Here is a 115,343-nt window from a genome sequence, read left to right as displayed (position 1 = left end):
GTAGATGACAAGATAGTTGCCGCATACATTGAGTATGTTCATGCCAATTGTAACCATCATCGTCTGCCGCGTGAACCCATGCGCTTGAATGATTGCGATGACGGCCGTCAGCACCCCTTGCACGACCAGAGCGCCGCCGGCAATGTAGAGAAAATGCTGCGCCTGCCGGAACAAATCCGGCGTTAGACCGAAAATATCAAGCAATATGCCGCTAAAGCCGACAACCAGCACACTGACCACAAGACCGAACAGGAAGTTGATCGCGATCGAGGATGAGACGAGTCTGCCGATCTCTGAATATCGTTTGGCTCCCAGATATTGCGTGATGACGACGGCGGAGCCGACGGCAATCACATTGAACATCAGGACGGCGAACATGATGATCTGATTGGCGACTCCGACCGATGCCACAGCGTCATCCGATACCTTGCTGAGCATAAAGGTGTCCGAGATCCGCAGCAGCATCTGCAGAGCCGATTCCACGAAGATCGGCCACGTAATCGTGAACAGAGACAGCCTGGCAACGGTTTTGGTGACCATATATATCTCCTTCTTCCAGATGGTTGCTGGCCGTTACAAGCTATAGACGGATTTCACTTTGGCGAGTCCCTGCTTCGCGACTTCCAGCGCAGACAGGCTGCCGAAGTCTTCGATGAAAAGCTCCAGAGACAGGAATCCTCTGTATCCGGATGCATGCAGCAGCTTCGCAAGATTTGCGGAGGGGGCAATCCCCTCCCCCGGGAATACGCGTTGGCTGTCGGCAATCAGGTCACGCGACGGCTCGGCTGGATAATCGTTGACATGAACGATGCCGATACTGTCCCCGCTCAGGGAACCGATCCACCCTGCTGCACTGCCGCCCGTGTACATGTGGAAGGGATCAAGGAGGATTTTGGCGTCCTGCACACCGCTCTCCATCGCGACGTACACCGCTTCACTGAGCCGCGACAGCTTTTGCGCCCGGCCCCAGAACTCCAGATAAGGCTCTACCCCTATACTGCGTGCGATTGCCGCAAGCTTGCCGAACTGTTCCGCGATACCGCCCAGCGTCATGGATGCGACATTGCCGAAAGGCGGCGCTGCTGCGGCGACGCAGCCGAGCTCGGCGAGCAGCTCAAGCTCCCGCTTCGCATGCTCGAAGCCCTTCTCACGCTCCGCTGCGTCAGAGTCCGCCCACTTCCAGAACGCGATGGCATTGGCGAAGGTGAGGCCGGATTGTTCGATGCGCTGACGCAAATTGTTCCGTGATCCGCCAGCCGCAAGGTAAGTGTCGATATCGCGGACCCACAGCTCGATGCCTTCATAGCCAGCTTCGGCGGCAACGTCAATCTGCCGGGTGACATCAAGTTTGAATGGGAATAACGTCGACATATTCAAGGATGTTTTGAATGGAAATGACATATGGAATCCTCCTTCTTTCTGCATAATTAGTGATCAAAACATCGGAAGCTCTGACACCCCGCGGGGTCAGAGCTTCCAACACATCGCATACCGCGCAGACAGCCTGGAACTGCCTTAATTCAATCGTACATATTTCAATTTGCTCCCGCATTATACAGAATCCGGTTCGGCGGATACAGCGAGTCGCCCTCGTTGACGGGAACAAGATCATGATAGATGGGGTTGTAATATTTCTTTCTGTACTTCGTCGCCGTAATGCCCTTCACCGTCTTGAATACGCGGGAGAAATAATTCTCATCGGCGAAGCCGACCGCGTACGCAACATGCTTGACGCTCTGCTCCTCATAGAGCAGCAGCTGGCAGGCGCGTTCGATCCGCCGCTGGATAATCGCTTCGCGCGGCGTACGGCCCATAAAGCGGACGAATGAACGGGAAAAATGCTCATGCGTCCAGCCCACTTTATTGGCAATCTTCTCAACTGACAGCGGCTGTTCCATATGCTTCTCAATGAAATCAAGCGCCTTTACGATCTGCGGCGGAATGCGGCTTGATTGCAAAGCGTGCGGCTTATCGACGATATGGCCGTTGATCTCCTCAAGCAGCGCGAGCAGCAGAGAGCTTCCCCGCTGTTGAAGCTTTTCGGGAAACGAATAGGAAATATACAGAATCTGCTTCATCATGCCGACCAGCAGGTCGCTGTCGATCGGGATGCAGGAAGGACCGCCCGGCTGCATAATCTCCAGAGTCGGGATCAGACCGGGATTTCGTTCGAAGCCGAAATGAATGAACATATGCCGCGAATGCTGGTAAGGATCGTATTCATAACGATGATGCTCGCCCGGACGGGTGACGATGAAGCAGGGCTCCTTCAGCATATAGGCTTCGTCTCCGATATGATACATGCTTTTGGACCCGTCGGGAAAGTACAGCAGCTCGTAATCGTGAATTTCACGCGGCCCGAGTCCCGTTCCGGCTTTCTTGACAACATCGCCGGCGACATGGATCGAAGGCAGACAAACATATGGCAGCTGGCTGTCAGTGACGTCCGGAAGGTTCATGAAGGATCCCCCTACCTTTCCCTTATTGCTCCATGAAGCCAAGCTTCTTCAGATTGGCATAGCTGATGCGAAGGCTGTCGAACGGATCGCGGCGGCTCAGGTCCTGCTCTACGACCATCCACTGAACACCGATCTCTTCGGCAACCCGGGCAATCGCCGGAAAATCGAGAATGCCCTCGCCGATCTCCGCGAAAAATTGCTCCTCTCCCGCTTCCACATCCTTAATATGCAGCATTGGCGCACGGCCCTTGAGCTTGCTGAGATAGGTGACGGGATCCTCTCCGCCCTTCTTGATCCAGAATGTATCCAGTTCCGTCTGCACAAGCTCCGGATCGGTCTCGCGCAGGAGAATGTCCAGCGCGTATTCGCCGTCGAATTTCTCAAATTCCCAGTTATGATTGTGATACAGGAAGGTGATGCCTCTTTTTTTGAACAATTCGCCAATCCGGTTCATTTTCTTCGCTTTCTCCAGCAGGTCTTCCCTGGAATCGAACTTCATCGAAATCGCGACGAATTTGCCGCCATCCACTTCTTCCAGGTAGTCGGCGATCCGGTCGGTGTCGAATTCCAGCGTGTCGAACCCGGCGTGGGTACCGACGACCTTCAGACCCAGGCGGTCCAGCAGCGCCTTCTGCTGAGCAATGGTCATGCCTTCCGGCGGACGGCCGAGCTCAATGCCCTTGAAGCCGATTTCGGCGACTTTCTCCAGCGCGCCGGCATAGTCCTGCGACAGCGCCTCGCGAATGGTGTAAGGTTGAATGGCAACCGGAAATTTCTTCATAAACGGGATTCACCTGTCCTCTCTTATTTGCAGCGGTATGGAATGCTAATGGTTGTTGCGGAATGGTTACGGATTGCTTGCCCTGCTCTGTGGAATCGGCCATATGCAGTATTTCTCCGTAATCGGCCTCAGGCGTCGAGTGTGTTGTACTTCAAGCCGAGCGGCAGCGGCTTCGGACGGTCCACCGTCGATTGAAGATGAACATGCTTCTCTGATGAGGAAGCCTCGAAAATACCGAGCGAAATGTCCAGAACATGACGCGCCAGCTGTCCGCTGGCGCGGTTGGCGCGGCCGGACTGGATGGCATAAGCCATATCGGCGACGCCCATGCCGCGGCCTTCCTCCGCATAAGCATGCGAATGCGGGATTTCCTTCGTCTCGCCGCTGGGAAACTTGATGTAAACAGCGCCGCCGAAGAAGTTTGGATCGGGCACAATCAGATTGCCTTCGGTCCCGAATACTTCAAGCCGCGGCGAATAGCCGAAGCTTTCTTTGGCTGCCTGGAGGCTTGCCACAGCGCCGCTTGCGAAGTCGAGAACGGCGTGTACATTCGTTGGCGCCTCAAGCGGGAAAGTCTGGCCGAACGCATGGGATTGCGGGTTGAGGATGGTTATTTCCCCGTTCAGCTGCTGCGCGGAGCCTGTGACGCGGCGCACTGGACCCAGAAGTGCAATGAGTGCGGTCAAATAATAAGGGCCCATATCCATGATGGGATCGCCGCCGAGCTTCAGGAAATTCTGGAAATTCGGATGCATCCCTCCTGAGGAATTACCCATGATAATGGTGCCATTGGCCGAATATGGCGTGCCGATCCAACCGTCGTCGATCAGCTTGATGCAGGTCTGGATGCCTGCTCCAAGAAAGGTATCCGGTGCGCAGCCGACGAGCAGCCCTTTCTGCTGGGCCAGGGCCAGCACCTGATCGGCATCCTCCCGGTTCAGTGCAAAAGGCTTTTCCGTATAGACATGCTTTCCGGCTTCCAGCGCTCTGAGATTAAGCGGCGCGTGCGCGACAGGAGCTGTCAAATTGAGAACGATTTCGATTTCGGAATCCGCCAACAGCTCGTCAACCGTGTAAACATGAGGAATGTTGTACTCGTCCGCGCGCTTGCGCGCAAGCTCCTGCACCAGATCGGCGACGGCTTTGACTTCCACGATATTGCTGAACATGCCGGTCAGGTTTTTGAGATAAATATTGCTGATGACACCTGCACCGATCACACCTGCTTTTATTTTACGCACCTTAATCATCCCTTCCGGTCCTGGTCTCTTGCCTGCTCTAATTATGCCGTAATATGTAAGCGATCTCAATGGATCATTCCGACAATAAACTGGACAAACTTGATATTTTGCGTATTTCCATCATCTTGAAATTCCGGTAATATGAATTTCTTGTCTTCGATTCGAGTCCCTCGTACCGTCCATTATACAGACGATGCGAGGGCAAAGAATTCCATAAACTTAAGAAAGAAATTGGATAAAATAATGAACGTGAATCTGCATGTATCCGCTTAGCGCACACCGGTTCCCGCCCCGCCGCCGATCAGAGCGGCCAGCCGGTCCGGATAATCCGTAATGATGCCGGCAACGCCCATATCGATCAGCGTCTGCATCGTCGCTATATCGTTGACAGTGTATGGATGATAGACAGCTCCGTGCTTGCCTGCTTCTTTTACCCATTCTGCGGTTACCGCACGATATGGCGGATGAAGCGCATCAGCGTCGATCGAAGCCGCATAAGTCCAGGGTTCATGGAGAATTGCCGAATATAAAATAGCGGTTCTCATATCCGGAGCCAGCTTCTTGAAATGGGCCAGCGAATAATGATTGAAACTGGAAACAATAATCTGGCTCTCCAGTCCAAATTCCCTGATGCTGCGCACCAAGGCTTCCTCCAGCCCGGGATAGGGATACAGGCTGTTCTTCAGCTCCACATTCAAGATGACATCCCTGTCCTTCGCAAGCTCGAACAGCTCTTCAATGACAGGTACAGACGAACCGTGAAACTCAGATCCGAACCATGAGCCGGCGTCCTTTGTTCTGATTTCGTCCCAGCTGAGGTCCATGACCCTGCCTGCTCCGTTCGTCGTCCGGTCCAGCGTTTCGTCATGAATCAGCACCAGCCTGCCGTCAGCAGTCATTTGAACATCCGTTTCGATGCCGTTTGCTCCAAGCTCCAGCCCTTTCACAAAGGCGGCCATCGTGTTCTCCGGACAATAACCGGAAGCCCCTCTGTGTGCAAAGTTCAAAAACGTCTTGCCTTTACTTTCTTGGTTCATTGGAATCTCCCTTCAACATAAATGAAAATATTGGGAAGCGTCTTCACTATATCATCCGTTTTCGCTCCCGGGCAATCCATAAATTCAAGTATCGGCAGCGGTGTTTTCAACACTTTATCAAAAGCCGAAGAAGAAATGACTGCTGCTCAATCCTGACTAAAAAAAAGAAACCCGGTCACAAAGGACCGGATTTCTGCTGAATATGAAATATACAAATGCGTCAACTAGCCTTCTACTATAATGCTTTAGCTGCCTTAATCACGGCTGACACAATATACTGATCTACCTGAGCGCCGGGAATCCAATTTTGAATGAATGCCTTTGATTCGTCTTTTGGCTCAATAACAATATCAACAAATCCGCTATTCTCAAGGATGGTCTGTATTTCATCAATAGAAGAGGCTCCAGAGATGCACCCTGCCAACGAGTCCATATCCTGTTTGATCTCTTCCGGCAGTGCAGCAGTCGTCACGATATCCGAAATGGCCAGACGTCCGCCTGGCTTCAATACACGAATGGCCTCATTGAACACCTGCTGCTTATCGGGAGAGAGATTAATGACGCAATTCGAGATGATTACATTCACGCTATCATCGGAAATGGGCAAATGCTCAATCTCGCCCAGCCGGAATTCTGTATTCGTATACCCGCCTCTTTGGGCATTGCCACGAGCCCGGCTGATCATCTCTGGCGTCATATCCACTCCGATGACCTTTCCGCTATCGCCTACCTGCTTTGCGGCAAGGAAGCTGTCAAATCCGCCCCCGCTGCCCAAATCAACCACGACTTCTCCTGCTTGCAAGGATGCGATCGCTTGCGGATTGCCGCAGCCAAGCCCCAGGTTTGCCCCTTCGGGAATGCTGCTAAGCTCATCATTCGAATAACCCAGCTTCGACGAGATATCGTTGAAATCACGCGGTGTGTCACAGCAGCTGATTGCAGGTGCGCAGCACCCTGCGTCTGATTCGTTTTCGTTGTACAAGGCAATTTGTTTGTAGCGGCTGCGGACATGCTGGCGGATTTCATCGTTTTGAACCTGATTCATGTTTTTTCGCTCCTTTTGGTTTCAATTAACAACACCTGCTTTTAGTTGCATCAGCATTACGGAACATGCAGCACAACGCTGGAGACAGCAAGTTATTAACCTCCTCCTGGTTCAGCTCATAGTAGCTCCAGGTCCCTTTGGTCTCGCGGAGAATTAATCCGGCATCCAGCAGGATCTTCAGATGATAGGACAGCTTTGATTGCGGCATGTTTAAGATCTCAACCAGATCGCAGACGCATGTATTTCCTCTTTGGGTAAGCTCATACATGATTTGCAGTCTTTTCTGGTCGGCCAAAGCCTTGAATTTGTTCTCATACGGCGTGAAATCAGGGGTCTTTGCTTCTGAAACGATTATCGGAAGCTCTTTAATCATGTCGATTCTCCTTAGCAGCAAATGGGTTGGCAGAATGCCTCATATATGTGATTCTGAAACATCAGCAACCCGGCAGAAAATAGTTCGGTCATATTCGCCACGCTCCATTAATCAAATTATTTTGATGTATTCATCCTACCACGAAACATTTTCCAATTCAACACTAAATCAAAATAATTTGATTTAATGCCAACAACCATCATTCTATGATTCATATTATTGCAGACTAATATAATCATTTACTTATATACTAGAGTGTGTATAATTATAATGGGCTCATGTGTGAGGTACTTGAAAGGAGTTGAACGAGATGACCAATGTCGGAGAGATGCTGGAATCCCTCAAGCTGCTCTCGGATAAAAGCAGGTTGACCATCCTGACCCTTCTCAGGGAACAGGAACTGTGCGTCTGCGATATTGTGGAGATCCTCGAGACCACGCAGCCAAATGTAAGCCAGCATCTGAAGAAATTGAAAACAGGAGGTCTCATTAACGAAACCAAACGCCGGCAGTGGGTTTATTATTCATTGAATTTGGCTGACAAGCCTTATCTGAATGATCTTCTGGCCCATCTCCCTTCTATGAAAGACAGAATAAATGCGTTAAATACGCAAAGCTGCGACTGAACCTGGAGGATTTATGCTGACGATTGCTTCGCTCATATTTTTGATTACCCTGATTTTTGTCATTTGGCAGCCAAAAGGCCTCAATATCGGCTGGTCCGCATGCGGAGGCGCCATTATTGCCCTTCTTTTCGGAGTCGTCAGCTTTTACGATGTATGGGAAGTCACCCAGATCGTCTGGAATGCTACGCTAACTTTTGTCGCCATCATATTGATCTCGCTCATCCTCGATGAAATAGGCTTCTTTGAATGGGCTGCTCTGCACATGGCCCGTATTGCCAGAGGAAACGGCAAACTAATGTTCGTTTATGTCATCCTGCTCGGAGCCGCGGTCGCCGCATTTTTCGCCAATGACGGAGCTGCGCTGATCCTGACCCCGATTGTCCTCGCCATGGTGAGAGCCTTAAAGTTTGACTCGAGGATGATTCTGCCCTTCATTATGGCGAGCGGATTTATCTCGGATACGGCTTCCCTGCCACTTGTGGTAAGCAATCTGGTGAATATTATATCCTCGGATTATTTCGGTATCGGATTTGCTGAATACGCCGGTCGAATGATTGTGCCTACCATCTTCGCTATCGCCTCGAGCCTGCTGGTCCTGTACCTCATGTTCGGGAGGAACATTCCAAAGAGCTATGATCTTGATCAATTAAAAAAACCAGGCGAAGCCATTAAAGACTACAAGATGTTTCGGATATCCTGGGTAATCCTGGCCGTGCTGCTGATTGCTTATTTGACAAGTGAATTCATCCAGGTGCCGGTATCGATTATTGCAGGTGCTGCAGCAATTGTCTTTCTCTTTCTATCCAGACAAAGCAAGGAAATTCATACATGGAGCCTGGTAAAGGGAGCTCCTTGGGCTGTCGTAGCATTCTCGATCGGCATGTACGTTGTCGTTTACGGGCTGCGGAATGTCGGGCTTACCGATGAGCTGGGAGCGGTGTTCGATTGGGCCGGAGATCAAGGATTGTTCATTGCCACGGTTGGCGCCGGTTTTATAGCCGCTATTCTCTCTTCCATTATGAACAACCTGCCCACTGTCATGATTGATGCTCTGGCTATCCAGGGAACGGATACCACCGGTGTCGTAAGGGAAGCGTTCATCTATGCCAATGTCATCGGTTCCGATTTGGGTCCCAAAATCACTCCGATCGGATCCCTCGCAACTCTTCTATGGCTCCATGTATTGTCTGCCAAGGGAGTTAAAATAAGCTGGGGCTATTACTTCAAAGTTGGCATTGTTCTGACGCTTCCCGTCTTGTTGATTACGCTGATCAGCCTATATCTCTGGTTATTAATCGTGGGCTGAATCCATTATAGCTAAAGGGGATTTCATTCATGGATAAGAAACTCGTCTATTTCCTTTGTACAGGCAATTCATGCCGAAGTCAGATGGCGGATGGATTTTTGAATGCTATCGGCGGTCATCTTTATGAAGTGAAAAGCGCAGGCTTGGAAGCACATGGCTTGAATCCCCGTGCCGTAACCGTCATGGCCGAGGCCGGTGTCGACATCTCGGCTAACAAGTCGAAAACCATTGATCCCGATACGTTAAACCGTGCTGCCTATGTCATTACTCTATGCGGACATGCTGATGAGCATTGTCCCGTGATCTCTAACCCTAATGTCATGAAATGGCACTGGGGTTTCGACGATCCTGCGAAAGCAACCGGTACAGAACAAGAAATCATGAACCAATTCCGTGCGGTCCGTGATGCCATAAAGTCTCGAATCGAGAAATTTGTCCTGAATGGCGAATAATCAAACCATGCCGGCGATCACGTTTGTGAAATGAAAATCCAATATTTTGAGGAGTGTTACCTATGTCCGGAAATTATCAAGCCCTTGTAGGAGACCAAATCTTCTTCGGCGGGGCGGCAGATGCGGAAGAGATGATTTCGGAAGCGCATTGCGAGGTCATTGTTGATTTGCGCGCCGAAGCCGCTGAAGGCGACTTTCCGTATAAGAATATTACAAGAATCCAGGTTCCGATCGGGGATCATTCCGACACCCCGCAATCCGAGCTGATTGACCAAGCTATTAATCACGTCCTTGATGCTTACAATAGCGGCAAGAAAGTGGGCTTCCACTGCGGCGGAGGTAAAGGCCGGACGGGTGCGGTCGCGATCGGAACATTAATTAAGCTGGGATTAGCCGATTCTATTGATGATGCAGAGCAGCAGGCCAAGAGCATCCGGCCCGCTATAAGCATCCGTCCGCCTCAGCGGGAAGCATTGGAGAAGCTATTTGACAAGTAAAGAAAGGAAATCCCGAGGATGCTTGCAATCAAAATGCGCCGGGCGAACTGTATACTCCCATCGAACCGGCGTTATTATGAACATCAAAGACCCCTTCCGCTTTTGTGATGGAAAGGGGTTTTGCTTTTCTTATATAGGTGGGATCCTCCTGCAGCGTCAACCATCTGACCCGGGATCAAGCGGCCATCTCATGGACAGATCGAACGAGACCTTTGGTCTTGACATTCATTTACCCTAATGTTAGGATAATTTTATCCTAACATTAGGGTAAATGATCGCCGTATAACGAGCGCCCCCGAGAGCAAGCCGATTGCTCAGGCAGTCTGGACTCGGCGCATAATCTCTCCGCGAAAGGAATGATCTTGATGACAATTAAAATTTATCCGCCGGAACAGCAGGACGACTCCTGGTTCGACGGGACCAATATACGCGTGCAGAAGCCGATCGGTTTTCCCCAGGAAAATTCTGTCGTGCAGCGCGTCGGTCCTCTATTCTACTGGTCATGGGCTCATACCAAAGAGAAAGGCGGGATCGGCCTGCACCCGCATCGAGGATTCGAAATTATGTCCTATGTCATCAACGGTCAGTTGACGCATGGAGATACGCTTGGAACGAAGAGCACGATCGGTCCTGGCGGAGTGCAGGTTATGCAAACCGGTTCTGGTGTATCCCACCAGGAGGAGGTTCAGGGACCCGATGCGGAAAGTTTCCAGATCTGGTTGGAACCCTATCTGAGCGAAGCCATGAAACGGACACCCGCCTATCGGGATTTCCGGAATGAAGATTTCCCGGTGACGGCGCCGGCACAGGGCGTCACCCGGAAGACATTGATCGGTGAAGGAGCGCCGATTCAGCTGGTCACTGATGTTAAGATGTGGGACATTACAGTCGCACAGGGCCAGGCCTACCAGCATGTAATTCCCGCGGGATATTCCTGGGCGGCGCTGGCAGTCAGAGGCGGCGGAGCATGGGAGAATATCAATCCGGAGAATGAACCCGTTTTGTTCCATCACAAGGATTTCAGTGTGATTGAAGCAGCGGGTGATACCAAGAGCATCGGACTCCGGGCCGATCTGGGTAACATTGTACGGATGTTCGCCATTGAACTGCCAACAACTGTCGACTATCCTTTGTATCAAAGGTAAGTTTTATTCTTAACAGCATTTAGTTAATGCCATTAATCCATTTGCGAAGCTCGCTGATTACCCCGTCACGATTGGGTTTCAATACTCATTGCATATGGTTGTCATTTATTTAATTGAATTAATATTTAATTAGATTAATCATTAGTTGAAGCTGCAGATAGGATAAACTAAACTCCTGCAGCACCAAAAGATTAATAAAGCTCCTTATACCGAGAAAGCAGACTTTTCTGCCCTTTCGCCTCCCCGCAGGCAGGAAGGGCATTGTTTATGTTCCGGGACATTCCCCAAGCTCCACGGCGTATGTTGGCATTACAAAGAGGCCCACTCCGGTACGCCGGGTGCCCGAAGCTCACGGATGCGCGTGCGGACTCGCTACCACTGTTCCATAGGCACACTGGCAGGCACATGCGAAACCGTCTGCGTATTCATGTGGTCGAATTATTCGCAATGTGTCTTGGGCCGAGTCCAATCGGAAATAGCTTATCCATCCATCAGGTCACGGTTAGCCGTATTTACAACGTGTGTTGATTATTTGGCGCTTGTTGATTATTATATAGAGAAGTGAAGGGAATTTTCGCTAACAAGATAAGAATGCTTTTGTTCCATATCAACAACAAGGATGAATGCGTTTATTATCGGAGGAGGCTGGCGAAGCATGGAGAGCGCGACCAAAATAGACAGACGAATCGTAAGGACCAAGGAAGCCATCAACAAGGCATTTCTTGATCTTTTTTCTGAAAAAGAACTTGAACAAATCACCATCAACGAGATCGCGGAAATGGCCAATGTAAACCGGGGAACCGTCTATCTGCACTACGAAGACAAATACGATCTGCTGAATAAATGCATTGAAGACCATTTGAGCAAACTGATCGCTTTTTGCAGCCTTCACGATATAAAACGGGAAGAAACCGTGCTGCTCAGCGATCTGAAGCCGGTGTTCGTTTATTTCGAGGAGAACTTTCAGTTCTTCTCCGCCTTGTTCGCGAATCGAAGGACCTTCGTATTCCGGGACCGTCTGCTGCATTTTATATCAGCCAGCGTTCAAGCTAAACTTGAAACGCAAGACCATCAATCTGATATAGACAATGAACTGAATGCCCAATTTATGGCTTCGGCTTTTGTTGGTATCGTGGAGTGGTGGATACAGCATAAAATGCCGCATCCCCCTCAATTTATGGCCGAACAGCTATACAGATTGTTTGAGAAAAATGACATCGCAAATATAAGGAATGAATTTTTATAAATACTGGCGTTTGCCGGTATTAGCCGCTTTTTCGATCGTATCCAGAAGTTGGTGGACTTTAACAGCATCCGCGAAGCTCGGCATACGGAAGGTTCCTTCCTGAATATCTTTGGCAAACTTTCTGAGCGCTTGTGCCACATTTATGACGGGTCCCCCCTGGTTGTTGATTGCGTCAGGTACCCAGCGATAGGAATCAGGGACAGTCAATTCCTTCAGCGAAGCTTTTGGTTCTTCTTCGGTTTGATGCGCGCCGGACAGTTTGTAAGGTCCCATTTGAATACTGCCCTTGGCGTTTTGAAGAACAAGCATGCCTTTGTCGCCATAAACTTCCAAATAAAGTCCCGGTTGTTTCACCCCGCCTTGAATATGGACACTGGCCATGGCCCCGCTGTTTAATTTGCCATGAATCAATATTTGATCATCCGATGTTTTTTCCACGATTTCACCAGTGCCGATTACTTCGGCTTGTTTGTACTGATTCTCCAGGGCGGCCGATAATTCTGTGAAATCACCCAGTATATAAGTGAGCGCATCAAGGGAGTGCCCGCCATATATGGCTAATAGATTCCCGCCTGCCGTTTTGTCAAAGACATATCTGCTGGAGCTGAAACCGGTTCCCCCCATGACTTCTGTGTATGCTCGCAAATTAACCGACAGTACCTTTCCGACATATCCCTCCGTAATAAGATCTTTGAGATAGTTGATTTCGGGTGCTTGTCTTGCTTGCAGACCAACTGTGTTATGAATATGCTTAGCCTCCGCTAACTTCTGCATGTCAATCGCTTCGGCGGTGCTGGAACCCAAAGGCCATTCACTATACACATGTTTCCCGGCTGACGCAGCTGCTTTTACGGCATCGTAATGTTCCCCCACCTTCACACTGACCACCACCATATCGACATCGGAATGCTGCGACAAATCGTTTGCATTGGCAAAAGCATGAGCGGCATTGAATTCGCGGGCACTCTCCTCAGCACTTTCCATCCTGCTTGTGCTTACAGCAGCGAGTTCAAGCTCTGGAAGTTGTTGTATCGAAGGAATATGTGTCCCCTTAGCCCATCCATTATTTATGGATCCTCCTATAATACCAACGCGGACTTTGTTGTTGCTCATAATAAATCAACTCCTTATACATATTATTAGCTTGTCTCCATAAATTATTAGCAGGCTAACTATTGGAATAAAAAAAGCTCAGGAAAGATTCTTTTCCATTCGCTGCATCATATCATTTAGCGTAATTCGTTCTTCCGGAGAGAATCCTTCCAGCAGCTTGTCTGTCTGCTGTCTCCATATTTTCTCGACGGGCTCAAGTAACTCCCGCCCCTTTGGTGTAACGTACACTCTGCTCACTCTTCCGTCTGCATCATCGCGCTTCCTCAATAAAATACCTTTCTTCTCAAGCTTATTGATCATATTGGTTACAGTAGGCGGTTCACAGTTAAGACTTTCACTTAACTGGACCTGAGTCACTCCGTCTTCTTTCCAAAGCTGACATAATAACTGATCCTGTCCAACATAAAGCTCTACACTGTTCAGCAGCTCGGAAAAGTTACGGCGCATTTGAGCGGATATTTTAAAGAGACGCTCCCGGATTTCTTCATCAATCATTAGCATAGCTCCTCAAATCATTTTAATTAGCCAGCTAATAAAATAGCATCTATATTTTTATCATACTTATCCTTGTTTGTAAAGAACCCCTGCTCCAAAAATACATGAATCAATCCCCGAGCAGCCATAAAATTAACCTGTCAGATCTGTTTATGTCGCCTTGCTAAACAAGGATCGCTTTCCAGGATACTTCCAGGGTTTGCCGAATCTCCCTCTCAGTCAAAGGGTATTTATGGACATAATATCCTTTGGCGATTGAGGAAATAATACCGTGGATAAGCTGATGGCATAAGTGCGAGTTCAGCTCCTTGAAGATTCCCTGCTTCTGCCCTTCTACAATGAGAGCCTGCACAATCCGTGACGAGCCGGCTTCATCCATATCGCGTATTTCCCTCAAGATATAAGGCGAATACGAATAATGGTCAATAAACCTGAATTCCTTGGGAAAATCAACTGCGAACTTGAGTCTGTTCAGTTGAAGGCATTTGAATCTCTCATATAAGCTCAGTTCGGGGTCATAGCCGGATAAGAGGCATCGGCCCATATGCATTCTCGCCTCTTTATAAACTTCGTTGACCAGCTCTTCCTTATTGCTGAAATAATTGAAAATGGTACCGGAGCCAACCTTTGCTCTTTTTATGATTTTGGCGAAGGTGACGGATTGCAGCCCCTCTTCATCGATCAAATCTAGCGTAGCGTTCATAATATCCTGGCGTTTGCTCATTATTCACACCTCGATAACCACTATTTTATTGCTGCCTCTGTGCCATGTCAAGCTTGTATTGGATCATATGATCCATATATCTCAACTTACATCCATATTATTTTCATTTTAAAGACTCTATTTAATAAGATTTTAAGAATATTTAATCCATAATGAAGATTTTGACCAGTCGATAATATATGCATATCACTTGAAACCTATGCGATCTACAACAATATATAATCGGGAATCGGAATATTTAATCCAAAATCACTTGACTATATCCAGTTAAGGATCTATACTGACATTGGATTGAACGTTCCATACCAACACAACGAAGGGAAGATGATTTGTAATGAAAAAAGTATGGCTTATCACCGGCAGCTCGCGCGGTTTTGGCCGCAGTCTTGCAGAAGCGGTCCTCGCTCAAGGGGATCAATTAATCGCCACCGCCCGCAAGCCGGAACAGCTTGCCGACCTGGTAGAACGTTATGGCGATCAGGTTCGCGCCGTAACGCTTGACGTAACAGACTTCGAACAGGCTAACCATGCCATTGAAGCTGCTGTTCGGGCATTCGGTCGGCTTGACGTGCTGGTGAACAACGCGGGCTATGGCAATATTTCATCGATTGAAGAGACATCCTTCGAGGATTTCCGGGCTCAGATCGAGACTAATCTGTGGGGTGTCATCAATGTCACCAAGGCTGCCGTGCCTGTGATGAGAGAACAAGGCTTCGGGCATATTTTGCAGTTTTCCTCCATAGGCGGACGCACCAGCGCACCGGGATTGGCTGCTTATCAGACAGCCAAATGGGGGGTTGAAGGATTCTCGGAAGTCCTGTCCAAAGAAGTGACCCCACTTGGCTTGAAGGTGACAATCATCGAGCCTGGCGGCTTCCGCACCGACTGGGCGGGGTCATCCATGAACCATATCAAGCCCCGTGAGGAATACCAGGCTACAGTAGGCGGTCTCTTGAAGCATGCGCGTGAAACGACAGGCAAAGAAAATGGCGATCCGGACAAAGCGGCTCTTGCGATCATCGCCGTTGTGAACGAGGAGAATCCACCGCTGCGGCTTCTGCTCGGCAGCGATGCGGTAGCAATCGCCAAGGCTGTCGATCGGGCCAAGCTGGCCGAGACGGAACGTTGGGAGAAACTCAGCTCCTCCACAGATTTTGAAGCCAGGGCATTGGCTGCAGCTGTTACCGATATGTACGACGAGATGGAATAATAACAGTGTTTTTTGAATCTTCCGGTCGATAAAATAACGAAAAACCAGTCTAACCACAAGCGTGCTGTGATTAGGCTGGTTTTTTTCAGCATTCAATATTCGAATTCTCTTTAAGGAAGATTCAGGCGACGATCAAATTTCATCCGTTTCATCTTTAGTGTCCGGGGCTCTTAGCCTGGAAATCGGGAACCCATGGCGATGCCTTTCGGCGAAATGCGTTCGATCTCCGCAAGATCGTTTTCCGATAAGGTAACCTGCAGAGCGCCGAGATTCTCCTGCACCCGATCCAATCTCTTCGTCCCCGGAATCGGGACGATATGGTCGCCCTGCACCAGCAGCCACGCCAGTCCCAGCTGGGCGGCGGTGCAGCCCTTTTGCGCAGCCATTGTTTCAATGAGAGTGACGACCTCCAGATTTTTGACGAAATTCTCTCCCTGAAACCGGGGATAATGGCGGCGGTAATCATCCTCCGGCAGATCTTCGAACTTCTTGATCTGGCCGGTCAGGAAGCCTCGGCCTAGCGGACTATAAGGCACGAAGCCGATCCCCAGTTCGTTCAGGAGCGGCAGGATTTCGTCCTCCACTTCTCTGCTCCACAATGAGTATTCAGTTTCTACAGCGCTTAGCGGATGCACCGAATGTGCACGGCGGATCAGATCGGGCGATGCTTCGGACAAGCCGATATATCGGATTTTCCCTTCCTTGACCAGATCGGCCAGTGTTCCCACCGTTTCCTCAATCGGGGTATTCGGATCAGGCCGGTGCTGATAATACAGGTCAATATAATCGATCCCGAGATGGAACAGGCTGGCGTCCACGGACTTTTTGATATATGCAGGATCCCCCTTCGGGCCTTGACTGTGCGTAATCCCGAATTTGGTCGCGATCACAGCTTCCTCCCGCCGGCCCTTGAGCGCCCTGCCAACCAGCTTCTCATTGATTCCAAAGCGCTGCTGCAGGAATTCTCCATAAATATCTGCTGTATCGAACATCGTTACGCCGAGATCCAGCGCTCCCTGGATCGTGCGCACAGACTCCTCATCGTTTGGCATCATCATGGTGCCAAGGCCCAAGGCCGACACTTCCAGCCCTTCGCGTCCCAGCTTCCTTGTTTGCATAAAGGGTTTCCTCATTTCTCCGGATTGACGTTGATTGAATATAGATTCATTCTAATCGATCCGTATGGAGGCAGCCACAGTATGCTTATACTAGTAACGGGACTACCAGGCTGGGGGATGCATCAATTATTTCGGCAGCAGGAAAGAATTAGGATTCCAGGCCGCTTTCGATCTCCATATATTTTTGCTGAAGCTGTTCAAGCTGCTCATCCGTCGGCGACCAGTAACTGCGCTGATAGCTTTCCAGCATCGTCTCGATGATCTCGTGGTAGGCGAAAGCATTGTTTTCCTCCAACTGCCTGCTGCGTTCCGGATCCGCTACATAGGTGTCATGGAGGCTTGAGAACACCCAGTTATCCACTTTGTTGGTGGTTGAAGCGAGTCCCAACAGGTTCTCGAACCGCTGCGCTATTTTTTGCGTGCCGTGATAGGGATGCTCCATTAAGCCATCAATCCATTTGGGATTCAGCAATCGTGTGCGAACCCCCCGGTTGATGGACTCGCGCACATCCTCCGTCAGCACGCTTTCCCCCGTCGTGTCGGATATGTAGATTTCCGCCTTCTCCCCTTTGATCTTCTCGATGGTTTTGGAGAGCCCGCCGAAATACTCATAATAATGATCAATATCAACCACTTCATGCTCATGGCTGCTGCGCAGCTGCGAAACTATATCCACTGCTTCTAGATTGGCGTTAAACAGCTGCCCTGCTTCTTGTCCGCGGATCTTGCTGCTGTAGACATGATGCATGCTCTGATTAAACCGGTCTCCGATCTGCTCTTCGTCCGTCCAATTCTTCGTCTCAATCATTCCTGTCACACCCGTGCCATATTCCCCTTCGGCCGGGCCGAATATTCTCGCGCAGGCCAGGTCGAAGGCATCGTCCGGCGCATAGCCGTCTTCCTCCAGCTGCTTCAGCAATTTACCGGTGTGCTGCTTGAAAATATTCATGTCTTCCGGTTCATCCAGACTGGCGATTTGTTTGAAGAGCAGATTCAAGTCCTCTATCACATTGGAAAACATATCGCGGAAAATGCCGGAAATGGTGATCACAATGTTCAAACGGGGACGGCCAAGCTCTGCTAAAGGTATGATCTCATACGCGGGCTTCAGATTATGACCGCGTTTGCCCAGCCGCACACCCAGGTAATGCATGATCTGTCCGATGGATTCTCCCTGCGTCCGGGCTGTTTCGATTCCCCACAGCACAATCGCCGTCGTATTCGGATAAGCACCCTTTTGTGCATAAAATAACGAAACGGTATTGGCTGCGATCTCGATGCCGCGTTTCACAGCCGAGGCGCTTGGAACCGCACGGGGATCCAGCTGGTACATATTCCGTCCGGTCGGCAATATTTCCGGATTTCGCAGAACATCACCTGCCAGGTTAACGGGGAGATATCGACCGTTTAGACCGCGAAGAAGGCCTTCAATTTCTTCATTATGCAATGCAGCGTCATATGCGGCTTTGCCAAAAGCCAGTGTTCTCTGAAAATCCCCTGCCAGCTCGCTCCGCACATCCGGGATTTCTCCCGATTGAATATAGGCTTCAATGACCCGACGGGCTTCTTCATCCAGAACCGACAATTGATCGATGGCATTATCTGTGATCAATTGATCGTAGCCCTTTCCCTGCGCTGCTGCCAACAGCCTGCGCAAGGAAGGCGCCTCCGTCCGGTCATGACGAAGGACAAAGGCCATATGCCGCAGCGCATCGTCATGCTCATACCCTTCGCCCAGAACATGCAGCCCGCGCGGAATCGCGGAGCGTTTCATGAGATACAATTCGTCCTCTACCTGCTCAAAATTCTCACAATTCAACGCCAAATGCTCCGCTTGCCGCTTCATCTCCGCCCATATCGATTCACAGCGATCCGGATCCAGCTGCCTCGCGTCGCGATACTCGTGAACAAGCGACTCCAGCTCTGCAAACGCGTCGTATAATCCCGCTTCAACGAATGGGGGCGACTGGTAGCTGACCAAGGCTGCATGCGACCGCCGCTTGGCGATCATCCCCTCTGAGGGATTGCCCACATAGTAGCAATATAAATGCGGAACCTCTCCTAAAAAGCTGTCCGGGAAGCAATCTCCCGACATGCCGCTTTCCTTGCCCGGCAGAAATTCGAGCGTGCCGTGAGTTCCAACATGAACAATGACATCCGCAGCAAATTCCTCGCGCAGCCATTGATAATAAGCCGCATACTGGTGAGTCGGAAGAAGCGTATCATCATGGTAGACCTTTTCGGGATTTTCATGAATGCCTCGCGTCGGCTGCAATCCGATAAAAACATTGCCGTTTTGTATGCCGGGTATAAGAAATTGTTCATTTTCGGCCATAACGGTACCTGGCGAAGCCCCCCATTGAGCCGTCATGGACTCTATGAAGCTTTGCGGCATGGCTTGAAGGCGCTGATCATAATTCGTCTTGTCGTAACGGATCAAACGATCCGCCCCTTGTTCATCCGCCCATCTCGGCGAGTTTACCAGCTGTCCCCGGAGGAATCGCCCGCGCAGCTCCTCTGCCGATAACGGCTCAACCTGATAACGCTCCGCTTGCAGCCGGGTCAGCAGACGGGATACGGATTCAAAGGTATCCAGGAAGGATCCGCCGAAGAGATTGCCTTCACCCGGCGGATAATTATAGCAAATCAGCGCAATCCTTTTCTCCGCGTTCGCCTTCGCTTGAAGCGCCAACAGCTTCTTCACCCGCGCGACCAAACGTTCTACGCGCTCCTCAATAATAGCGAGCTGTCTATGGCGGATCTGATGCGTTTCGTCATAACCGGTATCCTTCATCGCCGCCACTGGATAAATGTCGATATTGCCATCCAACTCCGGCAGCACCACATGAACAAGAAACTCGGAGGGACTGAGGCCCCGTGTTGACTGCTCCCATTCCTCCTGCGTTAATCTGGATAGAAAGAAGGGATGCAGGATCGGAACCATAAGCTCCTCCAGCAACTCAACTACGCCGGATATACCTTCGCTGCGCGGGCCGCTTCCCAGGCGGAAGCCAAGAAAGTTCACGAGCAAGGCCGCTTCGCTGCCAGGCTGGGCCAGCAGCTGCTTTAAGCGCTGCACATTCACTTTCATCGAGCTGACCAAACCGATCGGCAGCACATTGGCCACCGTTCTCATGCGCTCAGCGATTTCTGCCACTACACCCGAGGTATACAAACGCGAGTTATTCGCCAAATAAATAAAGGCGACAACCGGTTTTTCATTATCGAAAGGCCTACCCGCCGCATAAGCCGCCGCATTCTCATAGAACAATTTAGTATCAGGATCTATAATGCCAAGGTCCGGGTAGGCTTCCGGTTCGCCCGGTTCAGGGAAATCAAACTTTCCGTATGTACGTCCCGCATAATAAAAGAATTGCAGCCAATTCGCAGCTCCCGCTGCCCGCCAATAGGCCTGGATTTTAATCAACTGCCGCAAAGCCTGTTGCTTGCTTCCTGCTTCATCCCCATGCAGATTGGTCTCCACGGCATCATCGGCAAGTATAGGCAGCTGTGTGACAGGATCAATCTCAATATCGCTGCCCCGCAATTCCCCTAATCTCAAAAACCGCAGCGAGCCGGCCTCCTGCAGCATCATCGATATTTGATTGATCCCGTGAGCTTCACCGGCTTTGTTCATCTCCATCATGGTTTCGGCGTCGGCTCCGTGGGGATCATAGAGAAAGAGATCTGCACGCTGCACATCTTCCGCAAAATACGCCCGGCGGTCATCTCCTTGCTTATCCTCAATATTAAATAAAGCGATGGTAAGCCGGGCTTGCTGCGCCCCGGACAGCTGCTGATAGGCAGCGGCGATATCCGCCAATGTCGAATAGGACGTTGTTGCTATTATAATGTGCATAGGTTTCCAGCTCCCGCTTATAGATATGATCTATATCCTTAGACTGTCTCTTACCGCTGCCGTGATATGCGATCCCTCCAGTCGCTCCAGCTGAACATATTGTGCCTGCATCGCCGACGCCAGCTCCCGGGCCTGATGCAATTTCACAAAGCCCTGCTCCGTGTCGAGCACAAGCGAATGGATACCCGCTGCCGGCACCCCGCTGCCAATCTGCCTGCTTTCTGCAAGAATGTCCTGGATCGATAATCCCTGCTGCAGGCCGACATTGGCTTTGCCATCCGTAATCACAACCATCACCGGCACAATTTCCGGATCCCGCTTGAGGGCTTGACGAAGCAGCTCAATCCCTTTCATCAGGCCAAGCGCGAGCGGTGTCCTGCCTCCCGCAGGCAGCAAACGAAGCTGCTTCTCCGCCAACTCGACACTGCGGGTGATGGATAACACTTCCTCCGCCGACTCCTGACGGAATGCGACCAGGCCCACGCGGTCCCGCTTCTGATAGGCATCCTGCAGCAGGGAGAGAATGGCCCCCTTCACCGCCTGCATCCGTTTCTCCGCCGCCATGGAGCGGCTTGCGTCGACAACGAACAGCATCGTTACGCCAACGCGTTTCTCCCGCACCTTGACCCTTATATCCTCGCGGCTAATGTTCCAGGCCGTTTCTTCTTTTTGCGGACGCATCCTCTGAAAGGGCGCCGCCGCCCGCAGGGTAGCATCGAACGCAATGTCCAGCGTCTTGCCCTTCGGGTAAACGGCTTTCACATAACGTCCTTGTTTGGTTCCTGTTTTCGTTTTGCTTCTTTTGCCGGTACCTGAGCGGATCTTGTCATCCTGGGCGGAGAAGACCAGCTTCTTCGGCTCTATAATCGCTCCAATGGATTCCACTTTATCCTGACCCGCTCCGGACTTGGTCTTAGTTTGCCGCCCCGATTCATGATCCATCGAAGCTGCATCCGGTTGAGCGCCTTGGCCCGCATTCGATGAACCCGATGAATCGGGCTGTGGACGCTGCGGCTGCGGGGGAATCTCATCGTTATCTGCTTCCTGCTCTTGCGCTGCTGAGCTGTTTTGCTCGTTACCCATCCGATGCAGCAGTACATACTCCGCCGCCAAGCGGATGTCGCCTGCTTCCACTTCGTCCCGGCCGGCCAATGCCGCGATGGTTTTGGCCGCTTCAACCAAATAATAATCGGCTCGGTGTCCGCGGCATTGCGCGTTCAGTGTGGTCCATGCAGCCAATTCCAGCAGCTGCCCGCTTATATTCATCCTTGATAAATAACCTTTGGCTGTAATGATCAATTCCTGGAGCTGAAGGGTCTCCTGCTCCTTCGACCGGCTGAATCCCTCCGGGTCCCGCTCATACGCCAGTGCTGAGCGGATAATATCCCGGCGGTGTTCAACTGAATGCTCACATGTCATGGAGACAAATAAACCAAACCGGTCCAAAACGCCTGCAGAAAGCCCGCCTTCCTCCGGATTCATCGCCGCAACGAGAATGCTGTCGCTTGGATACGAGATGGACAAACCTTCACGCTCCGCTTCAACTTGCCTGCTCGCGACGGCATTAACGATCGCATGAACCGCAGAATCGGCCATGAGATTCAAGTCATCCGCAAAAACAATATTCTGAAATGCGGCTGCCAATAATCCGGCTTGAATCTTTTTCTCTCCATGCTTCAAGGCATATTCCAGATCGACACCGCCCAGCAGACGATCCTCTGTTATATGAAGCGGGATGTCCACCCGCCGCTTCCGGGGCAGTAACGCCGCAAAGCCCCGGGCTAATAAGGATTTTCCCGACCCTTTCTCCCCGGATAGCAGAATGCTGTCCAAATCCTCGTTAACGGCCAGCATAATCAATGCTTTCTTTGCCTTCTCTTGTCCTGTAATCGCACAATAAGGAAAGCTGGTCATCCGCTTTACTTCACCACACTTATTTCATCGATCAATAGATCGATCCGGTCATAGGATACTTCCCTTGCCGCAAACGGAGTCTGACGCAGACGGTGTGGCAGGACGAGCTGTGCCGCCTGCTTCATATCCTCAAGACATGCTTCCGTTCTTCCATCGACGGCGGCAATCGTCATTGCGGTTTTGATCATCATAATATCGGCGCGATGGCTGTCCATGTCCAAACCAATCGATAAGCGGGCAGCAAGCGACAGCATGTCGTCACTTATTTGCACATGCTTCAAGGTTTCCCGCGCCTGACGGATCTGCGTCTCCAGAAGAAGCTGATCTGTCCCGTAAGATTGGCAAAAAGCCTCCGGATCCTTCTCGTAGCTGAGCCTTCGTTTAATGACCTCGACCCGCTGCCGGGCATCCCTCTCCCCGCTGACCTCGACGGATAAGGCGAACCGGTCCAGCAGCTGCGGGCGCAAATCCCCTTCCTCGGGATTCATCGTTCCGATCAGAATAAAACGTGAAGAATGCGAATAAGAAATCCCTTCCCGCTCGATCGTATTGATCCCCATGGCTGCCGCGTCCAGCAGTACATCAACAATGTGGTCCTCCAGCAGATTGATTTCATCCACATAGAGAATATGACCGTCCGCTTTTGCCAGCAAGCCGGGTTCGAATTTCTTCTCGCCGTGTTTAATGGCATGCTCGATATCCAGCGTCCCGACAACCCGGTCCTCCGTCGCTCCTACAGGCAGATTAACCACTTTGAGCTCCGTCAACAAATCTGCCAGCGCGCGAACGGCCGTCGACTTCGCCGTCCCCTTCTCCCCGCGGATCAAGACACCGCCGAGCTTCGGATTGACGACATTCAGGAGCAGCGCCTGCTTCATCTTCTCTTGCCCGACAATCGCCGTTATCGGATATCGGTAGGTTTTAGTGGACATATTCTTTACCTGCCCTTTCTTTGTCAGCAAGACCTTTGAGTAAGTATGCCGGTTTCCCGTCCTCCGGATCGGTATAGATCCGCGCTTCAACCTGAAAAACCTCCCGAAGCATGGCGGGTGTCATCACCTCGTCCGGAGCGCCTTTGGAATAAAGCCTCCCATGATTCATGACGATAATTTCATCCGAATAGGCAGCCGCATGATTCATATCATGGAGCACCATAATAATCGTCGTCCCGTGATTGCGGTTAAGCCCCGCCACCACCTCCATCACCTCCAGCTGATGGGAAACGTCGAGGAAGGTCGTCGGTTCGTCAAGAAGCAGCACCGCGGATTGCTGGGCAATAGCCAGCGCAATCCATACGCGCTGGCGTTCTCCGCCGGATAATGTTGCCACATTGCGGTCTGCCAAATGCTGCAGATTCGTTTGCTCAATCGCCCACCGGATGATTTCATCGTCGTCTTTGTTCATTTTTTGGAGCATCGATTTATGCGGAGAGCGCCCGTATGCGATGAGCTGCTGAACGGTCAAATCGACCGGTTCGGCGCTTTGTGCCAGCAGAGCCAGCTTAAGCGCTGCCCGTTTGGGCGGCATTTTGTACAAATTTTCTCCTTCAAGGAACACCTCGCCCTGCTTCGGCTTCAGCTGCCGCGCCAGTATCCTGAGCAGAGTGCTCTTCCCGCAGCCATTCGGCCCGATAATGCTGTAAATCCTGCCTTGATCGATGGAGAGATCCAGCTGGTTGACGGCTGTTTTGTCATTAAATTGCTGAGTGATTCCCACTGCCCGGATGAAGCTCATACGGTTTTCCTCCTTAGCAGATACAGGAAGAACGGCGCGCCCAATGCTCCCATGATGACGCCGACCGGCAGCTCGATCGGGGCAAAAGCAAGCCGCGCTACAGTATCGCAAGCCGTAATAACAGCAACGCCCAGCAGTGCGGAAGCAGGAAGCAGCACGCGATAATCATTGCCCACCAGCATTCTTGCGGTATGAGGAATGATCAGGCCGACAAAGCCGAGCAAACCGACAATACTGACCGCGCTGGCAGCCAGAAAAGTAGCCACCATCGTCACGATAATCCGCGTCAGCTCCACGCGCGTTCCCAGGCTCTTCGCCGTCGAGTCGCCCAGCATGAGAATGTTCATCTTTCTTGCGCAGAAGAACGCGACCGCCAGGCCAACGACCGAATAGGGCAAAATCGTATCGAATTGCGGCCAGCTTTTGGCGGACAGCCCTCCGACCATGAATGAAATCGCACCCTGAACCCGGTCGCTGTAGAACGTTAACAATGCGGATATTCCCGCCCCCATAAAGGCAGATACGGCTACGCCGGCCAATATGATTCGTGTAGGCACAATCCCGTTCTTCCACGCCAATAAATAGATCAGCAGAGCAGCGCCCGTCCCGCCGATAAAAGCGAAAGGCGTTAACAGATAGGACATATTCGGCAGCGCAATGAGGACGATCATCCCCAGGAGACCGGCACCGCTCGATACCCCGATGATGTGGGGGTCAGCCAGCGGATTACGCATGACGCCTTGAAGCAATGCGCCGGAAACCGCCAAATTCGCACCTACCAGTGCCGCTACCAGCGTCCGCGGATAGCGGATATTCCAGATAATATCCCTCATCACGCCCTCTTGGGACGGGTGGAACAAGTATCTCCACGTATCTCCGAGCGGAATCGCGATGGCCCCTCTGTTCATGCTGAACGTAAAGGCCATCACCGCTGCCGCAAGAAAAAGGATGAGCATCCCCGCCCTCCAGCCGCCCCGGTGCCTCAATGCTTTATTGTTGGCTGTCACCCGAAAATCTCCGGATATACAATCTGAGCCATCAGCTTCATGGATTCCGCATAATTAAAGCCGGGATTCGTCAGAAATTTATCTGCTGGAATGACCATCGCGCGTTTTTCCTTCACGGCAGTGAGGGAAGCCCATGCCGGATTTTTCTCCAGGTCCTGCTGGATTTTGGCCATCCCTTTGTCCTGGGCTCCGTGTATGGTCATGAAGATGAAATCCGGTTGTGCAGCCACTAAAGCTTCCATGCTGTATGGCGCAGAGGTTGCGCTGTTTGGAGACGCGCTCATGCCTTCGGCGATATTGGTCATGCCCAGAAGATGTCCGATCTCCAGTGCCGTCGTGTTCGAACGCTGCAGCGAAATACTTGATGGAGTAACATTTAATACGGTAAAGGTCGGATGCTGGTCTGCCGGTATTTTGCTGCCGATCCCGGCCATGTCGGCTTCAATTTTGGCAATCAGCTCGCCTGCTTTCGTTTCATTGCCGGTTATAATACCGAACAGCTTCGCTTTTTCTTTAACACTTTCAAAGGAAGACATTTTCAGCAATGCCAAAGGAATGTTATTGCTTGCCATCAAATCGGTTAATTTTGCATCAAAGGTTGTGGAGCCAATGACCAGATCCGGTTTCAAGGCAACCAGCTGCTCCACATTGACTTGCCCCACCGTACCCAGCTGTTGAATATCTTCGGCTGCCTCCGGCACAGGCGAGGCGTTGACAGTGATACGTCCGACGGCTTCCCCGCCAAGCTCGTATAACACGGGCAGGAACTCCGGAGCCAGCACAACAATCCGCTCAGGCTTGGCCGTCAAAGTGACGGTTTTGTCCGCATCATCCTGGAATGTATAAAAAACCGTGGATTGGTCGTCTGCGGCAGTCTCCTCCTTGGTCGGGGATAATTCCTGCAGGGGAGCTCCCGCCGCGGTTGTGTTGGTTGTGTTCGCCAAATTCGATGCTGGGTCAGCTTCGTCCTCCTGCCCGCAGGCTGCTGCAGTCAGGGCCAGTATCAAAACCGCAATGATCGTGAATGAAAGCTTAATTGATTTCTTCATGGTAATCCTCCCAATTATGTATAGGTCTCATCATCCAATTCCATTTTTCCATTGCCGCCCGTGCCTTTCCGACCCTCCTTATGTTCTGAATCCATCTTCAGGCTATTCATCGCGTGCTGATTAAGATGAAATGAATAATCGAATAATCCGATTCGGTTAGCCTTATTTAAACGTAATTATTACGTTTAATATAGTGATCATTATAGAGTGAGGATGATTCAAGTGTCAAGAAGGCAATTATCTGAAGGCATTTTGCCAGAAATGTGAAAAGGCCGCTCAATTCCTGGAAGCAGGAATCTGAGCGGCCCTCGAAGTGTATGCACAGGAGCATTAATGCTTGAAAAAGATCAACCGCCCGTATCAGCGCGCTTCATCCCGTTTAAATCGTGAACTTCACGCCGGTCAGCTCCTCGCTGAGCAGCCACAGCCGTTCTGCAAATTCGGGATTGATCGCCCATTGCACGACACCGGGACCAATCGGAGCGTCATCGGGAACAACTACGGAGATGTCGACATCCTCGCAGTAAACACCGCCCATTCCGTCCAGCTGTGTGCTTGCTGCGCACCAAACGCTTGTTGCCGCACCCTGCTCAGGGGACTTGTACCGCGAAGGATCGGAAGCGACGCGGCGGCCCTGTTCATCGAGCGCACCCATGGCGCGCATCTCGTCATCCGACAGATGACGTGATAAATCGGTTATAATCACGCCGGGATGGAGTGAGAAGGCGCGCACGCCGGACGAATATCCACGCTTGTCCAGCTCGACGGCAAACAGCGCGTTGGCAGATTTGGACTGGCCGTATGCTGTCCATTTGTCGTACTCTTTGCGCTCGAAGTTCGGATCCCCGAAATCTATGCCCGAATAGCGTATCGCCCCCGAGCTGACCGAGACAATCCGTGCGTTTCCCGACTTATTCAAGGCGGGCCAGAGCCGCGCAGTAAGCTGGAAGTGGCCCAGATGATTGGTGGCAAATTGGGATTCGTATCCACGCGCATCACGCGTAAGAGGAACAGCCATGATCCCGGCGCTGTTGACGAGAATATCCAGCGGCCTGCCGGAATCGAGAAACCTCTGGGCGAAGGCATCGATCGAAGCCGGGTTTATAAGATCAAGCGATTCCAGCTCCACCCTTGGAATCCCGGCGACTGAAGCGCGGGCTTTTTCCGGTGTCCGTGCGGGTACTATAACTGTCGCTCCCGCTTCTGCCAGAGCGCGGGTTGTTTCAAGGCCAATGCCTGAATAGCCGCCGGTTACGATTGCAGTCTTGCCGCTCAGGTCGCGTCCGCCAAGCGCCTCACGCGCCGTTGTTTGATGCCCGAAGCCCGATGGAATCGGCGCTTGCGGGGTGATTTTATATAAGTTATCCGTATGCATAACCATTCTCCTCTCATGTCTTGGGATATGATGTTCCGAACAATCTCCAGCTATTCAGCCTTTCCAGCCTCTGCCCGACTAAGGTAAATCCATCGTCTGCCGAATGGGAGTGCATGCTCGTTTTTCCCTGCAATCGAAAATCCATACTCCACCGTCCCGCTCTCCTTTATGTTGGACGCTATGGTTAGGATTGATTCGCTGCAAGGGATATCTTATCGTTTGGAGTGCACTCCAAGTCAAGCGGTATTTCGTTTATTATTTCTTCCAATTCCATCCTTGATACGCTTGCATGATTATTTCGTTCACCGGGATACGCAAAATAAAAAGCCGCTGCTTTGCGCGGCTATGTGCTTTAAACTATGGCCGTCCCGAATAGACTCAAGCGTTGTTCCCAATGCTCCCCATATATCCCGGGGGCAGCTCTAGACCATCGATTTCTGTTCCACACCGGCGTGCGTTCCGGTGCGATCCCGTCTTGCGCCGACGCGCACGATCCATACAAAAACCAGCAGGGCTGCGAGCACAATCGCTGCCATCGACAGATACCCGTCCCGGAAGCTGCGCACAAGCTGACCGGCACCGCCTTCTGCTCCAGCGCTCTGACTACCAGGCGCAGCCATCATAATCATGCCGCCGATGGCCGCGCCTGTCATCATGCCAAGATTGCGGTTCAGCGCGATCATGCTGCTCATCATGCCCAGATTCTGTTTCGGCGTGCGGCTCATCACGATGCTGTTGTTCGGCGAAGTGATCATACCCATCGCGCAGCCGAGCAGCACAACGAACGTGATGACGTAAACCAGGCTGGTGTCCACTGAAAGGAAGCTCAGCGCAGTCATGGCGGCGACCATACAGCCCAGCCCCATGAGCATGATCGGCGTAGAACCGTATTTGTCGGAGCTGCCGCCGCTCAGGGGCGCGGAGATAATCAGCGAAGCCGGATATGCCATAACCACCAGACCTGCAGCGGCCGGCTCCATCCCCATCACGCTGCGCAGAAATACAGGAAGTACGATTTGGGTGGCAAATGCTGCGGCATATGTGACGATTGTCAGCAGGATCCCGAAGACGATTGCGGGATGATTGAACATGGCGAGCCGGATGAAAGGCGCACGGCCAATTCGCGCCCATCTGGCGGATAAGCTCCACTTGGCGAACAGATAGGCAAATATGGAGAAGGAAGCAAGCAGCAGCCAGACGACCCCCGAATTCCATCCCAGGGTCGTTCCGAGGTTCAGACCCGTAACAAGTCCAGTGAGGGAAACGGCGAATAATCCGGCCCCGGGCAAATCGGGCATGGCTTTGCCTTCTGTCTTGTCCTTCGGTATTAGCCGCTGCGCGAGCAGCCACGCGCCGAATGCAACGGCAGCGAGCAGCCAGAAGTTGAACCTCCAGGAGGACAACTGAATGATGACACCCCCCAGGCTTGGACCGATCAGAGCGCCGGCGGCCACGAAGGTACTGACTGTTCCAAGCGCTCTTCCCCTTTTCTCGGGAGGGAACAGCGAGACGACGAGTGCCATATTATTCGCCTGGTACATGGACGCCCCTATGCCCTGAAGGATGCGAAAGCCGATCAGCGCAGGCAAATTGGGCGACAATGCACAGAATAAGCCTCCGGTCATAAATATAAAATATCCCAGATTGTGAATATCCCGCTTGCCCCGAAGGTCTCCAATCGCGCCCATCAGCGGCAGACAAACGGATATGGTCAGCAGATAGATCGTCACCACCCATTGGGTCGATGGAATGGAGCGGTGAAAGTCTCCGGCAATATCGACCAGCGCAATATTGAACATCCCTGCCGACAGATTGGACAGGAACGCTCCGAGACATATGACATACTGGATGGCAGCGGTTGATTTGGTTTTCACAGCAGCATTCTCCCATTTCTGTAACGTATTAAACAGCGCAGCGTGCGGGTGCCGGGAAAAAGAAAGGAGGCCGCCCACAGGCGGCATAATTGCCGCTGGTGACGCCTCCTTCCGGTTATGATTGTGATCTTCAGCCTGCCGTCGTAACGGTCTTGGCAGCCATTGACTCCCATGTTTCGATCAATTGGCCGGAATTCACGACTGTACCAAAGAATCTGTCGATATTCGAAAGCGTCGTGTCATGCTCCGCCTGCGAGAAAGCGGCGCAGCCATCGGCTACGAACGCAATATTGTAATCCAGCATGTAGCCATGGCGTGCGGTGGATTCCACGCATACATTCGTGCTGACGCCGGTCATGACCAGCGTCTCGATTTTCAGGGTGCGTAGCACCGAGTCCAGCCGGGTATTGATAAAGGCGCTGTACCGGTGCTTGTTGACGATAATCTCGCCCGGCAGCGGAGCCACTTCGTAGAACTCTGCGCCCCAGGTGCCGGTCCGGCACACTTCGCCCGAGCGGCCGTCCGAGCGGCCAGTCCAGGCAGCGGAGTCGGTCGCCTTCTCATGGAACGTCTGGATGAATATAATCGGCACACCGTATGTTCTTGCTCCGCTAAGCAGACCGTGCAGATGCGGCATCATTTCCTTCACGCCGCTGACATCGCTGCCGCGACGGGCACAGGCGCCGTCGGGATGACAGAAATCGTTTTGTACATCGACTACGATAATAGCCGTTTTTGAAGGCTCCAGGTTTTCTTTTACGAGTCTCATTGTCGTCACCTCATGGATTAATGTAGTTATTTCGCGTTATTCACGAATTGCATATCAATCAGGCCGTCATACGTATAGGGGTCTGTAAATATCTTGGTTTTGGCCATGACATCCATGTCGTTTTTAAGCGCCTCTTCAGAAATCTGCCCGTCCGGACTCCACAGCTCGTCCGCATAAGCGCGTTCCATCGATGCTTTAAGCGCCTCATCCGTCATGGTCGGAAATTCCAGCTTTGCCTGGGCAGCTGCGTATTCCTTATCGTCTTTGACCTTCTGCAACACCTCCAGAATCGAATTCACGAATTTTTGGACCGTCTCCGGGTCCTTCTCGATAGTCGATTTCTTGACGCTTAGTACCGAATAGGCATAATCGCCAAGCGAATGAAACTTGTAGAACGGCTCGTCCCATACCCCCTTGGACATTCCATCGCTCACCTGCGGCTCGGCGCCGTTCGCGATCTCGCCGGCTCCGGACTGCATCATGGCGACAACCGCGGAGCTGTCCGCCGGCTCCAGAAGCTGCGCGTCCTTATCGGGATCAAGGCCAAGCTCAATGAGCAGGTACCGGCTCAGCAGATTGGGCGTGCCGCCATGACGGCCGACAATCAGCTTCTTGTCCTGGAGAAAGGCCTTCAAGTCCTCAGGCGAATCGCTCTTCGGCCCGGTTCCTTTCTTCGCCATCAGATATACATTGGCCCGGTTGACGACATTGACGACGGAGATGATAGGATCGTCATTCTTCCTGTTGGCCATGGCGTTGGATTCCGGTCCGCCGATTACGCCCCAGGCGTCGCCGCTGACGACTGCCGTTACATGCGTGCCTCCGGCTGCCGTGATCACCTTTACGTCCAGACCGTTCTTCTTGAAATACCCGTCCCGCTGCGCAATATAGAGCGGCAGGTAGCCGATAGAATGGAGCGGCTCCGCGATAACGAGTTTCTTGAGCGGGCCTGCCGCGACGGTTTCGGTTCCGGATGCGGGCGCAGCAGCGCCGGTATCAACGGTGTTGTTCGAGGTCTTGCTGCCGCAGGCGGCGGCCAGGCTGAACAGACAGACGCAGATCAAGGCAGCCAACAATTTACGGGTACGCAGCATAATTTCATCTCTCCCTTTTTTGGCTCATAGGCCATCTCTATTGAGCAAACAACCGTTTCGGCTGGAGCTACTGCTTGATGAAGCCCTTGGACAGCCACTTCTCCAGAGCAACAACGCCCCAGTACATGACCATGGACAGGATGGAGAGCACAACGACGCCGACCCAGACGAGATCAATATCGAGAATGGTCCCGGCATACATGATCATGCGTCCAACCCCTTGACTGGAAGCAATGAACTCGCCGACGATAGCGCCGGCCAGGGCAAGCGCGATATTGATGCGCAGGCTGCTGATAATCCATGGCATCGACCACGGGACGACAACCTTAGTGAATACCTGCCTCCGCTTGGCACCCAGCGAATACATCAGCTTCTCCATATCGGGATCGACGCTCTTGACGCCGCTGTGGGCGGAAAGCGCCGAGACGATGACAGTCAGGGCGAAGGCCAGCGCCACCTTGGAGAAGAAGCCGATGCCGAGCAGAATAACGATGATGGGAGCGAGCGCCAGCTTCGGCATGGCGTTCAGAATAATCAGGAACGGCTCGCTGATCAGCGCATATTGTTTCGACCACCAGAATGATAAACCGATTGCAGCGCCGATGGCTGTACCGGCGACGAAGCCGATAATGGTGGAGCCCGACGTATACAGCATGTCGGACAGCAAATGATTTTGCGTTGCCTGGATCCAGGCAGTCTGGGCGATTGTTACAGGACTGCTCCAATAGTAGGAATCCAGCCAGCCCATCCGCGTAAAGCCTTCCCATACCACCAGCACCAGCAGCGTGATCAATAACCGGCCCATCATGACAAAACGCCGGCTTCTTCTTTCCTGCAGCTCCTCATCCTGAATGACCGGCGCCTCAGCCCGATGCGCCTCTTTCTTATGAAGCAGGTTTTCAATCACAGCCGACTTCAGAAACGTTGCCTCGCTCTCGATTTTCATAAGTGCAGTCCCTTCCCTCTATCCTTTATTTAAGAGATCATTTCTGCCGCCTGCGCTGTCTGCTGCTCTTCTGCGAGCAAACCCATCAGATGATTTTTCAGCTCCATGAACGCGGGCGAGGTAAGATCCTCCTGCTTGCGCGGCCGCTCCATGTTGACCGTCACCTTTGTCTTGATCCTGCCCGGCCTTGCGGTGAACACGTAGATTTCATCCGAAAGATAGATCGCCTCGTCGATATCGTGAGTGACGAACAGCACCGTTTTGCCGAAATCGCCCCACAGCTGCAGCAGCCAGTTCTGCATCGTTATCCGGGTCTGAGCGTCCAGCGCCCCGAAAGGCTCGTCCAGCAAAATAATATCCCGGTCGTACAGCAGCGTCCGCAGCAGTGCGGCTCTCTGCTTCATGCCTCCGGAAAGCTCCTTCGGATAATGCCTGTCGAAGCCCTTCAGCCCATACCGCTCCATCAGGGGAAGCGCCCGCTCCACCGCCTGTTTCCGGGGGACGCCGCGAATTTCCATGCCGAGAATAATATTGTCCAGTATCGTGCGCCAAGGCAGCAGCATATCCTTCTGGAGCATATAACCGACATGCCCGGTTTTCCCGATAATGTTGGTGCCGCCAGCCAGTACTTGACCTGTCGACGGGGGAACCAGCCCGGCAATAATGTTGAACAGCGTCGATTTCCCGCAGCCGCTGGGTCCGATGATGCTGACAAAGCGCCCTTCCTCAATCGACAGGCTCGTTTCCTGCATGGCCATGATGTCTTTCCCGTTTTTCCGGAAAATTTTACTCACACCGTTGATCTCAATCATTTGTCCCGCCGCATTCTCCATACCAAATTCCCTCCCGTGATAGAATAAAAAAACCGCCAGCTCCGGGAAGACACAGATGTGCCTATGCTTTCCCAGGAACTGACGATTTTGTCGGCTCTCCTTGCGGAGCTACAACGCATCATTCAGATAACTTTCCACGTCCCGATCCAGGATGACGATCGTACCGGAGTATTCGGTCTCGATATCGTAATCCTTCAGAATCGCAACGATATTAAATTGAAATGCCTGTTCAAATTCCCTCTTGATTTCAGCCTTGAAATGCTCGGATAACAGCATGTCCAACCTTCTGGTGGACGCGATGTCCTTCCCGTCCAGGAGCTTTAATACCGGTACGCGATGATTGATAGACAGAATCAATATCTTGTTGCCGACAAAATCAACCTTCTGACGGCTGACGCCGGCGTTGAACATCCCCATGTTAATCTCATTGTACAGCTTGAGAATGCTTTGTTTCATACTGCCTGCTGTCCAACCCAATTCATCACACCCTATGATTGTTATATTTTCTAACACAGTATTGGGTGTTTTGCTTTGTTGAGTTTTATTATAGCGGAAAATATCTAGCTGTCAACGATTTTATGTAATATTAAATAACATATAAAAATAAAAATATAGATTATGGTCTTGAATATGACGTGTATCTAACAAAATTATAGGATGAAATGGCTATCGCCTTCCTCTTGCGGCACAGCGAGTATCCTTACCTCTGAAATATAAGCTATATAGGGGAGATTCTATATTTTCAAAAAAAGCATGGACGTTCCCGTCTCTCGACAAGGAACGTCCAGCCTTTTTCAATCGACGATCAATGATAGATTGTAAGGCTTGCAGGCTTTGCTTATGTTTCCGTCATTACGCCGCCATTGACGTGAAGCACCTGTCCCGTAACAAAGGAAGAATCGTCGGATGCCAGATAAATGTAGGTGGGCGCAAGCTCGAATGGCTGCCCAGCGCGTTTCATCGGCGTTTCAAGTCCGAAGGTTTTAACATATTCAGCCGAATAGCTCGATACGATTAGCGGTGTCCAGATCGGTCCCGGAGCTATGGCATTGACCCGGATTCCCCTGCTGACCAGTTGGAGCGACAACGAACGGGTAAAGGATACGATCGCGCCCTTGGTAGAAGAATAATCGACAAGCAAAGGGGCGCCTGCGTACGCGGTAACGGATGCCGTAGATACAATCGTGCTTCCCGGCTTCAGGTAAGGCAGCGCAGCCTTCGTCATGTAGAAATGCGGAAAAATATTGGTCCGGTATGTGTCCTCAAGCTGTTCATTGGATATATTAGCTATGCTCTCCTGCGGGAACTGGACGCCCTGGTTCAAGATAAGGATGTCAAGCTTGCCGTAGCATTCAATCGTCCGTTTCACCACGTCCTGGGAAAAACCGGGCTGGCGCAAATCTCCTTCAATGAGCAGGCATCGGCCGCCATAGTGCTCAACCATCCGCTTGGTCGCTTCGGCGTCCTCGCGCTCGTACAGATAGACGATCGCCATGTCCGCTCCTTCTTTGGCGAAGCCGATGGCAACTGCGCGGCCGATTCCGCTGTCGCCCCCGGTGATGATGGCTGCTTTCCCCTCCAGCTTGCAGCTTCCCTTGTAATGGGGATTGTCGGATATAGGAATCGGGTTCATTAAATACTCTAAACCAGGCTGCACGTCCTGATGCTGGGGCGGAAATGTGATCGGCACCTGCCGGCATTTTGTCTGATAACCGTAATAGGGGTACATGGGAATCACAGCGAAACCTCCAATTGCTTTTCTAGTCAAAACCAGAGTATTCGCCCAGTTCCTGATTGGTACCTGTCACGGTGCAATTATGGGGTGGATTAACCTATCACTGCATGTTATGATTTACTTAATAATTTAATATTACTATATTATTGAAAGTGAGATGACAGAACTGTGAGCACGACTGAGGAGGACAACCAATGCATTGCTTCCATATCCGAGGTTTTACAGCTTCTAGCAGGCAAGTGGCCTTTTTTAGTTATCACCGAGCTTCTGAGAGAGCCTCAACGGTTTAATCAATTACGCAGAAATTTGGGGAAAATCAGCACGAAGGGATTGACTGACACCTTACGCAATCTTGAGCAACACCGAATGCTCACCCGCAGTGTTTTTCTGACTGTACCGCTGACTGTGGAGTACTCATTGACGGATAAAGGGAAGGCCTTTACCGGTGTTTTTATGGAAATCAACCGCTGGAAAAATGAATGGGATCCTGTCATATAGAGGAGAAGCCGGCTTTGCCTGGGCAAAACCGGCCAGATGGCTGAATTTTAGAGAATAACCGGGATAAAACCTTCTTTAATATATTGGGCAAATGGAAGATGGCCTCCGCTTGCCTCACTGCCTGCCAGCGGTACACCCGCCTGCTGCATTTCTTCTGCAACTTCAAAAAATCCTGAGCAGGCGGTACAGCCGCCTTTAATAATACCGGTTTTGAGAGCCTGTTTGTACTGAGAGTTCAACTCGTGATCCGGTTTGGCAAATTCAGTTGGCCAATACGTTCCAGCTCCGTCAAAATAGAGCTCCGCTTCAATGCCCGCTTCATGCAGTTCGATCCCGTACAACAAGCCATGCAGCGCTCTGGCCATATCCTGCTTACCTGCTTGAACAATGATTATATATTTATTTGTACTCATGTAAAATTCCTCCTAAATAGTAGTTGATACAAAATAAAACCTGCTTAAATCCGCGATTGCTTATACACACCACCACCTTAAATCTTTTATAAAGCTGGATTATACGGAGAAGCCTCGCCGTTAATCCACCCCAGTCTTGAGCCATTATTCAGTTGAAGCACCTCATCGATACGAAAACGCACCAATCTGCTTGCTCCCGGGAATTCTGCTATTTCATTCTCATCCCATATCACTTCAGCTTGTCCGGCCAGATGCAGGGAATGGCCGTTGTCATAATCGATAAATAATAACCCTGCAGCTGAATTCGTAACAATATTGCCGAGCGTGTTGAACATAGAGTTCCCGAAATAGTCAGGTATCACCAATTCCGACTCGCTCGCCACCTGAACGAATCCCGGATTTCCGCCCCTATGTGAAGCATCAGCCTCGTAAGCCGAGTTTAAGCTCCCAATGTAGAAGGTATCGGCGGATTCAATCCACTCTTGGTGTTCTTTGCTCAATATGCGGCTGCGATGCTCCGATACCAGGCTGCGATGCTTGTCTCCGTCTTCACGTAAATTTCTTTTGCGAATATATTTTGGGCAGTTCCCGTAGACCTGTTTGGTGTTTAATTTCAATCCATTTTCATCAAAGGAATCGACTACTCCGTTAATCCGAAGACGTATTCGTCTGTTTGCGTCCATGATCAACAATCCCAATGGCCGATTCAGGCTGATGGATTGAAAATTGACATCTTTCAAATAGGACGGTGCATGGATTTGGACGGTTTTCTCGTCAGACGCTTCAATAAATCCCTCGTCTCCCGTCAAAAACGAAATCCATACTTTTCCGTTTGTATCTCCATAAGCAACCACAACAAACATTTGCTTATTTAAAAATGCAGCCGCACCTTTTGAAAGATGCGAACTGATCATTTTACTGTTTTGAGCAGCTATCACCGATTCCTCTGCCATTTCTTGAACCATTAACTCTCCCGCATGAAAATTTTCCGACATTCTGATCACCCCTTACGACGAATTACTGTATAAGTCGGTTAGTTTCTCTTAACATACCCAATAAAGCTGATCATCTTATCTTAATTTGATATGGCGGGGCCTGGTTGCTTTCGATTGGTTATTTAACCGTCATAACTCAATTAAGAGCATTATATAATAATTTATTTAACCTGTAAACATTATTTTTGATGGTTAATTATTTACTGTTTGCCCATGAAAAAAAAGAGCCTTAGAAGATATCTTCTAAGACCCTTTTCACAAGCTTCCTTTATTTCGTTGCCGTTCAAGATAAGCTGTCACCTTCATCCTGTTCCCGCAGGTTTTCTGACTGCACCATCTGCGTGTACTGTTCTTGCTGTTGTCATAGAAGTAAAGGACACATTCCGGATTCTCACACTTTTTGACCAATGATAAATTGTAATGACTTAAAAAATCTACAGCCGTTTCGGCGATAGGAGCAATAATATCGAGCGGCCTTTGCATAGTTGTATGCTGTAAAGTGCCAAAACCTTTATCTGTCTTTATTATTTTCTTTGTAATTACCCGGTCTATAAGAAAGCTGTTCACATTTTCAATGCACTCACCGCAAGCCTCTTCTTGATTCAACCCGTTCTGGACAAGGGTGAGCAGACTGCTTCGCAACCTTCGGGCTTCATGCACAACATGAAGTCTTTCATCCATATTACTCCATCCCGGTACGTTATGATCAGCCTCTTCTTGGCCCAGCATATTTGCTTGATTTAACCAATCGAGTAGATCCGCAAACGATTCAAGCAGATCATATGGTTTTCCATTGTGGACTATCTTCGTATTTATAAAATCCAGAATCGGATGATTTCCAATAAAATTAAAGGATGGTGCGATTATTTTTGGCATCTTATGCATCGCTCCTTAGTACGTTTTGCACGAAAGGAATTATGGTTTGAGATAGTCTTCCGTTATCCATATGGTACTCGCTATGATATACCCAGGTCAATCAAACGATACCCCTTGCAGAAAAGCAAACTATTAAAGCCCTTCGCATAAGAAGAAACGGCTGAAGTTCTTTTGGCGGCTCAGTTAGTTTCTTCCTCCATAATTATCATATAAGTAGAGCCCAGTTTTATCCATTCTGATATATGAACAAACAACACCCGCCCGGCTCATGCCGAACGGGTGCCATTTTACCTTAAGTCATTCAAGTTAAAATCATGCTGCCTCTGACAACGGAGCTCGGCTTGGCATAACCTTACCAGGCGTAAGCTTTGGGGGCTTCGCCGCCGGGGCCGGGGAAAATTTCGTCAAGCCGCTTCAAAGTTTCTTCGCTCAGAACGATATCGACGACGCGAAGCGCGCCTTCGAGCTGCTCCATCGTGCGCGGTCCGATGATCGGCGCCGTCATGGCAGGATGAGCCAGCGTCCAGGCAAGCGCGATGTTGGCTTCGGACTCGCCAAGCTCTTGGGCAAGTCCCGCGAAGGCTTCAAGCTGCGCCCGGTGCTTGTTCACCCGGGTCTGATCGCTGGCGCGTCTTGAGCCTGCAACGGGATTTAATGCATTGCCGCTCAGGATGCCGCCATCCAGCGGACTCCAGGCAATGACGCCGATGCCGTATTCCTGTGCCGCAGGCAGCAGCTCCAATTCGGGCTGACGCGTAAGCAGGCTGTATTTATGCTGTTCGGACACGAGTCCGAGCAGGCCTTTCGATTTGGCTTCGTATTGAGCCTTGACCAGATCGCGTCCAGCGAAATTGCTGGAGCCCACATAACCGATCTTGCCTTGGTACTGGGCGATGCGGAAGCCTTCCCACAGCTCGTCCCAGGAAACATCGCGGTCGACGTGGTGCATCTGATAGAGTTCGATATGATCCGTCTGCAGCCGGAGAAGCGAGCCTTCCAGATGACGGCGCAGCTTATAAGCCGACAGGCCGGGGCCGCTGTTCGGACCATCATTCTTGTCGCTCATGTCGCCGTAGAATTTGGTCGCAAGCACGACCTTCTCCCGCCTGCCGCCGCCCTGCGCGAACCAGCGGCCGATAATCTCTTCCGTACGGCCGGCATTTTCTCCCCAACCGTAAATATTAGCTGTATCGAAGAAGTTAATCCCCGCATCAAGCGCTGCATCCATAATGCGGAACGCGTCTTTCTCTTCGGTGTCGACGCCGAAATTCATCGTACCCAGACAAAGCTTGCTGACGTTTAGTCCGGATTTTCCCAGCTTGGTGTATTTCATTGACTTCTCCTCCTCTATGATTGCCATTCTTGATTATTGTAAACGATTTAATGATAGATTTGCCAGCTAGATTGCCTATCCGTATTTAAACCAGTTCACTCAACATGAATTTAATCGCCGGATAGGAGACGAGATGACGGTCCCGGTAAGTCGAGCTGACGGCCTCGTTGTTTGCGCTTATAATTCCCCGCTGCAATATGGCGGCCTGAAACCCGCGTTCCAATGCGCCATTCGTCGTGAATGTCACACAATATTCCGCAGAAAAACCGGCAACAACAATAAATCCAACTCCTTGATCACGAAGCACCTGCTCCAGATCCGTCTTCCAGAAGCCGTTGGAGTACAGCTTTTCTACCCGTATATCCTTTGGGCCCACGACGATCTCCGGCACAATTTCTCTTGCCTCCGGATCCGTGTCCTCATCCGCACCATCCATATCCTGAATATGGATGACCGTCTGCTCTTTATCCCGCATCATGTTGGACACATAATTGATATACTCGCTCGCTTCTCTTATCTTTGCTTTCTCCACATAGCCGTTCAGATAAACATTTTGCATATCCACGATCAATAATCCGATCTTCATTCCTGCAGCTCCCTTCAGATTCTCCGGCAACTCATATTGTATTCGAGACAGGCATTTGTTTATCCTTTTTGGCGCATCCATAAAGATTGGATATCTTTAACACACAGCAGGACTGCCGGGTGGCCCGGCAGTCCTGAGCTTTCGTTCCGATTGCTTAGGGCGATTGGTAGCTGCCATATTCTTCGAAACGTTTTATAATCGAATCCGTTACCGGTACTCCCAACTGATCCATGGCCAACAATACGGAGCCGAATACGGGCGCCATTTTCGGAATGATGAATTCAAAATGCTCGTTCTGCTGTGCGATCCTGTCTCTTAATGCGGCCAGCAGATGCGGATTTCTTCCTTCCTGCACGACACTGCCGACCATGACGACCGGTATCGTTTCCCCGGGGAAGCCTCCCAACCGGCTGATCACGGAATTCGCGCCGCGGCCCAGCTCATCTCCCGCCCGGCGCAGCAGCCGGATAGCCAGCTCGTCTCCTTCATCCCCCGCTTCATGCAAAATCAGCGTCATGTCATGGGGGACTTCCGCAATGTCGTTATCAAGGAAGTGGTCGAATACCTGCCCCATGTCGGCAAAACCAAAATACTTCGCTACTTTATCGGGCAGAATCGACGGTTCCTCCCGCATTTCCCAGGAACGGACGGCGTGACTGAAGGTCTCTCTGGCCAGGTCCCCGCCTCCCGTCCGGTCGCCGAACAGATAACCGAAGCCGCCGGTCTGTACCATTCGGCCCTCGCGATTCCTCCCTGCCGCATTGGTGCCGCTTCCACAAACCAGAACGATGCCGATGTTGTCCTTGGTACCCGCACGCAGCCCCTCGTATGTATCGCAAACAACATCCCATTTCAAGAAAGGCAGGCTGGCCAAGCCGGGACGAAGAATATCAAAATCCTTTTGCCGGTCGGCGCCTGCCAGCCCATACTGCACAAAAGCAATGTCCTCATAACGCAATCCGGCCTGTTCAAGCGCCATGTCGGCAGATTTTATAATATTGGCGAGCGCTGTTTCGATCCCCGGTACCTGATGATTCCCGCAGCCGGCCAGTCCGCGGGCGATCAGGCGGCCCTCGGCATCCGTTATAACCGTAAACGTCTTGCTGTTTCCTCCGTCCACACCCATCATATATGCCATTGTTCATCTCCCTTTCATTTAGGTATTGGAGCGGTCGGACAACTGAAATTCAGCAGCCCCGGGTTGCCGCATGCCGAAGAATAAAACGGATGCCGCAGCACTCAGGATGAACAAAACCAGATACAGCGCCGGCGCTCCCCAAATCTCCACGATAACGCCGCCAGCGGCAATCCCGATGACGCCCCCCATCCCCGAGCTGACAGCCGCAAAGATCGTCTGAAACGTTGCTTTCGTATTTTTGCTGGCGTAGCTTTCCACGACCTCAACAAAGGTACCCGCAGCGAACGCGAAGGAAATCCCGTCAAGCAGCTGGACGCCAAGCGTAAGGTAAACATGGTGGAATAAGAACAGAATCAGGCACCGGAGCGCAAAGATAAACGCAGCAAGCGCAAGCAGCCGGAATCTCCCGATCCTCCGGCTCAGCTTGGCGGCAGCCCAGAACATGGGGACTTCAATCAAGGCCGCTGCTGCAAACGCGCTGCCAAGAAGTGCTTTGTCAAACCCCATTTCCTGAAAATACAGGGGCAGAAATGTGGAGCTGCTGGCCATGGACATGACCAGAATCAGACAGATGCCCAGATAGGCCATAAACGGCTTGTTCCCGAGCACCTCTTTCGCCTGCTGGAGCAGCGTAATTTCAAGCCTAGAAGAGGTTCTGGACTTCGGGAATCCGAACAGCAGGGCGAAGACCAGGAGGCTGAACCCAAGATAATAGGCAAAAATGCTGCCGTAACCGTACTTGTCATACAGGAATCCCGTGCTGATTGTTCCAACCGAGTAGCTGAGCGCCCCCCACAGACGGATGCTGCCAAAGCTGAATCCGGCACGGCTGCCGATTTCTACTGCAATGGAGTCGCTGAGCGGTCCTGTTGAGGAATGGAACCATGTGAAAAGCACGGATAAAGCGATAACGGCGCCGAATTCATTCACGTAATGAAAACCAAGACCGATAACCGGCGCCGCGATGACCGAAATCATGATTATTTTTCTTGGACTTCCGATGCGGTCATTAATCAGTCCCATGACAGGCTGTGCAATGACGCTCACCAACGCCCATAAGGACAGAATAAATCCGACCTCCGAGGTACTGAACCCTTTTTCACTGAAATAAAGGCTCGTATACGGCATGAATACGGACATGGAAAGGTACAGAAAAAAATAATAAGCCGCTAAAATACCCACAGTTGAAATCTCCCAGATTGTATATAGGCCTTGCCCTGCATAAAACGGTTACCAGGCCGCGACTTCGCCATCAGCACGCGGTTCCGTTCCGCCTGCCAGCACGCCGCTATCCGGATCTCTCCAGATAATCTGACCGCGGCCGAACATGCCGGAATCCAGCGCCCGCTGTACAATATGCCCTTTGCGGGCCAGCGCCTGGGCCAGATAATCCGGAAATTGCGGCTCCACCTCAATAATCTTGTCCCGGAGCCATCTCCATCTCGGCGCGTCCAGGGCAGCCTGGGGATTCAGTCCGAAATCGATCGTATTAAGCAGAATTTGCACATGCGCCTGCGGCTGAATGGAGCCGCACATGACGCCGAAGGGTCCGACAGGAACGCCGCCTTTGGTAAGAAAACCGGGAATAATCGTGTGAAAGGTTTTCTTGCCCGGCTCCAGAACATTCAGGTGCCCGGGGTCCAAGGAGAAGCCGGTGCCCCGGTTTTGCATGCAAATCCCGGTTCCGGGGATAACAACGCCTGCTCCAAAATCGCCTGCGTGGCTCTGAATGAATGAGACCATATTCCCCTCCCCGTCAGCGGCAGCAAGGTACACCGTGCCGCCCTTCGGAGGCTCGCCCGGCTGAGGGGTGACAGCCTGGTCTCCGATCAGTGCTCTTCTGCTATCTGCGTAGGAATCCGAAAGCAGCTCTTCAACGGAGACGTTCATTTTCCTGGGGTCGGTAATGTATTTGAGTCCGTCGACAAATGCCAGTTTGACCGCTTCGATCTGCTTGTGATAGGTATCGGCCAGGTCCTTGGCGGCAAAGTCGAAGCCCTTCAGAATATTGAGCGCGAGCAGCGCCACCAGCCCCTGACCGTTGGGCGGAATTTCCCATACTTCATAGCCTTTGTAAGCGACATGAATGGGGTCTACCCACTCGGAATAAAATGCCGCCAAATCCGCTTTCCGCAGGAATCCCCCGTGCTCGCGGAAGTGCAGGTCGATCTTGTCTGCCAGCTCTCCCCTGTAGAACGATTCCGCTTTTGTTTCCGCGATGGATCGGAGCGTCCCGGCATGATCCGGGGAACGCCATAATTCCCCGGCGGCAGGGGCTCTGCCCTCCGGCGCGAAAGTATCCAGCCATGGCTGATACAGCTCACTGTTCAATCCGCTGATGTTCCGGAAACCGTCCGCCCAATATTTCGCGATGGTCGGCGATACGGGGAAGCCATGCTCCGCATAGTCGATGGCCGGCTGCAGCACTTCCGTAAGGGGAAGGCGGCCGAAGCGCTCGGACAATGCGGCCCATGCGCCGGGAGTGCCGGGCACCGTCACAGGGACCATCCCGTACGCGGGAATCCGCTCCAGCCCTTCCGCCTTCACCTTCTCCACACTTATCGAGGCAGGCGACGGCCCGCTTGAATTCAGCCCGTGCAGCTTCCCTTCCGTCCATACAATGGCAAATGTATCGCCCCCGATGCTGTTGGAATTCGGCTCCACTACCGTCAAGCAGGCAGCCGCTGCGATTGCCGCATCGATGGCATTCCCGCCCTTCTTGAGGATGTCGAGCCCCGCTTGGGCAGCGAGGGGCTGGGAAGTCGCAACCATGCCTTTGCTGCCATACGTCGTCATGCGTTGGGATGGATAAGGGTTAAACAAGGATTCGAATTTCATCATCTAGATCTCCTTCTCTGCAGTCAAATACGAGAGCTCCGCCACTTCATCTGCGGCGACTTCCCGGTCCAGACGGCTGGACAAATATATGCCCTCGCTTATGAGCATGGTCTTCAGCGCAATTTCGGCGGTTGGCAGCAGCCCGACTCTCCCCTGCAGCGCCGCGACCCAATGCTTGGAGGAAGAATCGTATGCGTCCTCATCGGGATTCAGCCTGTGCCGGCGCTCGCTCATGGCATTGAGGTCCAGCGTGCTGTCGAAATCCATATCGCAGATCGTCGTGTGATAGCTGAAGGCTGACTTCGGATGTATATCCGAATAAGCCGGCAGCCGGATGCCGCCCTGCGATCCGGATATGCTGCTGCCTTCGAACCCGTCCATATGAAGAGACCAGGCTTCGATAATATCCATGGAGACCCCGCCTGCAAAACGGACGAATCCCATGCCTGACTCCTCTACGTCAAAGCCGCTTTCTGCCCTGCGCTTGGGGTCCATGTCCATCTCCTGATACAGCTTTCCGGAGATCCGTGCAACCTCCGGCATGCCCAGCAGATACAACAGCTGCGCGATATGGTATACGCCCATATCCAGGAGAGCGCCGCCGTTTGCAAATTCCTTACGCGTAAACATCCTGGAGCCATAACCGTCAACAAAAGGGCGTCCCCGCCGCCGGAAACCGGTAGACCGGGCATGGTAGAGCTTGCCGAGCTTGCCGGCGTCAATCAGCGTTTTGGCCGCCTTCGTCTCGTTCCGGTACAGCGTACCCAGCTGGATATGCAGCATTTTCCCGCATTCCTGCGCCATTTCCACCATCGCCAGGCCATCCCGGTAAGTTCCGGCGATGGGCTTCTCGCAGTACACATGCTTCCCTGCCTGCAGGGCGGCGATTGTCGCTTCCGCGTGGAGGTTATTGTGCAGGCACACATCTACAGCGGTCAGATCATCGCGTGCCAGCATCTGCCTGTAATCAGAATATACGCTGGAAATCTGGTATTGTTCTGCGGTTTTGCGGGCTTCTTGCTCATTGATATCGCACACGGCGGCAATTTCAACGCCCTCAATGGCGGAATATTGCTGAATATGATGCTTTCCTATCAAACCGACGCCGATAATTCCAATTCTGACCGGTTCCATAGCCGCTTCCTCTCAGGCCTCAGCCATTTGATAAAATTTCCGTCTTACCGATGACAGCAGCCACTCGATTTCCGCATACTGGTTTTCCTTGGCATTGTATTCAACGGCCCAGTACCCATCGTAGCCCGCCTGCTCCAAGGCGCGAATCGAGACCTCGATATCACCCGAAGCTACGGTTTTCGCATCGATATGCGTATGCACCACCCATGGTGCCACTATGGCATCGCCGTCGGCAAATTCGGGCTTCCAGCGTTTCAAATGCAGCAGGATGCCAAAGTTCGGGCGGTCCACCGCCTCGGCAATCCGTCTGAGCAGATGCGGGTTCAAGGCCGCGCCCATGTGATTCTCCGGGCCGACCGTATATCCATGCTCCGCCGCACGGTCGCAATATTCGCGATAACGATTCACGATATAGTCGAATTCCTGCTCGTTTATTTCCTCTGTCCGATTGTTGCAAATATCGATCCGGACGGTTTTGGCTCCCAGGATTTCGGAAGCGCGCAGGTGAAGCAGCGCGTTTTGATACAGCCGCTCGCGCAGGTCCGGGTCCTGATCGATGAGATGCACACCGTCAAGGGCGATGTTCGCAACGGTTAACCCTTTCTCGTCGATCGCCTCCCGGATCTTGCGGATTTCCTCTTCTTCGGGCAGAATAACCAGACCGCTATCGTCCTGCGCCGCGAAAAATCCATTCCACAAATCGACGGCATCCAGACGGTACCGGTATTTAACCGACTCGAGGTAGCCGAAAATATCCATTTTCCCCGCCCGCATCGTATTAAAAAAAGAAAAAGCCCCAATGGAAACCTTCAACAAAATGCACACTCTCCTTATCCATGCTGATTTTATGACCGGGAGGACTGACAGTCGAGCCCTCCCGGCTTTTCATAATACACTAGCCTTCATTTAAAAGTCCGGTGATTACACTGCGGAGCCAGCCTTTTATTATTTACCGTGCTTTTTACTTGCCGGCCTTCTGTTTGATTTCATCCAGCAGCTTTTGGAACTTAGGATTCATCTTCTCCAGCACACCTGCCGGATCCTCTTCCTTGTTGAAAATCGGCTGCTGCTCGTTCAGCATGAAGGAGGTAATATCTCCGTATCCGGCAATGAGATGGTTCGGCGATTCTTTGCCCTTCTCAATTGCTGCCGTATTGACTTCCTCCAGGTATTGGATATCGGTCAAATCGCTGTACTGCTTGAACCACTCTTCATAAGCCACGCTGTCAGCCGGCGGATAGCCGGTTTCCTTGGTCATTTCCAGCTGCATTTCGGGGCTGGTCATGAATTGAACCAGCTTCCATGCCGCATCCGGATTCTTCGATTTGGAGGAAATCATAAGCGGATCCGCATAGATGAACGGCGTCGATGTTCCGGCAGGTCCGGTCGGAAGCGGAAGCACGCCGAACTTCGTGTTTGTCTCTTTGAAGCCGCCCATCGCCCAGCTGCCGACCAGTGACATCGCTACCTTGCCTGTTAGGATCGGATCGCCGATTTTGCTGATGGAGTCCAGAACGGCTCCCGTCGGCATGATTTTGTCTTTAAAAATAAGATCCTGGAAAAACTTCGTGGAGTCTACGATTTTGGGATCGGTCAAGTCGGCTTTGTCTACAAATCCGGTCGCATAGCCGCTATCAAAAACATCAAGTCCCCAGTCCCAGCTGTAGGTCAGTAAATGCTCGCCCATGCCGTACGTGAAGCCGTATATGGCGCTTGGCTTGCCGTAATCCTTGCTCACCGACTTCGCCAATTCGGTTAATTTCTCCCAGGTCCATGCAGCATCTCCAGGCTTGTAGTTCTCTACCGTAACGCCGGCTTTCTCGAATATAGCCTTATTGTAGAAGATCATGCTGGAGTATACATTAAGCGGAATGCCCATTTGTTTGTCGCCGACTTTGTAGATATCGAGCGTGGCTTGCGAAATGTTGGGATTATTGAACTGCGACATATAAGGAGTAAGATCGAGCACCATGTCGCGGACATTATAATCGACGAAACCGCTTTGCCCCCAATGGCTCCACACATCCGGCGGAGTTCCGCCCGCAACCATGGTGTTCATTTTGGAATCGAACTGCTCATAAGGTACGCTGATAATTTCCAGTGTGATGTTTGGATTCGCTTCTTCGAACTTCTTCTTAATGACGTCCGGCAGAAACTTGTCGCGGATCCCGTTGTCCTGGGCATTAAGCAGGGTGATGGTGACCTTCTCGCCGCTGCCTGCATTATTGCCGCCGCTATTGCCTGCCGGTTCATTCGTTCCGGCGGTTTCGGGGCTGTTGCCCGCATTATTGTCCGTGCTCGAGCTGCAGCCGCTAAGAGCCAATACGACCAAAATACACGAAACGATTGTAACGCCTAACCACTTTCTCACCATGTGTAACCCTCCCATAATATTGTAGATGTGAACAGCTGTCATGAACCGCTAGCCTCGGCCGGAATCAACTCCCTTCAGGACGGTCCCCTATTTCAACCCGGAGACAACAATCCCTTTCACGAAGTATTTCTGCGCCAGGAAGAAGATGATAATCGGAGGCAGAACAGCCATCAGGGCAGCGGCCATCAGCAAATGCCAGGGTACGATGTTGTACATGCTGGTAAAGGAAGATAATGCGATGGAAACGGTGTATTTGGAATCTGTATTGAGATAGATCAACGGGCCCAGATAATCATTCCAGCGCCACATGAAGCCGAAGATTGCGGCGCTTGCCAATGCTGGACTGCATAGCGGCAGCGCGATATTCCAGAAGGTCCGCAGCTCGCTGCAGCCATCGAGTCTTGCCGCTTCGAACAAATCTACGGGAACCGAATTGAAGAATTGCCGCAGCAGGAAGATGATATAGGCCGAACCGAGAAAAGCAGGAACATTCAGGGGCAGATAGCTGTCGATCCAACCCAGGTTTTTAAACAGGACGAATTGCGGAATCATCGTTACGGGGTATGGGATCATCATGGTGGCCAATAAAATCAGGAACATGGCATTGCGGCCGTATCCGCGGTATCGCGAGAATCCGTAAGCCACAATAGCGGAAGAAAAGACTTCTCCGAATGTTCCGACAATAGCGTACATACCGGTATTGTAAAAATATTGGCCGAACGGTCTGGCATTGAACGCATCAATGAAGTTATGCCATACCATCGGACTTGGAATCCACTTGGGCGGGAACAAGAAGACATCCTGCTGCGTTTTGAGCGCGGTACTGAGCATGATATAAAGCGGCATGATCATCAAAGCTGATAGAATAATCAGAATACTGAAGGCAAAAATTTTAACGGCCCGCTCTCCTGAGGCAATGGAGCTGCTTCGGGAGGCTGTTTGCTGTTTAACCTGGGTAGGCACGGACAATTTATTCCCCTCCTTCGTAATGAACCCAACGTTTGGATACCTTCATCATCAGCCAGGTCAGAATCCCCACGACGATGAACAGCACCCATGCCATCGCCGAAGCGTAGCCGAGGTTGAACGATCTGAAGGTTTGTTGGTATAAATAGTACACATAAAAGTACGAGGCATAGTTCGGTCCGCCCTTGGTCATGACATCCGCCTGGACAAACACCTGGAAGGATCCGATAATTCCTGTAATCAGAAGGAACAGCGTGACTGGGGAAATCATCGGAATTGTAATATGCAGCATTTGTTTGAAGCGGGATGCCCCGTCGATCTGGGACGCTTCGTACAGATTGGCAGGAACGCTCTTGAGGCCGGCAAGATAGATCACCACATTATTGCCAAGTGTCCATAGCGACATCATGATCAGGGAAGGAATGACCCAATTCTCGTCCGCCAGCCATTGGGGACCGACCGAGCCGGTTATTTTGTAGTACAGCACGTTAACGACTCCAAAATCAGGGTCCAGCAGCCAGACCCATAACAAGGAAAGCACTACGCCGGAGACAACCGACGGGAGATAAATAATGGTGCTGAATATGCGCTGACCCGGGATACGGACATTCAAGAGCATGGCCAGCAGCAGAGAAACCGCAAGACCTACCGGAACGCCTACCAGGGTGTAATACAAGGTGACCCCTGAGGATTTCCAGAACAGTTCATTGTGAAACAGATTGGTGTAGTTTTGCAAACCGATGAAGACGGGATCATGGGCGATATCGTAGCGTGTAAAACTATAGTAGCCGGATAACAGAATCGGTCCGCCTGTGAAGAGTATGAGTCCGATGATCCAAGGAGAAATGAAGAGGTAGAAGTATTTCGTTTCACGAAAGTCCGCTTTTTGCCGTAGACGCTTGCCCGTCATATGGGGTCTCCTTCCCTTAAATCGTTAGTAACCTTGCGAAAGGTATAACTCTGCCAGCTCAGAAGAAACGGCTTCGCCGTTTTTTAAGCGGCAAAGTTGGTTTCTTCCTCAAAAATATCAGAAAAGGTGGAGCCAAATGGTATACTCTCTGATATTTGTACGAAAGGGAATTGCCTCAAAACAATCGATGCAGCTGTTAAAATTGACAGCGTTTACAATCCACTTTTGCGATTTCCGCATGCCCGGCTCAGCATTGCTTGCGGGCAGCCCCCCACCTCCTGTTTGAACCGGTTAGCAAGCATATACGAAAATGGCTGAAAACCTTTTTTTCATTATATATGTTACTACCTTTTATGTAAATACAAAAATCATAGTGATGATTCTATATGATTGAAAACTTGTTACTTCAAGAGTTTTTATTTGAATTGGGGAAGGTACTCTCTGTTCGACTCGATGATTTCATCCAGCAATTGCTTGGCCAGCTTCGCGCTGCCAACGAGCGGATGCAGCGTCAACGCCTGCAGACCAGCCAAATAGTCCCCCTCCGCTGCCGCTTTCACGGTAAGCTCCTCATAAGCTTTCACCATTTGCAGCAGACCCCTGATCTGCGGCGAGACCGGCGTGTCGATTTGAACCGGATGCGCTCCCTGGGAATCGATGACGCAGTTGATCTCAACGGATACATCCTCCGGCAGAAAAGGCAAAATGCCGTTGTTGCGTACATTCACCGTCTGGATATCCTTCGTATCGTTGTAGATCGACTTGATCAGATTGACGGCAGCTTCTGAATAGTAGGCGCCTCCACGCTGCTGCAGCTGAGGGGGCTTGATCGTAAGTGATGGATCTTTATACAATTCGAACAGCTCGGCTTCGACCCGTTTCACATCGTCAGCGCGGGTTGTTCCTTTGTCCAGAAACGCCTTGTTCATATCTTCAAATACGAGGTCTTTCATATAATAATAACGATGATAGCTGCATGGCAGTGCTCCGACGGATTGCAGGAACTCCGCATCCCACCCGAAATCGGGGATATTCTTCATCGTAAGCCCGCTCGCTCCGGCCGCTTTATTCAATACATCTGCGGTGATGTCGACACCATCCACCACGATGCGCGTCGTCCAGTTCAAATGATTGATGCCGACCATTTCAATGCTGACTTTGGACACATCCACATCGCATAGCCTGGCAATTTGCATCTTGGTGCCGATCGGGAGATTGCATAGACCCATCGTGCGGATCCTGGAATATTTCAGTACAGCCTCCGTGACAATACCGGCCGGATTCGTAAAATTGATCATATAGGCGTCCGGAGCCAGCTCCTCCATGTCCTTGGCGATATCCAGAATGACCGGAATCGTACGGAGCGCTTTGGCAAAGCCGCCTGCTCCCGTTGTTTCCTGGCCGATCAATCCGTACTTTAATGGAATCTTCTCATCCCTGGAGCGTGCGTCCAGCATGCCGATGCGCATCTGGGAGGTGACGAAGTCAGCGCCTTCAATCGCTTCCCGGCGGTCAAATGTAGTATGAAGATTAATCGGCACTCCCGCTTTCTCAATCATTCTTCTGGCCAGATTGCCGACCGTCTCCAGCTTGTTCCGCCCTGCCTCAATATCGACCAGATATAAATCCCGGACCGGGAGAACGTCCTGATTATTGATGAAGCCTTCGATCAGCTCCGGTGTATAAGACGACCCGCCACCCATAACCGCCACTTTTAACCGATCTTTTTCTTTTCTCACAATTGTGCAACCTCCATGTAGGGAATTGGTATAATGCCGACGGACATTTAAATAGAGTCAGTCATGGCTCACACTCCTTTACAGCAGCATATTGTTTTATTTGTTACTACATTTATAAACGAATTATAAATTCATAATAACAAATAGTCAATACGAAATATTCTGAATATTGAAAAGCCAGGTGTTTGAATAGCAAAGAAAAGCAGGAGAAAATACAGACATAGGGATCCTATTTGCCGAAATATCGTCTGTGAAGAAGCGAAGGCACAAATTGTTACCTTTCGAAGTTCGGGGAAATATGTTATTATGATTACGTTTTCAGCCTGATTTGTTTAAATTCATTGCCTAATGGTCATTTGAGGAGCATCGATATGTCAACAAACAAGAACGTTGCGTTATATGTAGTCGTGAAACAAAAATTGCGGGAAGCCATTAAAGAAGGACAGTATCAACCGGGGGAACAGCTGCCGACAGAGGATGAATTGTGCAAAATGTACAATGTCAGCCGGACGACGATTCGCCAGGCGCTTCAGCAGCTGGAATTGGAAGGCCGCATCAACAAAATACAAGGCAAAGGGACTTTTATTTCCACAGCAAAATCGGGGATCGTTCATCATATGATCGCTCCGATCGTCAGCTTCTCTGATCATATGCAGGAGCTTGGCCGCCGTTCGGAAACAAGGGTTCTGGAAGCGTCGGTTGTCCCGGCCGGACCACCGTTCCAGCAGCATCTCGAAATTCCTGAGCTGTCCCCCGTCACAAAGCTCGTGCGGCTGCGCTTGGCGGATGATCAGCCGGTCGCTTACGAAACCTCTTATCTGCCCTGGTCTCTGGCTCCAGGACTCTCGAACGAGAAGCAGATCGGTTCGTTATTCAAGCTTCTGCAGGACAAATACGGGCACCGGATAGACCGTTCCCTCGACACGCTGAAGCCGGTCATCGCGGACGATGATGTGGCGCGGCTGCTCGATATTGATCCCGGGTCCCCCTCCATTTATATTCAAACCGTTTCCTATCTGCAGGATAATACGCCTATCGAATACAGCGAAAGCATTTTCCGCACCAATGTGTCACACTTTATCATTGAACGAAGGTACGACCAAATGTGAGAAGGACCAAGCTAAGGCCGTCCTTCTGTGAGAGAAGAAGGAGCCTCAAGGGCTCCCGATTGTCAAGATTATACAGGCCGCACTGGGCAATGCCCTGTCCCGGTGAATTATCGGATGCCAAGAAGCGGCGCCGCTTGATTATCCTGGACCAGCTCCGCTTTCCACCCCAGCTGTCTGCACATTTCACTCATCCTGCGGATATCCCTTCCCGCTTCGATTCGCGTACAGCCCAGCTGCATTGAGGCTTGCGCTGCCCAGCGAAGCAGATACACCAGCGTATCAGCCTGTGTTTCCTTGGCTGCGTAATCCATCAGGACAAGCGTCTCCCCGTCAACCCCTGCCCGAACATAACCCCAGCAGCTATCCGAGAAATGCCTTACGGACAGCAGCTCGCGGTTCTCAATGACAGCCCCGCGGCTCAGAGGCGTCTTCAGATGCTCATACCAGTCCCGCTCGCTGGCATACGAGGATGTAAATTGCGGCACTCGCCAGTCCGCTGATTCATAGGCCAGCCGTTGGAGATCCTCCTCTCTGGAAGCCGGCTCCCAATGATCTGCGGGAACGTCTATTTCAGCCGGAACGTCAATGACAATTTTCCATGCCCGGAACGATTCCTTGATTCCCAGCGAACTCAGCAGCTCCGGGATACCGACGGGAGTGAGCCTCTTTTCGTACGCTTTGCGAATTAATGCTTTCAGTGCGGCCGGAGTGCCGAGAGCGATGTCGTTGCTGTGCTGAACGACGATTGCCCCGTTTTGCAAACGCGGCTCGATCCGCTCAATGATTTGCTCGGCGGAGATGCCCGCCCAATCACCCGAATCTTCCCCTTCCACATCCGTATAACCCCATTCGGCGAGCCATGCCAGATTCTCCGGCGTGAATGAACAATAGGGAAAACGCATGAATGCCGGACACGGCTGTCCGGTAACATCCTGATAGGCAAGCTCGGTCAGCTTCAGCTCTTCGAAGAACACGTCCCTCGGAAGCTGGGCCATGCGCCGATGATGGTAGGAGTGAGGCGCAAGAACATGGCCCCGGGCAATAATCGCCCGGGCTTCCCCGGGATGACGGTCAATCCATTCCCCAGTGAAGAAAAATGTTCCAGTCGCCCCTCCCTGCTCCAGAATGTCCATCCACAGTTCAACGGGATAGCGGTGCGGCCCATCGTCGAATGTAAATGCGCATAAGCTCTGGTCCAAATCTCCGTGCCAAATCACTTCATTATTCATTTTTGACTCTCCTTGTCATGATGAATTTCATATCATACGTACAATTACTGAAAAATAACAGCAATGTTATAAAGTATTTCTACAGTGTGATGCTGTTCACCTGTATACTTCAATTATTTTTATCCTGTCTGAAAAGGAAGCTTTTGGTGGAATGGAGAATCCGAGGTAAATAAAGTATGGTTTTCATGAATTGGGGGATAGTATCTAGAAATACGCATCACGAAAGCGGGTAAAAACATGAGATGGTCGGGAGAGTCAGCTTATGAATAACAAACACAAAACCCATAACAACCGATCCTTCGAAGATTCCGGTTTAAATCTAAGTAACAATCTATTGGAAAATGAGCAGATTTTCAGAAATATATTTCTGAATTGTTCGGATATTTGTTTCCGCGAAATTACGATTCACGGCCAAACCAGACTTTTATTGATCTACGTAAACGGTATGGTCGATGAAAATATGATTAGCTCAAACTTTCTCAGACCGTTAATGTACAACGGGCTGCCTCAAGGTCTTGGGACAATCGATAGCATCGCCCAAATGTGTGAGGAGGAGCTCTCTTCCTTTGTCAATACCGAGAAGCTTTCCAGCTTTGGAAAAATCTCTGAACACATTTTAAAGGGATGCGTTGCTATATTAACCGATGCAGAGAATACTGCCCTTCTGGCCGATGTCTCACAGTTTGATACCCGGGGCATAAATGCGCCTTCTGACGAGGAAACCCTTCGAGGATCCAGAGAAAGTTTTACGGAGCTCCTGCGGACGAATCTTACGCTCGTGCGCAGAATATTAGCAACACCAAAGCTGAAAATGGAATCCTTAAAAATCGGAGAACTTACGCAAACCGATGTAGTTGTTGCTTATATTGAAGGAACGGTTTCGGTGTCCGTACTGAATGAAGTTCGTAACCGAATACATAAAATCGAAATCGATGGAATACTTGAATCGGGGTATATCGAAGAAGCAATTGAAGATACTTCTTTTTCCCCTTTCCCCCAAATACTGACCAGTGAACGCCCTGACGTTGTTGCTGCCGGATTGCTGGAAGGAAAAGTGGTCATATTAACCAACGGAACCCCATTCGCACTAATAGTTCCAATGACGTTCTGGGATGGACTTACGGCGCCTGACGATTATTATGAACGTTTTTTGTTTGTATCATTGAATCGTTGGATTCGCTATATATTTGCTCTTAATTCCGTCTTTTTGCCTTCAATCTTTATTGCGTTAACCAACTTTCACCCCGAGATGGTCCCTCCAAAGCTGATGATGAGCATTGCAGCGCTGCGAGAACGGGCTCCGTTCCCTACGGTGATCGAAGTCTTTATAATGGAGTTTATGTTTGAAGGCTTAAGGGAAGCGGGAATTCGCCTGCCCAAACAGATAGGCCCGCTCGTAAGCATTGTTGGGGCATTGGTCATCGGGGAAGCGGCTGTCCGTGCCGGCATCATTTCCGCGCCTATTGTCATTGTCGTATCGGCTGCAGGAATTTCATCGTTTGTGATTCCACGGTATCGATTTGGTTTTCCCCTGCGGATGCTGCGATTCCCGTTATTAATCCTCTCCGGATTATTTGGATTGTTCGGTACAGCGATCGGGATCATTGCGATTTTAATTCACCTGATTCAACTAAGTCCTTTCGGACTTCCTTATTTGACTCCGACAGCTCCGCTGATCATCAACCGTCTTAAGGATGTGTTTATGCGATGGCCCCGAAGGAGCAGTTCACAACCTAAAAGTGAGGCGGATCAGCCATGATGCGGATAGGTAAACTTTGTTTCGTATTGCTTCTTACTTTGTTAAGCGCAACCGGTTGCTGGAACCTCAAGGAACCGGATCAGATCTCATTCATAGTGGGTGCCGGGGTGGATTTCACAAAAAACGGTCAATTTGAATTAAGTTCCCAAATCGCGATACCAGCTGGTATTGGCGGCGGGCAAGATAGCGGCGGCGGCAATACGAAAAAAGGCTTCCGTGTGGTCAGCGCTACTGGAAAGAACATTATGGATGCGGGACAAAACATGCAGGCACAGCTCTCGCGAAGCCTGTTTTACGGTCATCGCCAGACCATCCTCGTCGGACAACGAATGGCTGAGCATGGAGTAAGCAACTTCATCGACATGTTCGTTCGTAATCCTGAGTCGGAAATGCGCTCCATGATCGTTGTTGTGAAAAACGCTCAAGCGAAAGACGTTCTTTCTATTGAGCCGATTTTTGATCCGTTTAATGGTACAACGTTTGAGCGCAAACAAATCTCAATACGTTTGAGACCCTATTATTACCGGCATTTTCTGGCGGATGTTCTGAGTCAAGGAATGCAACCCCTGTTGCCGGCTGTTAGCGTAACGAACTCAAATCAGTATATTTATAGTGGATCCGCCATCCTGAACAAAGATAACGGTTTGAAATTGGCGGGGTTTCTGAATGCTAAAGAAGCTGGATTGGCCAATTGGATCACGAACAGACAAACCGGTTTTATTCTCACTTCTTCCTTCGACCAGGGAGATGGCAACATCAGCTTAAACATGCAATCATTAAAGCGGCGTATCCGTGTGAAAATAATCGGTAAACGAATACAAATTGACGTCCGCCTCTCGGGTAATGGAACGATTGTCGAAAACAATTCAACATTGGATCCATCCAAAAAAAAGGATCTCCGTCTCATAGAAAATGAATTCACTCAATCGACGCAGAAATCGGTACAACTGCTGGTTGAGCAGGTCCAGAAGAAGTATAAGACAGATATTTTCGGGTTTGGTGAAAGTATGCACCGGCAACACCCTAGTCAGTGGAAAACCATGAGGCAATCCTGGAAAGATACCTTTCCCCAACTTGATGTTTCCGTTCAGGTAAAGCTTAAAATCAAGGATCCGGGACAAACCAGTTCATCTATGAAGGGAATGCTTTAATCCTGGTTGGATATGTTTTAGTCAAGGGGGGTGAAGCTTATGAAGCTGTCAGGAACGCAAATTATTTGGATTATTGCAACGACTGAAATCGTCGCGATGATCGGGTTAAGAATTTCGCCTGCGATCGTAATATCGAAACAAGATGCTTGGCTGTCGATGCTGGTCGGGGGAGTTATAAGTGTAGCCTTAACCTTTCTTGTTGTTCATCTGAGCCTTCTCCACCCCAATCAAACATTGTTCCAATTTAGCCAAGCTCTGTTGGGCAAATGGTTGGGGAAATTGATTGTCCTTCCGTATCTCATTGCCTGGTGGGTGGTGTCCGCTTTTTTACTGCGATCATTTGCAGACTTTATACATCTTCTTTTTCTTGACGTAACACCTTTGTGGATAATCATGCTGCTCTTAATCGTTTTAATGACGTATTTAACCTATTCCTCAGGCATTAAGGGAATCGGCCGATTTTGTGAAATCATGGGACCCATTACGATTTTTACGCTGATTGTCAGTTTCCTTTTGAATGCAACCAACGTGGAATGGAATCATTTACTGCCTTTTTACTCCGATTCCGGATGGGTGAACATATTAAAGGGGTCGCTTGCCCCTGCTTATTGGTTCCCGGGTCCGTTCATCTTATTGGTTATCGTCTCTTTTATGAAGGACTCTCAAAAAGCGCTTTCAAGAACCTTGATAGGCGTTGGTATAACCGTTTTCATGGTTTTTACTGCCACGCTTATGGTATTGTTGGTTTTTGGACCGAATTTGTCGGCCAAAATGAGATTTTCTTACTTTTTGTTTGTTAGAGCCATTGATATCCTGGATTTCATACAAAGCCTCGATGTATTCGTCATTTTTATTTTCATTTTCGGAGTATCTGCCCAATTATCATTATATTTTTTTGTAGTCAATTATGAAATGTCACAATGGTTTAATGGGACAAATTGGCGGAAAATCATTTGGTTCTCCGCGCCGGCGTTTTTTATTCTGGCCATTTTGATTCCGGACGAGGCGGCAATTACATCATTTGACATGTATTGGTCATCTGTTGTCTTCCCCGCTTGCGGTATCGGAATCCCTATCTTATTATGGATTATTTCGGTCATCAAACAGAAATCGGTGAAGGGGTGTGGTGGAGACGTATGAAGCTTATGAAGCTGTCAGGATCGCAAATTTTTTGGATCGTAGCAACGGTTGAAGTCGTTATTGCGGTCATGCTGCGAATTTCGCCTTCGATCGAAGTATCGAATCAAGATGCATGGCTTTCGATATTGGTCGCTGGCGTTTTAGGCGTAGGCTTAACCTTTCTTTTTGTACATCTGAGCCTTCTCCATCCCAATCAAACCCTGACCGAATTCAGTCAAGCTCTGCTGGGCAAATGGTTCGGGCGACTCGTCGTTCTTCCGTATTTCATTACCTGGTACTTGCTGTCTGCTGATGTACTGCGTTTATTCACAGATTTTATTCATCTCACGCTTCTCGATACTACACCCGTGTGGCTGATTATGACATTCATGATCATTTTAATGACATATTTGACTTATTCCGGGGGCATTACGGGAATCGGCCGGTTTTGTGAAATAGCTGGCCCCATCACGTTTTTAACGTTAATTCTCAGCTTTTTTTTAAACGCGGGCAATGTGGAATGGAATCATGTATTCCCTGTCTATTCCGATTCCGGATGGAAAAACATAATAAAAGGATCGTTTGCTCCTGCTTCTTTTTTCGCAGAATCGCTCATGTTAATGGTTATCCTTGCTTTTACGCATAACCCCAAAAAAGCGTTTTCTCATTCCATTCTGGGCGTAGCCATTACCGCACTTATGGTTTTTATCTCTACAATCATGGTGCTGTTGGTTTTTGGACCGAATGTAGCAGCCAAACTAAGGTTTCCATATTTCATGCTTGTAAGATCCATCAATATTTTAGACTTCATCCAAAATGTCGATTTATTCGTCATTTTTATCTGGATTTTCGGAGTATTTGTGAAGTTATCCTTATATTTGTTTATCACCAGCTATGAAATTGCCCACTGGTTCAATGTGAAAGATTGGCGCAAATTCATTTGGTTCGGTGCGCCGGCGATTTTTATTATAGCTGTTGTTTTATTCCCGAATGAAACGAAAGTGACCTTCTTCCAGAAATATTGGGAATTCGGGGTAATCCCAGTTTGCGGTATCGGAATTCCTCTCTTGTTATGGATCATAACGGTCATCAAAAGAAAATCGGTGAAAATATAACTCCCGCTGCGCCGGCTGTGTTTCTTTCGTTTCATCGCATAGAGTACCCGATTATCGGGTACCCTCCCCCTCGGCCGCGGCAAAGGCAAATGGAAACAGCTCCAGTTCGAACCATCCGTTCCCGACCTCCCGAACAGGCTGGTCCTGAAGCTGCGGGAACCGTTCACCGCCCCTGTCCGCAAACTGCATGCCCCGTTCATCAAGCACCCTGAATCGGGCTGGTTGAAACATCGGCGCCTGTACCCGGATGCGCTTTATCTCGTCTGTATAGTTGGCGAACAGCATCGTGATCCCGCCGTCGCCGCGGCGAATGGCCAGCGCATCACAGCTTAACCGGTCCTCCACCCGGCAGACAAGCAATTCCGCACCCTCGAGCGGGGCTAAAGCCGCCAGGACATGATAAAGCGGATAGGGCGGCGCTCCTCCGCCTTCAGGCATAACTCCCAGCAGGCCTGTCGTTTCAAAGTAGCATGCCCGCTCGGCTCCGGCCTCGGCCAGACTGCGCAAGCTGCCCAGCGTCCAGCACGCTCCGAACAAGGACTGCTGCCGCGGGTCCGAATGGCTCGCGCGGTCCTGCGAGCGGCGCACCGCTTCCTCGCTTGCCGCATCCGGATTCAAGCGCGGCTTGAACGTGATTGGTCCGATGCTGAGCGGCAAACCGCCGATGATTGCACGGGCGCTTCGCACTGTATCAGCCTGTGCGGACACCGTCTCCGCCATCGACGATAAGTCGAAAGCATGGACCTGCGGATTGATTGTGTACATCGCCGCTTCCATCCGGTCGACCGGCAGCTCCGCCCGGTTGAACTCGGCGAAATATCCCCGTGTGCCGCCCCCTATGCGGAAGGTCAGCTTAGCCTCGTCCCTGAGCGTAATCAACGAGGATAGGATGTCCCGATTGCTTACATATCCAGAGGAGGAAAAGGCAAATATGGCTTCGAGGGGAATCTGATTTTCGGCAATCGATCGAATGAGCGCTTTCAATTGTCCGTTATCCTCGCATCCAACCGTTTCCAGCTCCAGTCCGATGCCCAGTGCTCTGGCGGCTTCCGCGGCAAAGCAAAGATCCCGCTCCCAGCCCGGGAAGTTTAGCCGAATCGTCGCCCGCAGGAAGGATAGCCGCAGCGCCCGCAGCGCTTCCGCCTCATCCGGCTTGATCATATGCCCGGGCGTTACCGCCAGGCCAATTTGCGGGATGCGGCCGGCAGAGCGGTCTTCAAGCTCCACTTGAAGCGGCCTGTTCACTTCTGAAGAAACGGACTCCGGATGCCCGGCAGGTGTCCCCACACCGATCAGCCGAAGCGTCACGGTTTGCCGGACCTGCTGTCCCTGCCACATATTGACCGGATAAGGCAGCCGGAGCGGCGTACAGTATGTTTTGTAGGAAGCATCCGTCCAATTGCGCTGGTCTTCCATTTCGAACAGCTCGCCGTCAAATCGCAGCTCCGCCATCAAACCGGGTTGAATCTCGTGGCGGATGCCCGTCATTTCCATGAATGGCTGATGAGGCGAAATACGGTCCGGGAACCGCCCTGCCGTTGTACCGGCAGTCGTCTCGACCTCCACCTGGGCGCCTGCCAGCTCCGCAGGATGCAAAATGCAGAACCCGACGCGGTTTTTCAGAAAGGACGAGCGGGCCGCACCGTCAAATGAGAATGCAACCGTACCGTCCCTTGACCCTTTTATCGAACCATCCCACACGAAATCGATGTCATCCTGCCGGTGTTCGGCGACAAATCGGACCTCGAACGAGTCTGATCCTTCCGACACCTCGAATCCTCGGAAGACCGGCTTGATCGTACCCCAGTTCCGGTCCCGTACGGCGGCATAAATGCCTCTAACGACTTCCTGACTGCCATAGCGGATGTATCTTAATCCTCCGTCTTCAAGAACAGCGGTCAGCGGTCCAGCCCGAAGCAGGCGCCGCTGCGGCAGCGGTTCGGTTGAACCGTAACGGATGATCCGGACAAGGCGTTCATTATCCGTTATTCTGACCCCACCCTGGTTAAACTCCCGGATAAAGTCCGGTACTTCCGATAAGTCGCTGATTATCCCGTCAACATCCTGCGGCCTCTCCCATTGGGAGTCTTTCTTCCATATGCCCTTCATCCCGGCATTTCGTGCGGCTTGGACATCGTTAACCGGATGATCGCCGATGTAGATGCTTTCCCCTGCCTCCACGCCAAGCTTCTTTAGCGCCCTCAAAAAAATCTCGGGATCCGGCTTTCTAATCCCTTCCCACCCTGAAATAAGAATAACTTCAAAGTAGTGGTCAATTCCGATCGCTTGAATATTTCTGAACTGAAAATCTCCCACTGCATTGGTGATTAAGCCTAATTTATAATTTTCCCTTTTTAGACGGTCCAGCATTTCAATCAGATTAGGATAAGGAATACAGCTTTTGTGAAACTCCGATATGTAATCTTCCAACAACTCTTCCCACGTCATACCTGCGATGCCGAATTCATCCATTAAACGTTGATAGACTTTGTCTTTCCAGACATATCCTCTTTCATCCAGTTCAATAAACCGGGATACATAAGTGTCCATGGGGATATGGGATAAACAATGAAGCCGCAAATGCTGCGCTGCTGCGAATTTCCTGACCGACACGTCTCTGTCTAACAAAGTGAGATCCAAATCGAAAAGCACAGCTTTGATCAACAACCATCACCCTTTATCGGATATTTCATTTCTCTGCAACATGCAGCATCTCCATACCGTCATCACTGGAATCCATTTCTTCAATTCTGGCGCCCAATGAGCGGAATTCCTGAACTATATTTTCGTAGCCCCGTTCAAAATGGTGGATACCGGTGATGCTGGTTTTTCCCTCTGCGGCTAAACCGGCCAACAGAAGACAAATACCGGCTCTGATGTCGGTAGCATGCACCAAATTGCCCCGCAAAGGAGCGCCGCCTTTAATAAAGGCGGTTCCCGAACGCAGCTCGATATCCGCTCCCATTCTCCTTAATTGATAAACATGGTTGAACCGGTTCGGATATACCTTATCGCTGACGATGCTTCTTCCCGGCGCCTGGGTAAGCAGAGCGGTCAGCGGCTGCTGAAGGTCTGTGGCGAAACCGGGGTACATGGAGGTCCGGACCCGTGTTGCTTTTAAAGCTCCCGCAGATGAGGCCGTGATCGCATTGCCATTGATTTCGATATCCACTCCGATTTCCTTTAATTTCGCCAAGCATGAGCCCAGATGCTCCGGTATCACATCTTCGACTGTAATTATCCCGCCTGTCACACCTGCAGAGATCAGAAAGGCTCCCGCAATTAGCCGGTCGGGAATAGCCGTATAGGTACAGCCCCGAAGAGACCGGACTCCTTCAATACGAATCGTATCGGTCCCGGCGCCGCTGATCTTGGCGCCCATATGGTTCAATAAATTTGCGGTATCGACAACCTCCGGATCCTTGGCTGCATTTCGCAGCACCGTTTGGCCCTTTGCGCGTACGGCAGCCAGCATAGCATTGATGGTTGCCCCCGAAGTAATCACATCAAAAAATATATTCGAGCCTGATAATTCCCTTGCTTCCACCTCATAATATTCCTTGTGAAACGTAAATTTGGCGCCTAATGCTTTTAAGGCTTTAATATGCTGATCGATGGGGCGTTTTACAAAATCATCCCCGCCCGGGTACCCCACGATGACCTTTCCACATTTGGCAAGCAGAGCCCCGACAAAATAATAGGACGTTCGAAACCGGGATGCTTTGTCCGGATCAATTGAAGCAGACCGGACCCCGCTTGGATCGATATACACCTCGCCTGAAAACTCGCGTACGATTCGGATTCCGATATCTTCTGCAATTTCACAAATCACTTTAAAATCTGCGATTTCCGGTATGCCTGCCAACCTCACAGGCTCGTCCGACATGCAGGAAGCAGCCAATAAGGCTAATGAGCTGTTTTTTGAACCGGGAATTTTCACAGTTCCATTCAAGCCTGAAGTCCGTTCTACCTGAATCCATTTCATGATTGCAACCTTCTTTCTTTTGTCTGACTGATGGCGATAGCCCATTCGTATGCCAGTGCTGCAGTTAATTTGTTTTCTTCAAATAATTAAACAAAAAGATAGCTGTCGAGACTTTCTCGACAGCCTGAAAGACAACTCTACCGCATGAATATTTTATTATTTAGAAATAACTGGTAAACATCAATGGCATCTGTTAAGACTTCTCGTCTTATATTTTTAATTGCAGATTGTATAAATTCGCATAGGTGCCATCCAACTTAATCAACTCTTCATGCGTTCCCTGCTCGTCAATCCCGCTATCCGTTAATACAATAATCCGCTGTGCATTTCGGACCGTGGATAAACGATGGGCAATGACAAGCGTGGTCCGGTTGTCCGTTAACTTTTCCAATGATTCCTGAACGGCCTTTTCACTTTCATTATCCAGCGCGCTTGTCGCTTCGTCAAAAATGATAACAGGCGGATTCTTCAAGAAAACGCGTGCAATGCTCAGGCGCTGCTTCTGCCCTCCGGATAACTTTACGCCGCGCTGACCAATATCGGAATCATACCCGTCCGGCAGCTCCATGATAAAATCATGGGCGTTCGCCTTTTTGGCCGCTTCCATAATTTCTTCCTCGCTTGCATCCATTTTGCCATAGCGGATGTTGTCGGAGATGGTGCCGGCAAACAAATACACATCCTGCTGGACAATGCCTATGTTCCTTCTTAACGAGCGTAAGCTGATATCGCTGATATTCTTGCCGTCGAGAAGGATTGCCCCCCTGGTTATTTCGTAGAAACGGGGAATCAACGAACATAAGGTTGTTTTGCCGACGCCGGAAGCCCCTACGAATGCAACATATTCACCGGCTTTTATATCCAGTGATATGTCCTTCAGGACATAGTCGTAGTTTTCGTTATACTTGAAGCTGACCTGTTTAAATTCCACATTTCCCTGAGCATGCGCAAGCTCAATGGCGTCCGCCGAGTCCTGGATATCCGGCTCGATCTCCAGCATTTCCATAAACCGGTCAAATGCCGTAATTCCCTCCTGATAGAGCCTGGCGAAATTAACCAGTCTCTGAATGGGCTCGATGAGGATGCCGATACATAATATAAATGTCAGCAAATCGGCCAAATCCAAAGAAGAATGAAGCATACCGACTCCGCCAAAGACGATGACGGCAATGGTAATAAGCTGCGTGAACGCAATCAAACCCGCAGAAAAGTACGCCTCACTTTTATAGCCTTCTTTTCTGCTTTGCACAAAACGGTTGTTCTCGTAGGCGAATTTCCGCTCTTCTACCGGCTCGTTCGTAAATGATTTGACGACTCTGATGCCAGAAAGTGTATCCTCGACCTGCGCGTTGATGTCACCGATTCTATCCTTGCTTTTTCTTAACGCAATGTTCATTCTCTTATTAAAATAAAAGGAATAAACGGCCATCACCGGCAAGAAAAGAAAGACAATTAAAGTCAGCTTGACGTCAATATTGATCAGGATGATGAAGGCACCGACAAATTTCAACATGGAAATGACGATATCTTCAGGACCATGATGATACAATTCAGAAAGCGAAAAGGAATCATTGGTGATCCGTGTCATCAGCTGACCTGTTTTTTGTTCATCATAAAAGCGGTTCGATAGTTTCTGATAATGTTCGAATAATTCCCTGCGCATATCGCGTTCCATCATAGCACCCATCGTATGCCCCTGGTAATCCACAAACATATTGCAGATGGTATGTATGGCAACCAATACGAGCATAACAGCTCCCATTACATAAAGCTGCTGATGCGCATTGGCCATATTTCCGTCCAATATATTTTTAGTGACATATCTTATGCATAACGGGAGCACCAGAGTAACGGCCGATATCATAAACGCACATGCCATATCTGCATAAAATAATCCTAAATAAGGTTTGTAATAAGATAAAAATTTCTTGATTCTGGAATTCAAATATGTTCTCCTCCATTATTTTGGAGGGCTAAACATGAGTCACCCTCCGGATTATATTCATGTTTATAGTTGCGTTGAATGTATTTTTCATTTTTAACACCCTTCCTGTCATCTTTTATTATATCGCAGTAAAACTGCGGCATAAGCGTGAGCCTATACTCCATATCCTACCACAGATTATGAATATTAGCGTATGATTTGAATCATTCTTTTATGATGTCACCTGACGTTTAAGAATATATGTATTTTGGCTTTCTTTAACCGCAAGCTCCCATCCCTGATCTCCAAGAATATTTAAAACTCGTATAAAGGATATATCGTTGAATTTTGGAAGGTGATCCCTCTCGTCCAGAAAATATTTGACACCATAAATATCAACCTTCTTTTTTAAAACCGTATATTCAAACTGCATGCTGATCACCTTTTTATTCCGTATACTTGATGGATAAATGCTTTTGTTCACACTTATCATAGTGCAGCAAGCATCCTTCGTTCAATAGAAAAAGAATCATAGCAGCATGATAATTATCAAAGCGCCTCAGCAGCAGCCTGCAAAACCAAAAATCCCGTACCTGAACCTCTCCAGAGGCAGATACGGGATGCCTACTTTCTTTTATAACTCCTGCGCAGCCTTCCGTACACCCTGCTTCTTGAACTTCCTCACCTGCTCCGTAATGGCAACTTCCGTTGGCAGCCGCTCCACGCTGGATGCTCCGAAGAAGCCTGCGATGCCATGCGTGCGCGCCAGCACATAGTCGACGTCTTCCGGCTCCGAGATCGGCCCACCGTGACAAATGACGAGAATCCCGGGATTCACGCTTTTGCCCGCATCATGAATGCGTTGGATAAGCTCCGCCGACTCATCGAGCGTGAGCGCGGTCTTGGCCCCGATGCTCCCCTTGGTTGTCAGACCGACATGGGCAACCAGGACATCCGCCCCCGCTTGTGCCATGGCCACGGCATCCTCTTCGTTAAACACATAAGGAGTCGTCAATAAATCCAGCTCATGCGCTTGGCGGATCATCTCGACCTCCAAAGCATACCCCATTCCGGTTTCCTCCAGATTTTGTCTGAACACACCATCAATCAGTCCCACGGTGGGGAAATTCTGCACCCCGGAGAAGCCCTGCTCCTTCAGCTGCTTCAGATAGACATCCATCAGCCGGAACGGGTCCGTACCGCACACTCCCGCCAGCACCGGCGTATCCTTGACAATGGGAAGCACCTCCCCGCCCATCTCAACCACAATCTGATTGGCGTCTCCGTACGGCATTAATCCGGCCAGAGAACCCCGGCCTGCCATTCTGTACCGGCCCGAGTTATAGATGATGATCATATCGGCGCCGCCGGCTTCCGCACACTTGGCAGACAGGCCGGTTCCGGCTCCCGCGCCTACGATGAAACGGCCCTGCTCCAGTTGGGAACGCAGCCGTCCTACTATTTCCTGTCTCGCTATAGCCATTATTGGATCTATCCTTTCCTGGTCAGTTCCAGCAGATTGAGCAGCTGGCCGGCGATGATGTCAGCGACCGCTGTGTGATTGATATCCTCTTCCATTTCAATTATGGCAATATCTGCCCGAAGATGCTGTTTCATTCCCTCATATAAAGCTTGCCGCTCCTGCGTGCCCTCAAACGCACCATCCTTCATATCCAACAAAGATACTCCGCCTCGGGGAAACACAACAACGGTTGGGGCAGCGCTGTGATTCAGCTTTTCCGCCAAAATCCGCCCCAGCTCGCGGTTCTCCGCGGCTGTTGTGCGCATAAGCGTAGTTGTAGGATTATGCTGGTAGAACAGCCGCTCCTTGAACTTGCCCGGTACCGTCTCCGGCGGACCGAAATTGACCATATCCAGCGCCCCCACTGAGACTACCTGCGGGATGCCGGCTGCGCCTGCCGCTTCCAGCCTGCCTGCTCCCGCGCTGAAGATACCCCCGACTAGCTCGTCGGCAAGCTCCGTTGTCGTAATATCGGCGACGCCCTTGATATAGCCCGCCCGGATCAGCTCTTCCATCGCCTGGCCGCCTGCTCCGGTAGCATGGAATACGAGCAGATCATATCCCCGATCCTCTAATAATTCGCGGACCCGGGTCGCGCAGGGTGTCGTAACCCCGAACATGGTAATGCCGAGTGTCACTTTGTCGTCAACGTCCGCTCCTTGCTGCTGCTCAAGCTGCTGACGGTTAATCATTCCCGCGAGCGCGTAGGCCGCATTGCTCAGAATCCGTCGGGACAGCCGGTTGATCCCGGCAATATCGACAACGGAATACAACATCATAATATCCTTCACGCCTACATAAGGCCTCGTATTTCCCGATGCGACGGTAGATACCAGCAGCTTCGGAATCCCGATCGGCAGCGCCTGCAGTGCGGAAGCGGCAACAGTCGTACCCGCCGTACCGCCCATCCCCAGCATGCCTCCAATCAACCCCTGCCGCTCGAGCTCCGCTGCAATATTGGCCGCTCCCCGCGTCATGACGGCAACGGCCCTGCCGCGGTCGTTCCCGCTCCGCAGCTCCTCCATGCTCGAGCCGCCTGCCCTCGCCACTTCACCGGCAGACACATCCGGCGGGAACGCTGGCTCCCCGAGCACTCCCGTATCAATGACATAGGTCTCCAATCCGCAAGCTTCGAGGGTATCCCGTACAAACCGGTATTCCTGCCCCTTCGTATCCAGGGCACCAATCAATACTGCTTTTTTCCCATAAGTACCAGCTCCTTTTAAGCGGTTGAGAATCATACTTTTTGAACTTGCATTTGACGAATCAAACCTATGATTTCAGCCCGTCGCGCAGATACGAATAACAGGTCTTCATTCCTTCCATTACTCCGCCTCCGCTCTCCTCATCGGCCGAGATCCAGCCGCTATAGCCGATTTCCCGAATAGCCCCGAAGACGGGCCCGAAGTCGATAGCGCCCTGACCCAACACCCTCCATTCGCCCTGCTCAAAATCCTTCATATGAAAGTTGTCGATTACGCGGCCGAAGCTGCGGATAACTTCTGCGATGTCGGTGATGCCGGACTTGACGAGATGCGCCGTGTCCACCGTCAATCCTACGGAGCCTTCTCTGGCGCTGTCAAAAAAGATATCGAAATCCTCACGGTACATGACCGGATTATTATGATGATGATGGAGCGACAGCTTGACGCCGTACTGCTGCTGCGCTTCATTGCCCAGCTCCGACAATACATCGGCATAGCGCCGGATATCCGCTTCCGTAACCTCTGCGCGTCCGATTCCATGGCAGTAGACGATAAGCTCCGTACCCGCATGGGCAGCAAAGCTGAAAACTTTGCGAAGCTGCTCTATATCCGCTTCTTCCAGTCTCCCGCCTGTGATCAGCGCCGAGGCGATGCCCGGCAGTTCTCCCCATTCTGCTGTGAACCCGGCCGGCTCTCCCAGATAAGCCGCGTACTGTCCGCTTTTCAATTGCAGACCGTCATAGCCTTCCTTATGAAACTCCCGGAAGAGCAGCTTCTGCTCCTCTGCGTCGGCTGTAGGTCTTGAAAACGCAAGCTTGATGCCCATAATAACTCTCCTTTACCATCTATTGATGAAGATACGCAATCAGGCTCTCCCCCAGAAGATTCAAGCCCCCGATGGCTCCGAGCCACAGGATAATCCGTTGAAAGTGGGCCTGCGGTATTAATGGAAGCAGCCTGATCCCCGCGTAAGCGCCCAGAGCAATAAGCGGAATCATCCAGACATTAAAGAGCAGGGACTCGGAGGTAATCATCCCCAGATGGATACAAAAAGGCACCTTGACCAGATTGACCAGCAGGAAAAACCATGCCCCGGTACCGACAAATTCCTGCTTGGGGACTCTCTTGGCAAACAGATAAATCGCCATAATCGAACCGGACACGTTGCCGACCATCGTCGCGAAGCCGGCCAGGAACCCCATCGTGCCAATAAACCACAGCGAGGAAGGAAACCTGGAATCCAGCTTCGTTCCCAGCCGTTCTCTAATGAATTGAAGGAGGATCAGACCGACGATGAGTGCTCCCAGGAGCAGCTTTAATTGGTTATCATCCACGAGCAGCAGCACATAATAGCCGCCAAGAATGCCCAGCAGCACCCATGGAATCAGGCTGATCAAATGCTTCCAGATAACGTTTTTCCGGTAATAGGCAACGGCTATTATATCTCCCGCGATTAACATGGGCAGCATGATGCCTACGGATAATTTGGCCGGAAAAACAAGCGTCATGAGCATGGCGTTAAATATGCCCATGGTGGACACGCCCGTTTTGGCAAAGCCGATCAGGACGCTTACTCCGACGATAATGGTGATTTGCAAAGCATTCAGCTCAAGCATAGGTATACCTCATGGAGCGGGACGTGATGATGAACCGGAATCCCCGCCTACTCTCCAATAGTCTGCCGGTCGCCCGAGGAGTAAGCAATTATCATCCGGCATGGCTCCCAGCTGGTAGTTGTCGCATTATGCGGGACATTGCGCGGAATGCGCAGCATCATGCCCGGCTCCAGATGAAACGTCTCTGCCCCCAGCGTATGGTCGCACTCTCCCGACAGGATGAAAATAATCTCCTCGCAGTTGGGATGCACATGCCTGGGATTGGCATCTCCCGCGTTGATATACACCATGCCGAAGGTCATTTCGCTTTCCTCGTCAATCTCCTTCCCGCATAGCCATTGAATTTTACCCCAGCTTTCGTTCAGTATGCGGGATGGATCTTGATTCCTTAAGTCAGTTATGGTAGCCATTCTCTCATTCTCCTTTGTTTATATTTACTTGGATGCCAGACGCTCTTTATAGGCGGAATTCATTTCCTGAATAATCTTCTGATAGTTGGCGTCCTGCTTCAGATCGGCCACAAGTTTGTCCCAGGCGTCAATGCCCGCTTTGCCCATGATGACCTGTACTTTCAAGTCGTCGATCTTCTTCGTATATTCGGCGCCGAGCTTCACGTTGGTTTCGGAAGCCAGGCCAATGGCAGGATTCGGTGTGCTGACCTTGGATTTGGCGTCGATGATTTTCTTGTTTCTCTCGAATACATCCTTGGGCATTCCGGGAGCAAATGCATACATATAGGGATCATGCTTCATGAACAGCTTGCCGAACGATCCCGTACCCAGACTGTCCTTGACCGATTGCTCGTTCGTCACAAAATAACCATCCTCTTTGGTGTAATGCACGCCCTCGATGCCGTATTGGGACAGCGTGCTTCCCTCCAGCGACGCTCCATAATCGAGCAGGGACAAAATCTTCTTTACCTTCGCTTCGGGAACGCTTTTGGGAATGGCCGCCACGCCGATAAATCCCGAGTTTTGGGCGTTAAATTGACCCTGCGAAGCCGCTATCGAAACCAGTGGCTCCCAGACGACAGAAGGATCGCGTTTCCACTGGTCGTAGGTCCATCTCCACAAGGCTTCAATCGTTTCCCCCGTCACTCCGGCGCTCCCGCCCGTTGCCAGGTCCCAGAACTGGTCGTCTTTCATAATGGCAAAATCGGGCGGGATAAGCCCCTCGTCAAATAATTTCTTCTTGTACAGGATGGCCTCCCTCATCGTGGGCTCCAGGGTAACATCAATAAGCTTGCCATCCACTTCCTTCCACTTGCCGTTCGATCCGTTGAACGTATTATCAATAATCTCGTTGGTACGCATCGTATACCCGTAGGTATTTTGTTTGCCGTCAGGCGCGTTCTCTTTGAACGCTTTCATGACCGTGTACAACTCATCCATCGTTGTCGGCATCTCCAGATGCAGTTTGTCGAGCCAATCCCGGCGGATGGCGAGGGTGGCTCCCCCCTCCAGTGGCCGTACAATGGGAACGACGAAATTTTTCCCGTCCATTTTGGTATTTTCCCAGATTTGCGCAGGCGAATCCATCAAATTTTTGTAATCCTTGAGCAGTGGCGTCAAATCCCAGAAGGCGCCTTGCTTGACCATCGTGCTGAACTGTGGAATCGTCGTCGTATCCGGCAGCTTAATCAGATCCGGCAGATCGCCCGAAGCCAGCAATACGTTCAATTTGTCATTATATACACCGTCGGACACCCAGGTAATGTTAAGCTTCGTATTCGTCCGTTTTTCAAATTCCTTGGTAACCGGATTATCCGGTCCAGGCGGCTGGGCAATAGAAAAATTGCTTAAAATATTCAGAGTGACGGTCTCCTCCGACTGGCCTTCAACCGGCTTGTTTGCTGCTGCTCCGCCCTGCGGTTCACTGGAGCAGGCTGCTAACGTCACCAGGCTCAAAGCCAGAAGCGCAGCCAGGGACAACCGAACAGACGCTTTTTTCACACCTTAACCTCCTTAGCGATTTATATCCCTTGTTAACCTTTGACCGAACCAAGCATGACTCCTTTGGCAAAATGCTTTTGCAGGAACGGATAAACCAGCAAAATAGGAAAGGTCGCAATGACGACAGCCGCCATTTTTATCGTTTGGGTCGGGATTTGATTATCCGACATCATTTCGACCGCTGCCGCGCCCCCGGTGGTGGTGTCCGAATCGATCAGCATATTCCTCAGCACAATCTGAAGGGGGACTTTGGCGAAATCATTAATGTACAGGACGGCATTGAAGAATGTGTTCCAGTACGCGACGGCGTAGAACAATCCGAATGCGGCGAGCGCCGGAGCCGATAATGGCAGCACAATCCGGAAAAACGTCCCCAGATCGTTGCAGCCATCAATCATGGCCGCTTCTTCAAGCTCAACAGGGATGCTGTCAAAAAAGCTTTTCATCAATATGACGTTCCAGCCGCTGATAAGCACGGGAATGATGAGCGACCATACACTGTTGATCAGGCCAAAGTCACGGACGACGATATAATTGGGAATAATGCCCGGATTGAACAGGATCGTCAGCAGAATCATCAGCATCATGATTCTTCTTCCCCGCAATCGTTTGCGGGACATCCCGAAGGCCATGGCCGAGGTGAAAATCAGGCTCAAAGCAGTTCCCACCGTTGCCAGAAATGTGCTGACCAGGGTGGCGTCCATAAAAGCCGAGGTACCCAGCAAATACTTGTAAGATGCCAGCGTCCAGTCTTGGGGGAACAGCACGAAGCCGTTTTTTTGCAAATATTCATGCGAATCGGTGAACGAAACGATAAACACATAATACAGCGGGAACAATGTGACGAGGCCGACTATAATCAGTACGAAGGCGTTCACTCCGTTAAACAGCCGGCCTCCAAAGCTCTCTTTCATATTCCGCCTCCTTGTCGTCTTGTCCTTAATAAACTCCATCCTCGCCAAACCGTTTGGCCAGCTTGTTGGCAAGGACGACCAGCACAAGGCCGACTACGGATTTGAATAATCCGACAGCCGTGCTGTAGCTGAACTGTCCCTGCTGAATCCCGTTGCGGTAGACATAGGTTTCAAATACATCCGCAAATTTCGCTACGGCCCCGTTATCCATCAGGAATAGCTGCTCGAAGCCGACATCCATAATATGGCCCAGCCGGAGGATCAGCAGGACAAGAATGACGCTGCGGATCGAGGGCAGTGTGACATGCCAGGCCTGCAGCAGCCGGTTGGCTCCGTCTATTTTGGCCGCCTCGTACAGCTGCGGATCAACGGACGTAATGGCTGCCAGTATAATGATCGTTCCCCAGCCGGTCTCCTTCCAAATATTCTGCAGCACCAGGAGGCCCCAGAACGTGTCCGTGTTGGTCAGGAAATCGTACTTGGGCAGCCCCAGCGCGGCCATCATCATATTGATGATGCCAGTCGACTCCGACAGCAATAGGAACGATATCCCGGCTATAATGACCCAGGAGAAAAAGTGCGGAAGATATACAACCGATTGAATGACTCTTTTGAAGCCCTGACTCTTGACTTCATTGAGCAGCAGAGACAATACAATCGGCAGAGGAAAGAAGAACACCAGATTCAAGAAACTGATCATCATCGTATTGCGGAACAGCAGCGTGAAATCGGGATTGGAGAAGAATCGGATAAAATGCTCCAAACCGACCCACTCGCTTTTCAGAATACCGAGATAGGGTGAATACTCCTGAAAGGCAATGATAACTCCCCACATGGGGACATATTTGAAAAGGATAAAAAAGAGAACACCCGGCAGCACGAGAAAATAAAGATATTTATCGCGTTTGAGATCAGATTTGAGAGAATGCCATTTGCTCTTTTCACCTACGGAAACGGACGACTGCAAAACAGCAGATTGTTCGCGCATGTTCGTTACCTTCCACTTCAATCGATTTTTTGATGCTCAAACGTAAGTGAACCACTTTACACGAAAGCGCCTTGCTGCAATTGAACGATGCGGTTCTCCTTGGCGGAGACATAAGCGGCGTCCAGCATGGATACGATTTTCAAATTATCGCTTGAGCTGTTGGACGGTTCCTCTCCGGTTTCCAGACTGGTCAGAAGCTGATTCAGCCCCTCGTACGTCTGTACCTCCCTTGATATGTAGTTGTCCCATGCTTCGGACGGAGTCTTGTCGCCTTTGCGATACAGTTCCGCCTTGTTGTGGCTGGTTACGATCGTCCCCGTCTCGCCAATGACAATCATTTCCGTTTTGTTGAATGTGGAGGAGAAGCTCTGCACATACGTGGCTACCGCATTGTTCTCGAAGACAATCTGCACAGTGGCATCAGTCTCGCCCGCGCAGTTAATGGCGGAGGAGGAACGCGTCTGACAGACAACCGATACGGCCTCGCTGCCCAGAATCTGCCGGAATCCGTCAAACCAGTGAATCCCCATTACCGAAAGCGCATGGCGCTCGCAATCCAGCCGCCAGCCTGCGTCCTGCCGGAAGAACAGATTGGAGAACAAGATGGAGGTAACGCCGCCGATCAAACCCGCCGCCACCTTCTCCTTAACCAGCTTGAAAGGAAAATGGCCGCGGAAGTTCTGGTTAACCGATATCGGTACGTCGAACTGCTTCGCTTTGTTCGTGATTTCTGCCGCTTCGGCAAGCGTGTCGGAGAACGGCTTCTCCACAAATACCGGAATGCCGGCTTCTATGAGCGGAAATACGATTTGCTTGCGGATGGAGGTTGGCGTACAGACGACAGCCACATCGATGCCGCTGTTTTGGATAAAATCCTGCAAATCCGTAAACCGCTGCGGCACGCCGTATTTGTCAGCCTTGGCGTGGAGCGCTTCCGCATCCTTGTCGCATAAAGCCACAACCTCGATACGTTCCGGATGATCCTTGTATCCCACAAAATGCAATTCGGTTACGCCGCCAGCACCAACAATACCCACTTTGTACTTTTTCATTCTTCATTGTCACTCCTCTAAGTTTGGAATTGAGATTAATAGCTGCCATAAATCCCCGAAAACTTTGAAAGCGGTTACTTAATTTCTTCCAAGCTGCAGCCTTGTCAGCCGCTTCCTGCTGATTTCATCTCCTTTCCATTGAGAGGATTTTGATAATCTGTTCAATATCCTTCAATTTTATGGAATTATAATTAACTAAGTTGTATTTTATTCAACTCAGTTGAATTGAGATCATTGTATAACACTATTTCCTGGTTTGCAATCGCTTTCTAAGCAAAATTTCAAAAAATTATCGCCTGGATTTTAGAGACAACCGAAACAGGGCTCTCTCTTGAGAACCCTGATCCGTACAGCGATTGACTTTAGTCAAGCAGGACTGTAAAGCGATACTGTAAAGTGGGACGGCAGAGGAAATAACATGAGGATAAAATCATCATGTTATCTGACTAACTATGGAGAAGACGGGGGTATTTGAGGACTGAAGCCGACCGTTCACTGCGGATGCTATCCTTCGTTCAGCTTCGATTGGGTGAATACAGCAATGTATTTTACTTCATTAGTGATCGAGGTTAATTTATGCTTTTCAATGGAATCGAAGTACAAACTGTCCCCCGGCTTCAGGGTGTATTCCACATTGCCTACTTTGTAGCGCATTTCGCCTTCCAGAATATAGATAAACTCTTCCCCGTTATGGCTGTATATATTTCTGTTGTCGCTCTCTTCTTTTCTGGATACAAAAAGAAACGGCTGCATCAGCTTCTCGCTGCGCTCAACGGCAAAGGTGAAAAAGGAGTAGCCTTTATCTGTCTTGACTAATCTGGATTCACTCGTTTCTTTGGTTGTATAAATCGTTCCCGACTGCTGATGATCATCGAGCAGGATGGATACCTTCGTACCCAGCGCATCAGCAATCTTGATCAATGTGGAGATCGGGGGAACGGTCTTGCCGTTTTCTATTTTCGACAGCAGGCTTTTTGAGAATCCGCAAACGGCGGCTATATCGCTTAGACTCCGGTTTTGCTCGATACGCAATTTCTTGATTTTATTCCCTAAATCCATCATATTATTTATCTCCTGTGTAACTGCATTCAACTCTGTTTATCATACCGATACGAAGCAGTACAAGTCAAGACATAGTATCGGGAACTTGTGAATAGGAATCGGGAAGAAATCTGTATATCGTATAAAATGCAAAAAGAGCAAGACTGCACCAGCCCTGCTCTTCCTCATTTAAGTTACACAGCTCCGGTCGGGTTACGCCTTCTTCAGCTTCCGCAGCTGATCATCCAATAGACGCCATATTTATCTTCCAGCTGCCCGTACATGCCGCCCCAGAATACCGGCTCGAGCGGTTCAATCACTTTGCCGCCTGCTGCCAGGTTATCGAACGCTTCCCGGCCTTCTGCCGCGGATTCGAACTCCAGGTTCAGACTGATTCCGTTCCCGTGCGTAAGAGGACCTAGGGAATCGGCCATGAAGATCGTTACCCCTGCGGCCTCCAGGCATAAATGCATGACTTTGTCTTTAATCGCATTATTAGGCTCCGGAGCCTGTGCATGCGTCATGACAGAATTGATTGTCCCTCCAAGCGCTCCAACATAGAAATCCGCTTGAGCTCTGGAGTCCTCCGAAATCAGGAAAGGTTTAAGCGTTGCCATTCTCCATCATCCTTCCATCCAATTATTGTTATGTTCGTTCTCATTATAGCAAACCGCATCAGGCGGGATTTCTTATGGATTGCTGTGTTTGGAGGTGCCGCTGCGCCTGGATTACAGCCGGCCTTTCTTATAAAGAAAAAAGCCGCAGCTATGCGGCTTTGGAAGAACACTGTCCTTTGTTTCATGTCGGTCAGCGCTAAATCACAGTTGTTCTTGAGGCAGCCGGAGTCCCGCCTGTTCCAATAGGGGTATGACGCTTTCGCCAAAATAGGCCAGCTCCGGTTCATAGTCATAGAAGGTGATCTGAATCCCGTCGACGCCGGTCGCTTGCAGCTGCTTCAGCTGTTCCACGACTTCTGCGGGCGAGCCCACAATATGGAGATGGCCGCCGACCGCGCGGCCTTTGTCCGAGTGCTCCAGCCATGATTGGCTGTCTCCTGCGGCATGGCGGGCAGAGAAATTGCGGATTGAGCCAAGATCGGCATGATCCATGATCGCACGATAGTATGCGAATGCCTCTTCGCTTGTCGGACGCACAATGATGGTCGGATTGATGATGACGCGCACCTGACGGTTTTCGGCGGCGGCGGCGTTCTTGACAGCCGAAACGTGAGCGGGAAGCTTCGGCAGCGCATCCGCGAGCTTTTCCCCTGCGGGACTCGAGATGAACGCGATGTCGGAATATTTGGCCGCGTAGCCGAAGCCTGCCGGCGACCCCGATGCTGAAGCCAGAACGGGCCTGCCATAACGCGGCCGGGGCGAAACGTAAGCCTCTTCGAGAGAATAAAATTCCCCCTGATAGGTCAGATTGTCGGTGCCGGCCCAAAGGGCGTTGCAGATTCGTATGAACTCGGCCGATTGTACATAGCGTTTATCGTGATCGGCCTTGGTCGACCCAAACATGCGCGGCTCATTCTCTGCGTAGCCTGTCACGATGTTTGCGCCAAAACGACCCTGCGAGATATGATCCGCTGTTGCCAAAAAACGGGCCAGGTGCATCGGATGCCATGGACCGTAGAGAATATGAATCGTACCCAGAAGAAGAATCCGCTTCGTTACGGCTGCAAGCGCGACCGTTGACACGAAAGGATCAAGAAAATTCTCCCGGTATCCGGTTTCACCGCCGAAGCCGCCCTTCGGAAGCCACTGAGAAAGACCGAAAACCACGTCAAACCCCAGCTCCTCTGCCTGCTGCGTCAATCTGGCATTATAGTCAAATGACCAATCGGTTCCCCGTGGCAGCGTCGACTGCGACCAACCTCCGGTTTGAAGCGGCAGAAAAAGCCCCAGCATCAGCGGTTGGGCGAAAGCCTTTGACAGCGGGCTCTCCGGATAATTTTGCGGCTCCCCGGGTGTCCAGAGAAGCGTTTCGTCTTGTTTTGATGCGCTCATGGTTTTCCCCTCCCTGGTTATTTCCATCTATCAAATACCTTAAGATTATAAACCTTAATAAGATCATTTATCCTGCATTCTAAGATGTTTTATTGTCAATTAAGTGTCTTTCATGACAGCATGACATTATTATTTCACAGAAACTAATCATCAGAGCACATACCAATCATGCTGGAAAAGTCGTAAACTGGAAGCAGCAAGGAGGTCGTTGCCGTGTTGACGGAGCAGGTATTCATTGGAAGTGTGTTTATTGCAGGTCTGCTTTCCTTTTTCTCACCGTGCATTTTGCCGTTATTGCCTGTTTATATCGCCCAGCTCGGAGGCGCTGTCCCGGGAAACGGGATGAATGAGGTCAAATGGGGAAAGCTGCGGATTCATCCCCTCCTGATCGGAAACACGCTGTTTTTTATTCTCGGAATATCCTTCGTTTTTGTGCTCCTTGGTTTCGGCGCAGGGGCGCTAGGAAGCATCATTAATACTTCCTGGTTTATCGTCATCTGCGGAATCATTGTCATTGTCTTCGGGATCTTTCAAACGGGTGTTATCAAGCTGCTTTTCATGCAGCGCGAGAAGAAACTGACGCTTGGGCGAAGTGGGAAAAAGGGCTTTGCCGCCTCCTTTCTGCTCGGTTTCACGTTCAGCTTCGGCTGGACACCTTGCATCGGCCCGATACTCGCGGCTGTGCTCAGCCTTTCTGCCAGCGAAGGCTCGTCCGCACAAGGCGGAGGCTATATGCTCATTTATGCGCTTGGCTTGGCAATTCCGTTCCTGGTCCTTTCGGTCTTCTCGGATCTGTTGATAGGAAGGCTGAGATCGCTCAATAAGCATATGCCGATGTTAAAAGTGGTCTCCGGCATCCTGCTAATTGTAATGGGGGTTCTGCTTATGACGAATAAATTGAACATGATTGCAACGATGTTTTAATGGCAGTACGCACAAACAGAAGGAGGTTTTATCCATGAATACAGGAAAATGGCCGGCGGCCGTCATGGCCCTGCTCTCCATGCTGCTGATCCTTGCGGCTTGCGGGAATAAGGACAATGCGCCGAATGCGCAGACGGCACAAGCAGCGCAGACGGTATTGAACAAAGGATCTGCTGCGCCGATGTTCGATCTTAAGGATCTCGACGGGAACGAGGTCACATTGGCCAGCCTTTCCGGGCAAAAGGTGTATGTGAAATATTGGGCTTCCTGGTGTCCGATTTGCCTGGCCGGGATGGACGAATTGAACACATTGGCCGGCCAGAGCAATGATTTCAAGGTGATCACGATCGTCAGCCCTAATTTTAAAGGAGAGCAATCAACGGAGGATTTTACGCAGTGGTTCAAGGGGCTTCAGTCTGAGGAAACGGGCAGGAACATCACCGTGCTGCTGGATGAAGGCGGAAAATGGGCCCAGAAGTTCGGGATACGAGGATATCCCACTTCACTTTATATCGGCTCAGACGGCGTTCTCGTCAAAACAGCACCGGGACAAAATTCCAATGACATCATCACCAATACATTTAAAGCGATTTCCTAGCGTGTCGCTTAAAGACTTGTCAAAATTCAAAGGGAGGGAATAACTTGAAACGACTTTTATGTGCAGTCTCACTGCTGATGTTTCTGTTTGTTACAGCCTGCGGCAGTCCGAAGGAATTGATCAGCCCATCCGCCTCGCAAGCGGCGGGGGCTGCGGATTCTTCCATTACAACCGCGTCTGCTCCGGAGACAGGACCAACAACGACCAGATCCGCAAACCCGAATGACAAGATCGATTACTCCCAAAGCGATCTGCAAACCATCTATTTGGCGGGAGGCTGCTTCTGGGGAATCGAAGCCTACATTTCCCGCATTATCGGCGTACAGGACGCAACCTCGGGATATGCTAACGGAACAGGCGAGAACCCGACCTATGAAGATGTGGTTCGCGGTGACCGAGGGTTTGCCGAAACGGTAGAAGTGAAATATGATCCCAAACGCATTCAATTGTCCGACCTGTTGACCGATTTCTTCAAAGTCATCAACCCGACGAGCGTGAACAAACAGGGGAACGACGCAGGCATCAATTACCGCTCGGGAATCTACTATGTCAATGACGCCGACGCATCCGTCATCAACGCAGTCGTAGCCAAGGAACAGAAAAAATACGATAAAAAAATCGTCACCGAAGTGCTGCCGTTAACGAATTACTATTTGGCTGAAGACTACCATCAGGATTATCTGGAGAAAAACCCGGACGGATACTGCCATGTGGAACTCAGCATTCTGGATGAACCGGTAAAAGTCGATCCTTCTCTATATTCCCGTCCAAGCGACGATGTACTGAAAACAAAACTGACGGATATTCAGTACAAGGTCGCGGTTCTCGAGGATACGGAGACTGCCTACTCCAACGAATACTGGGATACATTCGATCCCGGCATCTACGTCGATGTCGCAACGGGAGAGCCGCTGTTCTCCAGCCGCGACAAGTACGATGCGGGCTGCGGATGGCCCAGCTTCACGAAGCCAATCGATCCGGATGTGGTAACGTATGATGAAGATACGAGCTTCAATATGGTCCGCACGGAGGCCAGGAGCCGCGTCGGCGACATCCATCTGGGCCATGTGTTCGATGATGGGCCAAAGGAATCGGGCGGGAAACGATTTTGCATCAACAGCGCCTCCATCCGGTTTGTGCCGCTCGATGATATGCAAAAAGAAGGCTACGGATATTTGCAATCTGAAGTCGAATAAAATTCAAGGAGTCTGAAACCGATGTATAAGCTGCTGATCGTGGAGGACGAGGAACTGGTCAGGAATGGAATCAAACGGCTCGTGCCGTTCGAGACGTTCAGCATTACGGAAATCATGGAAGCGGATAATGGCGAGAAAGGGCTTATGCTCTTCCTCGCCCACCGTCCCGACATCGTACTGCTGGATATTAACATTCCCAAGATGAACGGATTGGATTTTGCCAGAAAAGCCAAGGAACTGAAGCCAAATGTCAAAATCGCCGTCATTACGGGTTATGATTATTACGATTACGCGGTTGCCGCCTTGAAAATCGGCATTGATGACTATGTGCTGAAACCGGTCTCAAAAAGCGACGTATACGAGGTGCTGCGCAAATTGGTGGCAAAGCTCCAGAACGAGCAGCAGCAATCCGAGCTGCAGCATCTGGTCACCGAGTATAAAACGACGCTGCAAATGACGGACGAATCCGACAGCAAAGCATCCATCGCCCAAATCATCGAGGATAATGTAGCCAATCCGGATTTCTCGCTGGCCATGCTGGCCGGTCAGAAAGGATTTAGCTCCGGGTACATGAGCGTCCTGTTCAAAAGGCTGTTTAATGTGTCTTTTCAGGATTACCTGCTGGCTGCCCGTCTGGAGCGCTCCAAGCTGCAGCTGCTTATATCCGACTTGAAAGTGTATGAAATCTCATCGGCCGTAGGCTTCGACAACCCGAATTATTTCAGCGCCGCCTTCAAGAAGAAATTCGGGCTCTCTCCCCTGCAATACCGGGAAAGGACCAAACACTCGTGAAGCGATTTCCCCGCTCCCTCCAGTTTAGAATATCCTGGATCTATATGCTGATCAGCTTCGTGACGATTGGAATCATCGGGGCCGTTCTGTACTTTGGCATCTCGCGGGTGGTGCTGAATGATTCCATTCAATCATCCAATATGGCAATTTCAAAAAGCGGCACTTTGGTTGAAATGTATATCGACCGGCTGAAGGTGCTCTCCACCCTGCTTGCCCGCAGTCCCCAAACGATCCAGACCCTCTCCTCGCAAACGAAAACCGGAGAGAAGGACGAGCTGCAGTTTATCAATAATGTGCTGCTGTCCGATTCCTATATCAAGTCCGTCGTGGTCATCGGCAAGGACGGGTATGTGCTGTCCAATGAGAAAAAGCTGAATATGCGGCGTTCTTCCGATATGATGAACGAGCCTTGGTACGTCGCGGCGATCAACAGCACGAACCCGGCGCTCACCTCTGCCCGGATGCAGAAATTTTCGATGGACAAGAATAATTGGGTCATCTCGATGAGCCAGGAAATTAAAGATGCGGACAACCGCAATCTCGGCGTTGTCCTTCTGGACATCGAATATAAAGGCATCGAGGATTATTTGAACGATTTGAAGCTTGGAAGCAAAGGCTTTGCTTTTATTATCAATAGTAAAGGCGAGATTGTTTATCACAAGGATCCCGCTTATTTCACCGATCAGAACAAGCAGGAGCAGCTAAGGAAGATCAGCATGTCGGCGCAGGGCTTTGATCAGACGCAAAATTTGCTCGTTTACAAAACGAAGCTGCGAAATTCCGACTGGACGCTGGTCGGCGTCAGTTCCCTGGACGGCCTGCAGCAGGTCCGCAACCAGCTGCTGCGTTCGTTCGCCATTGTCGGGCTGGGACTGCTGCTGCTTATAGTCGTGGTATCCCCCTTCATCGCGAAGAGCATTACCCGTCCGATCCACCGGCTGGAGCAGGCCATGCAGAAGGTGGAGACGGGCACGCTGGAGGTGAGCGTACCGGAGACCGGAGTGACGGAGGTCCAGGGGCTTGCCCAGCATTTCAACACGATGGTGTCGGAGGTACGGCGATTGATGCAGGAGATCGAAACGAAGGAAAAGGCGCTGCATGCCTACGAGCTCAGCGTGCTGCACAGCCAGATCAACCCGCATTTTTTGTATAACACCTTGGACACGATTGTCTGGATGGCGGAATTCAACGAGAGCGAACGCGTGATTTCGACGACCAAAGCGCTGGCCAAATTTTTTCAATTGTCGTTGAGCGGCGGAAGTGAAATGACGACGATTGAAAATGAAATGAACCATGTCGCCCAATATTTATTTATCCAGAAGGAACGGTATGGCGAGAAGCTTCATTACGATATTCATTTTGACCCGGCATTATCCGCAAAGGTAATTCCGAAAATCATTTTGCAGCCTCTCGTCGAAAACGCGATTTATCATGGCATCCGGGAAAAAGATGGCCCCGGCTTCCTGCAAATTACATGCGGCAGCACGGCTGACGGGAATGTAATATTCGTTGTGAAGGATGACGGAGTCGGCTTCGATCCGGACTCGCGCAAAGAGGCCGCAGGCATCGGAACGTCGGCTTCCCTGCCCAAATTGGGCGGCGTCGGCATCAACAATGTGGACGACCGCTTGAAGCTGTATTACGGCAGGGAATATGGCGTCACCCTGCAATCCCGCTTGGGAGAAGGAACGACTGTCACGATCCTGATTCCGTGATAGCGATCACATCTGCCTGGACATCACCCATACTTTGTTTCCGATTCGGAAAGAATAAACGGCTGTCGCCGTCCTAGCGGCGCAGCAAGTTTCTTCACTCATAGTTCCGGAAAAAAGCCGCTTGCACGATGAATACCATCGTGCAAGCGGCCTCTTGTTTTATTATCTCGACTTTCCCCCGCGAATTAATCAAACAGCTGCCCTTCCGACTTATGCAGCAGATTCAAGATAATCGTCACGGCTTCAGCACGTGTAGCGCTGCCGGAGGAATCAAACAGATTGTTGTTCTTGCCTTGAATCAAGCCGCTAGCCTTGGCCGCAGACACTTCCCGGTAAGCCCATGCAGGAATTTCACTGTCATCCGCAAAGCCCGCCGGAGTACCTTCCGACAACTCGAGATGCGCGGTTCGGGCGATCATAACCGTCATCTCTGCCCGGGTAATGCTGCTGTTCCAACGGAACGTGCGATCCGAATAACCGATAAGGATGCCTGAAGCCGTTGCAGCCGCAATATGCGGTGCTGCCCATTCAGGAATTTGACCGGCATCGGCATAGCTCAGCATCGTCTCCCCTTCGGCAGACAACGGAGCAGCACGCGCCAGCATGGCGGCAAATTCGGCTCTGTTGATCTTGGCGTCAGGACGGAAGGTATTGTCCGGATAGCCATTGACAAAGCCGATACCGGCTGCCTCCTCTACGGCTGATTTTGCCCAATGGCCGTCAAGGTCGCTGAAGAACCTGGTCTGTGCAGATGTGATATGCAGCACGGCTCTGGTCTGCGGTGTTTCTACGACAGATTGGACCTGCGAATCGACGAGCTTGATTCTTGTCAGGGTGATAGCTGCATCGCCCGCGCCTTTGGCTTCGAATGAGAATGAGGCAATATCGGCGGCGCCTTTCTCACCTTGTGATTTGCCGAGCTTCGTGTGCGCGAAAATGACCTCGCCATCATCGTCCGAATCCGGGACAGAAAAGCCTGGCCAAAGGGCAGAAGCGCTCTTGAACCGGATGCGACCGGGATCATAGGTCAGACGAATTTCATAACCGAACAAATCCTCGAGCTGCCCGCCTTTCACCGTAACCAGCACTTCCTCACCGGTTTCCAGCGTAGAATGGTTCAATGACAATGCAAAAGCAGGCTTGCCCGCGCCCACAGCTGTGAATGGAAACATAGAGAGACCCAGCAGAAGTATCAAACTGAAATGAATCCATCTTCGATTTATCATGCAGCAGTCCTTTCAGGAAGCGGCCGGGAGGATAGAAACGGCGGCTTCCCCTCCCGGCCGGACTTATTCCCCGGCTTATTTCCAGTTAAAGATAAGCACAGCGAGTGCGACCAGGTCGGCGATATCGATCACGCCGTCATGATTCATATCAAGGTGCTTCACTTGATTCCAATTCGCGTCAGCCGATGTCGCACCGTAAGCCTTGGCCATAATAGCCAGGTCGCCGATGCTAACTTGTGCGTCATTGTTGTAATCGCCTGGGGCTGCGACTACAACGCTTGCCTTGAAGGCTTGCAGAGCTTCGCTAAGCTTACTCACAGCCTGCTCAATCTGCGCTTGCGTCGATGCGGCGTCAGCAGCAGCTTGCGCTGCCTTGTCAATCGCGGACTGCAAGGTTGCTTTGGAGCCTGCAGGATATTGACCGGCCATGCTGCCTTCAACCGCATTGTCCTTCACATTTTGCGCTTCCGCAATGAGAGTGGTCAGCGCAGACTTGTCAATGACAGAAATTTGAATCTCATGCGAGAATCCGCTGAGTATCGATTCCTCGCCCGAGCTGTTCGAGTTGACCAGCTTGCTGACAGCAATGCTGGTCATTCCCGCACCCGCTGTTTGCCCGGCTTTGAAGCTCAGCTTGATCAAATCACCGTTCGGATTCGTTTGTTTATCGCCAAGATGAACGGCTAATATCCGGAGTGATCCAGGCTTATCATCATAACCTGCTATAACAACCTTCTGCTCGTCCAGCGAAACCGGCGGCGCAGTAACCTCCAGCTTATCTGAATCATAGGCAATGGTGATATCCTGCGCGACAACCTCATCCTGGACGTTATTTAAGCTGAACGTAATATCGAATGGCTGACCCGCCACTGCAGCGTCAACACCGCTCAGCACACCGCCGCTGGACACTTCATTCACCACCGGGGTCCAGAAATCGAGTACCTTGACTTTGGAGAAATCCGTATCGCCTGCAAAATAGTAGCTGGTGTAATCCGCCTGGTTATAGACGGTTTGCTGCCCGGCAACCTGCAGTCTGTATTGAGCGTCATGCATCAGCGTATGAAGCTTGTGATCGGTTACGCTTGTGCTCATATAGATCCTCAGAGCAGAGCTGTCTGTCGTTCTGACAAGCAGCTCCTCTCTCCAATCGCCAAAAATATCGGCAACGAGGTTTGGATTGCCTTTGGTCGAGTTGTTCGTTCTCGTGCCTGTTGCTGTCAGTACGGTGGAGACGGATGGATAGCGCTGCTGGATGGTCGGCGTCGAGTTCCCTGAGCCGTCAATAAGCTGCGTTGTCATATCCGCATTCCATTTAATGCTCATGTTCGTTCCTGGCATCCCCCCGCTCACGGGAGCGCCAGTCGCGCTCAATAATGATACCGCCCACGTTTCCAAGCCTCTGACATCGGGATTAACGTCGCCGATCATGCCGCGGCCCGTGTCTCTGCCCGTATAAGCGCCATAAATAACTTCACCGGTCCGGGCATCGCGCATGGTATAACCGTAAGGCACGCTCGTTGCCCCTTCATGCACCATGAAAATCTCGAGTCCCGCACGATCCGGATCGATATCCGCGACATGCAGCATATCGCCATGTCCAATTCTGCGAATCTCGCCCGGCGCCTCGCTTGCTGGAGGCATAGCGCCTGATGAATTGTACATGACCGTACCGTCGTCATCAATGGTCGACGCGGCGTAGATGATTTCCTGCTTGCCGTCGAAATCTACATCCGCAACGCTCATGGAGTGACCGCCCTGCGTCGTCAAGCCTTCATAGCCGGGATTCGTGCCCGGTCTGCCATGCGGAGTATCGAAGAATGGATTCGTCATCGGCACCCAGCCGCTGTCAACGTTCCAATACTCCTCCAGATGCTGGCCATTCCAGCTGTAAGCAACCATGGTCACTCTGGTGTATACGCCTCTGACCATAATGGAATAAGGTTTTTTGCCATCCAGGAACGCAATACCGCTCATGAAACGGTCTACGCGATTGCCTGGTTCAACTCTGCCAAGCGCATAGTCTCCCCACATGAGACCGTCGTCCGTGCGTCCCGTCTTGAACCGGATGGACTCCATTTCGTCGCCGGTTGCGCCATTGAAGACGGACAAATATTCCGGTCCTGTCATGATGAAGCCATCGAATGTCCGCAATTGATTGTTCGCACTCCGTTTAGGGGCAAGAACATCGATATAATAATCCGCCAGGGTCCGCGCATCTTCAACTGACAACGGATATGGATGGATTGGCATAGGAGGCAGCGCCTGGCTGCCGGTGAAGAGCGCTTCCAACGGGCGGAATGCCTCTTCAATGGTTGCCGGCCAGTGGCCTGCGACAACCTCCGGATGGTTCTGGTAATCCTGGAACATCCGGACAAGATGGTCGTAATAGTCAGCTGCGCTGTAGCGGTAGTCGTCCGTATTGCTGTAGCCGGCAGCGATATCTTCCGGCAGAATGGTAATGTATTTCTCCGAAGCGACATTGCCCGCATCGTCATATTTGATGACTTTTGTGCCGGGAGCCGTCTTAAACATAATTTCCGCTTTGCCGTCGCCATCAAAGTCATAGACGTTGAATTGGGTGTAATGGGCACCTGACCGAATATTGACGCCAAGGTCAATTCTGTAGAGCAGCTTGCCTTCCAGCGTATAACAATCGATGTATGTCTTTCCCGTGTAGCCTTTTTGGGAGACGTCCTTCGAGTTCGAGGGGTCCCATTTGACGAAAAGCTCGTATTGGCCGTCGCCGTCAACGTCGCCGACGCTTGTATCATTTGCCGAATACGTATAGTTTTCGCCTTTCGGCGTCGTGCCGGGTGCCGGAACTTTAAGCGGAACATCCAGATAATTGCCTGCCCACGGCTTTACGATACCGCTCGCATCCGTCTCTTCGCCATCAACGACGGCAACGACAGAATACTCGCTTGCCGCCGTTCCGGCAGCATCCAGATAGTTCGTGCTCTCTGTGACAGTGGCGATCTTCTCACCGCTCCGGTAGACGTTGAAGTTCGTCCCTGTCAGACCCTTGTCCGAATATCCGGTTACCTCATGACCCAGCAGCCTCCAGCTCAAAAACACGCCATTGGATACTTTGGCAGCAGTCAGTCCGCGATCCAGATACTCCAGCTGATACCCGTTTTTGACTGATGATTGGCTGGCTTGTGTACTGGCTGCCGCAATGCCGGAGATGCTGGACAAAATCAATGATGCCCCCAAAGCTGCCGTCAGCGTTTTTTTGATGAAGGAGAATTTCCTTGAAACCATAGCGATCACCTGCCCATCTTTTTAATTGAATACCTGCAATAAAGCGGTTGCAAAATACTCCCTTCAATTTCGAAGCATAGATGAGAAGACGATTATAACAGGTTACAAACTCCAAGAAACCGCTTTCACCCCTTGTCAAAAAATTTAACCGCCACAATCGAGGAGATTTGTTTCCATTATAGATTTTCAACGGGAGCCTCAAAATAGAAAAAACAGTGATAAACTTAAAAAAAACAGTGATAGTTCGGCGATGGCGAATCCTTCATGCGCCTTGAGCTTTATTTTCAGCGGACATCAATGATGTTATGATGACGATAGACAAAATGAAAGCGCGATTTCAATACCATTACATGGGATACTGAGGTGACAAATTGTTTCGTTCTCTGATGGATACTCTATCTCCCCTACGCAGCCGAAATTTCCGGATCTATCTGGGCGGTCAGGGCGTATCGATGCTCGGAAACTGGATGCAGGGCACTGCCCAGGCCTGGGTGGTATGGCGGTTGACCGGCTCAACGGCCGCACTTGGAATCGTTGCCATGCTGAATACGCTTCCCGTCCTTCTGCTCGGCCCGTTCTCCGGCGTATGGGCAGACCGGCTCGACCGCCGAAAACTGCTGATTTACACCAATATTCTGGCTATGACCCTCGCTGTTATCATGGGCGGGCTGGTATATACGGGTGAGGTGCGTATCTGGCATGTCTATATTCTCGCGGGTATTCTCGGATGCGTGAACGCCCTGGATATCCCTTCCCAGCAAGCCTTCATCGGCGATCTGTCCGGTGTTGAGCATGTCCGCAAGGGATTTACCCTCAACGCGATCATGGAACAGGTCATGCGGATGATCGGGCCATCGGTGGCAGGCTTGATGATAGGCGGTTTCGGAGAAGCCCCGGCGTTCTGGCTGAATGGACTTAGCTATGTGGCGGTGATTGCGAGCTTGTTCTCGGTAAAAGCCACCCAAGAGCGGCAGATCAGCGCAAGCAATCCGCTGATGGATTTTCGGGAAGGTCTCAGCTTCGTCCGAAGGAAGCCGCGGATTCAGGATTTAATTCTGTTCACGGCGATGACAACCCTGTTTGGTTTCGTCAATACGCAGCTTTTCCCGGAAATCGCCGATCATCTGCTGCGCGGCGGACCGGAAACGCTGGGTACGATGATGGGGGCTTTCGGAGCAGGCTCATTCTTCAGCGCACTGCTCCTGACGCCAATCCTGCAGCGGGTGCGGCGGACCGGACTGGCGCTTGCAGCCATCATTGCCTGGTCCGGCTTTTGGTTCGGCGCGTTTTCGCTTTCCGGCTGGCTGCCTTTCTCCTTGCTGGCCATCTTCTGCGCGGCTTTCGCCCAGCCTGTCGTATTGACTACGGTCAAGGGGCTGATTCAGGTATTGGCCCCTTCGAACATGCGGGCCCGGGTATTGAGCCTTCAGGTCATGATCGCCGTAGGCACACAGCCCATATCCTCATTAACGGTTGGATTTGTCGCTCAACTCGTTGGCTCTTCGTATGTCATAAGGACCAATGGGATGCTTATGATCGTTGCAGCCGCTTTGCTGCTGGCATTCCGCCCGGCGCTGCGGATTTGGGACCCGCTGGATGAAAGCGCAGAGCCCTCAATTGCGCCGATCGAGAACAAGCAGCCGTTAGATCCGTTAAAGCCCGGCGATCATGTGATGACGAAGCCGGGAACCAAGACGTTGTGAATGATTCTTGCCGAACTGTAACAATTTCAGTTAGATCACGGGCTGCCAGCCAATAGCTAAAAGCCATGTTTTCTACCAATGAGTAGAGAAACATGGCTTTTTGATTCATTCGAACGATGCAAGTCTGCCGCGAAGCAACCGCCTGCGTGTTTATTTGAGTGAAATCATGCGGCTTCTACAACAATACTGTCAAAATACGTGTCACCCATGTATACCTCAAGCCGCCACTTTCCCTTTTTGGTTCCATCCTGGTTAAGAATGAACTTGGCGCCGCCCTGCGCGTCTGCTCCAACCTTATTTTCTGTCCTTGTGACCTCCCAGTCGGCGTACAATGTCTCTATTGCCCCCGTCTTCTGGTGCACACCCATCAACTTGAACGTATCTGCTATTTCTTCCGGCTTTCCCCAAAAATAAATAGTGAAGTGTCCGCCTTTTGATATAACGCTATTGCCTTGAGGATCAAATCCCAACCGGTTTTCTTTTCCGTACATGGTCATTCCGCCGGCTTCAAAGGTTCCGCTTGGTTCCCATTTCCGATCATCGTTTGAAGCAGAACATGCGGTAATCAAAATAATTAAGCCAGCGAGGATAGTCATTCGGATAAACATAGCGCTGCTTCTCCTTCCCCTTCATACTCCCTGCTCTTGCCGCGAACTAATTTCGTTCAAGCTCACCGTTCTGTCCAAGCCTATAATAATGAATGGCGGGATTATCGTCGAACACCCCATTCTTTTCATATAAAGCTAATTGCGCATCACCTGTGTCTGTAGGGGTAATATCCCAATTGTCCAGGAGCAGATCATATTCTTTGGCGAGATTGCTGTCGACAAATCGATCATTCCGGTACTGCAGAATATGAGGCCATCTTTCGGTATGCTCCATCTGGGGATAGTCAATGGAATAACCGATTTCAATTCTGCTGTCGCCATCCAGATCACCAGTCCGGACCTTTAAATTATCTTTGGTCAAATCGATGGGAGGAACATCCAAAGCGATCCGGTGAAACGGATCATGATCATTCGTTCGATATTCGAAATAGACAGGAGCTGTGAAATAATCCGGATTGTTCTCATAGTAATTCGTGACCATCCTTGCTTCATCGTTCACTCCATCCAGGTTCAGATCGGTTTCAAATTCGCGGAGCACGGTAAAATGCTCAAACTGAACCTCACCGGTTTCGGGCGGTACATCATAATTAATATCCGGGGTGATCGTCAGGGTCATGCTCCGATTATCCCATTTCAGGCTGTGCCCATAATATTGGGCCACCTCTTTGATAGGAATATAGATTTTCCCGTTCATTGAAATGATTGCAGAAGCAAGCATGACCTTTTCTCCATGATCCGTAAAATAATTGTTTCCCAACTGGAATTTCAGATGCTCCTCTCCCTCCCCGATGTCACTGTCATAAGATACTGTCTTCAAATCCGGGTTCCACGACACTCCCCTGGAATTGACGAGAAAAGGTAAACAGCTCTGCAAACCCAATGAATCCGCATACATATGACCGTCTATGAGCTTGCCCCCAATCGACTTATCCCCTCTGATTAAAGTATGTATGATTCCATCTTCTGCTGCGGCTTGATCGGCATGTACGGGAAAACTAAGCGTCAGACACCAAAATGACAATAACACTATCGATAAAGTTAATCTTTTCATTGGAACAACCACGCTCCCTGGAATCAGAAATTTCGGCGGTCTCTCTGCCGATCGAATTGAATGGAGCAGCTGCCGAAGCACGATGCTCCCCTTCCAATGTTGTTAAACGCTGAACCAGAACGGAAGCCTGCTTATCATTCTGATGATAGTACATGCACTTCATCATACCGGGCCGGCACGATACCATTGAGCCGGCAGAATGAAAGAACCCGCGGATCGGTGAATATTCGTCTTTCCCATTCCCGCTCACGCGCTACAGTCTCTCCATCATATCCAAAATGTCCGAGTGTCCGCATCTCCTCGTTGTCATACGCCGGATGACCGACCAGCACATAGGTCCCCGGCTCCGCCGCCGCGAGCTTGGCAATCAGCTGATCAACGGGATCGCCAGGCACGGAATCGACCTTGGGCAGCCTGCGGTGCAGCTCCAAATCGTTAAGCAGCCCTTCCGCACCGCACCACATCGCGAAGGCTTCCCGGAAACCGTCATTCACCCAATCAAAACCCATATGCAGATCCGAATACCGGACGTCGAATCCCGCCCGCCTCACTTTATCGAGCTGAGCCTGAAGCTCGGCCATCATTTCCTCAACCCGCGGCCCGTGATCGCAGAGCTCCCTTGTCGTCTGGAAGAAGGTGCCGTCTGCAGCAACAAGGGTCGGCACCTCTTCGGGTGACAGTACCGGACCCCACCGGACCCGGTCCCATTCCGCATTCAGCACGGCATGCAGGCCGAAGCATAATTCCCGTTCGCCAGCCAAAAGCTCCGCCGCATCCTCAAGCGCGGGGCAGACCGCCATCACTGATGTATTTTTCAGAATACCTTCTTTATATGCTTCCCATATACCGCGATTTGCAGATTTGCTGCTTCCGCAATCGTCGCCTCTTGTAATCAGCCGTATCCGTTCATTCCCCATGAAATCACACCTGCCTCACTGGAATTTTTCAGAACCTTCTTTACATTTTTAGACGCCAACAGGAATGAAAAAGTTTCCCATATTATGTTTTTAACTCCTATTATATTTTCAACTTCGGGCCGCGCTGCTCATTTGTTTATTTCCTGCTTTTGACGACTTTGGCCGGAACCCCTACCGCAATACTGTAGGGAGGAATATCTCTTGTGACGACCGATCCTCCGCCAATGACGCAGCCTCTGCCAATAGTTACTCCTGCGGTTATGCTGACCCGCCCCGCGATCCATACATCATTTTCAATCGTAATGGGCAGCAGCTCATGTCCTTGCTCCCGTATTGGACGGCCTGGATCGTCGAAGCGATGGTTGCCGGCAATGATGATGGCATGTGAAGCAATGCGGACGTCATCGCCGATGATTACCCTCCCCTGCTGCTCGTCCGGCATGCCATATCCGACAATGTTGGAATACGCCTGAATGGAGCTGCGTTTGCCGACGGTTACGTTTCCTTGAAGCAGCACACCAAGGGCGATGGTGGACTCTTCACCGATTTCGAGCCTGCCTTCACGCGGATTTATTTTGGCTTCGGGGCTAATCAGGCAGGTACGGTGGATGACCGCATTGCGATGCCGGTTTGCGAGCCAGTATCCCACCTTGCAGCTGATTCTGCGTCCCAGCGTTTGTTTATCGGGCATGCTGTACGCCCCGTCCAGGAATGTCCATAAGCTCATAGCCGCCACCCTCCTGTTTTGAAAGTTGACTCCATTATAAGACCGGGAAACCCATTCAACCATTCATACCGCAATCATTATTTGCACGAAATGCCTGTCACAACTTCAATTTGGAAGGAATGCGATACATAAATGAATGAAAAAAATGGAAGCTTATCTATATCATCGCTTATTCAGAGAGGAGAAGATCAAATGCGTCCAATTACCGCGGTTCAGGTAGCAGCAATTGTGACTAGTTCCACGATTGGAGTCGGCGTTCTCGCAGTTCCCCTTCTGGCTGTTCGCACAGCAGATACTGGAGCTCCGCTTGTCACTTTGCTCGGAACGCTGGTCGCATTATTCGGGCTTTTTCTTGTTACGGTACTCGGCGTCCGTTTTCCCGACCAATCGATCATCCAGTACAGCGAGGATATTATTGGAAGAGGCATCGCGTTTGTGGCCAGCTTGAGCATTGTCTCCTTCTTTAGTATATTAATGGCACTCATCTCCCGGGAATTTGGGGAAGTAGTCATCACCTCCATATTGAAAAGGACTCCATTGGAAGTGACCGTCCTTGCGATGCTGCTGCTTGCGGCCGTGTTCGCCAGAACGGATATCGTGACGTTCGCCAGTATCCATCTATTTTACCTGCCTTTTATTATGGTGCCAGGCTGGATCATTGTATTGTTGTCTCTGAAAAACTCCCGTGCTCTGAACCTGCTGCCTGTATGGGGAAATGAGCATCATGAGCTGTTCTTCGGAATATTAACGATTGCTGCCTTGTTTCAAGGCTCCTTCATCATCACGATGGTCATCCCGTTCATGAAAAAACCAAGGAAAGCCTATTTATCAATGATTTGGGGCTGGTTTATGCCGAGCTTTTTCTTTGTACTCACTGTCATTTCCGCTGTGGCCGTATTTGGACCTGAGGAAATCAAATTATTGATGTGGCCGACATTGGAATTGGCGAAAACAACCGCACTCCCAGCTAACATTTTGGAACGGCTGGATGCAGCGATTCTGGCGGTATGGGTGACCAATGTGTTCACGACACTGCTGTCGATTTTTTACCTTACGATTAAATCGATAACCCAAATGTTTCATTTGCAGGATCATAAAATGTTCGCTTTTTTCTTGCTTCCTTTTATCTTTCTGATTGCCATGCTGCCGCAAAGCGTGCTTCAAATGTATGAGTTCGTCGAATTCTTCGGGAAGATAGGGTTGTTTATTACGATCTGCTACCCTATCCTGCTGCTGCTCATTGCGGTAATTCGTAAAAAACGCGGAAAACCGGTCGCCGTCAAGGAAAACGGCGGCAGCAGCTAGAACAGAAGAAAGCTTCGATTTTTTTGCTCTGCACCAAAAAAAAGTCTAAACCTTGAAAAACACAGGTTTAGACTGATTATGATTTCAGAACTCTTGCGGAGCATCAGCTCTTTTTCTTATTGAATGCCTTTTTCGTCGAAATAAGCGGTTGCCTGCTCTTTCACATACTCCAGAATTTTATCCACGCCCGCCGCTTTCAGCTTGCTGCGGTATGTCTCAAGCGCCTTCACCGGGTCGGCCACAAGACCCATCATGAGCGGCTGGCCATATTGCTTGATCACCTGGTTCACGGCAGCCTGCTGCGCCTTCACCGGTTCATAGTCCATGGTGATCGGCTCGAAGATGTTAGGCTTGCTTTCCGCCTCGAACTCCTCATTCAGCGCCTGCATGCCGTCCCAGCCGCCTTTTTGTGCCAGCATGTTGTCTTTGTTGCGCCAGCCCCAGCTTGTAATGTCATAATTCTTCCAGTCCTTGGTCACCGCTACTCCCGCAGGAGGCGAGACGAATGTTTTGCCATCGGCCTCGATTGAATAATGCGTGCCCTCGATGCCGTATGTCATCAGACGGAAATAAGTGGGATCGTTCCGCAGCTTGTCGAGCACCATAAGCGAACGCTCAGCGTTCTGGGCGCTCTTCGGAATCGCCATGGCGTTGGCCATTGGCAGCGTCGGAATCGAATAGTTATGGAATCTGGTGAACGGGAAGTAGCCAAGCTTGTAGTCCGGATTTGTTTTGGATACGTCCGTAATAAAACCCCCGGCTCCCGGAGCATTCCGCCAATAGACGGCGCCCGTGCCTGCCTTGATCAAGTCCCCTGCTTCCGTCTGGGAAGACAGCGTGTTGGAAGCCCAGAAGCCTTTATCCGCCCAGGTTTTCATGCGTTTGACGTATTCCTCGAACTGCGTCGTGAATGGATAGGCAACGATATCCCGCGGATTGTCGTAGGAAGAGGAAGCAATGACGCTGCTCTCGCCGCCATAAATCTTGAAGTCATAGTAATCCTGGAACAGAGTGTAGACTTCGTTCCAGGCTTTCCCTCCGATCGGCGTGACGCCTTTCTTGTTCGCCTTCACGCCGTCCAGATAAGCTTCAATCGAATCCAGATCCGTAATCTCCGGCAGGTTCAGTTCTTCCCGCCAGTCTTCACGGTAGACGAGGCCGTTCGGCGTATACTCCGGATTCGTGTTCGGCACGGCGTAGATTTTGCCCCCTACGGTTGCCGTGTCCCAATCCTCCTTGGGCACTTGCTCCCAGGTTTGCGGCATATAGGTGGGCAGCAGGTCGGTCAGATCCATAAATGCGCCTTGTTTGGAATATTTGTAGAAATCCGCCCAGCTTGAAGCAAACAGCATATCCACTTTCTCGCCTGAGGCGAGCAGCAGATTATATTTGCTCTGCCATTCGTTCCAGGAGGTAAAGTTCAATTTGACCGTCGTATTCAGATCCTTCTCCAGCATTTTGTTCCATTCATCCAGAACCTTCGGCGTATCCGCATGAGCGTCTCCAAGCAGATACCATATGAGTTCAACCTTCTTCGATGTATCCGGCTTGGCCGGGTCCTGGCTTTGGGCGTTGGTCGTGGAAGCATTGCCGCCAGGCGGCTCGCCTGCGGCGGCATTCGAACCGCCATTGTTTGAGCCGCCGTTGCTGCACGCGGCGAGAAGAGCCGCTGTCAATGTCAGCGAAATGGCAGCCGTCGCCCATTTCATGCGTTTGAAGAACATGTAATATCCCCCTTTTGATTGGCTTGAATGTATGTTAGCCGGCAATCCGGTTCTAACCTTTGACCGCGCCGATCGTCAGACCTTTGACGAAGTAGCGCTGCAGGAACGGATAAAGCAGAATGATGGGTCCTGTGACGACAACCGCAGCCGCCATCTTGAGCGTCTCAGTCGGCGGCTTGAAATTCGGAGACAGATTTCCCGCGATGCTGGTCTTCAGTACCGAGGCGCTTGCCAGAATCTTGTACAGCAGGAACTGCAGCGGGAACTTACTCTCCGTGGTGATGAACAGATTGGCGGTAAACCAATCGTTCCAGTATGCCAGCGCCATGAACAGCCCGATCGTTGCCAGACCCGGTGTGGAGAGCGGCAGGATCAGCTTCAGGTAAATCTTGAAGTCGCCGGCGCCGTCGATCTTGGCTGATTCGACAATTGAATCTGGAATCGATTTCATGAAATTTTTCATTAAAATGATATTCCACGCACTGAGCAGGCTCGGGATGACGAGCGCCATATAGTTGTCCTTCAGGCTCAAATAGTTGACGATCAGTATATACCACGGAATCAGCCCGCCGCTGAACAAGGTGGTGAAGTAGATAAAGAACGACAGGCCGTTGCGGTACTTGAACTCCTTGCGTGATAGAACATAGCCGGCCATGGAGGTCATGAACAGGCCCAGCGCCGTGCCGATCAGCGTAATCAGGATCGTTACTTCGTACGCCTTGTAGATCTGGATCGGGTTCGTGAACATGGCCCGGTAGGCGTCCAGCGAGAATTGGTCCGGAATGAGCTTGAAGCCCTCCGAGATGATCTCCGTCTCCGAGCTGAGCGAGCCTGTAATAATGACCAGGAAGGGCAGCAGGCACATTACCGACAGGAGCGTCAGAAACGAATAGCCGGCCACGTTGAATACCAGTGTAGATCTTTCCATTTTCATCGGATGTAGGCTCCTCCTAGAATAAAGCGTAATCTTCGCGCGTCCTGCGAATGACATAGTTCACGCCAAGGACGAGCAAGAGTCCGAACAAGGATTGGTACAACCCTGCCGCGGTCCCCATGCCGATATCGAAATTGACGGCGAGAGAGCGGTACACATACGTATCAATGATGTCCGTCGATTCGAAGAGAATGCCGTTCTGGCCGACGATCTGGTAGAACAGATCGAACTGGCCCTTCAGGATGCCGCCCAGACTGAGCAGAATCAGCAGAATGAATGTCGGCACCAGCATCGGGATCGTAATTCTCCGGATCCGCTGGAAAATGTTCGCACCATCGATCTTAGCAGCCTCGTAATATTCGTCGCTGATGCTCATAATCGCGGCCAGGTAGATGACCGTGCCGTATCCGAGGCCTTTCCACACATGAAAAAACACGATAATGTATTTCCACGGTGCGGTATGCATGTAGAAGTCGTATCTTGGAAAGCCCATCTGCGCAAGCAGCGTCGGGATAACTCCGGTCTGCGAGCTGAACAGATTCAGAACGAAAGCGCCTATAAGAACGAAAGAAATGAAAAACGGGAGAAACATGACGGACTGCGCAGATTTCTTGAACCATTTGCCGGGCAGCTCCGCCAGGAAGATTGCGCAAAACAGCTGAAGCGTATTGCCAAGCAGAATGAAGACAATATTGTACAAAATTGTGTTTCTTGTAAGCGTGGCCAATTGTCCGGAACTGAACAGGAACTGAAAGTTGTCGAAGCCGACGAACTGGCTTCCGAACAAGCCGCCGTCAAAACTGTAATTGGTAAAAGCGTAATAGACGCCTACCATGGGGACGTAGCTGAACAGGGCAAAGAACAACAGCGCGGGCGCGATCATGAGGAACATGACCCGATTCTTCCCCAGTTCTCTGAAAAATCCGACCATCGTGCACCTCCGTACCGGAATGAATGAGTAATGGACAAAGCGGACTGACTAACTGTAAAAATGCATCACTCCCACATCAATTTATGAAATCGATTTCCTAAATGAAATGACGTCGTTCCGTTTCAGGTTTCCTTAACCTATCTGAGCACAAAACGCTGATATGGGGCCGATCTCCCGCCTCGCATTCATAAAATACGCTTTCAACAAAAACTTTCGTTACAAGCGGATTGATTTGTCCGGTCTCAGTATTGAAATCGATTTCATTTTGAATTATAGTGTTGATATCGAGCTTCTGTCAAACAAATTTTTAGAGCAAAGTTGAGGATGACTATGGATATCAAGATCATCGATGTTGCGAACAAGGCCGGCGTCTCCCCTGCAACGGTATCCCGTGTATTGAACGGCAATTCCTACGTCAAGGCGAAGACCAAAGACAAAGTAAATAAGGTGATCGCCGACCTCGGCTATCACCGGAACGCGGTGGCCAAGAATTTGCGGTCACAGAAAACGATGACAATCGGGGTCATCGTCCCGGATATTAACGCTTCTTATTTTGCTGAGATCATCAAGGGCATCGAGAACATGGCCTATTCCCGCAGCTATAAGGTCATTATCTGCGATGTGGAGAATCAGCCCGACAAGGAACTGGATTATCTGGGTCTGCTTATGAGCCGCACCGTGGATGGCATGATCCTGGCGACTCCCGCCACTGCGGATGAGGAGATCGTCCGCTTCTCGGACAAGGGGTATGCAATCGCCGTGATTGGCAGACATATCGAGCATCCGAAGGTGCCCTGCATCTACACGGACAACGTAAAGTTCTCGAAGGAGGTCGTCGACCACCTGGTTGGCCTCGGTCACCGCAATATCGTGTTCCTGAGCGGCTACGCCGAAGCGGTGGACAGCTTCGAGAGGCTTGAAGGGTACTTGAAGGGGTTGAAGGAATATCAGATCCCGTTCCGTCCGGAGCTCGTCGAGAACGGCAACTTCAATGAGAACGGCGGATATGAAGCCATGATGAGGCTTTTTGCCAAAAATATCCCCTTCACTGCCGTATATGCGGCAAATGATGAGATGGCTCTAGGCGTATACAAGGCCTGCCGGGAAACCGGCATCCGCATCCCGGAGCAGCTGGCCGTTGTGGGTGTCGACAACAACCGGATCAGCAAGTATTTGACGCCGACGTTGACTACGGTCAACCAGCCCAAATACGCGATGGGCGCGATCATTGCCGAGAAGCTGATCGATCAGATGAACGCCGACGAGTTCGCGGCCAAATGCGTGTTCAAGGTCGATTCCGAATTGATCCTGCGTGGATCGACCGAGCATCGCTTGAAATAAAAAAAGAGGCGGTCCGCCGCCCTTTTTGCTTGATCGTCCCAAATTCGAAAAGCAGGCTAGTACTGTTTAGGAACCTTTTATCCAAAAGTAATAGATAGCTGCGATTGCAAACGATACCAGCGAAATCAGAAAAAACCATGTAGATAATTTCGCTTTTAATCTCCGTTCTTTGGGATCCGGATTCTGGGAATAATAGTTTCCTCTCTGCCTGTTTCCATCCGTCCATGCTCCAACTAAAATACCCGCCAGAAATAATGAAATAATACCTATGTATACGAATATCGACAAATACCCCATCTCCTTAGTCGTCGACAGCCGGTTTTTGTTATTTATTGGCTATTTTAAATTTTTGGATCATATAGACGAATTGCCTTGCAATCATACTGGAAGCAAAAGACAACAATGTGTAAATCATCAACCAAATGAGGAATGTCGTATTATATACGGTAAAAGTCAACACAACAGTAACCCCAAACGTCAGTGTTGGAGCAATGAATATATTTTTTAGAACGATGTACCCAACAAAGCCAAGCAGAATGAAAATAATGGGGAAAATGATCATGATCCAAGAGAACTCATTTATCATTTTTCACCTCCTGATTCCCATTCCCTTCTGGTTACTCAATATATGTTCAGATAACCATGTAACCGCCCCTGCCGCCATGATCGCGGCCGCAGCAACAAATCCAGCATAACCCAGTCTGGTACGCACCGCAGCGGTCTGTTTATCATAAAATTCCGGCTTTCTCATCGTCCCCAACCATAAGTCACCGATCAAATTCACGACCACAAGGATAAAGCTTTTCGTTATTTTCACTTCAATCCCTCCCTTTGTGAATACTTCTAATCGTAACATATTATACCTGTTTTGTTGATTTATTCGTTTATTAACCAAGCCGGGAGCATGGAGATTTTGGATTGAAGTTAATGTAGCAAGCGAATTTCCATCTACGCCCAGGGCACCTGATGGATGCAGTCCATCAATAAAAATCCGGTTCAGCCGTCATTGGGTGGCCGCCTTAGGATAGCCAATTGTCACCATTGATATCGTAAAATAAAGCCGCACTTAAAACGACGCAAACAAATAGAAGGGGACATCTGCCCCCCTCTTCGTATGTTTGTAACTAAAACGCACTATAGAAACGAACAAGTGGCAAGGCAGGCAGAATGCTTGTGCAAAAGGGTTTGTGTTCGTCCTGGTTCCCTGATTTCGACCATAAACCTTATATTCAGGGAATCCGGGAACAACAGCGATTGGTAGAGCATTCCTCCTGCACAGCGGCTTCTGGTCACATCTTTAGCTCGTTTTAATCGAATGCACCGGACGAAATTGCGCCATCAGCATCTCCGCCCACTGCTCGTTCGCGTGTATCGTACGTCCGGCATTATGGGGAGTGTGTACGACGTTATGCCTGCCGAGCAAAGGATCGTCCAGCGGCAGCGGTTCAATATCGAATACGTCGGCGGCAAGACTGATCTCATCGGCCAAAACCCTTTCCCTGACCGCTGCCATGTCGCAAATTAATGCTCTAGTCGCCAGAACGACCAGACACCCCTTGGGAAGTGCATGAATATGATCGGCGGTGATAATTCCCTGTGTCTTGGCGGTCAAAGGCACCATCGGCACGAAGATATCCGCATCCTTGACGAGCTCATCCAGATGCCACACTTTGCGGGCGCCCGCGCGGTGAAACGACGGTTCGGACGCGAATGGATCCCATGCCGCTGCATCCGCTCCAAGCATGCTCACAAAACTGGCATAACGGCTGGCGATATTGCCTGCTCCTATAATCCGTACCTTCTTCCCGAACACGGTACCGTTCGTGAAGTTCGGATCGTCGCCGAATTGGTGGCCCCGTGCTTCCGGCATCCCCATATTTCCCGGAGGATTATAATCCCATGGCGCCAGGCTGGAAATGATGGCATGATGGGACTGCGGAATACGCCGAAGGCCGCAAAGCGTCAGAGCAAGGCCGAATTCCGACACGGATTGGCCCCAGAAGCCCTCCGAGGGATGCTTGTAGATCTGAACCCCGGCCCGCTCCCAAGCATCTCGAATTTCCGGCTCCAGCTCTTCACTGTATCCATCGGTACAGATTGCTGCTTCCCTAAGCGATGTGAATGCCCCCAGGCAATCTCCTGTAATGTCTACACCAAGCACTGCCAGGCGGGTGATCTCAGCTGGGCTCCGGACAACCTCTCCGAGCTTTTCCTCACTTCCAGTCAGGAGCCGAATGAGCTGCGTGTCCCCTTGACCGCTCCACATCCTGTGCAAATGATTTGCAGCAAACGGCCATACGGTATCAAAATTCGGATGCACGACAACAGCGCTTTTCATCGTCAATTGTTCCTCCCATTACGAAATTCATTCCAATTCGCTTCAATTTGCGCTGCGTCGATTTCACCCGTATAGACGAAGACCCGATGTCTGAACGATTGCGTACTGCCCGCTTCGAGCTGCCAATCTCCGGCTATGCACAGGCTTGGGGCAGCCCCGAATTGGCCGTCCACGCGCCATGGAACCGGATAGCCAGGATTAGCAGGATGGTCCATTACCGCTATGCCGGCTGCCGATTCACGGCCTTCTATCGGCATGGAAATAGCCATCCAGCGGGCAGGCTTGCCGTCAGCCTCTTCCCTTGCGAGCCCCTCGCTGCTTATGCTGCTCCCGCCGAATGCCTCGCGGTATGGCATTCTGATAAATAATCCGCCGTAATCGTAACGTTCGAACGTTAAGGCGGTATGAGCCTTGAGCGTCCATTCCAGGTCCAGCTCATAGATGTTCCCGCGGTCGCAGAAGGTCCACCGCTGCTCCTCGGCAAGGAGGGGAGTACCGTCAGGCGAACGCCAGCCGGTCTCCACTGCCCATTCCGCTTTACTCCCGGTTACTACAGGAGGCCGGAGAGGCTTCGGGTGAAAGGTTCCATCCATCGGATCATTCCGCAAGCCCTCCTCCCAGAAACCGGCGCCGTTGACCTTATTGAGCCCCGTATACAACCCATGCTGCCACGGATGATGGGCGGGAGCATTTTCGGTAAGCTCGCCAATCCCGTCGGGCGACAGAATTGGATGAATATAGGGGCGGCTGTTGGCTGCAGCGTTTTGCACGAGAACCGGCCGCGTTCCGCCCGCCCGGAAGATTTCAATAGAATGCGGGGTACTAACGGCATGAAGCGCAGCTTCGCAAGATTTCATGATGGGCATGCCTCCGTCCTTCAGTTTTTGGTTTAGCGGAAAACAGGCAATTTGAGGGGGATTCCGCCCTGCATGGCGGATTCATGCGCAACAAGTCCCGTACACGTCCAGTTTGCGGATGCGAACACATCCGGAAACGGCGGACGGTCCTCTACGAGACTCATAATAAACTCATGCGCCAAATGAGGATGGGATCCGCCATGGCCATTTCCCTGCTTGAACGAAAGATGCTGATTCTCGTCTGCATTGTAGACGCCCTCGGCCGTATATTTACGGATGCCCTCCGGAAGCAGGTGGGCATAATCCGGGATCTTCACACGCTCGCCGTCCTCCCCGCGGAATACCAGCGGTTCTTCCCTTTCCAGCTGCTGCCACTCGAAGCTCATCTTGTCCGCATAAACATTAAAGCTCTCGATATACTCACGGGAAATTTCGAATAAGGACCGGGTTACTTCCATCGCCAGGCCGGAATCGCGGAGACGCACGAGAGCCGACTCGGCAGCAAAAGGCGAGCCGTACTTGGCCGCAAGGTTCCCGGCAATTTGCCCCGAACCGAAGCATACCACCGTGTCAGCTTCTTTTCCGGCCAATGCAAGAAGCGGACTTACCGCATGGGTTGCGTAATGCATGGGCGGCAGCCCTTCCCAATAACCCGGCCATCCGGACATCTCCTGCTGATGAGCGCCCCGCAGAAACTGCAGCCTGCCCAGCTTCCCGCTGTCGCGCAGCTCCTTCACATACAGAAACTCGCGCGTATACACGGCTGTTTCCATCATCATGTAGTGCTTGCCGGAGACTTTCTGCGCCTCGACAATCCGTCTGCAATCCTCCACTGAGGTGGCCATCGGCACCGTGCAGGCCACATGCTTGCCGGCAAGCAGTGCTGCGACAGATTGCCGGGCGTGAAAGGGAATCGGGGTATTGATATGGACGGCGTCCACATCCGGATCCTCAAGCAGTTCCTCAAAGCTGCTGTATCTTACATGGATCCCAAAATGATCGCCGATCCGATGCAGGCTATCCTCCGACCGCTGGCAGATCGCATACATCTCTGCGTGCGGGTGATTTTGATAAATGGGAATAAACTCGGCTCCAAATCCCAAACCGACAATGGCTACACGAATTTTTTGGGTCATCAATTATCCTCCTGCTTTGAATTTATAGTCCGGATATCCACTATAACCCATGCTGACATGCCTCATCTCCAAATATATCCGCGCCAATCAGATTTGATGAACAATTCTGCATTCTCATCCTCTGGCCCGGCTGCGCCCCTGGTTTCCCGTCAGCGGCTTGACACGCGATATTGCTTATAATGGGTATGGCTGCCGGCCGTATTGGACAATCCCACCTGACCCGTCCAATAAGGAAGGCCGTTATCTCCCGCATCCTCCACTTCAAGCGCAAGCTGTCCGTTCACGCTTACTGTAAACCGGTTCCCCACTGCTTCGACGGCAATCGTATAGTCCCGGCCATGCTCCCATTCGAAGTCGGCAGATGCGAGCTCCGTACAGCCGTTAGCATTCTTGTAAAAGCTCACTTTATTGCCGGGGGCAAGACCCGCGGCATAAGAACGGATACCGCCCTGCACCCTGACCAGCATCCTGTGATGGCTTCCGGATACGGGCCGAACGACCGCTTCAAACGCATAATCCCGCCACTTCAGATCTCCGGTATAGCATTCTGCGGATTCGCCGCTGTAGCTGCCGGACAATTCGCCCTGCTCCAGTGTCCATAATCCGCGCAAATAAGTAAATTGGCTGACCTCCTGATGCAGTCCGTGCCAGCGCTCTATGCGCTCGAAGCCAAAATCTATGGCGTAATCAGGCGCGCCCGAGAACTGGAAGTCATCCACATAGGCTACGAGATTCGCGGACCAGCCTTCGGCAGGCACGAACTCGATGCCCGCTTCGCCGATGCATACATTTTCCATCGAAGGCAGCTCATAGCGCAGAGTGGTCCACTCGCCTTTCACGGGCTCGATGCTGTCGGCATAGTGGCGCACATCGGCATTGACATCCTTGATGTACAGCCTTGCAATCACTCCGATGTTCACAAATTCAGGGATCATGACTTGGGCTTCGATGGTCTGCCCGGGATAGAGCAGCGGCGAGAAGCTCGGGTCGTACCTGCTGTCGTTGAAATCATGAGGGCGGTAGTAGGTCTGGTAATAGACACGATAGCCATACCCGCCGCTCACCCGGTCGAACAGCACCTTCAGGGAACGTCCGCCGCTTGCCGCCGCTTCCGGCGCGTTCGAGACGACGCCGGTAACATGCGCTCCGCTTGCATCTGCGTCCGTGCGGAATGCATGCGTCGATCCCGGATATTCGAAGTGAAAACGCGGCGATTCGCCGGTGAGGATCGGACGCCATTTGGCCGGAATGTCCGCGTTCGCGATTTTATAACCGAAGCTTGCGATATAGGAAGCGCACCAGGGAATATCCAGTATGTTCAGCGTTCCGATGACGCTGGAGCAGCACAGGAAATCGTTGATCGGCTTCCGCCATGCATCATCAATGCCGTCAAGGCCATTCCGCACGCCCATGATGGTCCCGACATTTGCGACATTGCAATCCGTATCCCAACCGCACATGTTGCAGATATTGATCGAGCGAGAGAAGTCTCCTCCGCCGTACAGCAGCGACAGCACAATGACCGCCGCGTTCGGGATGATATGGCATTCGCCAGGATACAGATGGTAGCCGAACTTCTCCCGCACGAAGAGGAATGCCTCCCTCCAATCCTCCGGTTGACCCCCATGATATTCGATAACCGTTCGGGTCATTCGTGCGAATTCGCAATCCTCCGGGATCACGGACAGCCCCGCTTCCAGAATCTCATGCATATCCTGGCGGTCGAATGCGGCTGCGATGCAGGCCGCGATAAACATGCCGCCATACTTCCCGTTGCCGTCATGCGACACGCTGGCGATTTTCTCCGCATACTCTGCCGCAAGCCCCGGTTTGCCCGGTGCGATCAATCCCCATACATCAATGAAAATCTGCCCTCCGATCTGCTCCGCCACCGCAGCCCCATTCTGCTCGATCGATCCCGAGCGCGGCGCCATGATCCCGTTTTTCAGGTTCTGATAGGCGGTATGCTCGGTCGATTTGCCATAGCCGCCCCACCAATAGAAGCCGTGGCCATCGGGCGCATAATTAAGCCAGGTCAGCCCCATCTGCTCGGCAGTAATCTCGCTTGTATGCGTGTAATCCTCCAGCGCGCGGAGAAAAAACATGGGTCCGTTCGTGTCGTCATCCGCCGCGAAATTTTTAAACGTATGAAGATAGCCCGTGATTTCGCCGAATGTTCTTGCGATCCGTTCGTACGTCCACTGCTCGATATTGCCTCCATGACGGACGCCTATTACTTTCCCCAGCCATCCCGCGTAGACGCGTTCCGGATAATCTGCAGGCAGGATCTGATTATTCATGATGAATCCATTCTCCTCTCGGTTATGTTGCTTGTTTTTATCCCTTGATCCCCATGCTGGCAATTCCGCCGATCAGATTGCGCTGCGCAAAATAGTAGATGAGCAGCAGCGGCACGACGACGACAGTCGAAGCCGCCATGAGCAGGTTCCACTCGGAGCCTCTGCTGGAAACGAAGTTGGCAAGGCCGACGGCCAAGGTGAATTTCTCCGTTGAATTCAAATAAATGAGCGGCCCCATGAAATCGTTGTACACATTAGTGAATGTAAACACGACAATGATGGTCATGGAGGGACGCAGGACCGGGACAAGCACCTTCCACAGGATTTGCAATTCATTCGCTCCGTCGATCTTGGCCGCCTCGTCGAGGTCCTTCGGGATCGTGAGCAGGTACTGCCGCATCAGGAAGACGAAGAACGGATTCGCGAAGTAAGCCGGGACCGTCAGCGGCAGGTAGGTATCCACCCAATTCAGCTTGCTGAACATGAGGAAGGTCGGGATCATCGTCACCTGCTCCGGTATGAGCATGGTGGCGAGCATGATCATGAACAGCACCTCGCGTCCGCGGAAGCGGAACCGGGAGAAGCCGTATGCGACCAGCGTGCAGGACACGACCTGGCCAATAATGACGAAGAGCTCAATCGTAAGCGTATTCGTGATGTAGGTAGCGAACGGAGCAAACGAAAATGCGTTCGCATAGTTCGCCCACTGCGGGTCTGCCGGAATCCACTGCGGCGGAAATTGAAACGTGGTCGCTTTGGTCTTCAGCGATGTCGATATCATCCAGAAGAAGGGCACCATGCAGGCGAACGACAGGATGATAAGGAAGCAGTAAGCGGCAATTTTGCCAAAAGGCTTTCTCGCCGACACATTCACATTCGTCATTTCACCACCGCCTTCCTTCCCTGCGTCTCATCCGCCTCATAATAGACCCACCTGTTTTGCGTCGCATATACAATCAGCGCAAGCACAAGCGACAGGAGGCCGCCAATCCATGCCATGGCCGAAGCATAGCCCATATCGAATGATTTGAAGGCCTTCTGGTACAGATAAAGCATATAGAACAAGCCTGCATTGTCAGGACCGCCCCCGCCCCGGCCGTTGATGATATACGCCTGCGTGAAGACCTGGAAGGAACCGATGATGCCCATGAGCAGGAGGAAAAAGAGCGTCGGCGTCAGCAGCGGGATCGTGATCCGCCAGAACCGCCGGAACATGCCTGCGCCGTCAATTTTGGCGGCTTCGTACAGCTGCTCCGGAATATTCTGGAGGCCGCCCAGAAACAGGATGGCGTTCCCTCCAACCCCCCACAGGCTCATGATGACGTAGCTCGTGAGTATCCAGCTTGGATCCTTGAGCCACTGAGGCCCATCGATGCCGATCCAGGACAGCATATAATTCAGCAGCCCGTAATCGGCATTGAAGATCCACAGCCACAGCATGGAGACGGCCACGCCGGTAAGCACCGAAGGCAGGTAGAACAACGTCCGGAAGAAATTGATGCCCTTTACTTTAAGATTCAGCATCAGCGACAGCAGCAGGCCGATCACAAGACCTAGCGGAATGGCCATCGCGCTGTATGTGAGCGTAACCTTCATCGATTTGTAAAACAGCGGATCGCGGAACAGGCGGTTGAAGTTGTCCAGCCCTATCCAGGAAGGGCTGGCGTAGATATCCCAGTGCATGAAGCTCAGCGCCAGGGACGCGAGGATCGGGAAGGCGGCGAATGCCAGAAACCCGAGGATCCAGGGAGATATAAACAAGTAGCCGAGCCTTTCTTCCCGCCGGGCGCTTTTGGATAGCTTCACCATGATATGTCCACCTCCGATTCGTTACTTGACTGTTTGGGCTTCATCCAGCTTTTTCTGCATCTCTTCGGCTGCTTGCGGAAGCACGTCGCCCGGCGATTTCATCTCGACGCCCTTCAGCGGATTCACGATATCCGTATAGGTCTGGGTCATGTCTGAAGTAATATCATCGTAGGCGTTATTGCGGACATAGACCGGTTTCTTCGTCGGCTTCGCGCCCTGATCATAGAACACCTTCAGCGCCTCGTTGTCGAGCAGCTTCTGATCCTCCCAGATCTTCGGAATCGGCGGCCCCCATGTCAGCTCCTCCGCCACATCCTGGCCGATCTCCGTGCTCGACATGAACTTCATGAATTCCCATGTCGCTTCCTTATGTTTCGATTTGGCATTCATAAACCAGCTGACGATGTCGGCCCAGGCGTAATCCTCTCCGCCAGGTACTTTCGGAAACGATACGGCTCCCCATTTGAACGTGACATCCTTCAGCGAGTTATAGCCCCACAGCGTCCCCATTGTCATGCCCACCGTACCCGAGCCGAACGCGCCGTTGTCGCCGGACATCGTCTCCGAGATGGACGACGGAAGCACGCTCCCATCCTTCATCAGCTGCTGGCCAAGCTCGTAGGCCTTCATCGTTTCCGGCGAATCCAGCACGCCCTTCACCGTAAGCCCGTCTTCGCTGATCATATCGCCGCCATAATTCCACACGAGCGGCGTACCCGTTAGCAGCGAGTCGCCTGTTGCGATATCGGTGCCGAACACTTTCTTCTCCTCGTTCGTCACGGACTTCGCGATGCTGCGGAAATCATCAACCGTCCAGTCCTCCGTCGGATAAGGCACCTGCGCCGCATCGAACAGATCATTGTTGTACAGGACAACAGAGCTGGAATAGTCGCGCGGCAGTCCGTAATAATGGCCGTCCGCGCCCTTCAGTCTAAGATCCGTTATCGGCTGAAAATATTGGTTCATATCCCACCCGCTCGCTTCGATGAACTCGTCGATAGGCTGAATGTAGCCCCGGTCGAATTCGTTGCCAGGGTACCAGCCTACCCACATATCGGGACCCTTGCCTGCGGCGAACGCCGTGTTCAGCTTCTCAAAATAGCCTTCCTCCGGAATATTGGCCATCTTGATCCGGATATCCGGATGGCTCTCCTCGAATTTCTTGACCAGCTTCTCGTACAGCGGCTGCCAGTTCGCCAGGTCCGGCTGCCAGAATACGATTTCCGTCTTCCCTCCCGAGCCGCTTCCATTGGAGTCCTTCGTACAGCCTGCCAGCAGTCCCAGCACCAGTAAACATACGATCAATAGATGAATGTTTGTTTTCCTCACCATGAACCTCAACCCCTTTTTAAAGAGTGTGCTGCTTCCTTCTTTACTCCGCTTGTCACCTGCATATCTTTAATTAAAGCGCTTTCATTTTGCATTTCCATCATACCACCGCTGCTGATCGGCCGTCTTGCTAATAAGCACACTTCCCTTGTCAAAAACGGCTGGATTTCATATACGCTGTATGTTTGACCTGCCGTTTTGGATCCCTCAAAAAAATAACCCTCCCTGCAGGAACTTTAGAAGGGTTCATCATTTATCGGATTCAGCGGAAAGCGCCATTGCCCTCTCTCTGGTCAGGGCAAGCACGGACGCCTCAGCCCGGTACTCCTGCGGGGTCATTCCGACTATCTGCCTGAAAGCCCGGTAGAACGGAGTCAGGCTCTGAAACCCGCATTGCAGACAAATCGTCATCACCTGCATGTCCGAGGTGATCAACAGCCGTTTGGCTTCATTGATGCGCAGCTGGGTCAGGTATTCCTTGAAGCCCTCGCCGAGCATTTCCTTGAATAGGTGGCGCGTCCGCGACGGACTGAGCATAAGCACGCGCGCGACATCCTCCAGCTCTATGGGATCACGGAAGTTCTCCTTCATGAAGGATAATGCGGGATTCAGTTTATGATACAGATTAACGACCCGGTTAATCTCGCTCTTGGGCGTGTCGCTGCCATAGTGCCTCAGCAGCAGCGTACAGATTTGGAGCAAGCCGCCGCGGAGCATATTTTTGTAGCCTGTCCTCCGCTCGCCGTACTCCCTCTCCATCGACAGGAGCAAGCCGCCGATTTCTTTGGCTGCGGGTGAATGGGCCGGAATGTGGTTATGGAACTGGGTCGGGTTGTATACGAAAGGAAGGAGCAGCTCCTTCTCGCCCTGTTCAATGAATTCGGGATCGAAATACATAAAGGAAAAATGGCTGGGGTCGTCCCCATCGGACTGGGCGATATGCCGTTCCATATTATTGACGACGAACACATCGCCGGGCATGACGCGGAATTTTTTCTCGCCGAAATAAAACCAGCCTTTACCCGTATGACAGTATCCGATCTCAAGCGGCGTGTGCCAATGAAAAGTCTCGACCATCGTGCTTGGAGTCCACTCCTGGAACATAATGGGAAGGTCTTTTTCAAACTCGTATTTGAATTCCATGCCGATCCCCAACTTTTCGTCGAAATTGACTTCCTTTTTCTGTATGATGCCATCATAGTATGGCTGCCAAGCTCAAAGCAATACTGCACCGGAGTACACTGAAAATATAAAAAATCAGGCGGACACAGCCGCTCCGCCGTTAATCGCTTCCGCTTGTTCGCGATGGCACGTATTGAAACGTCACCACGCCCGCGTAATCGATAATTCGCTCAACAATAATGCCGATTGGCCGTACCCTGAGATCTTCATTAGTCATTCACCTTTCTGGAAGAAATTATTTGTGTAATAATTTGCACATTTTCAGTAAAAAAAATTTACTCCACCAAATCCGCGATCGTATAGTTCCCAAGCACCTGCGTAACCTGAACGTTGATATCGGTCATGATCCGTGTGAAGGATTCCCGGACTTTCGCGCCAAACAAGCCTGCTCCGGTCGTGTCGGCCATCCGTCCCCATTGCGGGTCTTCATTATGAAGGGACTGGTATACTTCGAACAGGGTGATCTCCTCCGGCCGTTTGGCCAGGCGGTAGCCTCCGGACCGGCCCTGCTTCACATCAATCAGGCCCGCATCCGCCAGCTGCGATAAAATCTTGCGGAGCGCCGTCGGCTCGCAGCTGATAAGGCCGGCGATCTCGGCGCTGGACCATTGGTCCCGACGCGACGCCAGCGCGATAAGAGCCTGCACCCCGAATCCGAAGCGGGTCAACTGAGCCATCGGGCTACTGCCCCTTTCTTTGATTTAATAGGCAAATTGCAGCACACTTAATTTAGATATTCAAGGACGGGCTGCTGCAAGCATCAAAGCCTCTTATCTTTCCAATATAGCAAGGGTTGTGTCGATAATCCCTTTCAATTTCTCTTTATCATCCGTTGTCTTAACCAGAACGCGCATGCCTATCCACGCATTGTTCAAGTAATAAGCCAGTGATTCGGCATTGTGATGATCAGCAATTTCGCCTGTATTCTGGCCGAGTGTGACTAGCTCGAGCAGCAGCTTCTCGCCATTGGCAAAGCTCTCATTCACTTTGATTGCCACTTCAGAATCATGCTGGGCAAGTTCTACGGCAGAATTGACCGTCAAGCAGCCTTTGGGCCCTGCTTCTGCCATCGCGCTAAATTCAAACAACTGCCGGATAGCCTGTTTGGCGGAAGAAGTATTTTTGATCAATGATCTTGTTTCTGCTCCTATAGCTTGATCATAGTGTTCCATTGCTTTCATGTACAAAGAATGCTTGTCGCCAAAGGTATTATAAATGCTCTTCCTGTGGACGCCCATGGTCTCCACCAGATTGCTCATCGATGTTTTTTCATATCCTTGAAACCAAAAAAGACCCATTGCCTTATTAAGCACATCGTTAACTTCAAACTCTCTGTTTCTGGACATACCAACAGCTCCTTTACTGCCATTATACCCAATATAGAACGATCGATAAAGAATAAGAAATATCCAATCCTCCCAGGCTGCGACCGTTCAGACCATCCGAAAAAGCGGCTGCCCGCCGGCGTTCAGGGCAATTCCCCGGAACCGGCAGCAGCCGCTTGTTCGGCGGATGAGAGGAATGAATTCCCGCTAGCCGAGAACGTTCACGGGCGATCCATTCAAATAAGCATCAATGTCCTCGACGATTCCGCGGAAGAAGCCGCGGTAAGCCGCTTCAGTGACATACCCGATATGCGGCGTCGCCAGCACATTGGGCAGTGTGCGGAGCGGATCATCCGCAGGCAGAGGCTCCTGCTCGAACACGTCCAGTCCGGCCCCGGCAATTGTGCCGCTGCGCAGCGCTTCAATCAGCGCATCCCGGTCAACGATCGGCGCGCGCGAGGTGTTGATGAGGTAGGCTGACGGCCGCATGAGCCCGAGCTCCCGTGCTCCGAGAAGTCCTCTTGTGCGATCACCAAGCACGAGATGAATCGAGACAAAGTCGCTGCCCTCGAGCAGCTCCTCCTTCGAGGAAGCCAGCTTCACACCCGCGGCGGCAGCTTTTTCCGCGGTCAGATTTTGGCTCCATGCCGAAACCTCCATGCCGAACGCTTGTCCGATCCGCGCGACATTGCTCCCGATATGACCGAGACCCAGCAGGCCGAGACGCTTGCCGAGAAGGTCGATGCCGACCGTACTCTGCCAATGTCCGCCGGAACGAAGCGCCTCATTCTCCTGCACAAGTTTCCTCGCCAGTCCCAGAATAAGCGTCCATGTCAGCTCCGTTGTGCCTTCGCCTCCCCCGCGCGTCCCGCATACGACTACGCCGTTGTCCGCCGCGGCGGCCAGATCGATTGAAGCATTGCGCATTCCCGTCGTCACCAGCAGCTTCAGACGGGGCAGACGCTTGAAGAGTCCGCTCCGAAAAGGAGTGCGCTCCCGCATTATGACCACAATCTCGCAATCTTCGATAGCAGCTGCCAGCTCGTCCTCATTCTCGAAATGGGTATGGAATACTTTAACATCCACTCGATCGGCAAGCCCCGTCCAATCCGTCATGGACATGGCAACCTGCTGATAATCGTCAAGCACAGCGCATTTCATTTCATATTACCCCTTCCCAACCGGATCTGCTCTCATAATCGCATACTGCCGGGCGTTTGCCAAGCGTCCTTCGACCTGCGGCATGGGCAGATAACAGCAAAGGGCACACCCTTTAAGGATGCGCCCTTACCGCACAGCAGCCAAAACTATTCTTCTGCAGGCTCAGGTTTATAGCCGGCTAATCTGATAATCAGCCTTATCCAGCCACTGCTGATTGATCTCAACACCCCAGCCAGGACCCTTGGGAATCTCAACCGAGCCGTCAACCACCTTAAGCGGAGGGCTGAAAAGCCCGTCTGTCCAGGCGTTGTTCCACTCTATCGTATATTCCATAAACCGGCCGGCATTGGGAATGGCTCCCAGCATATGCAAAGTAAATACCGTGACCATCGAGAGATTCGATGAATGCGGCGTACACGGGATTCCCGCTTCCTCTGCCATCTTCGCCACCTTCAGAGCGCGGCTCAATCCGCCCACATAACAAACATCGGGCTGTACAATATCGACGGCCCGCATGGCAATCATGCGCCGGAACTGGGCCAGATCCGTATCCTGCTCTCCTCCGGTCACTGCCAGGCTCAAAGCCTGATTCACCTGCTGTGTCCATTCCAGCTCGGGATAAGGACATGGCTCCTCATAGTGGCAAACGCCGTACTGCTCCAGCATATGCCCTACCTCGATAGCCCGCTCAGGGGAGAAACCGCTGTTTGCGTCCACATACAGCAGGGTATCCGGACCGATCGCTTCGCGCACTGCCGGAACAATGGCTTCCGTTCTGCCAGGCCAGGCGTCAACATCATGCCCGAAGGGATTGCCGATGCGGATTTTGAACGCTTTGAAGCCATGGGATTGCTTTAACCGCTTCAGCCTCTCGGCTTCCTGCTCGGGGGTGATGGACCGGCTCATGCTGGAGCCATACACCTCGACAGCTGTTTTTTGGCCGCCCAGCAGCTCCCGCACGCTTTTATTCTGGATTTTCCCATGAAGATCCCACAGGGCCGTATCGATCCCGCCTACCGCACGGCATATATAAGATCCCGGAAACTTATGCTCGCCCTCAATGCACTTCTCGGCCAGCGGAGCGATATCCTCCACCCGGCTCACATCCGCTCCCAATACATAGGGACTGACTTGCTGGTGAAGCACCAGGGCGGCGATATTGGCATGAATATAGGGGGCCGTCTGCCCGTAGCCTTCTCTTCCGTCGTCCGTCCGGACTCTGACAATGCTGATTTCCTTTGTCGTGAAGGTCTCAATACTGGCAATTTTCATTTTGGAAAACCTGCTTCCTGGCTAAATTTTTAATCCCTTACCTGAACAACGTCCGGTATTGCCCCGGGGTCATGCCAACGATTTTGCGGAAAGACCGGATAAAATTCTGAGGGTTTGTATAATGCAGCTTTAAAGCGATTTCAACAATCTTCAAGTCGGTTGATTGCAGCCACTCCTTGGCCTTGAGCAGCCGGTATTGGGACAAGTAATCGGCGAAGCTCGTGCCCATTTCCCGGGAGAACACCCTGCTCACATAATGGGGATGGTAATTCACCCTGGCCGCGCATGCATCCAGGGTCAGCATTTTATCATAGTCGACGTGGATGATCTTGATAATCTCATCCGATATCCTCCGGTATTGCGTTTCCTCCCGCTGCGTCAAGAACTGGATTACCGGGAAAATGATGTTGTCGCAAAACCAGTTCTCCACCGCGAGTCCGGTCTTCAGATGCAGCAGCTCGCCGAATAATGAACGGTTCTTGTCGTCAATCAGATTCCACGGCAATCCGGAATCCTTCGCAATCCGGACCATTTCGCCGAGCAGCAGAGACAAGGAAATTTCGTATTGGTTGCAGCCGATCTTGTTATCCGTTACCTCCGCGATAAACCGGTGCAGGATCTCCTGCGCCCTGCCGGCATCCATGCTCTTGACCGCCTCAACGAGCTCCTTCTCCGTCTCCTGCGGATATTGGATGGAGCCGCTGGAGCGGAGCTGCACATCCTCGATGAACAGGATCACCTCCTGCCCAAGCTGAAGCCTGTATTTCAAAGCCTCCCGGCTTTCCTTGAAGGCTGCCGGGGCTGCCCCCGGCGAGCGGATCTCGCGGCTTACGCCTATACTGATTTTAATATGCAAATAGGAGCGGACCGCTTGTTGAATTTTCACCGCCAGCCCGAATATCCAGTCCTTGAAAGCCCCGTCGCCCGGCTTGGCGCTGTCTATGAGCACCCCAACCGTGTCCTGAATAATGACGGAGCCGATTCGTTGCCGCTCCGCTACAATTTCCCGCAAAATATTATCGATCGCAAACAACAGCAGGCTGCGGTCCTGCTCCTTATAGCGGGTGCCTTCCAGCGTATCGATCTCAACCGCCAGTACGATTGAACGCTCAAGCTCCGCCGGGAGTCCATGAAACACCAGGCCCTCTTCCATTTCTTTACGCCTCAAGTCCCCCTGGAAAAGCTTGAAAAAGAAATATTCCTTCAGCAGCTTGATTTGTCCTTCAATTTGATTCCCCATTCTGAATGTGGACTGCGTGAGCCGCTGGACGCTTAGTTCAATCGATTCAAATTCGTTCTTGTGGAGCAGCGAATCTTCGCCCGAATCCGCAAGGACAGAGGTATACAGCTTTCTAACCGGACGGTAGATCCGGCGCGAGCCCAGCCAGGCAATAATTAAAGTCAGGGCGCAGATCGTCAGACACGCGACCAGGGTAAACCACCCGATGGCCTTGGAATCCCGGGTTGACTGCGCGATGGAGACCGAGGATACATATACCCATCCGTTATAAGAGGACTGGCGGTACGAGAGCATCACGTTCCCTTGTCCCAGCTCTGTTTCGAAGGAGCCGATTTCCTCCGTATGGCTTTGCAGCAGCTCCGTAATCTGTCCGGGCTGCATATCCGCATCCTCCACATCCTCCCCGTCAAGCGCAATGACCCGTTTATCCGCATCCAGGATCATCATTGCCCCGGGCATTACATTCTTGGACAGAAGCTTGCGGATCTCATGGATGGGGATTTTGCTGACCAGGAAGCCATCCGGATTCGATGAGATGATCGGCATCCGCTTTATCAAATTTACGGTCTTCACGCTGTCCAGATCGTCACCGTCTCCGGAAACGGGCTCTCTGTTAATCGTCCACTGCGAAATCGCCGGCATTTGTGCATAATCCTGCAGCAGATCCAGGCTTTCTTTATCGATCTTGTAGAAGAAGCCGCTGTTATTGATCAACCAATTCTTCTCGATATTGTATAGAAAGACATCAAAGATTCCGAGCCCCTGTGCCTGCAGCTTGTATAATCCGTCTCTGATTTGCTGAAAATCCTGATACCGCTCCTTCTCCATTTCCAGCTCCATGACGGAAATCGTCAGCGGAGAATGGATAAACTGGTTGGTCACCGTATCGACGGTTTTCAACACCTGCTCCACCCGGAACTGCGTTTGCTCGAGTATCCGGCTATTCCCTTCGTTCACCTTCCTTTGAATTTCCACGGATGCCTTGGAATAAGAGAAGAAGCCGAGCATCAATACCGGAGTCATGCCTATAAACAGACTGAATAAAAAAATGTTCACGAGATATTTGGATCTTGTTTTCATAATTGTCTCCGATTATGAGAATTTCTCATTGGACATTGATCTTCCTGTTTATATTGCTCATGACAAGTTCGTAGCTGTTTCAGACATTATTATTCAATAAAAGATCCGGCTGCGCATGCGGAAGCGTCTTCCGATACCCGCAAGTGTTACAAGCGTGTTATACCGCTTGTCACTTGTCGGAGACGCTGTTGTACCCCTGATCTTTTTACTTTGGATACCTTTGGTGCAATGCTGCCCACAATAAACACCGCGGGTAGCATTGTCACCTCGGTGCAAAACCACGGTATGGATGTGGTTGGTTTTGCACCTTTAGCTGTTAAATTCGGGGTACAAAGGTCGTAAGTGCGGCTTCCGAAGCAGCTTTCTTACGATAGCTTTCAGCCTGCGCTTCTCCAGGCTATTTCCGCCAGCTCCGCAGGTATATCACTGAATTTTAGTCTAATTATATACATCTACTAGATATACACGACCACTTTCGCTTCTTCGACCTTCACCTCGTATGTCTCTACAGAAGGGGATTCCTCTTCCGCAGCCGCATCCGCGTCTGCTTCGACGGCAACCTGATAGGTCTTGACCAGACATTTATGCGGGTCAAAAATGGACTTGCCGTTCTGAATATCAAACTCCCAGCCATGCCAGGGGCAGCGCAGGATCTCGCCTTCCCGGCCGTACAGATATTGTCCCGGCTCAGACGGCAATGTCATTCCCGTTACCTTGCCCGCGCACAGCGGAGCGCCTTGATGCGGGCAGCTGTTTTTGAGCGCGTAATACGTACCGCTCACATTAAACACGCCAACCGAGCGTCCCTCTACCGT

At 51.2% G+C, this 115,343-nt stretch carries 103 protein-coding genes and 2 pseudogenes (2 of these 105 running past the window's edge); 21 read left to right on the top strand and 84 right to left on the bottom strand.

Translation table 11 applies throughout. From position 1 onward, the window contains the following. The 8 genes from AC0YOB_RS04240 to AC0YOB_RS04205 all read right to left on the bottom strand — a co-directional run. A protein-coding gene (locus AC0YOB_RS04240) for an MATE family efflux transporter (protein WP_475791691.1) crosses the window boundary here: on the bottom strand, positions 1-540 show its beginning. 840 nt of this gene lie to the left of the window's left edge; 540 of the gene's 1,380 nt are visible here — the first part of the coding sequence; the start codon lies at positions 538-540; its stop codon lies beyond the left edge, outside the window. 33 nt (positions 541-573) lie between these two features. Continuing rightward, positions 574-1,401 carry a sugar phosphate isomerase/epimerase family protein gene (locus AC0YOB_RS04235; RefSeq protein ID WP_475791690.1) on the bottom strand — a complete coding sequence of 276 codons (828 nt, stop codon included), beginning with the start codon at positions 1,399-1,401 and terminating at the stop codon, positions 574-576. Positions 1,402-1,535: 134 nt separating this feature from the next. Then, positions 1,536-2,459, bottom strand: coding sequence for an AraC family transcriptional regulator (locus AC0YOB_RS04230; RefSeq protein WP_475791689.1), 924 nt, complete (start codon positions 2,457-2,459; stop codon positions 1,536-1,538). 22 nt (positions 2,460-2,481) lie between these two features. Then, on the bottom strand, positions 2,482-3,240 hold the full coding sequence (locus AC0YOB_RS04225; RefSeq protein ID WP_475791688.1) for a sugar phosphate isomerase/epimerase family protein: 759 nt from the start codon (positions 3,238-3,240) through the stop codon (positions 2,482-2,484). Positions 3,241-3,368: 128 nt separating this feature from the next. Next, positions 3,369-4,490: a Gfo/Idh/MocA family protein gene (locus AC0YOB_RS04220; protein ID WP_475791687.1), complete on the bottom strand. Its 1,122-nt coding sequence runs from the start codon at positions 4,488-4,490 to the stop codon at positions 3,369-3,371. Between the two features lie 260 nt (positions 4,491-4,750). Next, positions 4,751-5,518 carry a glycerophosphodiester phosphodiesterase gene (locus tag AC0YOB_RS04215; RefSeq protein ID WP_475791686.1) on the bottom strand — a complete coding sequence of 256 codons (768 nt, stop codon included), beginning with the start codon at positions 5,516-5,518 and terminating at the stop codon, positions 4,751-4,753. Between the two features lie 235 nt (positions 5,519-5,753). Then, positions 5,754-6,563 (bottom strand): arsenite methyltransferase, encoded by an 810-nt coding sequence (locus AC0YOB_RS04210; protein ID WP_475791685.1) that lies wholly within the window; start codon positions 6,561-6,563, stop codon positions 5,754-5,756. 25 nt (positions 6,564-6,588) lie between these two features. After that, the gene (locus AC0YOB_RS04205) at positions 6,589-6,936 is read right to left on the bottom strand and encodes an ArsR/SmtB family transcription factor (protein ID WP_475791684.1); all 348 of its coding nucleotides are present in this window, start codon (positions 6,934-6,936) and stop codon (positions 6,589-6,591) included. Positions 6,937-7,246: 310 nt separating this feature from the next. On the opposite strand from AC0YOB_RS04205, the gene AC0YOB_RS04200 reads away from it, so the two are divergent. From AC0YOB_RS04200 to AC0YOB_RS04175, 6 genes are all read left to right on the top strand, one after another. Then, complete coding sequence (locus AC0YOB_RS04200) at positions 7,247-7,561, top strand: ArsR/SmtB family transcription factor (RefSeq protein ID WP_210045335.1); 315 nt, start codon at positions 7,247-7,249, stop codon at positions 7,559-7,561. A gap of 13 nt (positions 7,562-7,574) precedes the next feature. Further along, entirely contained in the window at positions 7,575-8,867 is a 1,293-nt protein-coding gene (locus tag AC0YOB_RS04195; RefSeq protein ID WP_475791683.1) for an arsenic transporter, read from the top strand. Between the two features lie 29 nt (positions 8,868-8,896). Continuing rightward, a complete protein-coding gene (gene arsC, locus AC0YOB_RS04190) occupies positions 8,897-9,319 on the top strand; it encodes an arsenate reductase (thioredoxin) (protein ID WP_475791682.1) in 423 nt (140 codons plus the stop codon). Between the two features lie 62 nt (positions 9,320-9,381). Beyond that, positions 9,382-9,816, top strand: a complete 435-nt coding sequence (locus tag AC0YOB_RS04185; RefSeq protein ID WP_475791681.1) for a protein-tyrosine phosphatase family protein — start codon at positions 9,382-9,384, stop codon at positions 9,814-9,816. Between the two features lie 365 nt (positions 9,817-10,181). Further along, entirely contained in the window at positions 10,182-10,961 is a 780-nt protein-coding gene (locus AC0YOB_RS04180; protein WP_475791680.1) for a pirin family protein, read from the top strand. Positions 10,962-11,616: 655 nt separating this feature from the next. Then, positions 11,617-12,207 carry a TetR/AcrR family transcriptional regulator gene (locus AC0YOB_RS04175; protein ID WP_475791679.1) on the top strand — a complete coding sequence of 197 codons (591 nt, stop codon included), beginning with the start codon at positions 11,617-11,619 and terminating at the stop codon, positions 12,205-12,207. Here AC0YOB_RS04175 and AC0YOB_RS04170 read toward each other — a convergent pair. The 3 genes from AC0YOB_RS04170 to AC0YOB_RS04160 form a co-directional block, all read right to left on the bottom strand. Next, a complete protein-coding gene (locus tag AC0YOB_RS04170; RefSeq protein ID WP_475791678.1) occupies positions 12,202-13,320 on the bottom strand; it encodes a Gfo/Idh/MocA family protein in 1,119 nt (372 codons plus the stop codon). The two genes, AC0YOB_RS04175 and AC0YOB_RS04170, sit on opposite strands and share 6 nt — an antisense overlap. A gap of 78 nt (positions 13,321-13,398) precedes the next feature. Further along, complete coding sequence (locus tag AC0YOB_RS04165) at positions 13,399-13,815, bottom strand: MarR family winged helix-turn-helix transcriptional regulator (RefSeq protein ID WP_475791677.1); 417 nt, start codon at positions 13,813-13,815, stop codon at positions 13,399-13,401. A gap of 163 nt (positions 13,816-13,978) precedes the next feature. Beyond that, the gene (locus tag AC0YOB_RS04160) at positions 13,979-14,539 is read right to left on the bottom strand and encodes a TetR/AcrR family transcriptional regulator (RefSeq protein WP_475791676.1); all 561 of its coding nucleotides are present in this window, start codon (positions 14,537-14,539) and stop codon (positions 13,979-13,981) included. Between the two features lie 334 nt (positions 14,540-14,873). Between AC0YOB_RS04160 and AC0YOB_RS04155 the strand changes: the two genes are divergently transcribed. Beyond that, positions 14,874-15,749, top strand: a complete 876-nt coding sequence (locus AC0YOB_RS04155) for an oxidoreductase (RefSeq protein WP_475791675.1) — start codon at positions 14,874-14,876, stop codon at positions 15,747-15,749. Between the two features lie 170 nt (positions 15,750-15,919). Here the strand turns inward: AC0YOB_RS04155 and AC0YOB_RS04150 are convergent, their stop codons facing one another. From AC0YOB_RS04150 to AC0YOB_RS04080, 15 genes are all read right to left on the bottom strand, one after another. Then, the gene (locus tag AC0YOB_RS04150) at positions 15,920-16,867 is read right to left on the bottom strand and encodes an aldo/keto reductase (protein ID WP_475791674.1); all 948 of its coding nucleotides are present in this window, start codon (positions 16,865-16,867) and stop codon (positions 15,920-15,922) included. 148 nt (positions 16,868-17,015) lie between these two features. Then, a complete protein-coding gene (locus AC0YOB_RS04145; protein WP_475791673.1) occupies positions 17,016-20,726 on the bottom strand; it encodes a cobaltochelatase subunit CobN in 3,711 nt (1,236 codons plus the stop codon). Positions 20,727-20,756: 30 nt separating this feature from the next. Beyond that, positions 20,757-22,640 carry an ATP-binding protein gene (locus AC0YOB_RS04140; RefSeq protein ID WP_475791672.1) on the bottom strand — a complete coding sequence of 628 codons (1,884 nt, stop codon included), beginning with the start codon at positions 22,638-22,640 and terminating at the stop codon, positions 20,757-20,759. Positions 22,641-22,645: 5 nt separating this feature from the next. Then, a complete protein-coding gene (locus AC0YOB_RS04135; RefSeq protein ID WP_475791671.1) occupies positions 22,646-23,572 on the bottom strand; it encodes a magnesium chelatase ATPase subunit I in 927 nt (308 codons plus the stop codon). After that, complete coding sequence (locus AC0YOB_RS04130) at positions 23,562-24,374, bottom strand: ABC transporter ATP-binding protein (RefSeq protein WP_210045347.1); 813 nt, start codon at positions 24,372-24,374, stop codon at positions 23,562-23,564. Before AC0YOB_RS04130 ends, AC0YOB_RS04135 begins: the two co-directional genes overlap by 11 nt. Further along, entirely contained in the window at positions 24,371-25,381 is a 1,011-nt protein-coding gene (locus AC0YOB_RS04125) for a FecCD family ABC transporter permease (protein WP_475791670.1), read from the bottom strand. The genes AC0YOB_RS04130 and AC0YOB_RS04125 overlap by 4 nt, the downstream gene beginning before the upstream one ends. After that, positions 25,378-26,430, bottom strand: a complete 1,053-nt coding sequence (locus tag AC0YOB_RS04120) for an ABC transporter substrate-binding protein (RefSeq protein WP_475791669.1) — start codon at positions 26,428-26,430, stop codon at positions 25,378-25,380. The genes AC0YOB_RS04125 and AC0YOB_RS04120 overlap by 4 nt, the downstream gene beginning before the upstream one ends. A gap of 379 nt (positions 26,431-26,809) precedes the next feature. Then, positions 26,810-27,805, bottom strand: a complete 996-nt coding sequence (locus AC0YOB_RS04115; RefSeq protein ID WP_475791668.1) for an oxidoreductase — start codon at positions 27,803-27,805, stop codon at positions 26,810-26,812. Positions 27,806-28,227: 422 nt separating this feature from the next. Next, complete coding sequence (locus AC0YOB_RS04110; protein ID WP_475791667.1) at positions 28,228-29,679, bottom strand: MFS transporter; 1,452 nt, start codon at positions 29,677-29,679, stop codon at positions 28,228-28,230. A gap of 130 nt (positions 29,680-29,809) precedes the next feature. Continuing rightward, complete coding sequence (locus tag AC0YOB_RS04105) at positions 29,810-30,448, bottom strand: cysteine hydrolase family protein (protein WP_210045351.1); 639 nt, start codon at positions 30,446-30,448, stop codon at positions 29,810-29,812. A 26-nt stretch (positions 30,449-30,474) separates the two neighbouring features. Further along, positions 30,475-31,542: an ABC transporter substrate-binding protein gene (locus AC0YOB_RS04100; RefSeq protein WP_210045352.1), complete on the bottom strand. Its 1,068-nt coding sequence runs from the start codon at positions 31,540-31,542 to the stop codon at positions 30,475-30,477. A gap of 67 nt (positions 31,543-31,609) precedes the next feature. Then, entirely contained in the window at positions 31,610-32,488 is an 879-nt protein-coding gene (locus tag AC0YOB_RS04095; protein WP_475791666.1) for an ABC transporter permease, read from the bottom strand. A 29-nt stretch (positions 32,489-32,517) separates the two neighbouring features. After that, a complete protein-coding gene (locus AC0YOB_RS04090; protein ID WP_475766570.1) occupies positions 32,518-33,321 on the bottom strand; it encodes an ABC transporter ATP-binding protein in 804 nt (267 codons plus the stop codon). A gap of 108 nt (positions 33,322-33,429) precedes the next feature. After that, entirely contained in the window at positions 33,430-33,777 is a 348-nt protein-coding gene (locus tag AC0YOB_RS04085; protein ID WP_210045354.1) for a Na-translocating system protein MpsC family protein, read from the bottom strand. A 382-nt stretch (positions 33,778-34,159) separates the two neighbouring features. Beyond that, on the bottom strand, positions 34,160-35,059 hold the full coding sequence (locus AC0YOB_RS04080) for an SDR family oxidoreductase (RefSeq protein ID WP_475791665.1): 900 nt from the start codon (positions 35,057-35,059) through the stop codon (positions 34,160-34,162). 165 nt (positions 35,060-35,224) lie between these two features. Here AC0YOB_RS04080 and AC0YOB_RS04075 point away from each other — a divergent pair, with 165 nt between their 5' ends. Then, positions 35,225-35,554, top strand: a complete 330-nt coding sequence (locus AC0YOB_RS04075; protein WP_475785091.1) for a winged helix-turn-helix transcriptional regulator — start codon at positions 35,225-35,227, stop codon at positions 35,552-35,554. 47 nt (positions 35,555-35,601) lie between these two features. Here the strand turns inward: AC0YOB_RS04075 and AC0YOB_RS04070 are convergent, their stop codons facing one another. From AC0YOB_RS04070 to AC0YOB_RS04005, 14 genes are all read right to left on the bottom strand, one after another. After that, positions 35,602-35,967, bottom strand: coding sequence for a hypothetical protein (locus AC0YOB_RS04070; RefSeq protein WP_475791664.1), 366 nt, complete (start codon positions 35,965-35,967; stop codon positions 35,602-35,604). A gap of 86 nt (positions 35,968-36,053) precedes the next feature. Beyond that, complete coding sequence (locus tag AC0YOB_RS04065) at positions 36,054-36,962, bottom strand: pyridoxamine 5'-phosphate oxidase family protein (RefSeq protein WP_475791663.1); 909 nt, start codon at positions 36,960-36,962, stop codon at positions 36,054-36,056. A gap of 255 nt (positions 36,963-37,217) precedes the next feature. Then, complete coding sequence (locus AC0YOB_RS04060; RefSeq protein WP_475785094.1) at positions 37,218-37,838, bottom strand: CGNR zinc finger domain-containing protein; 621 nt, start codon at positions 37,836-37,838, stop codon at positions 37,218-37,220. A 352-nt stretch (positions 37,839-38,190) separates the two neighbouring features. Next, a complete protein-coding gene (locus AC0YOB_RS04055) occupies positions 38,191-39,171 on the bottom strand; it encodes an aldo/keto reductase (protein WP_475791662.1) in 981 nt (326 codons plus the stop codon). Between the two features lie 85 nt (positions 39,172-39,256). After that, positions 39,257-39,757, bottom strand: coding sequence for an isochorismatase family protein (locus AC0YOB_RS04050; RefSeq protein WP_475791661.1), 501 nt, complete (start codon positions 39,755-39,757; stop codon positions 39,257-39,259). A gap of 154 nt (positions 39,758-39,911) precedes the next feature. Next, positions 39,912-40,895 carry an N-acetylglucosamine kinase gene (locus AC0YOB_RS04045; RefSeq protein ID WP_475791660.1) on the bottom strand — a complete coding sequence of 328 codons (984 nt, stop codon included), beginning with the start codon at positions 40,893-40,895 and terminating at the stop codon, positions 39,912-39,914. Between the two features lie 18 nt (positions 40,896-40,913). Next, positions 40,914-42,077 carry an MFS transporter gene (locus AC0YOB_RS04040; RefSeq protein WP_475791659.1) on the bottom strand — a complete coding sequence of 388 codons (1,164 nt, stop codon included), beginning with the start codon at positions 42,075-42,077 and terminating at the stop codon, positions 40,914-40,916. A 48-nt stretch (positions 42,078-42,125) separates the two neighbouring features. Further along, positions 42,126-43,736 (bottom strand): gamma-glutamyltransferase family protein, encoded by a 1,611-nt coding sequence (locus tag AC0YOB_RS04035; protein WP_475791658.1) that lies wholly within the window; start codon positions 43,734-43,736, stop codon positions 42,126-42,128. Further along, complete coding sequence (locus AC0YOB_RS04030) at positions 43,737-44,867, bottom strand: Gfo/Idh/MocA family oxidoreductase (protein ID WP_475791657.1); 1,131 nt, start codon at positions 44,865-44,867, stop codon at positions 43,737-43,739. A 12-nt stretch (positions 44,868-44,879) separates the two neighbouring features. Then, positions 44,880-45,683: a sugar phosphate isomerase/epimerase family protein gene (locus AC0YOB_RS04025; RefSeq protein ID WP_475791656.1), complete on the bottom strand. Its 804-nt coding sequence runs from the start codon at positions 45,681-45,683 to the stop codon at positions 44,880-44,882. A gap of 145 nt (positions 45,684-45,828) precedes the next feature. Beyond that, positions 45,829-47,241, bottom strand: coding sequence for an ABC transporter substrate-binding protein (locus tag AC0YOB_RS04020; protein ID WP_210045366.1), 1,413 nt, complete (start codon positions 47,239-47,241; stop codon positions 45,829-45,831). Between the two features lie 87 nt (positions 47,242-47,328). Next, the gene (locus AC0YOB_RS04015) at positions 47,329-48,204 is read right to left on the bottom strand and encodes a carbohydrate ABC transporter permease (protein ID WP_475785779.1); all 876 of its coding nucleotides are present in this window, start codon (positions 48,202-48,204) and stop codon (positions 47,329-47,331) included. A gap of 7 nt (positions 48,205-48,211) precedes the next feature. Next, positions 48,212-49,117: a carbohydrate ABC transporter permease gene (locus AC0YOB_RS04010; protein WP_210045367.1), complete on the bottom strand. Its 906-nt coding sequence runs from the start codon at positions 49,115-49,117 to the stop codon at positions 48,212-48,214. A gap of 416 nt (positions 49,118-49,533) precedes the next feature. Next, complete coding sequence (locus AC0YOB_RS04005) at positions 49,534-50,820, bottom strand: 6-phospho-beta-glucosidase (protein WP_475792299.1); 1,287 nt, start codon at positions 50,818-50,820, stop codon at positions 49,534-49,536. 407 nt (positions 50,821-51,227) lie between these two features. Between AC0YOB_RS04005 and AC0YOB_RS04000 the strand changes: the two genes are divergently transcribed. Continuing rightward, positions 51,228-51,965, top strand: a complete 738-nt coding sequence (locus AC0YOB_RS04000) for a GntR family transcriptional regulator (protein ID WP_475791655.1) — start codon at positions 51,228-51,230, stop codon at positions 51,963-51,965. 107 nt (positions 51,966-52,072) lie between these two features. Here AC0YOB_RS04000 and AC0YOB_RS03995 read toward each other — a convergent pair whose 3' ends face one another. Further along, positions 52,073-53,194, bottom strand: coding sequence for a polysaccharide deacetylase family protein (locus AC0YOB_RS03995; protein ID WP_475791654.1), 1,122 nt, complete (start codon positions 53,192-53,194; stop codon positions 52,073-52,075). Positions 53,195-53,456: 262 nt separating this feature from the next. Between AC0YOB_RS03995 and AC0YOB_RS03990 the strand changes: the two genes are divergently transcribed. The 4 genes from AC0YOB_RS03990 to AC0YOB_RS03975 are packed head-to-tail and all read left to right on the top strand — an operon-like array spanning position 53,457 to position 58,338. Further along, positions 53,457-54,953 carry a spore germination protein gene (locus AC0YOB_RS03990; protein ID WP_475791653.1) on the top strand — a complete coding sequence of 499 codons (1,497 nt, stop codon included), beginning with the start codon at positions 53,457-53,459 and terminating at the stop codon, positions 54,951-54,953. Further along, positions 54,950-56,104 carry a Ger(x)C family spore germination protein gene (locus tag AC0YOB_RS03985; RefSeq protein WP_475791652.1) on the top strand — a complete coding sequence of 385 codons (1,155 nt, stop codon included), beginning with the start codon at positions 54,950-54,952 and terminating at the stop codon, positions 56,102-56,104. Before AC0YOB_RS03990 ends, AC0YOB_RS03985 begins: the two co-directional genes overlap by 4 nt. Before the next feature lie 39 nt (positions 56,105-56,143). Continuing rightward, the gene (locus tag AC0YOB_RS03980; RefSeq protein WP_475791651.1) at positions 56,144-57,244 is read left to right on the top strand and encodes a GerAB/ArcD/ProY family transporter; all 1,101 of its coding nucleotides are present in this window, start codon (positions 56,144-56,146) and stop codon (positions 57,242-57,244) included. Beyond that, the gene (locus AC0YOB_RS03975; RefSeq protein ID WP_475791650.1) at positions 57,241-58,338 is read left to right on the top strand and encodes a GerAB/ArcD/ProY family transporter; all 1,098 of its coding nucleotides are present in this window, start codon (positions 57,241-57,243) and stop codon (positions 58,336-58,338) included. Before AC0YOB_RS03980 ends, AC0YOB_RS03975 begins: the two co-directional genes overlap by 4 nt. Positions 58,339-58,389: 51 nt before the next feature. Here the strand turns inward: AC0YOB_RS03975 and AC0YOB_RS03970 are convergent, their stop codons facing one another. The 15 genes from AC0YOB_RS03970 to AC0YOB_RS03900 all read right to left on the bottom strand — a co-directional run bounded on the left by AC0YOB_RS03970 (position 58,390) and on the right by AC0YOB_RS03900 (position 76,546). Then, complete coding sequence (locus AC0YOB_RS03970) at positions 58,390-61,002, bottom strand: HAD family hydrolase (protein WP_475791649.1); 2,613 nt, start codon at positions 61,000-61,002, stop codon at positions 58,390-58,392. A gap of 25 nt (positions 61,003-61,027) precedes the next feature. Next, on the bottom strand, positions 61,028-62,323 hold the full coding sequence (gene murA / locus AC0YOB_RS03965) for a UDP-N-acetylglucosamine 1-carboxyvinyltransferase (RefSeq protein ID WP_475791648.1): 1,296 nt from the start codon (positions 62,321-62,323) through the stop codon (positions 61,028-61,030). Between the two features lie 208 nt (positions 62,324-62,531). After that, on the bottom strand, positions 62,532-64,268 hold the full coding sequence (locus tag AC0YOB_RS03960; RefSeq protein ID WP_475791647.1) for an ABC transporter ATP-binding protein: 1,737 nt from the start codon (positions 64,266-64,268) through the stop codon (positions 62,532-62,534). A gap of 613 nt (positions 64,269-64,881) precedes the next feature. After that, a complete protein-coding gene (locus AC0YOB_RS03955) occupies positions 64,882-65,730 on the bottom strand; it encodes a phosphoenolpyruvate hydrolase family protein (RefSeq protein ID WP_475791646.1) in 849 nt (282 codons plus the stop codon). Between the two features lie 8 nt (positions 65,731-65,738). Next, on the bottom strand, positions 65,739-66,959 hold the full coding sequence (locus tag AC0YOB_RS03950) for a Tm-1-like ATP-binding domain-containing protein (protein WP_475791645.1): 1,221 nt from the start codon (positions 66,957-66,959) through the stop codon (positions 65,739-65,741). Positions 66,960-67,041: 82 nt separating this feature from the next. Beyond that, positions 67,042-67,800, bottom strand: a complete 759-nt coding sequence (locus tag AC0YOB_RS03945; protein WP_475791644.1) for a sugar phosphate isomerase/epimerase family protein — start codon at positions 67,798-67,800, stop codon at positions 67,042-67,044. A gap of 19 nt (positions 67,801-67,819) precedes the next feature. Beyond that, positions 67,820-68,590, bottom strand: coding sequence for a sulfite exporter TauE/SafE family protein (locus AC0YOB_RS03940; protein ID WP_475791643.1), 771 nt, complete (start codon positions 68,588-68,590; stop codon positions 67,820-67,822). Positions 68,591-68,637: 47 nt separating this feature from the next. Further along, positions 68,638-69,000 (bottom strand): cupin domain-containing protein, encoded by a 363-nt coding sequence (locus AC0YOB_RS03935; RefSeq protein WP_210045379.1) that lies wholly within the window; start codon positions 68,998-69,000, stop codon positions 68,638-68,640. Positions 69,001-69,024: 24 nt separating this feature from the next. Beyond that, on the bottom strand, positions 69,025-70,542 hold the full coding sequence (locus tag AC0YOB_RS03930) for an extracellular solute-binding protein (RefSeq protein ID WP_475791642.1): 1,518 nt from the start codon (positions 70,540-70,542) through the stop codon (positions 69,025-69,027). 32 nt (positions 70,543-70,574) lie between these two features. Continuing rightward, positions 70,575-71,456: a carbohydrate ABC transporter permease gene (locus AC0YOB_RS03925; RefSeq protein ID WP_475791641.1), complete on the bottom strand. Its 882-nt coding sequence runs from the start codon at positions 71,454-71,456 to the stop codon at positions 70,575-70,577. A 25-nt stretch (positions 71,457-71,481) separates the two neighbouring features. Then, a complete protein-coding gene (locus AC0YOB_RS03920; protein ID WP_475791640.1) occupies positions 71,482-72,444 on the bottom strand; it encodes an ABC transporter permease in 963 nt (320 codons plus the stop codon). A gap of 56 nt (positions 72,445-72,500) precedes the next feature. Beyond that, on the bottom strand, positions 72,501-73,496 hold the full coding sequence (locus tag AC0YOB_RS03915) for a Gfo/Idh/MocA family protein (RefSeq protein WP_475791639.1): 996 nt from the start codon (positions 73,494-73,496) through the stop codon (positions 72,501-72,503). A gap of 504 nt (positions 73,497-74,000) precedes the next feature. Further along, complete coding sequence (locus AC0YOB_RS03910) at positions 74,001-74,558, bottom strand: helix-turn-helix domain-containing protein (RefSeq protein WP_379113432.1); 558 nt, start codon at positions 74,556-74,558, stop codon at positions 74,001-74,003. Between the two features lie 203 nt (positions 74,559-74,761). Beyond that, on the bottom strand, positions 74,762-75,154 hold the full coding sequence (locus AC0YOB_RS03905) for a VOC family protein (RefSeq protein WP_475791638.1): 393 nt from the start codon (positions 75,152-75,154) through the stop codon (positions 74,762-74,764). 201 nt (positions 75,155-75,355) lie between these two features. Further along, positions 75,356-76,546, bottom strand: a complete 1,191-nt coding sequence (locus tag AC0YOB_RS03900; RefSeq protein ID WP_475791637.1) for an LLM class flavin-dependent oxidoreductase — start codon at positions 76,544-76,546, stop codon at positions 75,356-75,358. A 213-nt stretch (positions 76,547-76,759) separates the two neighbouring features. Between AC0YOB_RS03900 and AC0YOB_RS03895 the strand changes: the two genes are divergently transcribed. Genes AC0YOB_RS03895 through AC0YOB_RS03875 form a run of 5 tightly spaced genes read left to right on the top strand, consistent with a single transcriptional unit; the run spans position 76,760 to position 81,771 of the window. Continuing rightward, a complete protein-coding gene (locus tag AC0YOB_RS03895) occupies positions 76,760-77,470 on the top strand; it encodes a cytochrome c biogenesis CcdA family protein (RefSeq protein WP_475791636.1) in 711 nt (236 codons plus the stop codon). Positions 77,471-77,504: 34 nt separating this feature from the next. Further along, positions 77,505-78,068: a TlpA family protein disulfide reductase gene (locus tag AC0YOB_RS03890; RefSeq protein WP_475791635.1), complete on the top strand. Its 564-nt coding sequence runs from the start codon at positions 77,505-77,507 to the stop codon at positions 78,066-78,068. A gap of 44 nt (positions 78,069-78,112) precedes the next feature. Continuing rightward, positions 78,113-79,264, top strand: coding sequence for a peptide-methionine (R)-S-oxide reductase MsrB (msrB, locus tag AC0YOB_RS03885; RefSeq protein WP_475791634.1), 1,152 nt, complete (start codon positions 78,113-78,115; stop codon positions 79,262-79,264). 21 nt (positions 79,265-79,285) lie between these two features. Continuing rightward, positions 79,286-80,056 (top strand): response regulator transcription factor, encoded by a 771-nt coding sequence (locus AC0YOB_RS03880; protein ID WP_475791633.1) that lies wholly within the window; start codon positions 79,286-79,288, stop codon positions 80,054-80,056. Beyond that, positions 80,053-81,771 (top strand): sensor histidine kinase, encoded by a 1,719-nt coding sequence (locus AC0YOB_RS03875; RefSeq protein ID WP_475791632.1) that lies wholly within the window; start codon positions 80,053-80,055, stop codon positions 81,769-81,771. Before AC0YOB_RS03880 ends, AC0YOB_RS03875 begins: the two co-directional genes overlap by 4 nt. Before the next feature lie 185 nt (positions 81,772-81,956). Here the strand turns inward: AC0YOB_RS03875 and AC0YOB_RS03870 are convergent, their stop codons facing one another. The 4 genes and pseudogenes from AC0YOB_RS03870 to AC0YOB_RS03855 all read right to left on the bottom strand — a co-directional run. Then, positions 81,957-82,997: an S-layer homology domain-containing protein gene (locus AC0YOB_RS03870; RefSeq protein WP_475791631.1), complete on the bottom strand. Its 1,041-nt coding sequence runs from the start codon at positions 82,995-82,997 to the stop codon at positions 81,957-81,959. A gap of 75 nt (positions 82,998-83,072) precedes the next feature. Then, positions 83,073-83,315 (bottom strand): dockerin type I domain-containing protein, encoded by a 243-nt coding sequence (locus AC0YOB_RS03865; RefSeq protein ID WP_475792298.1) that lies wholly within the window; start codon positions 83,313-83,315, stop codon positions 83,073-83,075. After that, a pseudogene (locus AC0YOB_RS03860) lies at positions 83,295-83,873 on the bottom strand (cohesin domain-containing protein); the annotation flags it as partial. The pseudogene AC0YOB_RS03860 and the gene AC0YOB_RS03865, both read right to left, overlap by 21 nt. A gap of 24 nt (positions 83,874-83,897) precedes the next feature. Further along, positions 83,898-86,258, bottom strand: a pseudogene (locus AC0YOB_RS03855) (rhamnogalacturonan lyase); the annotation flags it as partial. A 371-nt stretch (positions 86,259-86,629) separates the two neighbouring features. On the opposite strand from AC0YOB_RS03855, the gene AC0YOB_RS03850 reads away from it, so the two are divergent. Further along, positions 86,630-87,961, top strand: a complete 1,332-nt coding sequence (locus AC0YOB_RS03850; protein ID WP_475791630.1) for an MFS transporter — start codon at positions 86,630-86,632, stop codon at positions 87,959-87,961. Between the two features lie 164 nt (positions 87,962-88,125). Here the strand turns inward: AC0YOB_RS03850 and AC0YOB_RS03845 are convergent, their stop codons facing one another. From AC0YOB_RS03845 to AC0YOB_RS03830, 4 genes are all read right to left on the bottom strand, one after another. Continuing rightward, entirely contained in the window at positions 88,126-88,569 is a 444-nt protein-coding gene (locus AC0YOB_RS03845) for a hypothetical protein (RefSeq protein WP_475791629.1), read from the bottom strand. 46 nt (positions 88,570-88,615) lie between these two features. Then, positions 88,616-89,620, bottom strand: coding sequence for a stalk domain-containing protein (locus tag AC0YOB_RS03840; protein WP_475791628.1), 1,005 nt, complete (start codon positions 89,618-89,620; stop codon positions 88,616-88,618). Between the two features lie 134 nt (positions 89,621-89,754). Beyond that, positions 89,755-90,537: a ChbG/HpnK family deacetylase gene (locus AC0YOB_RS03835; protein WP_475791627.1), complete on the bottom strand. Its 783-nt coding sequence runs from the start codon at positions 90,535-90,537 to the stop codon at positions 89,755-89,757. Positions 90,538-90,673: 136 nt separating this feature from the next. Next, positions 90,674-91,264 (bottom strand): acyltransferase, encoded by a 591-nt coding sequence (locus AC0YOB_RS03830; RefSeq protein ID WP_475791626.1) that lies wholly within the window; start codon positions 91,262-91,264, stop codon positions 90,674-90,676. 192 nt (positions 91,265-91,456) lie between these two features. Here AC0YOB_RS03830 and AC0YOB_RS03825 point away from each other — a divergent pair, with 192 nt between their 5' ends. Continuing rightward, complete coding sequence (locus AC0YOB_RS03825; protein WP_475791625.1) at positions 91,457-92,569, top strand: GerAB/ArcD/ProY family transporter; 1,113 nt, start codon at positions 91,457-91,459, stop codon at positions 92,567-92,569. Positions 92,570-92,685: 116 nt separating this feature from the next. On the opposite strand, the gene AC0YOB_RS03820 is transcribed toward AC0YOB_RS03825, so the two are convergent. The 3 genes from AC0YOB_RS03820 to AC0YOB_RS03810 are packed head-to-tail and all read right to left on the bottom strand — an operon-like array spanning position 92,686 to position 96,158. After that, positions 92,686-94,293, bottom strand: a complete 1,608-nt coding sequence (locus AC0YOB_RS03820) for an extracellular solute-binding protein (RefSeq protein ID WP_475791624.1) — start codon at positions 94,291-94,293, stop codon at positions 92,686-92,688. A 52-nt stretch (positions 94,294-94,345) separates the two neighbouring features. After that, positions 94,346-95,227 carry a carbohydrate ABC transporter permease gene (locus AC0YOB_RS03815; RefSeq protein ID WP_210045397.1) on the bottom strand — a complete coding sequence of 294 codons (882 nt, stop codon included), beginning with the start codon at positions 95,225-95,227 and terminating at the stop codon, positions 94,346-94,348. 16 nt (positions 95,228-95,243) lie between these two features. Then, complete coding sequence (locus AC0YOB_RS03810) at positions 95,244-96,158, bottom strand: ABC transporter permease subunit (protein ID WP_475791623.1); 915 nt, start codon at positions 96,156-96,158, stop codon at positions 95,244-95,246. A 330-nt stretch (positions 96,159-96,488) separates the two neighbouring features. Between AC0YOB_RS03810 and AC0YOB_RS03805 the strand changes: the two genes are divergently transcribed. Further along, the gene (locus AC0YOB_RS03805) at positions 96,489-97,499 is read left to right on the top strand and encodes a LacI family DNA-binding transcriptional regulator (RefSeq protein ID WP_210045399.1); all 1,011 of its coding nucleotides are present in this window, start codon (positions 96,489-96,491) and stop codon (positions 97,497-97,499) included. Between the two features lie 66 nt (positions 97,500-97,565). On the opposite strand, the gene AC0YOB_RS03800 is transcribed toward AC0YOB_RS03805, so the two are convergent. The 17 genes from AC0YOB_RS03800 to AC0YOB_RS03720 all read right to left on the bottom strand — a co-directional run. Continuing rightward, the gene (locus AC0YOB_RS03800; RefSeq protein WP_475791622.1) at positions 97,566-97,796 is read right to left on the bottom strand and encodes a DUF5316 family protein; all 231 of its coding nucleotides are present in this window, start codon (positions 97,794-97,796) and stop codon (positions 97,566-97,568) included. A gap of 28 nt (positions 97,797-97,824) precedes the next feature. Continuing rightward, positions 97,825-98,061, bottom strand: a complete 237-nt coding sequence (locus AC0YOB_RS03795) for a DUF2651 family protein (protein WP_475792297.1) — start codon at positions 98,059-98,061, stop codon at positions 97,825-97,827. Between the two features lie 27 nt (positions 98,062-98,088). Further along, positions 98,089-98,316: a hypothetical protein gene (locus tag AC0YOB_RS03790; protein ID WP_475791621.1), complete on the bottom strand. Its 228-nt coding sequence runs from the start codon at positions 98,314-98,316 to the stop codon at positions 98,089-98,091. A gap of 480 nt (positions 98,317-98,796) precedes the next feature. Next, positions 98,797-99,837: an NAD(P)-dependent oxidoreductase gene (locus AC0YOB_RS03785; RefSeq protein WP_475791620.1), complete on the bottom strand. Its 1,041-nt coding sequence runs from the start codon at positions 99,835-99,837 to the stop codon at positions 98,797-98,799. Between the two features lie 2 nt (positions 99,838-99,839). Next, on the bottom strand, positions 99,840-100,694 hold the full coding sequence (locus AC0YOB_RS03780; protein ID WP_475791619.1) for a DUF6807 domain-containing protein: 855 nt from the start codon (positions 100,692-100,694) through the stop codon (positions 99,840-99,842). A 32-nt stretch (positions 100,695-100,726) separates the two neighbouring features. Continuing rightward, the gene (locus tag AC0YOB_RS03775; protein ID WP_475791618.1) at positions 100,727-101,830 is read right to left on the bottom strand and encodes a Gfo/Idh/MocA family protein; all 1,104 of its coding nucleotides are present in this window, start codon (positions 101,828-101,830) and stop codon (positions 100,727-100,729) included. A 149-nt stretch (positions 101,831-101,979) separates the two neighbouring features. Beyond that, positions 101,980-104,130, bottom strand: coding sequence for an ADP-ribosylglycohydrolase family protein (locus AC0YOB_RS03770; RefSeq protein WP_475791617.1), 2,151 nt, complete (start codon positions 104,128-104,130; stop codon positions 101,980-101,982). A gap of 37 nt (positions 104,131-104,167) precedes the next feature. Then, entirely contained in the window at positions 104,168-105,013 is an 846-nt protein-coding gene (locus AC0YOB_RS03765) for a carbohydrate ABC transporter permease (RefSeq protein ID WP_475791616.1), read from the bottom strand. After that, positions 105,010-105,939, bottom strand: a complete 930-nt coding sequence (locus AC0YOB_RS03760; protein WP_475791615.1) for a carbohydrate ABC transporter permease — start codon at positions 105,937-105,939, stop codon at positions 105,010-105,012. The genes AC0YOB_RS03765 and AC0YOB_RS03760 overlap by 4 nt, the downstream gene beginning before the upstream one ends. A 21-nt stretch (positions 105,940-105,960) precedes the next feature. Further along, positions 105,961-107,271 (bottom strand): ABC transporter substrate-binding protein, encoded by a 1,311-nt coding sequence (locus AC0YOB_RS03755; RefSeq protein ID WP_475791614.1) that lies wholly within the window; start codon positions 107,269-107,271, stop codon positions 105,961-105,963. A 246-nt stretch (positions 107,272-107,517) separates the two neighbouring features. Continuing rightward, positions 107,518-108,411, bottom strand: a complete 894-nt coding sequence (locus AC0YOB_RS03750) for an AraC family transcriptional regulator (protein WP_475791613.1) — start codon at positions 108,409-108,411, stop codon at positions 107,518-107,520. 314 nt (positions 108,412-108,725) lie between these two features. After that, entirely contained in the window at positions 108,726-109,127 is a 402-nt protein-coding gene (locus tag AC0YOB_RS03745) for an Rrf2 family transcriptional regulator (RefSeq protein ID WP_475791612.1), read from the bottom strand. A gap of 93 nt (positions 109,128-109,220) precedes the next feature. Further along, a complete protein-coding gene (locus AC0YOB_RS03740; protein ID WP_475791611.1) occupies positions 109,221-109,796 on the bottom strand; it encodes a TetR/AcrR family transcriptional regulator in 576 nt (191 codons plus the stop codon). Positions 109,797-109,982: 186 nt separating this feature from the next. Beyond that, positions 109,983-110,936: a D-2-hydroxyacid dehydrogenase family protein gene (locus AC0YOB_RS03735; RefSeq protein WP_475791610.1), complete on the bottom strand. Its 954-nt coding sequence runs from the start codon at positions 110,934-110,936 to the stop codon at positions 109,983-109,985. A 168-nt stretch (positions 110,937-111,104) separates the two neighbouring features. Next, a complete protein-coding gene (locus AC0YOB_RS03730) occupies positions 111,105-112,208 on the bottom strand; it encodes a mandelate racemase/muconate lactonizing enzyme family protein (RefSeq protein ID WP_475791609.1) in 1,104 nt (367 codons plus the stop codon). A gap of 37 nt (positions 112,209-112,245) precedes the next feature. Further along, the gene (locus AC0YOB_RS03725) at positions 112,246-114,528 is read right to left on the bottom strand and encodes an AraC family transcriptional regulator (protein ID WP_475791608.1); all 2,283 of its coding nucleotides are present in this window, start codon (positions 114,526-114,528) and stop codon (positions 112,246-112,248) included. A gap of 455 nt (positions 114,529-114,983) precedes the next feature. Continuing rightward, positions 114,984-115,343, bottom strand: the 3' portion of a protein-coding gene (locus AC0YOB_RS03720; RefSeq protein ID WP_475791607.1) for a Rieske (2Fe-2S) protein. 60 nt of this gene lie beyond the right edge of the window; the window shows 360 of its 420 coding nt (coding positions 61-420); its start codon lies off the right edge, out of view — the gene reads right to left on this strand; the stop codon is at positions 114,984-114,986.

It is taken from the genome of Paenibacillus sp. JT31N17 (assembly GCF_056269255.1).
Note: the sequence above shows the minus strand (reverse complement) of the source record. Positions and strands in the feature narration are given on the sequence as shown.

Excerpts from the sequence above, each read along its gene's own strand:
- AC0YOB_RS04235 (WP_475791690.1), bottom strand. The coding sequence starts at position 1,401 with ATGTCATTTCCATTCAAAACATCCTTGAATATGTCGACGTTATTCCCA.
- AC0YOB_RS04230 (WP_475791689.1), bottom strand. The coding sequence starts at position 2,459 with ATGAACCTTCCGGACGTCACTGACAGCCAGCTGCCATATGTTTGTCTG.
- AC0YOB_RS04225 (WP_475791688.1), bottom strand. The coding sequence starts at position 3,240 with ATGAAGAAATTTCCGGTTGCCATTCAACCTTACACCATTCGCGAGGCG.
- AC0YOB_RS04220 (WP_475791687.1), bottom strand. The coding sequence starts at position 4,490 with ATGATTAAGGTGCGTAAAATAAAAGCAGGTGTGATCGGTGCAGGTGTC.
- AC0YOB_RS04215 (WP_475791686.1), bottom strand. The coding sequence starts at position 5,518 with ATGAACCAAGAAAGTAAAGGCAAGACGTTTTTGAACTTTGCACACAGA.
- AC0YOB_RS04210 (WP_475791685.1), bottom strand. The coding sequence starts at position 6,563 with ATGAATCAGGTTCAAAACGATGAAATCCGCCAGCATGTCCGCAGCCGC.
- AC0YOB_RS04205 (WP_475791684.1), bottom strand. The coding sequence starts at position 6,936 with ATGATTAAAGAGCTTCCGATAATCGTTTCAGAAGCAAAGACCCCTGAT.
- AC0YOB_RS04200 (WP_210045335.1), top strand. The coding sequence starts at position 7,247 with ATGACCAATGTCGGAGAGATGCTGGAATCCCTCAAGCTGCTCTCGGAT.
- AC0YOB_RS04195 (WP_475791683.1), top strand. The coding sequence starts at position 7,575 with ATGCTGACGATTGCTTCGCTCATATTTTTGATTACCCTGATTTTTGTC.
- arsC (WP_475791682.1), top strand. The coding sequence starts at position 8,897 with ATGGATAAGAAACTCGTCTATTTCCTTTGTACAGGCAATTCATGCCGA.
- AC0YOB_RS04185 (WP_475791681.1), top strand. The coding sequence starts at position 9,382 with ATGTCCGGAAATTATCAAGCCCTTGTAGGAGACCAAATCTTCTTCGGC.
- AC0YOB_RS04180 (WP_475791680.1), top strand. The coding sequence starts at position 10,182 with ATGACAATTAAAATTTATCCGCCGGAACAGCAGGACGACTCCTGGTTC.
- AC0YOB_RS04175 (WP_475791679.1), top strand. The coding sequence starts at position 11,617 with ATGGAGAGCGCGACCAAAATAGACAGACGAATCGTAAGGACCAAGGAA.
- AC0YOB_RS04170 (WP_475791678.1), bottom strand. The coding sequence starts at position 13,320 with ATGAGCAACAACAAAGTCCGCGTTGGTATTATAGGAGGATCCATAAAT.
- AC0YOB_RS04165 (WP_475791677.1), bottom strand. The coding sequence starts at position 13,815 with ATGATTGATGAAGAAATCCGGGAGCGTCTCTTTAAAATATCCGCTCAA.
- AC0YOB_RS04160 (WP_475791676.1), bottom strand. The coding sequence starts at position 14,539 with ATGAGCAAACGCCAGGATATTATGAACGCTACGCTAGATTTGATCGAT.
- AC0YOB_RS04155 (WP_475791675.1), top strand. The coding sequence starts at position 14,874 with ATGAAAAAAGTATGGCTTATCACCGGCAGCTCGCGCGGTTTTGGCCGC.
- AC0YOB_RS04150 (WP_475791674.1), bottom strand. The coding sequence starts at position 16,867 with ATGCAAACAAGGAAGCTGGGACGCGAAGGGCTGGAAGTGTCGGCCTTG.
- AC0YOB_RS04145 (WP_475791673.1), bottom strand. The coding sequence starts at position 20,726 with ATGCACATTATAATAGCAACAACGTCCTATTCGACATTGGCGGATATC.
- AC0YOB_RS04140 (WP_475791672.1), bottom strand. The coding sequence starts at position 22,640 with ATGACCAGCTTTCCTTATTGTGCGATTACAGGACAAGAGAAGGCAAAG.
- AC0YOB_RS04135 (WP_475791671.1), bottom strand. The coding sequence starts at position 23,572 with ATGTCCACTAAAACCTACCGATATCCGATAACGGCGATTGTCGGGCAA.
- AC0YOB_RS04130 (WP_210045347.1), bottom strand. The coding sequence starts at position 24,374 with ATGAGCTTCATCCGGGCAGTGGGAATCACTCAGCAATTTAATGACAAA.
- AC0YOB_RS04120 (WP_475791669.1), bottom strand. The coding sequence starts at position 26,430 with ATGAAGAAATCAATTAAGCTTTCATTCACGATCATTGCGGTTTTGATA.
- AC0YOB_RS04115 (WP_475791668.1), bottom strand. The coding sequence starts at position 27,805 with ATGCATACGGATAACTTATATAAAATCACCCCGCAAGCGCCGATTCCA.
- AC0YOB_RS04105 (WP_210045351.1), bottom strand. The coding sequence starts at position 30,448 with ATGAGACTCGTAAAAGAAAACCTGGAGCCTTCAAAAACGGCTATTATC.
- AC0YOB_RS04100 (WP_210045352.1), bottom strand. The coding sequence starts at position 31,542 with ATGCTGCGTACCCGTAAATTGTTGGCTGCCTTGATCTGCGTCTGTCTG.
- AC0YOB_RS04095 (WP_475791666.1), bottom strand. The coding sequence starts at position 32,488 with ATGAAAATCGAGAGCGAGGCAACGTTTCTGAAGTCGGCTGTGATTGAA.
- AC0YOB_RS04090 (WP_475766570.1), bottom strand. The coding sequence starts at position 33,321 with ATGGAGAATGCGGCGGGACAAATGATTGAGATCAACGGTGTGAGTAAA.
- AC0YOB_RS04085 (WP_210045354.1), bottom strand. The coding sequence starts at position 33,777 with ATGAAACAAAGCATTCTCAAGCTGTACAATGAGATTAACATGGGGATG.
- AC0YOB_RS04070 (WP_475791664.1), bottom strand. The coding sequence starts at position 35,967 with ATGAGTACAAATAAATATATAATCATTGTTCAAGCAGGTAAGCAGGAT.
- AC0YOB_RS04065 (WP_475791663.1), bottom strand. The coding sequence starts at position 36,962 with ATGTCGGAAAATTTTCATGCGGGAGAGTTAATGGTTCAAGAAATGGCA.
- AC0YOB_RS04060 (WP_475785094.1), bottom strand. The coding sequence starts at position 37,838 with ATGCCAAAAATAATCGCACCATCCTTTAATTTTATTGGAAATCATCCG.
- AC0YOB_RS04055 (WP_475791662.1), bottom strand. The coding sequence starts at position 39,171 with ATGAAATACACCAAGCTGGGAAAATCCGGACTAAACGTCAGCAAGCTT.
- AC0YOB_RS04050 (WP_475791661.1), bottom strand. The coding sequence starts at position 39,757 with ATGAAGATCGGATTATTGATCGTGGATATGCAAAATGTTTATCTGAAC.
- AC0YOB_RS04045 (WP_475791660.1), bottom strand. The coding sequence starts at position 40,895 with ATGGCATATATGATGGGTGTGGACGGAGGAAACAGCAAGACGTTTACG.
- AC0YOB_RS04035 (WP_475791658.1), bottom strand. The coding sequence starts at position 43,736 with ATGATGAAATTCGAATCCTTGTTTAACCCTTATCCATCCCAACGCATG.
- AC0YOB_RS04030 (WP_475791657.1), bottom strand. The coding sequence starts at position 44,867 with ATGGAACCGGTCAGAATTGGAATTATCGGCGTCGGTTTGATAGGAAAG.
- AC0YOB_RS04020 (WP_210045366.1), bottom strand. The coding sequence starts at position 47,241 with ATGGTGAGAAAGTGGTTAGGCGTTACAATCGTTTCGTGTATTTTGGTC.
- AC0YOB_RS04010 (WP_210045367.1), bottom strand. The coding sequence starts at position 49,117 with ATGACGGGCAAGCGTCTACGGCAAAAAGCGGACTTTCGTGAAACGAAA.
- AC0YOB_RS04005 (WP_475792299.1), bottom strand. The coding sequence starts at position 50,820 with ATGGGTGGCGGGTCGTCTTATACACCGGAGCTGATCGAAGGCTTCATC.
- AC0YOB_RS04000 (WP_475791655.1), top strand. The coding sequence starts at position 51,228 with ATGTCAACAAACAAGAACGTTGCGTTATATGTAGTCGTGAAACAAAAA.
- AC0YOB_RS03995 (WP_475791654.1), bottom strand. The coding sequence starts at position 53,194 with ATGAATAATGAAGTGATTTGGCACGGAGATTTGGACCAGAGCTTATGC.
- AC0YOB_RS03990 (WP_475791653.1), top strand. The coding sequence starts at position 53,457 with ATGAATAACAAACACAAAACCCATAACAACCGATCCTTCGAAGATTCC.
- AC0YOB_RS03985 (WP_475791652.1), top strand. The coding sequence starts at position 54,950 with ATGATGCGGATAGGTAAACTTTGTTTCGTATTGCTTCTTACTTTGTTA.
- AC0YOB_RS03980 (WP_475791651.1), top strand. The coding sequence starts at position 56,144 with ATGAAGCTGTCAGGAACGCAAATTATTTGGATTATTGCAACGACTGAA.
- AC0YOB_RS03975 (WP_475791650.1), top strand. The coding sequence starts at position 57,241 with ATGAAGCTTATGAAGCTGTCAGGATCGCAAATTTTTTGGATCGTAGCA.
- murA (WP_475791648.1), bottom strand. The coding sequence starts at position 62,323 with ATGAAATGGATTCAGGTAGAACGGACTTCAGGCTTGAATGGAACTGTG.
- AC0YOB_RS03955 (WP_475791646.1), bottom strand. The coding sequence starts at position 65,730 with ATGGCTATAGCGAGACAGGAAATAGTAGGACGGCTGCGTTCCCAACTG.
- AC0YOB_RS03945 (WP_475791644.1), bottom strand. The coding sequence starts at position 67,800 with ATGGGCATCAAGCTTGCGTTTTCAAGACCTACAGCCGACGCAGAGGAG.
- AC0YOB_RS03940 (WP_475791643.1), bottom strand. The coding sequence starts at position 68,590 with ATGCTTGAGCTGAATGCTTTGCAAATCACCATTATCGTCGGAGTAAGC.
- AC0YOB_RS03935 (WP_210045379.1), bottom strand. The coding sequence starts at position 69,000 with ATGGCTACCATAACTGACTTAAGGAATCAAGATCCATCCCGCATACTG.
- AC0YOB_RS03925 (WP_475791641.1), bottom strand. The coding sequence starts at position 71,456 with ATGAAAGAGAGCTTTGGAGGCCGGCTGTTTAACGGAGTGAACGCCTTC.
- AC0YOB_RS03920 (WP_475791640.1), bottom strand. The coding sequence starts at position 72,444 with ATGCGCGAACAATCTGCTGTTTTGCAGTCGTCCGTTTCCGTAGGTGAA.
- AC0YOB_RS03915 (WP_475791639.1), bottom strand. The coding sequence starts at position 73,496 with ATGAAAAAGTACAAAGTGGGTATTGTTGGTGCTGGCGGCGTAACCGAA.
- AC0YOB_RS03910 (WP_379113432.1), bottom strand. The coding sequence starts at position 74,558 with ATGATGGATTTAGGGAATAAAATCAAGAAATTGCGTATCGAGCAAAAC.
- AC0YOB_RS03905 (WP_475791638.1), bottom strand. The coding sequence starts at position 75,154 with ATGGCAACGCTTAAACCTTTCCTGATTTCGGAGGACTCCAGAGCTCAA.
- AC0YOB_RS03900 (WP_475791637.1), bottom strand. The coding sequence starts at position 76,546 with ATGAGCGCATCAAAACAAGACGAAACGCTTCTCTGGACACCCGGGGAG.
- AC0YOB_RS03890 (WP_475791635.1), top strand. The coding sequence starts at position 77,505 with ATGAATACAGGAAAATGGCCGGCGGCCGTCATGGCCCTGCTCTCCATG.
- AC0YOB_RS03880 (WP_475791633.1), top strand. The coding sequence starts at position 79,286 with ATGTATAAGCTGCTGATCGTGGAGGACGAGGAACTGGTCAGGAATGGA.
- AC0YOB_RS03870 (WP_475791631.1), bottom strand. The coding sequence starts at position 82,997 with ATGATAAATCGAAGATGGATTCATTTCAGTTTGATACTTCTGCTGGGT.
- AC0YOB_RS03845 (WP_475791629.1), bottom strand. The coding sequence starts at position 88,569 with ATGTTTATCCGAATGACTATCCTCGCTGGCTTAATTATTTTGATTACC.
- AC0YOB_RS03840 (WP_475791628.1), bottom strand. The coding sequence starts at position 89,620 with ATGAAAAGATTAACTTTATCGATAGTGTTATTGTCATTTTGGTGTCTG.
- AC0YOB_RS03835 (WP_475791627.1), bottom strand. The coding sequence starts at position 90,537 with ATGGGGAATGAACGGATACGGCTGATTACAAGAGGCGACGATTGCGGA.
- AC0YOB_RS03830 (WP_475791626.1), bottom strand. The coding sequence starts at position 91,264 with ATGAGCTTATGGACATTCCTGGACGGGGCGTACAGCATGCCCGATAAA.
- AC0YOB_RS03825 (WP_475791625.1), top strand. The coding sequence starts at position 91,457 with ATGCGTCCAATTACCGCGGTTCAGGTAGCAGCAATTGTGACTAGTTCC.
- AC0YOB_RS03820 (WP_475791624.1), bottom strand. The coding sequence starts at position 94,293 with ATGTTCTTCAAACGCATGAAATGGGCGACGGCTGCCATTTCGCTGACA.
- AC0YOB_RS03815 (WP_210045397.1), bottom strand. The coding sequence starts at position 95,227 with ATGAAAATGGAAAGATCTACACTGGTATTCAACGTGGCCGGCTATTCG.
- AC0YOB_RS03810 (WP_475791623.1), bottom strand. The coding sequence starts at position 96,158 with ATGGTCGGATTTTTCAGAGAACTGGGGAAGAATCGGGTCATGTTCCTC.
- AC0YOB_RS03805 (WP_210045399.1), top strand. The coding sequence starts at position 96,489 with ATGGATATCAAGATCATCGATGTTGCGAACAAGGCCGGCGTCTCCCCT.
- AC0YOB_RS03800 (WP_475791622.1), bottom strand. The coding sequence starts at position 97,796 with ATGGGGTATTTGTCGATATTCGTATACATAGGTATTATTTCATTATTT.
- AC0YOB_RS03795 (WP_475792297.1), bottom strand. The coding sequence starts at position 98,061 with ATGATCATTTTCCCCATTATTTTCATTCTGCTTGGCTTTGTTGGGTAC.
- AC0YOB_RS03785 (WP_475791620.1), bottom strand. The coding sequence starts at position 99,837 with ATGAAAAGCGCTGTTGTCGTGCATCCGAATTTTGATACCGTATGGCCG.
- AC0YOB_RS03780 (WP_475791619.1), bottom strand. The coding sequence starts at position 100,694 with ATGAAATCTTGCGAAGCTGCGCTTCATGCCGTTAGTACCCCGCATTCT.
- AC0YOB_RS03775 (WP_475791618.1), bottom strand. The coding sequence starts at position 101,830 with ATGACCCAAAAAATTCGTGTAGCCATTGTCGGTTTGGGATTTGGAGCC.
- AC0YOB_RS03770 (WP_475791617.1), bottom strand. The coding sequence starts at position 104,130 with ATGAATAATCAGATCCTGCCTGCAGATTATCCGGAACGCGTCTACGCG.
- AC0YOB_RS03765 (WP_475791616.1), bottom strand. The coding sequence starts at position 105,013 with ATGACGAATGTGAATGTGTCGGCGAGAAAGCCTTTTGGCAAAATTGCC.
- AC0YOB_RS03760 (WP_475791615.1), bottom strand. The coding sequence starts at position 105,939 with ATGGTGAAGCTATCCAAAAGCGCCCGGCGGGAAGAAAGGCTCGGCTAC.
- AC0YOB_RS03755 (WP_475791614.1), bottom strand. The coding sequence starts at position 107,271 with ATGGTGAGGAAAACAAACATTCATCTATTGATCGTATGTTTACTGGTG.
- AC0YOB_RS03750 (WP_475791613.1), bottom strand. The coding sequence starts at position 108,411 with ATGGAATTCAAATACGAGTTTGAAAAAGACCTTCCCATTATGTTCCAG.
- AC0YOB_RS03745 (WP_475791612.1), bottom strand. The coding sequence starts at position 109,127 with ATGGCTCAGTTGACCCGCTTCGGATTCGGGGTGCAGGCTCTTATCGCG.
- AC0YOB_RS03740 (WP_475791611.1), bottom strand. The coding sequence starts at position 109,796 with ATGTCCAGAAACAGAGAGTTTGAAGTTAACGATGTGCTTAATAAGGCA.
- AC0YOB_RS03735 (WP_475791610.1), bottom strand. The coding sequence starts at position 110,936 with ATGAAATGCGCTGTGCTTGACGATTATCAGCAGGTTGCCATGTCCATG.
- AC0YOB_RS03730 (WP_475791609.1), bottom strand. The coding sequence starts at position 112,208 with ATGAAAATTGCCAGTATTGAGACCTTCACGACAAAGGAAATCAGCATT.
- AC0YOB_RS03725 (WP_475791608.1), bottom strand. The coding sequence starts at position 114,528 with ATGAAAACAAGATCCAAATATCTCGTGAACATTTTTTTATTCAGTCTG.